General features: G+C 68.1%; 98 protein-coding genes and 2 pseudogenes. 67 read left to right on the top strand and 33 right to left on the bottom strand.

Annotated elements, in window-relative coordinates; genetic code table 11:
* Positions 1–311 precede the first annotated feature (311 nt).
* On the top strand, positions 312–2,699 hold the full coding sequence (locus QQK43_RS09465) for a penicillin acylase family protein (RefSeq protein ID WP_284307563.1): 2,388 nt from the start codon (positions 312–314) through the stop codon (positions 2,697–2,699).
* Positions 2,700–2,806: 107 nt separating this feature from the next.
* Positions 2,807–3,112: a hypothetical protein gene (locus tag QQK43_RS09460; RefSeq protein ID WP_284307561.1), complete on the top strand. Its 306-nt coding sequence runs from the start codon at positions 2,807–2,809 to the stop codon at positions 3,110–3,112.
* Positions 3,113–3,217: 105 nt separating this feature from the next.
* Here the strand turns inward: QQK43_RS09460 and QQK43_RS09455 are convergent, their stop codons facing one another.
* Both QQK43_RS09455 and QQK43_RS09450 read right to left on the bottom strand, forming a co-directional pair.
* Positions 3,218–3,859 carry a response regulator transcription factor gene (locus QQK43_RS09455; protein WP_284307560.1) on the bottom strand — a complete coding sequence of 214 codons (642 nt, stop codon included), beginning with the start codon at positions 3,857–3,859 and terminating at the stop codon, positions 3,218–3,220.
* Positions 3,856–5,535 (bottom strand): PAS domain-containing sensor histidine kinase, encoded by a 1,680-nt coding sequence (locus QQK43_RS09450; RefSeq protein WP_284307559.1) that lies wholly within the window; start codon positions 5,533–5,535, stop codon positions 3,856–3,858. Before QQK43_RS09450 ends, QQK43_RS09455 begins: the two co-directional genes overlap by 4 nt.
* 200 nt (positions 5,536–5,735) lie before the next feature.
* Here QQK43_RS09450 and QQK43_RS09445 point away from each other — a divergent pair, with 200 nt between their 5' ends.
* From QQK43_RS09445 to QQK43_RS09410, 8 genes are all read left to right on the top strand, one after another.
* A complete protein-coding gene (locus tag QQK43_RS09445) occupies positions 5,736–7,709 on the top strand; it encodes a hydantoinase/oxoprolinase family protein (RefSeq protein ID WP_284307558.1) in 1,974 nt (657 codons plus the stop codon).
* 41 nt (positions 7,710–7,750) lie between these two features.
* Positions 7,751–8,137 (top strand): acetophenone carboxylase subunit beta, encoded by a 387-nt coding sequence (gene apcB, locus QQK43_RS09440; RefSeq protein ID WP_284307557.1) that lies wholly within the window; start codon positions 7,751–7,753, stop codon positions 8,135–8,137.
* On the top strand, positions 8,134–10,326 hold the full coding sequence (locus QQK43_RS09435; RefSeq protein WP_284307556.1) for a hydantoinase/oxoprolinase family protein: 2,193 nt from the start codon (positions 8,134–8,136) through the stop codon (positions 10,324–10,326). Before apcB ends, QQK43_RS09435 begins: the two co-directional genes overlap by 4 nt.
* 24 nt (positions 10,327–10,350) lie before the next feature.
* Positions 10,351–12,405, top strand: a complete 2,055-nt coding sequence (locus QQK43_RS09430) for a hydantoinase B/oxoprolinase family protein (RefSeq protein ID WP_284307555.1) — start codon at positions 10,351–10,353, stop codon at positions 12,403–12,405.
* A 72-nt stretch (positions 12,406–12,477) separates the two neighbouring features.
* Positions 12,478–13,257, top strand: a complete 780-nt coding sequence (locus tag QQK43_RS09425) for a hypothetical protein (protein ID WP_284307554.1) — start codon at positions 12,478–12,480, stop codon at positions 13,255–13,257.
* Between the two features lies 1 nt (position 13,258).
* Positions 13,259–14,626, top strand: coding sequence for a phenylacetate--CoA ligase family protein (locus tag QQK43_RS09420; protein ID WP_284307553.1), 1,368 nt, complete (start codon positions 13,259–13,261; stop codon positions 14,624–14,626).
* 20 nt (positions 14,627–14,646) lie between these two features.
* The gene (locus QQK43_RS09415) at positions 14,647–15,867 is read left to right on the top strand and encodes a thiolase family protein (RefSeq protein WP_284307552.1); all 1,221 of its coding nucleotides are present in this window, start codon (positions 14,647–14,649) and stop codon (positions 15,865–15,867) included.
* The gene (locus tag QQK43_RS09410; RefSeq protein ID WP_284307551.1) at positions 15,852–16,925 is read left to right on the top strand and encodes a CobW family GTP-binding protein; all 1,074 of its coding nucleotides are present in this window, start codon (positions 15,852–15,854) and stop codon (positions 16,923–16,925) included. The genes QQK43_RS09415 and QQK43_RS09410 overlap by 16 nt, the downstream gene beginning before the upstream one ends.
* Positions 16,926–17,140: 215 nt before the next feature.
* Here the strand turns inward: QQK43_RS09410 and QQK43_RS09405 are convergent, their stop codons facing one another.
* The 6 genes from QQK43_RS09405 to QQK43_RS09380 all read right to left on the bottom strand — a co-directional run bounded on the left by QQK43_RS09405 (position 17,141) and on the right by QQK43_RS09380 (position 24,102).
* Positions 17,141–18,304, bottom strand: a complete 1,164-nt coding sequence (locus QQK43_RS09405; RefSeq protein WP_284307550.1) for an ABC transporter substrate-binding protein — start codon at positions 18,302–18,304, stop codon at positions 17,141–17,143.
* A 53-nt stretch (positions 18,305–18,357) separates the two neighbouring features.
* Positions 18,358–20,214, bottom strand: coding sequence for an AMP-dependent synthetase/ligase (locus QQK43_RS09400; protein WP_284307549.1), 1,857 nt, complete (start codon positions 20,212–20,214; stop codon positions 18,358–18,360).
* Between the two features lie 7 nt (positions 20,215–20,221).
* The gene (locus tag QQK43_RS09395; protein WP_234263985.1) at positions 20,222–21,010 is read right to left on the bottom strand and encodes an ABC transporter ATP-binding protein; all 789 of its coding nucleotides are present in this window, start codon (positions 21,008–21,010) and stop codon (positions 20,222–20,224) included.
* Positions 21,007–21,867 (bottom strand): ABC transporter ATP-binding protein, encoded by an 861-nt coding sequence (locus QQK43_RS09390; RefSeq protein WP_284307548.1) that lies wholly within the window; start codon positions 21,865–21,867, stop codon positions 21,007–21,009. Before QQK43_RS09390 ends, QQK43_RS09395 begins: the two co-directional genes overlap by 4 nt.
* 271 nt (positions 21,868–22,138) lie before the next feature.
* Positions 22,139–23,215, bottom strand: coding sequence for a branched-chain amino acid ABC transporter permease (locus tag QQK43_RS09385; protein WP_234263987.1), 1,077 nt, complete (start codon positions 23,213–23,215; stop codon positions 22,139–22,141).
* A gap of 11 nt (positions 23,216–23,226) precedes the next feature.
* On the bottom strand, positions 23,227–24,102 hold the full coding sequence (locus QQK43_RS09380) for a branched-chain amino acid ABC transporter permease (RefSeq protein WP_234263988.1): 876 nt from the start codon (positions 24,100–24,102) through the stop codon (positions 23,227–23,229).
* 151 nt (positions 24,103–24,253) lie between these two features.
* Here QQK43_RS09380 and QQK43_RS09375 point away from each other — a divergent pair, with 151 nt between their 5' ends.
* Positions 24,254–25,045 carry a crotonase/enoyl-CoA hydratase family protein gene (locus QQK43_RS09375; protein ID WP_284307547.1) on the top strand — a complete coding sequence of 264 codons (792 nt, stop codon included), beginning with the start codon at positions 24,254–24,256 and terminating at the stop codon, positions 25,043–25,045.
* A 307-nt stretch (positions 25,046–25,352) separates the two neighbouring features.
* A complete protein-coding gene (locus QQK43_RS09370) occupies positions 25,353–26,138 on the top strand; it encodes a type 1 glutamine amidotransferase (RefSeq protein WP_284307546.1) in 786 nt (261 codons plus the stop codon).
* Positions 26,139–26,229: 91 nt separating this feature from the next.
* Here the strand turns inward: QQK43_RS09370 and QQK43_RS09365 are convergent, their stop codons facing one another.
* Positions 26,230–26,517 (bottom strand): hypothetical protein, encoded by a 288-nt coding sequence (locus QQK43_RS09365; RefSeq protein ID WP_234263991.1) that lies wholly within the window; start codon positions 26,515–26,517, stop codon positions 26,230–26,232.
* 103 nt (positions 26,518–26,620) lie between these two features.
* The gene (locus QQK43_RS09360) at positions 26,621–27,055 is read right to left on the bottom strand and encodes an acyl-CoA thioesterase (RefSeq protein ID WP_284307545.1); all 435 of its coding nucleotides are present in this window, start codon (positions 27,053–27,055) and stop codon (positions 26,621–26,623) included.
* A 129-nt stretch (positions 27,056–27,184) separates the two neighbouring features.
* Between QQK43_RS09360 and QQK43_RS09355 the strand changes: the two genes are divergently transcribed.
* Positions 27,185–28,474 carry an MgtC/SapB family protein gene (locus QQK43_RS09355; protein ID WP_284307544.1) on the top strand — a complete coding sequence of 430 codons (1,290 nt, stop codon included), beginning with the start codon at positions 27,185–27,187 and terminating at the stop codon, positions 28,472–28,474.
* Between the two features lie 4 nt (positions 28,475–28,478).
* On the opposite strand, the gene QQK43_RS09350 is transcribed toward QQK43_RS09355, so the two are convergent.
* The 3 genes from QQK43_RS09350 to QQK43_RS09340 all read right to left on the bottom strand — a co-directional run bounded on the left by QQK43_RS09350 (position 28,479) and on the right by QQK43_RS09340 (position 31,563).
* On the bottom strand, positions 28,479–29,951 hold the full coding sequence (locus tag QQK43_RS09350; RefSeq protein WP_284307543.1) for an FAD-dependent oxidoreductase: 1,473 nt from the start codon (positions 29,949–29,951) through the stop codon (positions 28,479–28,481).
* A gap of 79 nt (positions 29,952–30,030) precedes the next feature.
* On the bottom strand, positions 30,031–30,570 hold the full coding sequence (locus QQK43_RS09345) for a hemerythrin domain-containing protein (RefSeq protein WP_234263995.1): 540 nt from the start codon (positions 30,568–30,570) through the stop codon (positions 30,031–30,033).
* A 141-nt stretch (positions 30,571–30,711) separates the two neighbouring features.
* On the bottom strand, positions 30,712–31,563 hold the full coding sequence (locus QQK43_RS09340) for a 3-hydroxybutyryl-CoA dehydrogenase (protein WP_284307542.1): 852 nt from the start codon (positions 31,561–31,563) through the stop codon (positions 30,712–30,714).
* Between the two features lie 190 nt (positions 31,564–31,753).
* Between QQK43_RS09340 and QQK43_RS09335 the strand changes: the two genes are divergently transcribed.
* Together QQK43_RS09335 and QQK43_RS09330 are read left to right on the top strand one after the other, a co-directional pair.
* Positions 31,754–33,391 carry a GMC family oxidoreductase gene (locus tag QQK43_RS09335; protein WP_284307540.1) on the top strand — a complete coding sequence of 546 codons (1,638 nt, stop codon included), beginning with the start codon at positions 31,754–31,756 and terminating at the stop codon, positions 33,389–33,391.
* An 80-nt stretch (positions 33,392–33,471) separates the two neighbouring features.
* A complete protein-coding gene (locus tag QQK43_RS09330; RefSeq protein WP_234263998.1) occupies positions 33,472–33,771 on the top strand; it encodes an antibiotic biosynthesis monooxygenase family protein in 300 nt (99 codons plus the stop codon).
* Between the two features lie 21 nt (positions 33,772–33,792).
* Here QQK43_RS09330 and rocF read toward each other — a convergent pair whose 3' ends face one another.
* The 3 genes from rocF to icmF all read right to left on the bottom strand — a co-directional run bounded on the left by rocF (position 33,793) and on the right by icmF (position 41,552).
* Positions 33,793–34,713, bottom strand: a complete 921-nt coding sequence (rocF, locus tag QQK43_RS09325; protein ID WP_234263999.1) for an arginase — start codon at positions 34,711–34,713, stop codon at positions 33,793–33,795.
* 81 nt (positions 34,714–34,794) lie between these two features.
* Complete coding sequence (locus tag QQK43_RS09320) at positions 34,795–38,052, bottom strand: PAS domain-containing protein (protein WP_284307536.1); 3,258 nt, start codon at positions 38,050–38,052, stop codon at positions 34,795–34,797.
* 206 nt (positions 38,053–38,258) lie between these two features.
* On the bottom strand, positions 38,259–41,552 hold the full coding sequence (icmF, locus tag QQK43_RS09315) for a fused isobutyryl-CoA mutase/GTPase IcmF (RefSeq protein WP_284307534.1): 3,294 nt from the start codon (positions 41,550–41,552) through the stop codon (positions 38,259–38,261).
* A gap of 256 nt (positions 41,553–41,808) precedes the next feature.
* On the opposite strand from icmF, the gene QQK43_RS09310 reads away from it, so the two are divergent.
* From QQK43_RS09310 to cqsA, 4 genes and pseudogenes are all read left to right on the top strand, one after another.
* Entirely contained in the window at positions 41,809–42,054 is a 246-nt protein-coding gene (locus QQK43_RS09310) for a metal-sensing transcriptional repressor (RefSeq protein WP_234264002.1), read from the top strand.
* Positions 41,988–42,581, top strand: a pseudogene (locus tag QQK43_RS09305) (MBL fold metallo-hydrolase); the annotation flags it as partial. The gene QQK43_RS09310 and the pseudogene QQK43_RS09305, both read left to right, overlap by 67 nt.
* A gap of 174 nt (positions 42,582–42,755) precedes the next feature.
* Positions 42,756–43,193 carry a rhodanese-like domain-containing protein gene (locus QQK43_RS09300; protein WP_370465248.1) on the top strand — a complete coding sequence of 146 codons (438 nt, stop codon included), beginning with the start codon at positions 42,756–42,758 and terminating at the stop codon, positions 43,191–43,193.
* 153 nt (positions 43,194–43,346) lie between these two features.
* On the top strand, positions 43,347–44,582 hold the full coding sequence (gene cqsA, locus QQK43_RS09295) for an alpha-hydroxyketone-type quorum-sensing autoinducer synthase (protein ID WP_284307533.1): 1,236 nt from the start codon (positions 43,347–43,349) through the stop codon (positions 44,580–44,582).
* A gap of 6 nt (positions 44,583–44,588) precedes the next feature.
* On the opposite strand, the gene QQK43_RS09290 is transcribed toward cqsA, so the two are convergent.
* The gene (locus QQK43_RS09290; protein WP_234264004.1) at positions 44,589–45,575 is read right to left on the bottom strand and encodes a response regulator; all 987 of its coding nucleotides are present in this window, start codon (positions 45,573–45,575) and stop codon (positions 44,589–44,591) included.
* Between the two features lie 26 nt (positions 45,576–45,601).
* Complete coding sequence (locus QQK43_RS09285; protein ID WP_284307532.1) at positions 45,602–46,669, bottom strand: sensor histidine kinase; 1,068 nt, start codon at positions 46,667–46,669, stop codon at positions 45,602–45,604.
* 323 nt (positions 46,670–46,992) lie between these two features.
* On the opposite strand from QQK43_RS09285, the gene QQK43_RS09280 reads away from it, so the two are divergent.
* From QQK43_RS09280 to QQK43_RS09270, 3 genes are all read left to right on the top strand, one after another.
* Positions 46,993–47,664 carry a helix-turn-helix transcriptional regulator gene (locus tag QQK43_RS09280; RefSeq protein ID WP_234264006.1) on the top strand — a complete coding sequence of 224 codons (672 nt, stop codon included), beginning with the start codon at positions 46,993–46,995 and terminating at the stop codon, positions 47,662–47,664.
* A gap of 72 nt (positions 47,665–47,736) precedes the next feature.
* Entirely contained in the window at positions 47,737–48,519 is a 783-nt protein-coding gene (locus QQK43_RS09275; protein ID WP_234264007.1) for a type III pantothenate kinase, read from the top strand.
* 92 nt (positions 48,520–48,611) lie between these two features.
* A complete protein-coding gene (locus QQK43_RS09270; RefSeq protein ID WP_234264008.1) occupies positions 48,612–48,866 on the top strand; it encodes an acyl-CoA-binding protein in 255 nt (84 codons plus the stop codon).
* Here the strand turns inward: QQK43_RS09270 and QQK43_RS09265 are convergent, their stop codons facing one another.
* Entirely contained in the window at positions 48,867–50,000 is a 1,134-nt protein-coding gene (locus QQK43_RS09265; protein ID WP_370465246.1) for an aminopeptidase, read from the bottom strand.
* Positions 49,997–52,054, bottom strand: a complete 2,058-nt coding sequence (locus QQK43_RS09260; protein WP_284307531.1) for a molybdopterin-containing oxidoreductase family protein — start codon at positions 52,052–52,054, stop codon at positions 49,997–49,999. The genes QQK43_RS09265 and QQK43_RS09260 overlap by 4 nt, the downstream gene beginning before the upstream one ends.
* 144 nt (positions 52,055–52,198) lie before the next feature.
* Here QQK43_RS09260 and QQK43_RS09255 point away from each other — a divergent pair, with 144 nt between their 5' ends.
* From QQK43_RS09255 to QQK43_RS09235, 5 genes are all read left to right on the top strand, one after another.
* Positions 52,199–53,425: a M20 aminoacylase family protein gene (locus QQK43_RS09255; RefSeq protein ID WP_284307530.1), complete on the top strand. Its 1,227-nt coding sequence runs from the start codon at positions 52,199–52,201 to the stop codon at positions 53,423–53,425.
* Positions 53,422–54,111, top strand: coding sequence for a DUF2817 domain-containing protein (locus QQK43_RS23415; protein ID WP_348533528.1), 690 nt, complete (start codon positions 53,422–53,424; stop codon positions 54,109–54,111). The genes QQK43_RS09255 and QQK43_RS23415 overlap by 4 nt, the downstream gene beginning before the upstream one ends.
* 78 nt (positions 54,112–54,189) lie before the next feature.
* A complete protein-coding gene (locus QQK43_RS09245; protein WP_284307529.1) occupies positions 54,190–54,699 on the top strand; it encodes a phasin family protein in 510 nt (169 codons plus the stop codon).
* Positions 54,700–54,877: 178 nt separating this feature from the next.
* A complete protein-coding gene (locus QQK43_RS09240; protein ID WP_284307528.1) occupies positions 54,878–55,564 on the top strand; it encodes a TetR/AcrR family transcriptional regulator in 687 nt (228 codons plus the stop codon).
* On the top strand, positions 55,564–56,352 hold the full coding sequence (locus tag QQK43_RS09235; RefSeq protein WP_284307527.1) for a hypothetical protein: 789 nt from the start codon (positions 55,564–55,566) through the stop codon (positions 56,350–56,352). The genes QQK43_RS09240 and QQK43_RS09235 overlap by 1 nt, the downstream gene beginning before the upstream one ends.
* On the opposite strand, the gene QQK43_RS09230 is transcribed toward QQK43_RS09235, so the two are convergent.
* Positions 56,331–58,217, bottom strand: coding sequence for an ABCB family ABC transporter ATP-binding protein/permease (locus QQK43_RS09230; protein ID WP_284307526.1), 1,887 nt, complete (start codon positions 58,215–58,217; stop codon positions 56,331–56,333). The two genes, QQK43_RS09235 and QQK43_RS09230, sit on opposite strands and share 22 nt — an antisense overlap.
* A gap of 118 nt (positions 58,218–58,335) precedes the next feature.
* Here QQK43_RS09230 and QQK43_RS09225 point away from each other — a divergent pair, with 118 nt between their 5' ends.
* The 7 genes from QQK43_RS09225 to hprK all read left to right on the top strand — a co-directional run bounded on the left by QQK43_RS09225 (position 58,336) and on the right by hprK (position 65,661).
* Positions 58,336–59,592: an MFS transporter gene (locus tag QQK43_RS09225; RefSeq protein WP_284307525.1), complete on the top strand. Its 1,257-nt coding sequence runs from the start codon at positions 58,336–58,338 to the stop codon at positions 59,590–59,592.
* Positions 59,593–59,596: 4 nt separating this feature from the next.
* Complete coding sequence (locus QQK43_RS09220) at positions 59,597–61,105, top strand: AMP nucleosidase (protein WP_284307524.1); 1,509 nt, start codon at positions 59,597–59,599, stop codon at positions 61,103–61,105.
* Between the two features lie 39 nt (positions 61,106–61,144).
* Positions 61,145–62,248: a mechanosensitive ion channel family protein gene (locus QQK43_RS09215; RefSeq protein WP_284307523.1), complete on the top strand. Its 1,104-nt coding sequence runs from the start codon at positions 61,145–61,147 to the stop codon at positions 62,246–62,248.
* Between the two features lie 45 nt (positions 62,249–62,293).
* Complete coding sequence (locus QQK43_RS09210; RefSeq protein WP_284307522.1) at positions 62,294–63,511, top strand: MFS transporter; 1,218 nt, start codon at positions 62,294–62,296, stop codon at positions 63,509–63,511.
* A gap of 193 nt (positions 63,512–63,704) precedes the next feature.
* Positions 63,705–64,034, top strand: coding sequence for a ribosome hibernation-promoting factor, HPF/YfiA family (hpf, locus tag QQK43_RS09205; RefSeq protein WP_234264019.1), 330 nt, complete (start codon positions 63,705–63,707; stop codon positions 64,032–64,034).
* 144 nt (positions 64,035–64,178) lie between these two features.
* Complete coding sequence (locus tag QQK43_RS09200; RefSeq protein ID WP_234264020.1) at positions 64,179–64,649, top strand: PTS sugar transporter subunit IIA; 471 nt, start codon at positions 64,179–64,181, stop codon at positions 64,647–64,649.
* Positions 64,650–64,710: 61 nt separating this feature from the next.
* Complete coding sequence (hprK, locus tag QQK43_RS09195) at positions 64,711–65,661, top strand: HPr(Ser) kinase/phosphatase (RefSeq protein ID WP_284307521.1); 951 nt, start codon at positions 64,711–64,713, stop codon at positions 65,659–65,661.
* 40 nt (positions 65,662–65,701) lie between these two features.
* On the opposite strand, the gene fur is transcribed toward hprK, so the two are convergent.
* Positions 65,702–66,142 (bottom strand): ferric iron uptake transcriptional regulator, encoded by a 441-nt coding sequence (gene fur, locus QQK43_RS09190; RefSeq protein WP_234264022.1) that lies wholly within the window; start codon positions 66,140–66,142, stop codon positions 65,702–65,704.
* Positions 66,143–66,332: 190 nt separating this feature from the next.
* Between fur and QQK43_RS09185 the strand changes: the two genes are divergently transcribed.
* The 7 genes from QQK43_RS09185 (at position 66,333) to holA (ending at position 73,395) form a co-directional block, all read left to right on the top strand.
* Entirely contained in the window at positions 66,333–66,887 is a 555-nt protein-coding gene (locus QQK43_RS09185) for an outer membrane protein assembly factor BamE (protein ID WP_234264023.1), read from the top strand.
* The gene (gene dapB, locus QQK43_RS09180; RefSeq protein ID WP_284307517.1) at positions 66,884–67,705 is read left to right on the top strand and encodes a 4-hydroxy-tetrahydrodipicolinate reductase; all 822 of its coding nucleotides are present in this window, start codon (positions 66,884–66,886) and stop codon (positions 67,703–67,705) included. Before QQK43_RS09185 ends, dapB begins: the two co-directional genes overlap by 4 nt.
* Before the next feature lie 7 nt (positions 67,706–67,712).
* Complete coding sequence (locus tag QQK43_RS09175) at positions 67,713–68,381, top strand: MotA/TolQ/ExbB proton channel family protein (protein ID WP_234264025.1); 669 nt, start codon at positions 67,713–67,715, stop codon at positions 68,379–68,381.
* A gap of 109 nt (positions 68,382–68,490) precedes the next feature.
* Positions 68,491–68,958 carry an ExbD/TolR family protein gene (locus QQK43_RS09170; protein WP_284307515.1) on the top strand — a complete coding sequence of 156 codons (468 nt, stop codon included), beginning with the start codon at positions 68,491–68,493 and terminating at the stop codon, positions 68,956–68,958.
* A gap of 110 nt (positions 68,959–69,068) precedes the next feature.
* On the top strand, positions 69,069–71,759 hold the full coding sequence (leuS, locus tag QQK43_RS09165; protein ID WP_284307514.1) for a leucine--tRNA ligase: 2,691 nt from the start codon (positions 69,069–69,071) through the stop codon (positions 71,757–71,759).
* 54 nt (positions 71,760–71,813) lie between these two features.
* Positions 71,814–72,338, top strand: a complete 525-nt coding sequence (locus tag QQK43_RS09160) for an LPS-assembly lipoprotein LptE (protein WP_284307513.1) — start codon at positions 71,814–71,816, stop codon at positions 72,336–72,338.
* Between the two features lie 4 nt (positions 72,339–72,342).
* On the top strand, positions 72,343–73,395 hold the full coding sequence (gene holA / locus QQK43_RS09155) for a DNA polymerase III subunit delta (protein ID WP_284307512.1): 1,053 nt from the start codon (positions 72,343–72,345) through the stop codon (positions 73,393–73,395).
* Between the two features lie 18 nt (positions 73,396–73,413).
* Here the strand turns inward: holA and QQK43_RS09150 are convergent, their stop codons facing one another.
* Entirely contained in the window at positions 73,414–74,379 is a 966-nt protein-coding gene (locus tag QQK43_RS09150; protein ID WP_284307511.1) for a helix-turn-helix domain-containing protein, read from the bottom strand.
* Positions 74,380–74,565: 186 nt separating this feature from the next.
* Here QQK43_RS09150 and QQK43_RS09145 point away from each other — a divergent pair, with 186 nt between their 5' ends.
* The 7 genes and pseudogenes from QQK43_RS09145 to QQK43_RS09115 all read left to right on the top strand — a co-directional run bounded on the left by QQK43_RS09145 (position 74,566) and on the right by QQK43_RS09115 (position 83,021).
* Complete coding sequence (locus QQK43_RS09145; RefSeq protein WP_284307510.1) at positions 74,566–75,762, top strand: amino acid ABC transporter substrate-binding protein; 1,197 nt, start codon at positions 74,566–74,568, stop codon at positions 75,760–75,762.
* A 110-nt stretch (positions 75,763–75,872) separates the two neighbouring features.
* Complete coding sequence (locus tag QQK43_RS09140) at positions 75,873–76,775, top strand: branched-chain amino acid ABC transporter permease (protein WP_284307509.1); 903 nt, start codon at positions 75,873–75,875, stop codon at positions 76,773–76,775.
* Positions 76,776–76,780: 5 nt separating this feature from the next.
* The gene (locus QQK43_RS09135) at positions 76,781–77,809 is read left to right on the top strand and encodes a branched-chain amino acid ABC transporter permease (protein WP_284307508.1); all 1,029 of its coding nucleotides are present in this window, start codon (positions 76,781–76,783) and stop codon (positions 77,807–77,809) included.
* A complete protein-coding gene (locus QQK43_RS09130; protein WP_284307507.1) occupies positions 77,799–78,611 on the top strand; it encodes an ABC transporter ATP-binding protein in 813 nt (270 codons plus the stop codon). The genes QQK43_RS09135 and QQK43_RS09130 overlap by 11 nt, the downstream gene beginning before the upstream one ends.
* A gap of 107 nt (positions 78,612–78,718) precedes the next feature.
* Positions 78,719–79,426, top strand: a pseudogene (locus tag QQK43_RS09125) (ABC transporter ATP-binding protein); the annotation flags it as partial.
* 39 nt (positions 79,427–79,465) lie between these two features.
* Positions 79,466–80,920 (top strand): aldehyde dehydrogenase, encoded by a 1,455-nt coding sequence (locus QQK43_RS09120; protein ID WP_284307505.1) that lies wholly within the window; start codon positions 79,466–79,468, stop codon positions 80,918–80,920.
* A 418-nt stretch (positions 80,921–81,338) separates the two neighbouring features.
* Positions 81,339–83,021: a hypothetical protein gene (locus QQK43_RS09115; protein ID WP_284307504.1), complete on the top strand. Its 1,683-nt coding sequence runs from the start codon at positions 81,339–81,341 to the stop codon at positions 83,019–83,021.
* A gap of 101 nt (positions 83,022–83,122) precedes the next feature.
* Here the strand turns inward: QQK43_RS09115 and QQK43_RS09110 are convergent, their stop codons facing one another.
* Positions 83,123–83,410, bottom strand: coding sequence for a VF530 family protein (locus tag QQK43_RS09110; RefSeq protein ID WP_284307503.1), 288 nt, complete (start codon positions 83,408–83,410; stop codon positions 83,123–83,125).
* Between the two features lie 113 nt (positions 83,411–83,523).
* Between QQK43_RS09110 and QQK43_RS09105 the strand changes: the two genes are divergently transcribed.
* Positions 83,524–84,000: a CreA family protein gene (locus tag QQK43_RS09105; protein WP_284307502.1), complete on the top strand. Its 477-nt coding sequence runs from the start codon at positions 83,524–83,526 to the stop codon at positions 83,998–84,000.
* A 9-nt stretch (positions 84,001–84,009) separates the two neighbouring features.
* Here QQK43_RS09105 and QQK43_RS09100 read toward each other — a convergent pair whose 3' ends face one another.
* The 3 genes from QQK43_RS09100 to QQK43_RS09090 all read right to left on the bottom strand — a co-directional run bounded on the left by QQK43_RS09100 (position 84,010) and on the right by QQK43_RS09090 (position 87,288).
* Positions 84,010–85,638: a long-chain-fatty-acid--CoA ligase gene (locus QQK43_RS09100; protein WP_284307501.1), complete on the bottom strand. Its 1,629-nt coding sequence runs from the start codon at positions 85,636–85,638 to the stop codon at positions 84,010–84,012.
* Positions 85,639–85,697: 59 nt separating this feature from the next.
* Complete coding sequence (locus QQK43_RS09095; RefSeq protein ID WP_284307500.1) at positions 85,698–86,687, bottom strand: tripartite tricarboxylate transporter substrate-binding protein; 990 nt, start codon at positions 86,685–86,687, stop codon at positions 85,698–85,700.
* A 124-nt stretch (positions 86,688–86,811) separates the two neighbouring features.
* Positions 86,812–87,288: a MarR family winged helix-turn-helix transcriptional regulator gene (locus QQK43_RS09090; RefSeq protein WP_284307499.1), complete on the bottom strand. Its 477-nt coding sequence runs from the start codon at positions 87,286–87,288 to the stop codon at positions 86,812–86,814.
* A gap of 127 nt (positions 87,289–87,415) precedes the next feature.
* Here QQK43_RS09090 and QQK43_RS09085 point away from each other — a divergent pair, with 127 nt between their 5' ends.
* The 10 genes from QQK43_RS09085 (at position 87,416) to QQK43_RS09040 (ending at position 98,512) form a co-directional block, all read left to right on the top strand.
* A complete protein-coding gene (locus QQK43_RS09085; RefSeq protein ID WP_284307498.1) occupies positions 87,416–88,576 on the top strand; it encodes an acyl-CoA dehydrogenase family protein in 1,161 nt (386 codons plus the stop codon).
* Entirely contained in the window at positions 88,573–89,028 is a 456-nt protein-coding gene (locus tag QQK43_RS09080; RefSeq protein WP_284307497.1) for a PaaI family thioesterase, read from the top strand. Before QQK43_RS09085 ends, QQK43_RS09080 begins: the two co-directional genes overlap by 4 nt.
* A 50-nt stretch (positions 89,029–89,078) precedes the next feature.
* Positions 89,079–90,368 (top strand): glutamate-5-semialdehyde dehydrogenase, encoded by a 1,290-nt coding sequence (locus QQK43_RS09075; RefSeq protein WP_502260852.1) that lies wholly within the window; start codon positions 89,079–89,081, stop codon positions 90,366–90,368.
* Between the two features lie 103 nt (positions 90,369–90,471).
* Positions 90,472–91,764, top strand: a complete 1,293-nt coding sequence (gshA, locus tag QQK43_RS09070; RefSeq protein WP_234264051.1) for a glutamate--cysteine ligase — start codon at positions 90,472–90,474, stop codon at positions 91,762–91,764.
* A 175-nt stretch (positions 91,765–91,939) separates the two neighbouring features.
* Positions 91,940–93,808: a potassium transporter Kup gene (locus tag QQK43_RS09065; RefSeq protein WP_284307495.1), complete on the top strand. Its 1,869-nt coding sequence runs from the start codon at positions 91,940–91,942 to the stop codon at positions 93,806–93,808.
* 19 nt (positions 93,809–93,827) lie between these two features.
* Positions 93,828–94,736, top strand: coding sequence for a LysR family transcriptional regulator (locus QQK43_RS09060; RefSeq protein WP_284307494.1), 909 nt, complete (start codon positions 93,828–93,830; stop codon positions 94,734–94,736).
* 89 nt (positions 94,737–94,825) lie between these two features.
* Positions 94,826–95,590 (top strand): sulfite exporter TauE/SafE family protein, encoded by a 765-nt coding sequence (locus tag QQK43_RS09055; protein ID WP_284307493.1) that lies wholly within the window; start codon positions 94,826–94,828, stop codon positions 95,588–95,590.
* A gap of 58 nt (positions 95,591–95,648) precedes the next feature.
* Entirely contained in the window at positions 95,649–96,821 is a 1,173-nt protein-coding gene (locus QQK43_RS09050) for a benzoate/H(+) symporter BenE family transporter (protein ID WP_284307492.1), read from the top strand.
* A gap of 34 nt (positions 96,822–96,855) precedes the next feature.
* Positions 96,856–97,803: a glutathione synthase gene (gene gshB, locus QQK43_RS09045; RefSeq protein ID WP_284307491.1), complete on the top strand. Its 948-nt coding sequence runs from the start codon at positions 96,856–96,858 to the stop codon at positions 97,801–97,803.
* A 148-nt stretch (positions 97,804–97,951) separates the two neighbouring features.
* A complete protein-coding gene (locus tag QQK43_RS09040; protein WP_284307490.1) occupies positions 97,952–98,512 on the top strand; it encodes a hypothetical protein in 561 nt (186 codons plus the stop codon).
* A gap of 48 nt (positions 98,513–98,560) precedes the next feature.
* Here the strand turns inward: QQK43_RS09040 and QQK43_RS09035 are convergent, their stop codons facing one another.
* From QQK43_RS09035 to QQK43_RS09010, 6 genes are all read right to left on the bottom strand, one after another.
* Positions 98,561–98,893: an SMR family transporter gene (locus QQK43_RS09035; protein ID WP_284307489.1), complete on the bottom strand. Its 333-nt coding sequence runs from the start codon at positions 98,891–98,893 to the stop codon at positions 98,561–98,563.
* 160 nt (positions 98,894–99,053) lie between these two features.
* Positions 99,054–99,881, bottom strand: a complete 828-nt coding sequence (locus tag QQK43_RS09030; protein ID WP_234264059.1) for an ABC transporter permease — start codon at positions 99,879–99,881, stop codon at positions 99,054–99,056.
* Positions 99,882–99,903: 22 nt separating this feature from the next.
* The gene (locus QQK43_RS09025; protein ID WP_284307488.1) at positions 99,904–100,791 is read right to left on the bottom strand and encodes an ABC transporter ATP-binding protein; all 888 of its coding nucleotides are present in this window, start codon (positions 100,789–100,791) and stop codon (positions 99,904–99,906) included.
* 142 nt (positions 100,792–100,933) lie between these two features.
* Complete coding sequence (locus QQK43_RS09020) at positions 100,934–101,953, bottom strand: ABC transporter substrate-binding protein (RefSeq protein ID WP_284307486.1); 1,020 nt, start codon at positions 101,951–101,953, stop codon at positions 100,934–100,936.
* A gap of 113 nt (positions 101,954–102,066) precedes the next feature.
* Positions 102,067–102,831 carry a class II glutamine amidotransferase gene (locus QQK43_RS09015; protein WP_284307484.1) on the bottom strand — a complete coding sequence of 255 codons (765 nt, stop codon included), beginning with the start codon at positions 102,829–102,831 and terminating at the stop codon, positions 102,067–102,069.
* A 47-nt stretch (positions 102,832–102,878) separates the two neighbouring features.
* A complete protein-coding gene (locus QQK43_RS09010) occupies positions 102,879–104,339 on the bottom strand; it encodes an MFS transporter (protein ID WP_284307483.1) in 1,461 nt (486 codons plus the stop codon).
* 81 nt (positions 104,340–104,420) lie between these two features.
* Here QQK43_RS09010 and QQK43_RS09005 point away from each other — a divergent pair, with 81 nt between their 5' ends.
* The 8 genes from QQK43_RS09005 to QQK43_RS08970 form a co-directional block, all read left to right on the top strand.
* Complete coding sequence (locus QQK43_RS09005; protein ID WP_234264064.1) at positions 104,421–105,080, top strand: response regulator; 660 nt, start codon at positions 104,421–104,423, stop codon at positions 105,078–105,080.
* A 34-nt stretch (positions 105,081–105,114) separates the two neighbouring features.
* Entirely contained in the window at positions 105,115–106,461 is a 1,347-nt protein-coding gene (locus QQK43_RS09000; RefSeq protein ID WP_284307482.1) for an ATP-binding protein, read from the top strand.
* 267 nt (positions 106,462–106,728) lie between these two features.
* On the top strand, positions 106,729–109,794 hold the full coding sequence (gene fdnG, locus QQK43_RS08995; RefSeq protein WP_284307481.1) for a formate dehydrogenase-N subunit alpha: 3,066 nt from the start codon (positions 106,729–106,731) through the stop codon (positions 109,792–109,794).
* A 10-nt stretch (positions 109,795–109,804) separates the two neighbouring features.
* The gene (gene fdxH, locus QQK43_RS08990; protein ID WP_234264067.1) at positions 109,805–110,734 is read left to right on the top strand and encodes a formate dehydrogenase subunit beta; all 930 of its coding nucleotides are present in this window, start codon (positions 109,805–109,807) and stop codon (positions 110,732–110,734) included.
* Positions 110,731–111,354, top strand: a complete 624-nt coding sequence (locus QQK43_RS08985; RefSeq protein ID WP_234264068.1) for a formate dehydrogenase subunit gamma — start codon at positions 110,731–110,733, stop codon at positions 111,352–111,354. The genes fdxH and QQK43_RS08985 overlap by 4 nt, the downstream gene beginning before the upstream one ends.
* Positions 111,355–111,541: 187 nt before the next feature.
* The gene (fdhE, locus tag QQK43_RS08980) at positions 111,542–112,486 is read left to right on the top strand and encodes a formate dehydrogenase accessory protein FdhE (protein ID WP_284307480.1); all 945 of its coding nucleotides are present in this window, start codon (positions 111,542–111,544) and stop codon (positions 112,484–112,486) included.
* Complete coding sequence (gene selA, locus QQK43_RS08975; protein ID WP_284307479.1) at positions 112,483–113,910, top strand: L-seryl-tRNA(Sec) selenium transferase; 1,428 nt, start codon at positions 112,483–112,485, stop codon at positions 113,908–113,910. Before fdhE ends, selA begins: the two co-directional genes overlap by 4 nt.
* Positions 113,911–113,926: 16 nt before the next feature.
* The coding region (locus QQK43_RS08970; protein ID WP_284307478.1) for a GTP-binding protein at positions 113,927–114,437 on the top strand (511 nt) is incomplete at its 3' end.

The following is a 114,437-nucleotide window of genomic DNA, read 5'->3' as shown; positions in this document are numbered from 1 at the left end:
ACGGGCGGCGGCGCGTCGCGCGCCGTGGCCAGCATCGACACGGCGCGCAGCACGTCGACCACGGCCCAGACGTTGGCGGCCAGGCTGTGCGCGCCCCAGAGAATGCCCACCCGCACCGGCAGCGAAGCGGCGGAGCGAGTCAGAGGCGGAGGGCGTGGGTGCGATGACGTCATGGTGAAGATGGCGATATTGCCACCACTGACGGCCAGATTGCCATCACCAGGACCCCGCACACGCCGGTAGCATGAAAAAGCACGCGCGTGCTGCCCAGCGGACGGAGCGCGCCGGCCCATTTCACCGAGGAGACAACCATGACCGCTACCCCGTCCCGATCTTCCCCCGGGGCCATTCCCCTGCCCGCCAGCGCCGCCGCGCTGGCCCTCGCCGCCCTGCTGGCCGGCTGCGCCAGCGGCCCCGGCATGCCCGGCGAGCGCAGCGTGACCGTGACCCGCACCACCTACGGCATTCCGCACGTCACCGCGCGCGACCCCGAGTCGCTCGCTTACGGTGTGGCCTATGCCTACGCGCAGGACAACGTCTGCATGACGGCCGACAGCCTGGTCACCGCGCGCGGTGAGCGCAGCGCCACCTTCGGCCCCAAGACCACCGGTCTGTTGGGCCGTCGCTACCTCCCCAACCAGCAGATCGACCTGTTCGTCGCCGCACACATGGACGACGCCGCGCTGGAAGGCGCCTGGGCGCAGACCAGCGCCGAAACACAGGCCCTGGCGCGCGGCTACGTGGCCGGCTACAACCGCTTCCTGGCCGACAACGCCGCCACCCTGCCCGAAGCCTGCCGCGGCAAGCCGTGGGTCCAGCCCATGACGCTGCCGCAGTACCGGCGCCTGGCCGAAGTGGTGGCGGTGCAGGCCGGCATTGCCGCGCTGGCCGACGGCATGCTGGGCGCGCAGCCGCCCCGGCCCGCCCCCAAGACCGCACAGGCACCGGCTGCCGCCGCGCCGGTGGACCTGGCCGACGCCGCCCAGGCCCTGCGCGACGTGGGCCTGCTGGATTCGCCGCTGGGCTCCAACGCCTGGGCCTTCGGCAAGGACGTCACCGCCAACGGCAGCGGCATGCTGCTGGGCAACCCGCACTTCCCCTGGAGCGGCCCCAACCGCTTCTACGAAATGCACCTGACCATTCCTGGCCAGATGGACGTGATGGGCGTGGGCATCGGCACCTACCCCATGGTGTCCATCGGCTTCAACAAAGACGTCGCCTGGTCGCACACCGTGTCGACCGGCAAGCGCTTCACGCTGTACGAGCTGACCCTGGTCGACGGCGACCCCACCAGCTACCTGGTGGACGGCCAGCCCGAAAAGATGAGCGCGCGCCAGGTCAGCCTGACGCTGCCCGGCGCCGACGGCAAGCCGCAGACCGTGCAGCACACCGTGTGGTCCAGCCGCTGGGGGCCGCTGGTCATCATCCCGCGCGCCGGCCTGACCTGGAACGCCAAGGCCGCCTACGCCCTGCGCGACGCCAACACCGGCAACACCCGCATGATGGACACCGCCCTGGCCTTCGCGCGCGCTCGCAGCGTGCAGGACCTGCACCGCGCGCAAAAGAACCTGGGCATGCCCTGGGTCAACACCCTGGCCGCCGACCGCCAGGGCACCGCGATGTACGCCGATGTGAGCGTGGTGCCCGACGTGGACGCCGCACAGCTGACCCGCTGCACGCCCAGCCAGGCTGCTGCCGCCCTGCGCGCAGCGGCCGGCCTGGTCGTGCTCAACGGCGCACGCGCCGACTGCGCCTGGCAGCAGGACCCGCGCTCGCCCGTGCCGGGGCTGATCCCCATCGAGCGCATGCCCGTGGCCTTCCGCAGCGACTGGGTGCACAACAGCAACGACAGCTTCTACTACACCCACCCGGGGCAGACCTTCGACGGCATCTCGCCCATGGTGGGTGATGCCAGCCTGAGCCGCCCGCGCACCCGCGCCGGTCTGACCGAGATCCCCGAGATGCTCGCCCGCGGCAAGGTAACGCCAACCGCCATCCAGAGCCAGCTGTTCCAGAACCGCAACTTCATGGCCTCGGTCATCGTGCCCGACCTGCTGCGCGCCTGCACCCAGGCGCCGACGCCCGAGTCGCGCGACGGCTGCGCCGCCCTCAAAGGCTGGGACCGCCACAACCACATCGAATCGCGCGGTGCCCACGTGTTCCGCGAGTTCTGGCGCACGGCGCGCAACATCCCCGGCGTCTACCGCGTGCCCTTTGACCCGCAACAACCCGTGGCCACCCCGGCCGGCCTGAACATGGCCGACGCGGCCACCGCCGCCAAGGTGTGGGCCGCGCTGGACGGCGCCGTCAAGGCCATCCGCGGCAGCGGCTTTGCGCTCGACGCCACCCTGGGCAGCGTGCAGAGCCCCGACATCACCGAAGAAGCCATCGCCCTGCACGGCGGCGAAGAGTTTGAAGGCGTGCTCAACAACCTGGGCCGCCAGGAACCGGCGCCCATCACGGCGCGTGGCCTGCGCATCGACTACGGCACCAGCTATGTGCAGACCGTGACCTTCGACAGCAACGGCCCGGTGGCCCAGGCCATCCTGACCTACGGCCAGTCGACCAACCCAGCTTCGCCACACGCCAACGACCAGTTGCGCGAATTCTCGGCCCGACGCTGGCACAGCCTACCCTTCCACCCGGCCGACATCGCCCGCCAGCGCGTGGGTGACACCCTGACCCTGGTGCGGCCATAACCCCGCGCCGACGCCGTCGCACCGCCGCTGCCACCCTGCAGCGCTGGGCGCGGCGCGCCTGGGCCGCGCCCAACACGCTCATCGGCCTGGCGTTCGGGCTGCTGCTCATGCCCGCAGGCGCGCGCCTGCGGCGCGTGGGCGGCGTGCTCGAAATCACTGCCCTGCGCCACCCGCCGCGGCACCGCTGGCCCTTCGCGGCCATCACCTTCGGCCACGTCGTCATCGCCACCCACGACCACGCCATGCGGCAACTGCGCGCCCACGAACGCGTGCACGTGCGCCAGTGCGAACGCTGGGGCCCGCTGTTCCTGCCCGCCTACCTGCTGGCCGGCGCCTGGCAATGGCTGCGCGGCCGCGAGGCCTACCGCGACAACCCGTTCGAGGTGGAAGCCCGGCGCCTGGGCGGGGGGTGAACACGGGCCCTGCGGGCGGGCCCAGCGCTCAATGCACGCGCCACGTGCTCACCACTCATGGCAGGGTCAACACGCTGACCACCACCCCGCCAGGCACCCAACGCCTCAGCGCCGGCTCTCGGCGATCACATCCCGCTGCCGGCCCAGCAACTGCATCAGCTCGGCGCTGCGCTCGGTGCCCATCTTGCGGATGACGTTGGCGCGGTGCACATCCACCGTCTTGGGGCTGATGTTCAGGCGGCGCGCGATTTCCTTGCTGGTCAGTCCGTCGACGAGCCCTTGCAGCACGTCGCGCTCGCGGGCGGACAGGTGCTCCAGGCGCTGGCGCACGTCTTTGTGCATGTCCTGGTCTTCGCGGCGTTCGCGGGCCAGTCGGATGGCTTTGCGCACGCTCGCGAGGAACGCGTCCGGGTTGAAGGGCTTCTGCACAAAATCGACCGCGCCGGCCTGGATGGCGTTGACCGCCGCGGGCACGTCGCCATGGGCGGTCAGGAACACCAGCGGGCACTCGATGCCGTCGGCAATCAGTTGCTGTTGAAGCTCCAGGCCGCTCATCTCGGGCATGCGCAGGTCCACCACGGCGCACGCGGTGCCGCTGAAGTCGTGCACGGCCTGCAGGAAGCCCGTGGCGGACGAGAACGCTCGCGACGGGATCTTCACCGACTCCAGCAGCCAGGTGAGCCCCGCGGTCACGCTGGCCTCGTCGTCAACTAGAAAAACCGTCACGGCATCAGAACCCGTGTTCACTGGTGGGACCTCCATTCGGGCAGCGTAAAACGAAAGACGGCGCCCGGGCTGCGCGAGCGCACCAGCTTGATCGAGCCCCCGTGTGCCTCCAAGATGGTGCGGCTGATCATCAGGCCCATGCCCAGGCCGCTGGGTTTGGAGGTGACGTACGGCTCGAAGATCTGCGCGGCCATGTCGCTGGCGACACCTGGCCCCTGATCGGACACGTCGACACACAGCATGCTACGGGCGCCCGGGTGCAGACGCAAGCCGATCACCCGCTGCGCGCGGGGGATCGCTTCCATCGCGTCCATGGCGTTCATGAGCAGGTTCACCAGCACCTGCTGGATCTCCACCGGATTGCACCGCGCCACCACCGCGCGGCCCGGCTCGAACCCCTCGACCACCACGTCGATGCGGGTGCCGCTGCTGCGCACCGGCAGCTCGAGCAGCGCGCGGGTCTGCTCGATCAGGCCGACCAGGTCGACGGGGTCGAACCCCACGGGCTGCCGGGTCACGAAGCCGCGCACGTTGCGGATGATCTGGCCGGCCTGCTCCAGGTGGTCCATGGCTTTGTGCAACGCGGCTTCGGCCTCCGGCCGCCGTGCCAGCTCGGGCGCCATGCGGTGCCGCAGGCCGCTCAGGTAGCTCTGGCAGGCGTTCAGGGGCTGGCCGAGTTCGTGGGCCAGTGCCGACGCCATCTGGCCCATCAGCGACAGCCGGGCGGCGTGGGCCAGCGCTTGCTGCTGCTCGTGTTCGCGCTCGCGCCGCCGCGCCTGCTCGGTGACGTCCGCGAAGGTGAACACCGTGCCCTGCCCGGCGCTGGTCAGCGGCGCCCCGATGACCGAGATCTCCCGCCGCTTGCCCGAGGGCGCGGCCCACGCGAACTCGAAGCGCTCGACATGCGGCGCCCGGATCGAGCGGTGCTGGGCCAGCAGGGCGAAGAGCGACAAGGTCTGGCCGTCGGGCTGCACCACGCGCGTGGGGTCGTGAAAGAGCTCGGCCACGCGGGCTTTGTTGGCGGCCCCCAGGTAGCTTTGCAGCGTGCGGTTGAACTCCGAGATGGCGCCTTCGGCATCGATCACCAACACCCCCAGCGGCATGTGGCGAAACAGCGTGCGGTACTTCTCGCGGCTGGCCACCGCGGTTTCCTGCAACTGCCGGCCGCGCTCGATCTCCGCCTTCAGCGCCTCGTTGGTGCGGCGCAGGTTGGTGGTGCGCCGCTCGACCGTCAGCTCCAGCCGCTGGTTCATGCGGCGCAATGCGTTTTCGGCTTCTTTCTTGTCGCTCAGGTCCTGCACCACCCAGACCGAGGGCGAGGCCGGCTCGCCCGGGTGGATGAAGCGGCCCGAGATCCGGCACCAGATCAACGAGCCGTCCTTGCAGGCCATGGCGCGCTCGTGGGTGACGAAGGCATCGGGCTGCGCGCGGGCCATCAGTTGCCCCACGTCTTCATAGTCTTCCACGGACGCGTAAAGGTGGCGCACCGCCATGCCCGCCATCTCCCCGGGCAGGTAGCCGAAGATTTCGGCCATGCGGGCATTGGCCCACATGAACTTGCGGTCCTGCATGTAGCCCACGCCCACGATGGTGTTCTCCAGCACCAGTTGCCAGGGGAACTCCAGCCCGGGCCGCCCGACCTCGTCAAGCGCCTCGCGGGCCATGTGGGGGGGAAGGGTCGGTGTCACAGGCGTCATGCACGGGCGATTACAGCGTTGTCCAGCGCGGTTTTCGCCGGGGATTCGACGGGGTTTTCCCTATGCTGCGCCGCACTACGGGTTCGCTTTAGGGGCTAGGTAATCCTTCCCGATGCCGCTTCGCGCGCAGCGCCCGAACATGCCAAGGCAGGCTCCACGACCGGTGGGCCGCATCGAAGAACCTCAAACAGGAGACAAGCATGTTCACTGTGGACATCGATACCGGCGGCACGATGACCGATGCCCTGGTGTCAGACGGAGCAACGCGCCACGCGTTCAAGGTCGACACCACGCCCCACGACTACACCCTGTCGTTCCTGGCGTGCCTGCAGGAAGCCGCCAAGGCCATGGACTACCCCAGCGTGGAGGCTTTCTTGCGCCAGGTGGATCTGATCCGCTGGTCGTCCACCATCACCACCAACGTGCTCGGCGAGCGCCGCGGCTCGAAGGTGGGGGTGATGGTGGCCCAGGGTCAGGAAGCCGCGCTCTACGGCAAGGGCCGCTCGACCATCGTGGGCGAGCTGGTGTCCGATGGCGCTGTGATCGGCCTGCCCGCCAACCCGAGCGCGGCCGACATCCTGGGCGGCGTCAAGCAACTGCTCGAAGCGGGTGTGCGCCGCATCTGCGTGTGCATGGAAAACGCGTTCCCGGACGACAGCGCCGAGCGCGCCATCAAGGCGGTGATCGAGGACCAGTACCCCGACCACATCATCGGCTCGGTGCCGGTGCTGCTGGGCAGCGAGATGGCGCCCTTGCGCCACGACCAGACCCGCGTGCATTACTCCGTGATGAACGCCTACACGCACGCCCAACTGGCCACCTCGCTGTTCAAGGCCGAGGACCTGCTGCGCGACGAACACGGCTGGCACGGTGCCCTGCTGATCGGGAACACCAATGGCGGCGTGGCCCGCATCGGCAAGACCAAGGCGGTGGACACGATCGAATCGGGGCCGGTGTTCGGCACCTTCGGCGGCGCCTACATGGCGGGGCTTTACGGCGTGAGCAACGCGGTGTGCTTCGACGTGGGCGGCACCACCACGAAGGCCTCGATCGTGCGCGACGGCGCGCCGGTGTACCAGCGCGGTGGCGAGCTGATGGAGATCCCCGTGCAGACGTCGTTCGCGATGCTGCGCTCCGCCGTGGTGGGCGGTGGCTCGATCGCCCGCGTCCAGCAAGGCACCGTGACGCTCGGCCCTGAAAGCATGGGCGCGGCCCCCGGCCCGGCCTGCTACGGCCTCGGCGGCGAACAGGCCACGCTGACCGATGCCCTGCTGGTGCTGGGCTACCTGGACCCCAGCAACTTCCTGGGCGGGCGCCGCACCCTGAAGCTGGAGCTGGCCAAGGCCGCCATTGAGCGCCACATCGCCCAGCCGCTCGGGGTCACGGTGGACGTGGCCGCGCTGTCGATCCGCGACGAGGCCGTGGCCATGATGGCGGAGCTGGTGTCGAACACGCTCAAGGAAGGCGGGATGCAAGCCCAGGGCTGCGCGCTGTTCTCGTTCGGTGGCAACGGCCCGATGTTCGCCGCGTTCGTGGCGGAGAAGCTGGGCATGGCCCCGGCCTATGCCTTCAACCTGGGCCCGGTGTTCAGCGCCTTCGGCTCGGCCATCTCCGACGTGGTGCACAGCTACGAGCGCGGGATCGACCAGCCCTGGGACAGCGCCAGCGCCCAGGCGCTGCTGCCCCTGGTCAGCACCCTGAACACCCAGGCCGACCGCGACCTGCGCGGCGAGGGCTTCGACCCGACCCAAGCCCGGTTCACCTGGGAGATCGACTTTGGCTCGACCGAAGCCGACGTGTCGACGGTGCGCGCCGAGACCGGTGCCGTCAGCGACACCGAGGCCATGGCCGCGCTGCAGGCCGCGGTGGCACAAGCCGCGCAGGCCGGCAACGGCATGCTGGCGCTGCGCCTGTCGACGCGGTTTGTGGTCGGCGCACACGGCATGAGCAAACGCACCGAGCAGGTGCCCGCGCAGCCGGTCGAGCAGCGCGACGCCCGGTTCTCGGCCGCTGCACGCCAGCCGGTGCCGGTGCACCGCTGGGAGGGCCTGAACGTCGGCGATGCGATCGACGGCCCGGCCCTCGTCAACGGCGCGACGCTGACCTGCCCGGTGCCCGCCGGCTGGCGTCTGGTGGTGGACGACTACGGCAACGCGCGCCTGCAACCCCACTGAGCCTGGACCTTCCCCCCGAAACGAACACAGGAGACAACGTCATGCACGAACGAATCCGTTTCACCGAGTACCTGGATCTCGACATGAACGACGAGCAGTGGCACTGCCACGACTGCGGCACCGCGCTCATCGGCGCGCGGGAGAACTACAAGCGCGGCTGCCTCGTGGCCGAGCGCATGCCCGAAGAAATTCACAACCCGGTGATCGAAGGCGAATACACCTTCGCGCCCGACAAGGACTGGGTGCGCATCCTCGAGTTCTACTGCCCCGAATGCGCCCGGCAGATCGAGACGGAATACCTGCCGCCCGGACACCCGATCACGCACGACATCGAGCTCGACGTCGACAGCCTCAAGGCCCGTCTGGCCAAGGGTGAGCTGGTGATTCGGGATGGCAAGCTGATCAAGGCCGTGGAGGTGACCCAATGAGCACGCAGACCGACAAGGACTTCATCAACTCCGTCGACATCGATGTGGGCGGCACCTTCACCGATCTGGTGCTCACGCTGGACGGCGAGCGCCACATCGCCAAGTGCCCCACCACGCCGCACGACCTGTCCATCGGCTTCCTCAACGCCATCGAAGCCGGTGGCGACAAGGTCGGGCTGACCGTGGAGGAGCTGCTGCCCAAGATCGACATCATCCGCTACAGCACCACGGTGGCCCTGAACCGCCTGCTGCAGCGCCAGGGGCCGCGCATCGGCCTGCTGACCACCGAAGGCCACGAGGACGCGATCCTGATCGGCCGCGGCGCGCAGTGGACCGACGGGCAGCGCGTGGCCGAGCGCCGCAACATCGCGGTGCAGAACAAACCCCACCCGCTGATCGACCGCTCGCTCATCCTGGGCGTGCGGGAGCGGGTGGACTCCGCCGGCCAGGTGGTGCGCCCGCTGGACGAAGAGGACGTGCGCCGCAAGCTGCGCAGCCTCATGGACCGGGGCGCCCGGGCCATCGTGGTCTCCCTGCTCTGGAGCTTCATGAACCCCGTGCACGAGCGGCGGGTGCGCGAGATCATCCGCGAGGAGTACAAGGAATACCACATCGGCTTCGTGCCGGTGGTGCTGTCCTCGAGCGTGGTCAGCAAGATCGGCGAGTACGAGCGCACCATGACGGCCGTGCTCGACGCCTACCTGCAGCGCTCGATGCAAAACGACATCGGCGCGACCTGGGACAAGCTGCGCGACAAGGGCTACCGCGGCGCGTTCCTGATGATCCACAACTCCGGCGGATCGGCCGACATCTTCAAGACGCCGGCCAGCCGCACCTTCAACGGCGGCCCGGTGGCCGGCCTGATGGGGTCGGCCTACTTTGCCAACAAGCTCGGCTTCAAGAACGTGATCGCCGGCGACGTGGGCGGCACCAGTTTTGACGTCGCGCTGGTGGTCGAGAGCAGCGTGCGCAACTACACCTTCCGCCCGGTCATCGACAAATGGATGGTCAACGTCACCATGATGCAGACCATCTCGGTGGGCGCCGGCGGGGGCTCCATCGCCAGCGTGGAGGGCGGGCGCCTGAGCGTGGGCCCACGCAGCGCGGGCTCGATGCCCGGGCCGGTCTGCTACGACCTCGGCGGCACCGAGCCGACCGTGACGGACGCGGACGTGGTGCTCGGCTACATCAACCCCGACTCCTACTACGGCGGCCGCATGCCGCTGAGCAAGAGCAAGGCCGAGAAGGCCATCCGCGAGAAGGTGGCCCAGCCCCTGGGCATCGAGACCATCGAAGCGGCGGCCCTGATCCGCCGGGTGGTGGACGAGAACATGGCCGGCGCCATCAAGCGCGAGGTGCACATGCGCGGCTACCACCCCGAGGACTTCGTGCTGTTCGCCTTCGGCGGCGCCGGCCCCACCCACATGAGCGGTCTGCGCGGCGACGTGCCCAAGGCCGTGATGTTCCCGGCCGCCCCCGTGTTCTGCGCCATGGGCAGCTCCATCATGGACATCGTCCACATGTACGAGCAAAGCCGCCGCATGGTCTTCATGGAGCCGCTGAGCGAACGCCTGGTGGTCGATCCGCAAGCGTTCAACAGCACGGTCGAAGCGCTGATCGAAAAGGCCCAGGCCGACCTCGTGGCCGAAGGGTTGGACGTCGCCGACGCCCAGTACACGCTGGAGCTGGACATGCTCTACGGCGGGCAGGTCAACCTCAAGCGCGCGTCCTCGCCCCGGTTGCGCATCGACGGCCCAGAGGATGCCCAGGCGATCTACGATGCCTTCGAGCGCGAATTCAGCGAGTCGTTCTCGCCCCTGGTGGTGAACAAGCCGGGCGGCGTGTTCCTGGACAACTTCGTGCTGCGCGTGACGGTGCCCACCTGGAAGCCCGAAGTGCCCGAGTTCCCGCTGCAGGGTGCCGACCCGGCCGCGGCCCAGATCGGCGAGCGCCGCGCCTACTGGCCCGAAACCAGCGCCTGGGCCGACACGCCGGTCTACCAGTTCGAGCAACTGCAGCCCGGCAACCGCGTGGTCGGTCCGGCCGTGATCGAAGCCGAGCTGACCACCATCGTGGTGCCGCCCGGACAACGTTTCGACATCGACAAACACGGGTTGGGCATCCTCGAAGCGATCAACCCGCCGCCTCCGCGCAAGCGCGTGACCTCCCAAGTCGCCGTCGCGGCCTGAGCCCCCCAACAAGGAGACATGACCATGGCCATCCCTACCCTTGAGCAAAAGCTCGAATGGCTCAAGCCCTCGCCCCCTTCGCAGCGCGAGCTCGACCTGGCTGCGCAGATCGACCCCGCCACCTTTGAGATCGGCTTCCAACGCACCAACGACATCCTCGACGAAGGCATGGACGTGTTCGTGCGCTCGTGCCGCTGCGCCATGGGCGTGGCCGGTGACTCGCTGATCGGCATCATGACGGCCGAAGGCGACCTGGTGAACGGCAGCTGCGGCACCTATCTGCACGCGGTGATCCCGCCGCTGATCATCAAGTACATCCTCGCCACCTACGGCAACGAGCTCAAGGACGGCGACCTCTGGTTCGCCAACGACGCCGTGTACGGCGGGGTGCACAACCCCGACCAGATGGTGTGCATGCCGGTGTTCTACGAAGGCAAGCTCGTGGCCTGGACCGCCGCGCTGGTGCACACCACCGAGACCGGCGCCATCGAGCCCGGGGGCATGCCCGTGTCCGCGACCTCCCGCTTCGAAGAGGGCATGAACATTCCGCCGATGCGCATCGGCCGGAACTTCCAGCTCGACGAGGACGTGGTGTCCATGTTCGTGGCCTTCGGCATCCGGGCGCCCTCGATGATCGCGGTCGACCTCAAGGCGCGCTGCACCACGGCCGACCGCGTGCGCACCCGCCTGATCGAGCTGTGCGACCGCGAAGGCCCCGACTACCTCACCGGCCTGTTCCGCAAGATGCTGCAAGAGGCCGAGGCGGGCGCGCGCGACCTGATCGACCAGTGGCCCGACGGCAAATACCGTTGCGTCACCTTCAGCGATGCCGTGGGCCTCAAGCAAGGTCTGGTCAAGAGCTGCTCCATGACCATCGAGAAAAAGGGCGACCGCATGCTGGTCGACCTCTCGGCCACGGGCCCCGAGACGCCGTCGCCGTACAACGCGCACCCGCAGGCGGCCATCGCGCACTTCTCGAACTACATCTACGAGTACCTGTTCCACGCGCTGCCCATCAGCAACGGCACCTTCGCCCCCATCGACTTCAAGTTCGGCACGCGCACCTGCCTCTCGCCCGACCCGCTGGCGGCCACCTCGTGCTCGGTGATGATCTCCTCCGGAGTGATGAGCGCGGTGCACAACAGCTGCGCCAAAGCCATGTTCTCCACCGGCCTGTGGAAACAAAGCGGCGCCTCCATGGGCAACGGCGGCAACGCGCTGGTGCTCGCGGGTCTGAACCAGTGGGGCGCACCCTTTGCCGACATGCTGGCCTACAGCATCAACACCGAGGGCCAGGGCGCCCGCCCCACCGAGGACGGCATGGACGCCTTCGGCTTCCCCTGGTGCGTGTTCGGCCGCGCGCCCAACACCGAGCAGGTGGAAAACGAATTCCCGCTGCTGGTGCCCCTGTCCAACCACTGGAAGGACAGCTGCGGCCACGGCAAGTACCGCGGGGGCGTGGGCACGGTGCAGATGTGGGTGGCCCACCACGTGCCCGCCGTCTACATGATGGCCATTGCCGACAACACCAAGCTGCAAACGCCCCAGCCGCTGTTCGGCGGCTACGCGCCCTGCACGGTGCCGGGCATCGGCATCCGCAACGCCAACGTCAAGACCCTCATGACCAAAGGCAGCGAGGCGCTCAACCTGGACGTGCAGGACCTGCTCACCGAGCGGCCCATCGCCGGCGACTACGAAATCGAGTTCCAGGGCCGCTCGGTGCGCCCCTACAACAACGGTGACGTGGCCACCTTCGCCTTCAGCTGCGGCGGCACGGGCTACGGCGACCCGCTGGACCGCGACCCCTCTGCGGTGGAGCAGGACATCATCAAAGGCGTGATCTCGCCCAAGGCCGCCGAGTTCGTCTACCAGGTGGCCTGGAACGAAGCGCAGCGCCGGGTGGACACCGAGCGCACCGCGGCCCTGCGTCAGCAGGCGCTGGCCGCGCGCAAGGCCCGGGGCCGCCGCTACGACGAGTTCGAGGCCGAGTGGCTCCAGCAAAAGCCGCGCGACGAGATCCTCACCTACTACGGCAGCTGGCCCGACGCCCGCGAGATCACGCCGCTGCTGCGTGCCTGAGCCCGGGAGACCAACATGTGGCGGCAACGCATGCAGGATCTCTCACGGGGTGTGGGTCGGCCCCACCCCCCCTTGCTCGCGCCCCTGCTGTTTGGCGTGGCCGCGCAGATCGAGGCCATCGACCCGGAGCTGATGGCGCGCGACGGCACCCGGCTGCGCAAAAACGTGGCCGAGCTGCGGCGCATGCTGGGCACGGACGCCGTGTTCTGCAGCGCGCCGCACGGCTCGCTGGCCACCGCGCTGGGGGCGCCCGACAGCGGCGACTGCGCGGACCGGCTGGCCGCCGATGCGCGCGTCCAGGCCTCCCTGGAGGCGGTGCGCCAATGGCAGGCCGACGCCAGCGAACCGGTGGTCATCGCGGCCTTCCAGGGCCCGTCCACCCTGGCCGCCGCGCTGCGCCAGGCGCAGCCCGGGCTGGACGCCGAAGCGCTGTACGAGCACCTGGGCCGCGGCCTGGCCGTGCTGGTGCGCCTGTTTGCCGAAACCGGGGTGCACGGCGTGCAGTTCCACGAGGCGGCCGCGCCGCCCCCGGGCGAGGTCGACTGCTGGAAAGACGCGCTGGGCACGGCCGGCAACGTGGCGCGCTTTCACCGGGTGGCGCCGGTGCTGGTGGTGCAGGACCCCGGCTTCAAAAGCTGGCCGGCCCAGATGGTGGCCTGCCCCGGCGCCACGCAGCGCAGCGCCGCGCTGATGCGGCCGCACGGGCAGGCCCTCAGCGGCGACCCGCAGCACTGGCCCGAGGCCCTGGCCACCGGCCCGCTTGAAAAGCTGGTGACCACCACCGAAGAAGTGCCCCCGGCGCACGAGCTGCCCGGGTTGGTGCAACGCCTGGCTCGACTGAAAGGCGCCTGACATGGTGCGGGACACGCCCTCTTACTGGAACGCCGAGCTCGAGACCCTGGCCTGGGCCGAGGTCGAGCGCTGGCAGGCGCAGCAGATCGCCCGGGCCCTGCCCGCGATCCGCGCGCGCTCCGGCCTGTACCGCGAGCTGCTCGGGGCGGCCCCGGCCGACCCCGCTCTGAGCGACCTCAGCGGCCTGCAGGCCCTGCCCTTCACCCTCAAAGAGCACGTGCGCGCAGCGCAGGACCGCGCCAGCGACGAGCAACCCCTGGGCGACAACCAAGCCGTGCCGCTGGTGGACATCGTGCAGACCCTGAGCTCCAGCGGGACCACCGGCAAGCCGCTGTACTACGGTCTCACGCGCCACGACAGTGACATGTTCGCCGACGCGATCGCCAACACCTGGTACACGGCCGGTCTGCGCCCGCACGACGTGGTGGCCCACCTGGTGGCACTGCCGATGGTGGCCGGCGGCCTGCCCTACGCCGACGGCTTCCGGCGCATCGGTGCCACGCTCGCCTGGCTGGGCGGCTTCCCCACCGACCGGATTCTGCGAGAGATGCGGCGCCTGCGCTGCACCGCGCTGCTGGCGACCACCTCGTTCGGGCTCTACCTGGCCGAGCAATGGGCATCGGTGGGGCAGGAAACCGGGGTGCCGTCGCGCCTGGCCAAGGTGCTGTGCGGCGGCGAGCCCGGGCTCAACCAGCCCACCATCCGCGAGCGCATCACCCAGGGCCTGGGCATCGGCCACCTGCGCGAAGTCATGGGGCTGGGCGACGTGATTCCGGCCATGTGGGGCGAGTGCGAAGCGCACGAGGGCATGCACTTCAACGCGCAAAAGCACGTGGCCATCGAGTTGATCGACCCCGCCACCGGCGACGTGCTGCCGTGGGCGGCGGGCGCGACCGGCGAAATCGTCTACACGGCGTTCAACCGCGAGGCCACGCCCATGGTCCGCTACCGCTCGCGCGACCATGCGCTGGTGGTCGGCGTGGACTGCGCTTGCGGCCGCACCTCGCCGCGCATCCGCTGCATCGGCCGCACCGACGACATGCTCATCTACAAAGGCATGAACGTGTTTCCCACCGCCATCCGCGATCTGGTGACGGCGCGTTTTGCCGCCGACGTGGAGCCCATGCTGCGCATCTGGAAAGAAAGCGCCGACCAGGTCCGCTTCGACGACCCCATCGCCATCGACGTCGAGGCCTCGCCCAGCGTGGCCGCGGCGCAGTACGCGGGCCTGGGGCAGGCCATCGAGTCGGAAATCCGCAACCAGATGCAGGTGCGCGTGCGGGTCACCGTGACGCCCCCGGGCTCGCTGCCCAAGAGCGCCTACAAAAACTCGCTGCTGGCGGTGCGCAGCGCGCCGCCCGCCCGCTGAACCGGTCACAGGAGCGCGCCATGCTGTTCAGAAACGCGGCCATCCCCGTGCGGCACTGCTGGTCCTCGCCCTTCGTGCGCTGGCAAGGCGCGTTGGCGGACGTGTCCAGCCTGGACCTGGCGGCGGGCGTCACCGCGGCCGCCCTCGCCCAGCGCGAGGTCGCGGCCGAGGCCATCGACGGCCTGGTGCTGGGCCTGACGATTCCCCAGCCGCAAAGCTTCTACGGCCCGCCCTGGCTGGCCGCGCGCCTGGGCCTCGGGCATCTGGGTGGCACGCAGATCGCGCAGGCCTGCGCCACCTCCGTGGCCTGCCTGGCGGTGGCGGCCCAGCAGGTGGAGCTGGGCGGGGGCGGCACCCAACTGGTGGTCGCCACCGACCGCACCAGCAACGCCCCGCTGCTGGTCTACCCGCGCAGCCAGTCCATGGGCGGCAGCCCGGCGCTCGAACACTGGGTGCTCGACAACTTCGCCGCCGATCCGAACACCGGGCAGTCCATGCTCATCACCGCCGAGAACGTGGCCGCCGACGGCGGCATGAGCCGGGCGGAGCTGGACGACCTCACCCTGCTGCGCTGGTCGCAATACCAGGCGGCACTGGCCAACGACCGCGCCATCCAGCGGCGCTACCTGCAACCGGTGCGCCTGCCGCAGCGCCAAGGCCGCACGCTGGCGATCGACGCCGACGAAGGCGTGCACCCCTACACCCACGAGGGGCTGGCGGGGCTGCACCCGGTGCAGGCGCGCGGCGTGGTCACGCCCGGCACCCAGACCCATCCGGCCGATGGCTGCGCTGGCGCCCTGGTCACCACGGTGGAGCACGCGCTCGCCCTGACCGGGCAGGGCGGCGCGGTGGCGCGCCTGCTGTCGGTGGCGCACACCCGGACCGAGCGCGCCCGCATGCCCAAGGCCGCCACCACCGCGGCCCAGCAGGCACTGGCCGAAGCCGGGATCGCGCTGAGCGAGGTCAAATACGTGGTCACGCACAACCCCTTTGCGGTCAACGATACCTGGTTTGCGCGCCAGACCGGTTTCCCCCTGGAGCGCATGAACCCTTACGGGTGCAGCCTGATCTACGGCCACCCGCAAGGCCCCACGGGGCTGCGCGGGGTCACCGAACTCATTCACGCGCTGCACGACGCCGGCGGCGGCATCGGGATGTTCACCGGCTGCGCCGCCGGCGACACCGGTGCCGCCCTGGTCATCCAAGTAGACGAAGGACTTCCCGCATGGCTGTACGACTGACCACCCCCGTCACCATCGTCACAGGCTCGCTGGGCAGCGGCAAAACGACCCTGGTCAACCGCTTCCTGCGCGAACCCCACGGCGCCCGCATCGCGGTGATCGAAAACGAACTGGGCGCGGTGGGCGTGGATGCCGAGTTTCTCAGCCAGACCGGCGAAGAGACCATCATCCAGCTCGAAAACGGCTGCCTGTGCTGCAACGTCCGGGGCGACCTGGCCAACGCGCTGCAGGAGCTGGTGCAGCGGGCCCAGGCGCGCGGGCTGAACTTCGACCGGGTGCTGATCGAAACCACCGGCCTGGCCGACCCCGGGCCCGTGATCCAGACCTTCCTGGCCGAAACCGCCATCGAGGCCTGGTACCACCTCGACGGGGTGGTCACCGTGGTCGATGCGGCGCACGCCACCCAGCAGACCGAGCGCACCGAGTTCCAGCACCAACTCGGTTATGCCGACCGCATCGTGGTCAGCAAAACCGATCTGCTGGCGCCCGACGCGCTGGCCGAGGTGCGGGCGCTGCTGGCGGGCATCAACCCGCGCGCGCCCGTGCTCGAGGCGGATCTGAACACCGTGCCGGTGCGCCAGTTGGTGGACCACGTGTTCGACACCCGGGGCTTTGCCAACGACTACGTGCCGGCGGAGGAACTGCGGCAGGCGCTCACGCACCTGCGCCCCTTGACGGAGGGCGACGGCAAGTGGCGCCCCGTGGGCGCCGGCCGGCACACGGCGGACGTGCGCGCCTGCGTCTACGTGAGCGACGCGCCGCTCGAGCTTGACCTGCTCAACGCCGCCATCGATGCGCTGGTGGGGCACTACGGCCCGCGCCTGTGGCGCTGCAAAGGCATCGTGCACGCGCTGAACCACCGCAGCCGCCTGGTCGTTCAGGGGGTGCAGGGGCTGGTGCAGATCAACGGCGGCATGATGTGGCGCCCATTCGAGGCGCGCCGCACCGTGCTGGTGTTCATTGGGCAAGGGCTGGAGACGGTGCACATTCAGCGCACCCTGGGCCTGTGCGAAGTGCCCGGCGAGCGCGCCGGCAGCGCCCAGAAGGCCGTGGCCTAACGCCCCCCACACCGCGCCCGCCCCACAGCGCCGGCGCCCCCGCTCCCGGCGGCCCCACCGCCCGGCCTCGCGGCGGTCGTGCCGCACACCGCAGACGCCATGGATGGGCGGCCGCGCAGAAAAAGGCCGCTCGCGCAAAGCGCGGCGGCCGAAGCGCCGGGCCAGACTGGACAGTCCCGGCGATGCTGTGTCAGCGCAGCGGCAACGCCGGCCGCTCAGTTCTTCACGTAGTCGGACACCACTTTCCAGCGGCCGTCCTGGATCTGCGACAGGCGCGAGGCGTTGCTGCCCAGGCGCTTGGTGGCCGAGAAGGTCTGCTCGGCGCCGCCGAAGATGTCGGGCGGCACGGTCATGCTGTCCATCGCCTTGATGAAGCTGTCGGTGCTGAGGTTGGCTCCTGCCTTGCTGGCGGCCTTGATGAAGATGTCCACCGCGTTGTAGCCGTAGACCGAGAAGACGGTCGGGTCTTCGTTGAACTTGGTCTTGTACTTGTTGGCCCAGAAGCGGATGGGTTGCGAGGCCTCGTCCAGGTACGGGTGTTGCACCGTCATGGTGGCGTACAGGCCGTTCATGGGCGCACCGCCGAGTTTGTGGATGAGGTCGGTGTAGGCCGCGCTGGAGCCGATGAAGGTAGGGTTGAAGCCCAGGCGGCGGGCGGTGGCGATGGCGCCGATGGTCTCGCGGATGATGGTGCCGAGCACGACGAAGTCGCACTGTGCCGAAGCCAGCTTCTGCACCTGCGAGGCGAAGTCGGTGGCGCCGCGCTTGTAGGTGGTGACTTCGCCCATCTGCATGCCGGCGGCCTTCAGGCCGTCTTCGGCGCCGCGGAAGACTTCCAGGCCGAATTCGTCGTCCTGGTACAGCGCGCACACCTTCTTGGCGCCTTTTTCCTTGGCCAGCTTGGGCACGGCGCCTTTCATCTGGTCGTAGTAGGTGGCGGCGAAGGAGTACTTGAGCTTGTGCAGCGGCTCGTACATTTCGCGTGCGGCGGTCACCGGGAAGAAGTTGATGACGTTCTTCTGGAACTGCACGGGCATGGCGGCCATGTTCTGGGCGGTGCCGATGTGGCCGACCATGGCGAAGATCTTGTCCTGGTTGACGAGTTTCTGCGCCGCCAGCACGGCCTTGCGCGGGTCGTAGCCCGAGTCTTCCACCTGCAGCTTGAGCTTGCGGCCGTTGACGCCGCCCTGCTCGTTGGCTTCATCCACGCGCAGCATCATGCCCAGGCGCACCTGCTTGCCGAAGCCGGCCAGCGGGCCCGAAAGGTCCTGGATCGAACCGATGGTGATCTCGGTCTTGCTCACGCCCTGGGACTGCGCCATCGCCGCTCCGGCGGACAGCGCCAGCGCGGCGGCGGTCAGGGTAAGTCGGGCTTTCATCATGATGATGTGTCTCCTTGGAGGGATCGGGAAGGGAACCGGGCCGCCGCGCCTCAGCCGTACATGGCCTCGATCTGCGGCGCGTATTTCTGCTGCACGAGCTTGCGCTTGAGCTTCATGGTCGGGGTGAGCTCTTCGTCCTCGGCGGTGAGCTGGGTGTCGAGCAGCCAGAAGGTCTTGATCTGTTCGACGCGGGCGAACTTCTTGTTGGTGGCGTCGATCACGCCCTGGATGAGCTGCTGCACTTCCGGCGCGCGCGTGAGGCTGGCGTAGTTGGAGAAGGGCACGTCGTTGTCCTGCGCGTATTTCTCCACGTTCTCCTGGTCGATCATGATGATCACGGTGAGGTAGGGGCGCTTGTCGCCGATGACCACGGCGTCGGTGATGTAGGGCGAGAACTTGAGTTCGTTCTCGATCTCGCTGGGCGTGATGTTCTTGCCGCCCGCCGTGATGATGATGTCTTTCATCCGGTCGGTGATGCGGAAAAACCCTTCGTCGTCGACCACGCCCACGTCGCCGGTATGCACCCAGCCGTCGGCGTCGATGGTTTCGGCGGTCTTTTCGGGCAGGTTGAGGTAGCCCATGAAGATGTTGGGGCCACGCACCAGGATCTCGCTGGTCTGCGGGTCCAGCCGCACTTCGTTGTACTGCGCGGCCGGGCCGATGCTGCCGGGCTTGATGCGCTGCACCGGCACGCCGGTGGACGCACCGCAGGTCTCGGTCATGCCCCAGACCTCCAGCATGGGCACGCCCAGCGCCAGGTACCAGCGCACGAGTTCGGGCGAAATGGGTGCGGCGCCGGTCACGAGGAAGCGGCTGCGGTGGATGCCGATGAGCTTGCGCACGTTGTCGAGCACCAGCAGGCGCGCGGCGCGGAACTGGAGCCTGAGGCCCGCCGGCACCGCCTCGCCCTTGAGCACGTGGTCGGCCACGCGCTGGCCCACACCGATGGCCCAGGCGTAGGCGGCCTGCTGCACGGCGCCAGCTTCCTTGAGCGCGATCATCACGCCGGAATAGAACTTCTCCCACACGCGCGGCACCGCGGTGAACACCGTGGGCGCAATCTCGCGCACGTTTTCCGGCACGGTCTCGGGGTTTTCGACGAAGTTGAGCTTGGCGCCGGTGTAGAGCGAAAAGTACTCGCCGCCCATGCGTTCGGCGATGTGGCACAGCGGCAAAAAGCACATGCATTCGTCGCTGTCGAAGCGCGGCAGGATGGCGTTGTAGCCGCGTGCCGTGTAGACCAGCCCGCGGTGGCTGTGCATGGCACCCTTGGGCTTGCCGGTGGTGCCCGAGGTGTAGACGAGGATGGCCAGGTCGTCGGGCTGCACCGCCGCCACGCGCTCGCTCAGCGCCTGCGGGTGCGCCCGGTGGTGCTCGCGGCCACGGGCGCGCAGCGCATCGAGGCTGATGACCATGGGGTCGTCGAAGTCGCGCAGGCCTTCCATGTCGAAGACGATGATGTGGCGCAGCAGCGGCAGTTGATCGCGCACGGCCAGCGCCTTGTCGAGCTGTTCGTCGTCTTCCACGAACAGCACCGTGGTGCGCGAGTCCTGGCAGAGGTAGTGCACCTGCTCGGCGGCGTCGGTGGGGTAGATGCCGTTGGAGACGCCGTGGGCGCTGAGCACGGCCAGGTCGCTCAGCACCCATTCGATGTTGGTGTTCGACAGGATGGAGGCGGTCTCGCGGCTGCCGAAGCCCAGGGCCAGCAGGCCGTGGCCGATCTCGCGCACCGCGTCACCCACCTGCGTCCAGCGCCAACTGCGCCAGATGCCGTAGTTCTTCTGGCGCAGCCACACGTCGGGGCCGCGCCGTTCGACCGCGTTCCAGAACATCGCGGCCAGGTTGTCGCCGTCGAGCACGCTCTCGGTCTGCGGCTGGATGTGGGCCAGGTCCCAGAGGTAGCTCATAACAGGGTCATCTCCAGGTTTTCTTTTTCTTCCAGCGCCGGTCGGCGCGCACGCCGGCTTCCTTCATGCCCAGGTAGAACTCCTTGATGTCCTCCTTCTCGCGCAGGCGGGCACAGGTGTCTTCCATCACGATGCGGCCGTTTTCGAGCACGTAGCCGTAGTCGGCGGCGTTGAGCGCCATGCTCGCGTTCTGCTCGACCAGCAGCAGCGTGGTGCCGCGTTCGCGGTTGATGCGCACCACGATCTCGAAGATTTCCTTGGTCAGCTTGGGCGACAGGCCGAGGCTGGGTTCGTCGAGCAGGATCAGGTCGGGGTTGGCCATGAGCGCGCGGCTGATGGCCAGCATCTGCTGCTGCCCGCCCGAGAGCAGGCCGGCGTCCTGCGCGGCGCGTTCCTTGAGGATGGGGAAGTAGCTGAACACCAGTTCCATGTCGCGCGCCACGCCGTCGCGGTCGCTGCGCGTGTAGGCGCCCATGAGCAGGTTGTCGCGCACGCTCAGCAGCGGGAACACCTCGCGCCCTTCGGGCACGTGCATCAGGCCCTGCTGCACGATGAAGGCCGGGTCCTGCGCGGTGATGTTCTCGCCCTTGAACTCCACCGAGCCCTTGCGCGGGTCGATGATGCCGCTGATGGTCTTGAGGATGGTGGTCTTGCCGGCGCCGTTGCTGCCGAGCACGGTGGCGATCTCGCCGCGCCGCACCTGCAGGCTGACGCCGCGGATCGCCTTGATCGGGCCGTAGGCGCTCTCGACGTTGAGCAGACTGAGCACGGCGTGGTCGGTCACGGGCGCCGTCATGTCCGCACCCCTTCGCGCACCGCGCCACCGGCCTCGCGGCGCAGGCTGGACACGTCGTCCACCGTGCCGAGGTAGGCCTCGACCACGCCCGGATGGCGCTGCACTTCGGCCGGCGTGCCGGTGGCCAGCTCGGCGCCCATGCTCATGGCCAGCACGCGGTCGGACACTTTGGACACCAGCCCCATGTCGTGCTCCACCATCAGCACCGTGATGCCCAGCTCGTTCTTGATGTCGCTGATCCAGAAGGCCATGTCGTCGGTCTCTTCCACGTTCAGGCCCGACGAGGGTTCGTCCAGCAGCAGCAGGCGCGGTTCGGTGCACAGCGCGCGCGCCAGTTCCACCACCTTGCGCACACCGTAGGGCAGGCCCGCCACCAGCGATTCGCGGTGGTGCTGCAGGTCGAGGAAGTCGATCACCTGCTCGACCTTTTCGCGCGCGGCGATCTCGGCGCGGCGCGTGCGGCCGGTGAACAGCATCTCGCTCCACAGGCCGCTGCGGCGGTGCGTGTGCCGGCCGATCAGCAGGTTCTGCAGCACGGTGGCGTGCTCGAACAGCTCGATGTTCTGGAAGGTGCGCGCGATGCCCAGCCCCGCGATGCGGTGGGGCGGCTGCTCGGTCAGGCGCAGCGAGCCGTGCGGGCCCAGGTACTGAATCTCGCCACTGGTGGGCGTGTAGATGCGGCTGATCAGGTTGAACACCGTCGTCTTGCCGGCACCGTTGGGGCCGATGAGCGTGAACACCTCGCCGCGCTTCACGTCGAAGCTCACGTCGTTGACCGCCAGCACGCCGCCGAAGCGCACGCTCAGGTGCTTGGCCGACAGCAGCACTTCGGTCGATTGGGGTTGTGCGTGGGTCATGTCAAGGCTCCCGGGGCCGTGGCAGGGCGGGTGCCGGCGCGTGAGCGCCCCCGGTGGCCGCTGCCCCGGGAGCTCCCACCAGCGCGGACATTCAGCGCAGCTTGGGCGCGGTGCACCGTCCCGGGCCCGCGATGTAGCACCCCAATCCCGTCATGCCCGCGCAGGCGGGCATCCAGGCACGATCCCGCCAGAAGGGCGTGCATCCCGCCATGCACTACCCGCCTGCGCGGGAACGACGCGGCAGGCGTGGGCCGAGACAACAGGAAGTGCTTCATTTCAGGCGGTCCGATTTCTGGAACGACTTCTGCCGCTTGAACATGCCCTTGCGGTAGAACGGGAACAACTGGAACCAGGTGCGCACCTTGAGCCAACGGCCGTACAGCCCCATGGGCTCGAACAGCACGAAGGCGATCAGCACCAGGCCGTACACCGTGCCCTGCAACCCGGTGGACTGGCCGATGGCTTCGGGCAGGTAGTCCTTGCCGAGCGCGATGAGCTGCGGCATCACGATCAGGAAGATCGCGCCCAGGAAGGCACCGTGCACCGAACCGAGCCCACCGATCACCACCATCAGCAGCAGGTCGATCGACTGGATGATGGAAAACTGCTCGGGCGAAAGAAACTGGATCTTGTGCGCATACAGCGCCCCGCCGATGCCCGCCAGCGCCGCCGACAGCGCAAAGCTCAGCGTCTTGTAGCGCGCCAGATGGATGCCCATGCTCTGCGCCGAAATCTCCGAATCGCGGATCGCCACGAAGGCCCGCCCGGTGGGGGCGCGCAGCAGGTTGACGATGGCCAGCGTGGCCCCCACGGCGAGCACCAGGCACAGGAAGTAGAACGACTCGGTGGTGTCCAGCGTCCAGCCCCCCAGCGACGGCGGGTTGACCAGCAGGCCGGAATTGCCACCGGTCACCGACTCCCAGCGCGCCATGCCCTCTTCCACAATGAAACCAAAGGCCAGCGTGGCCATGCCCAGGTAGATGCCTTTGACACGCAGGGCCGGCAGCCCGACCACCATGCCCACGGCGGCCGAGAGCAGGCCGGCGCAGGCGATGGACACCGGGAACGGCCAGCCCGCGTTGCTGAGCACCGCCTCGGTGTAGGCGCCCACGCCCAGGAAAGCCGCGTGCCCGAGCGAAAACAGCCCGGTGAAGCCGGCCAGCAGCATCAGGCCCAGGCCGACGATGGCGTAGATCAGCACGAAGGTCAGTTGCGCGAGCCAGTACTCGGGCAGGGCCCAGGGCGCGGCCACCAGGCCCAGCCCCAGCAGGCCATACCAGAAGCGGTGGCCACCGTGTTTGGCGAGCCGGATGTCCTGGTCGTAATCGGTCTTGAAGATAAAGCGCATGCGGGCTCCGGTCAGACTTTCTTGCGCAGCTTTTCACCGAACAGACCGTTGGGCTTGAGCACCAGCATCAGCAGCACCACGATGTAGGGTGCGATGTCCTTGACGCCTTCGGGCAGGTAAAACCCCGACAACGCTTCGACGATGCCGATCACCAGCCCGCCGACGATCGCGCCCGGCAGGCTGCCGAAGCCGCCGACCACCGCGGCCGGAAAGGCCTTCAGCCCGATGAAGCCCATGTTGGCGTGCACGAAGGTGATGGGCGCCAGCAGCAGCCCGGCGATGGCCGCCACCCCGGCCGCCAGCCCCCACACCAGCCCGTTGAGCCGCTTGACCGGAATGCCCATGTAATAGGCTGCCAGCTGGTTCTGCGACGAGGCCTGCATGGCAATGCCCAGCTTGCTGTAGCGGAACAGCGCGAACAGCGCCACGCACAGCGCGGCCGTCACGCCGATCACCATGAGCTGCTCCACCGCGAGCACCAAGTCGCCCAGGCGCAGCACCTCGCCCGCATAAGGCACGGCCAGGGTGTGCGTGTCGGTGCCGATGTTGGGGATCATGGTGATCACCCCACGCAGCACGTAGCCCACGCCGATGGTCAGCATCACGATGGAAAAAGCCGGCTGGCCGAGGATGGGCCGGATCACCAGGCGCTCCAGCCCGATGCCGAACAGTCCCATGCCGATCACGGCCGCGGGCACCGCGAGCCAGAACGGAAAGCCCAGCAACGTCATCGTCAGCAGCCCGCCGAAGGCGCCGACCATCATGAGGTCGCCCTGGGCGAAGCTGACCGTTTCGGTCGCCTTGTAGATCAGCACGAACCCGAGGGCAATCAATCCGTAGATACAGCCCTGGGCCACACCGCTGATCAGCAGTTGCAGCAGTTGCACGCCGTGGTCTCCTGTGGGTGCGGGGAAGGTCATTGCCACCCGCGCAATGGCGCGGCCCCGGCCTCTGAGCGGGTTATAGCTGTCGACCCGGAGACTCGCGCTAGGGGTTGTCCCCGAGCCGCAGTCGCGAAGGTGCCAGCACCATGCCGGCATGCCCGTGCACACCGAACAGATCGACGACATCACCGTCGTCACCCTCGACCGCCCCGCCGTGCGCAACGCGGTGGACGGCGACACCGCCCGCGCCCTGCATGCGGCGTTTCTGGCTTTTGACGCCGATCCCCACGCCAGGGTCGCGGTGTTTCACGGCGCACATGGCCACTTCTGCGCCGGCTGGGACCTGCAGCACGGCGCCCGCCTGGCCGCCCGCGGCGAAGCCGGACCGCTGGCCGATCTGGACTTCGACAGCGCCGACCCGCAGGCCCTGGGGCCCATGGGGCCGTCGCGCCTGCGCCTGGGCAAGCCCGTGATCGCGGCCGTCAGCGGTGCGGCGGTCGCCGGCGGCATGGAACTGGCGCTGTGGTGCGATCTGCGCGTGATGGAAACCGACGCCTACTTCGGCGTCTACTGCCGCCGCTTCGGCGTGCCGCTGATCGATGGCGGCACGGTGCGGCTGCCGCGCCTGATCGGCATGGGCCACGCGATGGACCTGATCCTCACCGGCCGCCAGGTCGGCGCCGACGAGGCGCTGCGCATCGGCCTGGCCAACCGCGTGGTCCCCACCGGGCAGGCGCGCGATGCCGCCATCGCGCTGGCCCGGCAACTGGCCGCCTTCCCGCAGGCCACGATGCGGGCCGACCGCGAGAGCGCCTACGCGCAGTGGGATCTGCCGCTGGGCGACGCCCTGCAGCAGGAATGGCAACGCGGCAAGGCCCGCATCCCCGACGCGCTGGACGGCGCCACCCGCTTCGCCCAGGGCCAGGGCCGCCACGGCCGCTTCTGAGCCGGCTGGGCGCCCCTTCCCCGCCCTGCATGCGGAATCCCCCAGACAACCCAGACGCCCCAAGCCCCCCAACCCACCGCCACCCCGTCATGCCCGCGCAGGCGGGCATCCAGGTGTGGGTAGCGCAGCCGATCCGCATTGCGTGCCGTCATGCCCGCGCAGGCAGGCATCCAGGCCGGGCGACGCCGAGGCCGAAACCCCGGGTTCCTGCCGGCGCAGGAACGGCCGATGGTCCGCCCCCGTGTGCCGGTCTGTCCAGCCACCTTTGGCCCCATGCGGAGCGACGAAACTTCCTATCATGGGGCGGATGACCGCCGCCGACCTGCCTTTCCCCGATGACGCCCCAGCCGCCGAAGTGCTGGTGCTGCAGCACACCCGCGAAGACACCCCCGCCTACCTGGGCGAGTGGCTGGACCGGCAAGGGGTGCGCTGGGACCTGCGCTGCGCCGAGGCGGGCGAGCCCTATCCGGCCTCGGTCGCGCGCTACCGGGCGTTGGCCGTGCTGGGCGGCGAGTGGAGCGCCAACGACGAGCGCCCATCGCTGCGGCAGGCCGAAGCCCTGATCCGCGAGGCCGACGCTCTGGGCATCCCGGTGATCGGGCATTGCCTGGGCGGGCAGCTCATGGCACGCGCACTGGGCGGGCGGGTCCAGACGCTGCCGCAACCGGAAATCGGCTGGCTGCCCGTGCAGGTGGGCCGCAGCGAGGCCGCCCGGCGCTGGCTGGGCGACGGGCCGACCGCCACGGTCTACCAGTGGCACTCCGACAGCTTCGTGCAGCTGCCGCCACAGGCGGAGCTGATCGCCGCGTCACCGGCCTGCCCGCACCAGGCGTTCGCCATCGGGCCGCACCTGGCGATGCAGTTCCACATCGAGATCACCCCCGCCAAGATCGACGCCTGGCTGGGCCATCCCGGCACGGTCTACCCCCAGGCCATGGCCCGGCACCCCGACAGCGTGCAGGACCCGGACACCATGCGCGCCGCCACCCGGCAGCACCAGACCGGCAGCGAAGCCCTGGCCGACCACATCTACAGCGCCTGGCGCGCGCGCTGGCCAGGCCATCGGGCGCCCAGCCAGGGGCTGCCCCCCTGAAAGAATGCCCAGCGAATGCCCGCCCGCGCGGAAATGACGGGGTTTGCGCATCGGCGACCCGCGCAGCGATGGCGCGTGGCGGCCCTGCCCCTTAATCCACCCAGCACACCACCGGCCCCAGGCGGCGTTCGGCCAGAAACACCGCTTCGCGCAGCGACAGCGCCACGCCCCCGTTGAACCAGGGCGGCACCGGCTCTGGCGTGTGGTAGCGCACGTAGTAACACTCCACCTGCCGGTCCAACGCGAGTTCGGGCGGGTCGTCGCTGTCGTCGGAGCCGAGCAGCGTGTGGTGGCACACGATCTCCACCGCGCACGGCGAGACGCCGGCGTGGTGCCAGAAACCCCGTTTCACCGGGGGCAGGTCGTCGATGACACGCATGGCCGCACACCTCCCGGGCCAGCCTGGGCCCGTGGACACCATGATAGGAAATCGCCCCGTTTGCGCCAAGCGGGCCAGCCCGGGGTGGGCAGGCACCCGGGTGTCAGTCCGGCAGGACCATGCCTTCGCCCCGGGGAATCGGCCGGGGCCGGCCACTGTCGTCGATGGCCACGTAGGTCAGGCTGGCTTCGGTCACCTTGACGTACTGGCCCTGGGCCCGGAAGCGCTCGGCAAAGACCTCGACCTGCACCGTGATGGAGGTGTTGCCCAGGCGGGTGATGTGCGCGTAGAAGCTCAGGATGTCGCCCACCCGCACGGGCTGCTTGAAGATGAACTGGTTGACAGCCACCGTGGCCATGCGGCCATTGACGTACCGCGCGGGCAGCACGGAGCCCGCCAGGTCCACCTGCGCCATGACCCAGCCACCGAAGATGTCGCCGTTGGCGTTGCAATCGGCAGGCATGGGTATGACTTTGAGCACCAGTTCGCGCCCTTCGGGCAGGCTGGTGTGCGGGCGGGAGGGCGTTTCGGCGGACATGGGTGGGGCAACAGGCGCCGCGCGCGAGGGCCGGCGACGCATCGGTGGACAGACAGGCGGCTATTGTGCGACGACTTGCGCCCCGCTGCGGGCGCTGGCGCTAAAGTCCCGCGCAGGAGATCCACGCCCATGCCCGCATTCGACACCACCGCCACCGCCAGCACCGCCACCGCCCTGGCCGTGGCGCTCGGCGCCGGCCTGCTGGTGGGCGTGGAGCGCGAGCGGCGCAAGGGCAGCGGGCCGGACCGGGCGTTTGCCGGCATGCGCACCTTCGCGCTCGCGGGGCTGATGGGCGCCGCGGCAGCGCTCACCCGGCAGCCGGGCATCATGGCCGTGGGAGCCGCCTTCGTGGCTGGCCTCGGGCTGCTGGCCTACCAGCGCGACCGCTCCGGCGACCCGGGCGTGACCACCGAAATCGCGCTGCTGCTGACCTACCTGACGGGCATGCTCGCCACCTGGAGCGCGCCGCTGGCCGCCGCCCTGGCGGTGACCATGACCGGCCTGCTCGCGGCGCGGGCGCGCCTGCACCACTGGGCCGTGCAGTGGCTGCGGCCGGGTGAACTGCGCGACGGCATCCTGCTTGCCGCCCTGGTGCTGATGGCCCTGCCGCTGGTGCCGGACCACGCCCTCTGGGGCGGCAGCTTCAACCCCCGCGTGGTGATGCAGCTGCTGGTGCTGCTGCTGGCGGTGCAATCGGTGGCGCACATCGCCAACCGGCTGCTCGGCGCCCGCCAGGCGGTGGGACTCTCGGCGCTGGCCTCGGGGTTTGTGTCCAGCACCGCCACCATCGCCACGCTGGGCCTGACCGCACGCAACGACCCCGGGCAGGCCCGCCTCATGGCCGGCGGCGGGCTGCTGTCCTGTGTGTCGACGCAATTGCAGATGCTGCTGGTGGCCTCGGCGGTGCAGCCCGCCTGGCTGTCAGTGACTTGGCTGCCGGCACTGGCCGGGGCGCTGCTGGCGGCCGCCTGGGGCACCCTGCTGCTGCGCGGCGGCGCCCCTCACCATGTGGAAGAAGCTCCGATCGCCTCGCCCCATGTCGAGGGCCTGGCCGCGGCCCAGGGCGACCACCTGTTCAGCCTGGCGGGCGCAGCGGCCGTGGCCGCCCTGCTCGCCGGTGTGCAGGTGCTGGTGCACCTGCTGCGCCAGTGGCTGGGCGATGCAGGTCTGTTCACGGGCGTGCTGGTGGCGGCGCTGGCCGACCTGCATTCGGCCCTGGCGGCCGCCTTCGCAGCGGCCACGCCGGACAGCGGGCAGGCCGTGGTCTGGGCCGTCATGGCGGCGCTGCTGGTGCACGCGGCCAGCAAGAGCCTGACCGCGGGGCTGGTGGGTGGCTGGCGCTACCTGGCCTGGCTCGCGCCCGGCCTGTGGCTGCACACGCTGCTGGTGGTGGCCGGCCTGGGCTGGCTGGCCGGCTGAGGCTTCAGCGCCGCACCAGTTCGCGCATCGTCACGAACTCTTCGGCGGCGGTGGGGTGGATGCCGATGGTGGCGTCGAACACCGCCTTGGTCGCCCCCGCCTTGAGCGCCACGGCAAACCCTTGCACGATCTCGCCCGCCTCGGCCCCCACCATGTGCAAGCCGACCACGCGGTCGCTGGCGGTGTCGACGATGAGCTTCATCAGCGTGCGCTCGCTGCTGCCCGACAGCGTGTGCCGCAAGGCCTTGAATTCGCTGCGGAACACCGTGATGTCGCCATGCCGCTCGCGCGCCTGCGCCTCGGTCAGGCCCACGGTGCCGATGTTCGGGTGCGTGAAAACGGCCGTAGGGATGAAGTCGTAGCCCATGCTGCGCTGCACCTTGCCGGCGGCGGGGCCGAACAAGGCGTCCACCACGACCATGGCCTCGCCCAGTGCCACCGGGGTGAGCTGCACCCGTCCCGTGACGTCGCCCACCGCGTAGATGGAAGGCACGTTGGTGCGGTAGTGCTCGTCCACCCGCACCTCGCCCTTGGCCCCCAGGGCCACGCCCACGGTGTCCAGGCCCAGGCCCTGCACATTGGGCACCCGGCCCGTGGCGTACAGCACCGCATCGGCCAGCACCTGGCTGCCGCCTTCGAGATCGACCCGCAGGCCTTCGTCGGTCTGGTGCACGCACACCACGTCGGCGTTCAGGCGCAGGTCGATGCCCGACTTGACCATCTCGGCCGCCGCGAAGTGGCGGATTTCGTCGTCGAAGCCGCGCAGCACCTGCTCGCCGCGGTAGAGCTGCGTCACCGCCGCCCCCAGGCCGTTGAAGATGGAGGCGAACTCGCAGGCGATGTAGCCACCGCCGACGATCAGCAGCCGGCGGGGAAAGGGCTCCAGATCGAACACCGCGTCCGAGGTGATGACGAACTCGCGCCCGGTGAAATGCGGCACGTGCGGTGTGCCGCCCGTGGCGATGAGCAGATGCGCCGCCGTGAAGGTCTGGTGCCCGGGCGAGCCGTCGGCGTTCAGCGTGGCCAGGCCCACGGTGTTCGGCCCTTCGATGCGGGCAAAACCGTTGAGCACCGTCACGCCGGAACCCCGCAACAGGTTGTCGTACACGCCGTTCAGGCGCGCGATCTCGTGGGCGCGGTTGGCCTTGAGGCGGGCCCAGTCGAGCACCGGTTTGACGCGCTGATCCGCCGGGCCACCGGCAACAGCGCCGGGCAGCACACCCTGCGCAGCGGGAAACGGGGCTGGGAACTCCCAGCCGTAGCCGTGCGATTCCTCGAACGCGGCGGCGTAGTGCGCGGCATAGCTGTAGAGCTTCTTGGGAATGCAGCCCACGTTGACACAGGTGCCACCCAGGCCGTCGGGGCCCAACATTTCGGCCAGCGCCACACGGGCACCGCGCTGGGCGGCCATGCGGGCGGCGCGCACGCCACCGCTGCCACCACCGATCACAAAAAGGTCGAAGTCGAATGCGCTCATGACATACCCCGGGGGACTCCCCCGCATGCAGGAATCTGCATCTTACGGGTGTGGGCGCGCCAGTGCCCGCGCAGGGGCATCAGGCGGCGCGGCGCACCTCGTCCTGCTGAAGGGTGCGGCGGCGCGCCATCTCGCGCCCCATGCCGGCGGTGTCCAGCGCGGCCAGGCGTTTGCGCGCCTCGGGGTAGGCCAGAGACTCTTCCAGCAGGATGTGGTCCAGATAGAGCGCCTCGAACACGTCGAGCGCGTGGCGCAGCTCGGCCGGGTCGAACCAGAGGTTGCCGTTCATGGCGGCCTCAATCGAAGGCGCGATCTGCAGCCAGTTTTCTTCCAGCCAGCCGTGGTCCTGGATCAGGTGTTCGGTGGCCTGCACCACGTCCGCGTCCTGGCTGCCGAGCAGCGGGGGAAAGATGTGCTTTTCTTCGTCCAGGTGGTGCTGGCGCGCCTCGCCATTGAAATAGTCGAGCACAACCCGCGCGGTGCGGCGGTTGGCCTGGTTCAGGCCCTCGGTCTCGATGGCATCCACCAGCCCGGCGAGCACGCGGATCTGGGCCTGGATTTCCCGGTGGGTGTCGTCAAGAAACTCAAAAACGGCGATCGATACGGGGACGGCACTCATGATGGGCTCCTGCTCGGTGACAAATGAGCCCATTGTGGAAAAGCGCCGCCAGGGCCCCTTGATCTGTCGCAAGAAAAAGGCCCGCCGAAAGGGCGGGCCGATGAACGACGGCCGGGCAGCGCCCGGGCGGCGGCGGCAGGCTCAGTAGGTGTAGACCCCGCGACCGGTCTTGCGGCCCAGCCAGCCGGCGGCCACCATTTCCTTGAGCAGCGGGGCCGGGCGGTACTTGCTGTCGTTGAACTCGGCCATGTAGACGTTCATCACGGCCAGGCACACGTCCAGCCCGATCATGTCGGCCAGCGCCAGCGGACCGATCGGCTGGTTGGTGCCGAGCTTCATGCCGGCGTCGATGTCTTCCGGCGTGGCGATGCCTTCGGCCAGCACGAAGAAGGCTTCGTTGATCATGGGCACCAGGATGCGGTTGACGACGAAGCCGGGCGCGTTCTTCACCGTGATCGGCGTCTTGCCCAGGACTTCGGCCAGGGCCTTGACGGCGTCGTGCGTGGCGTCGCTGGTCTGCAGGCCACGGATGATCTCCACCAGCGCCATCATGGGCACCGGGTTGAAGAAGTGCATGCCAATGAACTTGTCGGCGCGCTTCGTGGCCGCCGCGAGCTTGGTGATGCTGATCGAGCTGGTGTTGGTGGCGACGATCACCTCGGGCGCCAGGATGCCGTCGAGCTGTTGCAGGATCTTGACCTTCAGGCCTTCGTTCTCGGTCGCGGCCTCGATGACGAGCTGTGCCCCCTTGAGGTCGTCGTAGCTGGTCGAACCTTTGATGAGCGCCAGCGCGGCGGCCTTGCCCTCGGCGGTCAGTTTCTCTTTCTTGATCAGGCGGTCCAGGCTGCCGGCCACCGTGGCCAGGCCCTTGTCGACCGCCGTCTGCGCCACGTCGACCATGACGACGCGGATGCCACTGACCGCGCAGGCCTGCGCAATGCCGTTGCCCATGGTGCCGGCGCCGATGATGCCGACGGTCTGGATGCTGCTCATGAAGGGTTCTCCGGAAAATAGGTGCACTGAAAACGGGTCGGTCCCGGTCGCACAGGGGCGGCACACGCAAGCCCGGTGGCGGGAATCGCGGCCCTGTGCTACCGTCACCGCGCATTGTCGCGCAGCCAGGCCCGGGCAGGCCGCCAGGCTGTCGCCTCGGCGGAGCCGGCCTCCAAAATCTTCCCTTTCCATGTACGACCACATCATCATCGGCGGTGGATCGGCCGGCTGCGTGCTGGCGGGCCGGCTCAGTGAAGACCCGGCCGTGCGTGTGGCCCTGGTCGAGGCCGGTCCTGCCGACCGCAGTGTGCTCATCCACTGCCCTGCGGGCCTGGCCGCCATGGCGCACCAGCAGCAGCTCAACTGGCGCTACGCCACCACGCCGCAGCCGGGTCTGGGCGGTCGCCGTGGCTACCAGCCCCGGGGCAAGGTGCTCGGCGGCTCCAGTTCGGTCAACGCCATGATCTACACGCGGGGCCATCCGACCGACTACGACCGCTGGGCCGCCGCCGGCAACCCGGGCTGGTCGTGGGCCGAGGTGCTGCCCTATTTCCGGCGTGCCGAACACAACGAGCGCGGCGCCGACGCCTGGCACGGCCAGGGCGGCCCGCTCAACGTGGCCGACCTGCAAAGCCCCAACCCGTTCGCCCGCGCTTTCGTCCAGGCGGGCGTGCAGGCCGGCCACCCCGCCAATGCCGACTTCAACGGCGCCGAGCAAGAGGGGGTGGGCCTCTACCAGGTGACGCACAAGAACGGTGAACGCTTCAGCGCCGCCAAGGCCTATCTCACGCCGCACCGTGACCGCCCCAACCTCCAGGTGTTCACCGAAGCCCTGGTCACCCGCATCGTGTTCGACCCGGCAGCGGGGCGCCCGCGCGCGACCGGCGTGGCCTGGCGGCCGCAGGGTGGGCGCGGGGCCGAACAGGTGCTGGCCCTGAAGCCCGGCGGCGAGGTGCTGCTCAGCGCCGGCGCCTTCGGCTCGCCGCAGGTGCTGATGCTGTCGGGCATCGGGCCTGGCGAGCACCTGCAGGCCCTGGGCATTCCGGTGCTGCACGACCTGCCCGGCGTGGGCGCCCACCTGCACGACCACCCCGACGTGGTGCTGGTGGCCGATGCCCCCGGCGCCACCGACCTCTTCGGCCTCAGCCTCCGGGGTGTCGGCCGCATGCTGCAGGGCGCGTGGGAATGGCGGCGCCAGCGAACGGGCCTGCTCACCACCAACTTCGCCGAGGCCGGCGCCTTCCTGCGCAGCCAGTCCGACGAGGCCGTGCCCGACCTGCAACTGCACTTCGTGGTCGGCAAGCTGGTAGACCACGGCCGCCAGACCGCCTTCGGCCACGGCTATTCCTGCCATGTGTGCCTGCTGCGGCCGCGCAGCCGGGGCACGCTGCGGCTGGCCCACACCGATCCGCAGGCCGCGCCCCTGATCGATCCGGCCTTCCTGCAGGACCCGGACGATCTGGCCCGGCTGGTGCGCGGCTTCAAACTGATGCGCCACCTGCTGTCGCAACCCGCGCTGGCCAGCCGGGGCTGCCGCGAATCGGCCGTCTCGCGCGATGCCCAGAGCGACGCCCAGATCGAACAGTTCATCCGCCGCCACGCCGACACCATCTACCACCCGGTCGGCACCTGCCGCATGGGGCCCGACCCGGCGTCGGGCGCGGTCACCGATGCCCGCCTGCGCGTGCATGGCGTCGACGGCCTGCGCGTGATCGATGCCTCGGCCATACCGACCATCGTCGGTGGCAACACCAATGCCCCTGTGATCATGATGGCCGAAAAGGCCGTGGATATGATCCGGGAATCGTCCTCCCCGCGCCACGCCTGACGGCGCATCCACCCCAGTCGGCCACCGCAGCGGCCCGGTCACGCCGGTTCTGCGGGGCCCCTCGACCCACCAGCCCACCCATGATTCTTGAACACGCCGACATCCGCATCGACCCGGCCCGCGCCACCGAATTCGAAGCCGCCATCGTGCGCGGCGCCAGCACCGTGATCGCCCAGGCCCGGGGGTTCCAGGGCTATCAGGTCCGCCGCAGCATCGAAAGCCCCGGCCGCTACCTGCTGACCATCCGCTGGGCCACGCTGGAAGACCACACCGTGGGCTTCCGCCAGTCCGAAGCCTTCACCCAGTGGCGGGCCATCGTCGGCCCGTTTTTTGCCCAACCCCCGGTGGTGGAACACCTGGAGCTCGTCGGCGAAGGCTGAGCCTGCTCGCCAGCGCGAGCCTCACTTCTTGCGCATCAGCGTCGATTTGCCGAACAGACTTTCGATGAGATCGACCGCCAGCATCGCGGTGCGGTTGCGCACGTCAAGCGCCGGGTTGAGCTCCATCACATCGAGCGACGCCAGGCGCCCGGTGTCGGCGATCATTTCCATGCACAGCTGCGCTTCGCGGTAGGTCGGGCCACCCGGTACGGTCGTGCCCACGCCCGGCGCGATCTCGGGGTCGAGGAAATCGACGTCAAAGCTCACGTGCAGGTGGGTGTGATCGTCCACCCCCTTGAGCGCCTGCTCCAGGGTGTGGCGCATGCCCATCTCGTCGATGTAACGCATGTCGAACACCTCCAGGCCGGCTTCGTGCACCAGGCGTTTTTCCCCCGGGTCCACGCTGCGGATACCGATCTGCCGCACGGCATCGGGTGTGATGGCGGGGGTGTGCCCGCCCAGCCCCGTCAGCGTCGGCGGGCCGTAGCCACACAGGCAGGCCACGGGCATGCCGTGGATGTTGCCGCTGGGGGTGAGTTCGGCGGTGTTGAAGTCGGCATGCGCATCGAGCCAGAGCACGCGCAGCGTGCGCCCGGTTTCGCGGCAATGGCGCGCCACGGCGCTGATCGACCCCAGTCCCAGGCAGTGGTCGCCCCCCAGCACGATGGGCAGGCGCTCGCGCCGCAGTTCGGCCAGCACCGCGTCGTGCAGCGCGGTGTTCCAGGCCAACACCTCGGGCAGGTGCCGGTAGCCCGCCACAGGTGGCTGCCAGGGGTTGCCCGGCCCCTGCAGGTTGCCCCGGTCCTCGACGGCCAGACCATGGCTCTCCAGCACCGCCTGCAGGCCCGCCACCCGCAACGCTTCGGGCCCCATGGAGGCACCACGTGCACCAGCGCCGATGTCGGTGGGCACGCCCAGCAGGCTGATGGCGGTGGTGGTCATGGCAAAACCTCCGGGGAACGGTTGAAACGGCGCGCCACCGATGGTAGCGACGAACCATACCGCCTGCCGCTTGCGCGGCGCTCAGGCCGCCGGCAGATCGATCTCGAACCGCGCGCCCTGCCCGGGCGCGCTCTCGGCGCGGATCTGGCCTTCCATGCGCTCCACCGCCTTGTGCACCAGCGCCAGGCCGATGCCGGTGCCGGGGATCTGGTCCTGGCGGTGCAGGCGCTGGAACATGCCGAAGATACGGTCGTGGTACTTCATGTCGAAGCCCACGCCCTGGTCGGCCACCGTCAGCAACGCCCTCGCTCCCTCGAAGCGGGCCGCGATGCGGATGCGAGGCGCCTCGTCGGCCGGTGTGAACTTCAGGGCGTTGTCGATCAGGTTGCGCAGGACAATGGCGAGCCCCTGCGGATCGGCCCGCACGGCCAGGTCCTCGGGAACGTCCACGGTGACCTGGCCCTCGCGCGCCGCGATTTCGTCCTGGAAGGGCTGCAGCACCGCCTGCACGCTCGCCGCCACGCCAATCGGGCCGACATGTTCGGTCATCTGCTGCAGGCGCGAGTACGCCAGCAGGTCGCTGACCAGTTGGGACATGTGCAGCGTGGCCCGCTGGATGCGGCGCAGGTATTCGCGGCCCTGTTCGTCGAGCTGCGCGGCATGCTCTTCCAGCAGCAGCGAGCTGAACCCCTCGATGCCACGCAACGGGGTGCGCAGATCGTGCGAGGCGGAATAGTTGAAGGACTCCAGCTCGCGATTGACGGCCTGCAGGCGCCGCACGCTGTCGTTGAGCTGCCGCGTCCGCTCCTCGACTTTCTGTTCGAGCTGGTCGGTCATCAGGCGCATCTGCTCGGCCGCCCGCACCCGCAGCTGCATGTTCACGATCATCTGGGCAAACAGCTCCAGCAAGGTGATCTCCTCGCTGCCGTGGTCATGCACCTCGTCCAGCGACTCCAGCCCCACGAAGCCCAGGCACAGCTCGCCCTGCATGAGCGGCAAGGTCACGAGGCTGCGCACCCCCTGCCCGGCCAGCATGTCGCGCAGAGGCCCCGGGGACAGGGCCTGCACATCGGGCACCCGCAGCTTTTCACCATGGCAATGGCCGCAGTATTCCGCGGGAAACTGCTGGATCGGCAGGTGCTGCTGGCGCGCCTTCCGGGACTCGACACCCGGTGCGCACCACTCGTGGGTGTTCGTCACGGTTTCGGTCTGTGCATCAAAAGCGAACAGGTAGGCACGGTCGGCCCGCACGAAGCTCCCCATGTCACCCAGGGCCGCATCGATGGCCTCGTCCATCTGGGACAGCGGCAGGTTGATGAAGCGGCTGGACAGCCGGAACAGCAGGAACACGAAGTCGTTGAGGCGCTCCTTGGCCTGGTGACTGGCCTGCTGCTCGGTGATGTCCCGCACCAGGAACAGGCACTGGCGCGCCCCGGGCAACCAGGCCAGCCGGGCACTGAAGTGCCGCGAACCGCCTGGCACATCGAGGCGGTACTGCACCTCCTGGGTACCGTGCTGGCGCGCGCGCTGCATGGCCGTGCGCATCATCTGGACCAGATCGGCCGGCATGACATCGGCCATGGTGCGGCCCAGAAAGGCCTCGGGTTGCCGGTGCAGCAGGTGGGTGGCTCCGCCCTGGAAGAAGACAAAGGTCTCCGACTCGTCTACAAGAAAAAGCAGGTCCTGCAACACGCCGAACACCCGTTCCAGAATGTCGCCACGCTCGCGCGCCGTGTCTTCAGCCTGGCGAAGTTCGGTCACGTCGAGGCACGAGCCCACGTACCCGATGAAGCGGTTGTCGGCGTCGCTGCGCGGCTGCCCCTGCTCCAGCACCCAGCGGTACTGGCCATCGTGGCGCAGCAGGCGGTATTCCATGCTGTAGGGCTCACGGGCCGCAAAAGCGGTGTCGAAAATGACGGAACAACGTTCTCGGTCGAGTGGATGCAGGTCATCCAGCCAGGGCGTGTGGCACTCCACCTCCAACTCGCGCCCGGTGAACGCCAGCCAGGCCCGGTTGACCCACTCGGGCTGCGCGTGCGCATCGGTGGTCCAGAACAGGGCGGAAGCCGCGTTCGCCACCGTGTCCAGGTGCTTGAGCGTCTGGCGCTGGGCCTCTTCGAGTTCCTTGCGGTCGGTGACCTCAAAGATGGTGCCCGCCATGTAATGGACCCGGCCATCCGCACCGGTCTGCCCGCTGCCCTGGATGTCGAACCAGCGGTAACGGCCCTGCGCGTCCCGGGCCCGGAATTCGGCACGGTAGTGCCGCTCACCGTTGAAAAACCGCAACAGCACCTCCCGCAGGCGCGGACCATCCTCCGGGTGCAGCAGACCCATGAAGGTCTGTGCCATCTGGCTGGCTGGCGGCGCGGGGTACCCCAGGTACTGAAAAAACTCGTGACTGGGCTGGATGTTGCCTTCGCCAAAATCCCATTCCCAGACTTGGCCCTGCGACGCCGCCAACCGAAAGCGCAGTTCGCTGCGACGCAGCGCCTGCAGCGACCGGTCCAGACGCCAGGCGCCATAAGCCACAGCCGCCGCCACCAGCAGCGTCAGCGCGACGGCCAACGGCAGCACACTGTTCCACGGTGCCAGCACCCCCTGTGTGGGCAGGGCGTACACCACCACCAGCCGCCGGGCACCGCCGTTCAGGCGCTGGTAGCCGACGATGCGGCGCACGCCGTCGATCTGCGCCTGGGCGTCGAACACGCCGGAGTCCTGCTGCCGGACCGCATCGGCCACATGCCCCATCAACCGGCGTCCCTGCTCTGCCGCCACCAGCGGGTGGCGGACCAGTACCGTGGTGGCCCCGTCGTCCTCCAGCCGGAACAGGCTCATGCTGCCCCCGGCAGGCAACCCTTCCGAGGCAAAACGCGCCAGCAACGCTTCGCGCGACAAGGCGACCTCGTACACCGCCGTGCCGTCCTGCTGCGCCGATGCGTCGCGCCAGCGCAGGGGCAGCACCCAATGCCCGGCCTCTTCCCGGGCCAGCCCGGGCTGCCACACGCCTGCGGGCCAACCGGCCTCCAGCCCATCGCCCTCTGGCAAACGGCGCCAGGTAAAGGGCAGGCTGAGCGAATCCACCAGGGGACGGTGCAGGCGCTGCAAGGCCTCCGCATCCGGCCCCACCTCGCGGCCGGATGCGGCAATGCTGGCCTGCGCCAGCCTCAACGACTGCTCCAGTTCGGCCGCCAGCCGCAGCACCTCGCGATGGGCCTGGGCACGGGCACGGTCCAGCGCTGCTCCGCGCTGCACCCACAGCAGGCCCGCCGAGAGCGCCACCAGAAGGCCCATGGCGCAGCCCGCCAGGGTGAGCAGCCAGCGCCGTCCAAGCGGAGACACCGCATCCCCGCCGGCCGCCGGAAACGCCGATACAGGCGCCCGCCCGCTTTCTTCGCGGTGTTCTGGTTTCGAGGGCATCAAGGCTGGGGCGGATGGACCGACGGCTCGCGGAATGGCGTGGCACCAGTCTAGCAGCGGCGAGCCGCCTCGGTGCTCCCCTGAGTACCTCCGCGCCGCACTATCCGGCCCCGGCGGGGCCCTCTGCCTTACATGCTGCGCCGGTACTGGCCGCCCACCTCGAACAAGGCCCCGGTGATCTGCCCCAGGCTGCAGCAGCGCACCGCATCCATCAGCACCTCGAACACGTTGCGGTTCTCGATCACCGCCTGCTTCAAGCGGGCAAGCTGAACCGGCGCCGCCGCCGCGTGGCGGGCATGGAAGTCGGCCAGCCGCGCCAGCTGCGACTGCTTCTCGTCTTCGGTCGAACGCGCCAGCTCGATGGACTCGGGCACCGGGTCGCCCTTGGGGTTGCGGAAGGTGTTGACGCCGATGATCGGGTACTCGCCGGTGTGCTTGAGCATCTCGTAGTGCATGCTCTCTTCCTGGATCTTGCTGCGCTGGTAGCCCGTCTCCATGGCACCCAGCACGCCGCCGCGCTCGGCGATCTTCTCGAACTCGGCCAGCACCGCCTCTTCCACCAGCTCGGTCAGCTCGTCGATGATGAAGGCGCCCTGGCTGGGATTCTCGTTCTTGGCCAGGCCCCACTCGCGGTTGATGATCAGCTGGATGGCCATGGCGCGGCGCACGCTGTCCTCGGTCGGGGTGGTGATGGCCTCGTCGAAGGCGTTGGTGTGCAGCGAGTTGCAGTTGTCGTAGATGGCGATCAGGGCCTGCAGCGTGGTGCGGATGTCGTTGAACTGGATTTCCTGCGCGTGCAGGCTGCGGCCGCTGGTCTGGATGTGGTACTTGAGCTTCTGGCTGCGCTCGTTGGCGCCGTACTTCTCCTTCATCGCCACCGCCCAGATGCGGCGCGCCACGCGGCCGAGCACCGTGTATTCCGGGTCCATGCCGTTGCTGAAGAAGAAGCTCAGATTGGGCGCGAAATCATCGATGTGCATGCCGCGCGCCAGATACGCCTCCACGAACGTGAAGCCGTTGGACAGCGTGAAGGCGAGCTGGCTGATCGGGTTGGCGCCGGCTTCGGCGATGTGGTAACCCGAGATCGAGACCGAGTAGAAGTTGCGCACGTCGTGGTGCACGAAGTACTCGGCGATGTCGCCCATCACCTTGAGTGAGAACTCGGTGCTGAAGATGCAGGTGTTCTGGCCCTGGTCTTCTTTCAGGATGTCGGCCTGCACCGTGCCGCGCACATTGGCCAACACCCATTCCTTGATCTTGGCGGCCTCGGTGTCGGTCGGTTCGCGGCCGTTCTCGGTCTTGAACTTCTCCAGGTTCTGGTCGATGGCGGTGTTCATGAACATCGCCAGGATGGACGGCGCCGGGCCGTTGATGGTCATGGACACCGAGGTGGTCGGGTTGCACAGGTCGAAGCCGCTGTACAGCACCTTCATGTCGTCCAGCGTCGCCACGTTCACACCGCTGTTGCCGATCTTTCCGTAGATGTCCGGACGCAGGTCGGGGTCGTTGCCGTAGAGCGTGACCGAGTCGAAGGCGGTGGACAGGCGCTTGGCCGGCATGCCTTCGCTCACCAGCTTGAAGCGGCGGTTGGTGCGGAACGGGTCGCCTTCGCCGGCGAACATGCGGGTCGGGTCCTCGCCCTCGCGTTTGAAGGCGAAGGTGCCCGAGGTGTAGGGGAAGCTGCCCGGCACGTTGTCCAGCATCAGCCATTTCAGGATTTCGCCGTGGTCCTCGTAGGGCGGCAGCGCGACCTTGCGGATGGTGGTGCCGGACAGGCTCTTGGTGGTCAGCGCAGTGCGGATTTCCTTGTCGCGGATTTTCACCACGTACTCGTCGCCCGCGTAGGCCTTCTGCATGTCGGGCCACTGGGCCAGCAGCTTGCGCGCCGCAGGGTCCTGCCGCGCTTCGCGCTCGCTGGCCAGTCCGAGCACGGCGTTGCGCGCGTTCTGCTTGTCGGGGTTGGCCTCGTGCAGCATGCGGGCGCTAGCCTGCAATTGCTGCACTTCGCGTGCCAGGCGGGCCTGCCCCAGCGCCTTCTGCTTGTAGCCGCGCACGGTGTCCGAAATCTCGGCCAGGTAGCGGGTGCGGGCGGGCGGCACGATGGGCGTCTGGTTGGTGCTGTGGCGCACGCTCACCAGCGGCAGGCGGCCCTCGGCGAGCTTCAGGCCTTTGTCGCTCAGCCGCGCCTTGAGTGCCTGGTAGAGCGCGGTCACGCCGTCGTCGTTGAAGCGCGCCGCCATGGTGCCAAAGACCGGCATCTGGTCGGGCATGACCGTGAAGGCCTCGCGGTTGCGCTGCACCTGCTTGGCCACGTCGCGCAGCGCGTCGGCCGCGCCCTTGCGGTCGAACTTGTTGATGGCGACGAACTCGGCAAAGTCCAGCATGTCGATCTTTTCGAGCTGGCTGGCGGCGCCGAATTCGGGTGTCATCACGTACATCGGGATGTCCACGTGCGGCACGATGGCCGCATCGCCCTGGCCGATGCCCGAGGTCTCGACGATGATCAGGTCGAAGCCCGCCACCTTGCAGGCCGCCACCACGTCGGGCAGGGCGGCGCTGATCTCGCTGCTGGTGTCGCGCGTGGCCAGGCTGCGCATGTAGACGCGCTGCCCCTGCTGCCACGGTCCGATCGCGTTCATGCGGATGCGGTCACCCAGCAGGGCGCCACCGCTCTTGCGCCGCGAAGGGTCGATGCTGATGACCGCCACGCGCAAGGCATCGTCCTGGTCAAGCCGCAGTCGGCGCACCAGTTCGTCGGTCAGGCTGGACTTGCCCGCGCCGCCGGTGCCGGTGATACCCAGCACCGGCGTCGACGTGCCTGCGGCGGCCGCGCGTATGGCCTCGACCAGTGCCCGGTCGGCCTGACCGTTCTCCAGTGCCGTGATCAGTTGCGCCAGTGCGCGCCACTGCATTTCGCCGTGGCCCTGGATGGCGCCCAGCGCTTTCGGCGCGAAGGCGCTGATGTCGCGGTCGCAGCGCATCACCATTTCGCCGATCATCCCCTGCAGGCCCATCTTCTGGCCGTCTTCGGGGCTGTAGATGCGGCCCACGCCGTAGGCGTGCAGTTCGCGGATTTCGGCCGGCACGATCACGCCGCCGCCGCCGCCGAAGACCTGGATGTGTTCACCGCCGCGCTGGCGCAGCAGGTCCACCATGTACTTGAAGTACTCGACGTGGCCGCCCTGGTAGGAGCTGATGGCGATGCCCTGCACGTCTTCCTGCAGCGCGGCCGTCACCACGTCGTCCACCGAGCGGTTGTGGCCCAGGTGGATCACCTCGGCGCCCATGCCCTGCAGGATGCGTCGCATGATGTTGATGGCGGCGTCGTGGCCGTCGAACAGGCTGGCGGCGGTGACGAATCGCACCTTGTTCGTGGGACGGTAGTTGGCCAGGGCCTTGAAGTCGGCGGACAGGTCGGTCATGGTGTCTCTCTCGGGTGGATCGTCGACGTCATTCAACGCGATAGGGCTGACGCCTGATTGACGTTTACGTAAACGTCAATTTGAAATATTACCCCATGCCGCCCCGCAGCGCCATGGAGCACAACCCGGTATCCTCCCTGTCACTGCGGCCTTGCCCGGCCCCCTAGAATTTGGCGACACAGGCGCCTACCCGGCGCCGACTCCCTGCTGGCCCCGGCGCATCCACGCCACCCTGCCACCTCTGGCACCCCATCCCATGACCACTGTTCACGACCCCGACCGCAAGAAAGCCCTCATTCTTCGCCTCAAGCGTGTGGAGGGTCAGTTGCGCGGCATCCAGAAGCTGATCGAAACCGAAGCCGAGTGCGAAAAGGTGGCCCAGCAGCTCGCAGCGGCCCGCAAGGCCCTGGACAAGACGTTCTTCAGCATGGTCGGATGCGTCATCGCCCAGGGCGACCTGCCGGCCGACGATGTGGCCGAAATGCTCTCGCGCTTCTCCTGATCCGCCTGGCGAAACGCACCATGGCCCATCTGCCCATCCAGCTGTTCGACCCCGCCTCCAGCACCTACACCTATGTGCTGTTCGACCGGGCTTCGCGAGACGCGGTCATCATCGACCCGGTGGACGAGCAGATCGAACGCGATCTGGCCACCTTGCGCGAATACGGCCTCAAGCTGCGGTGGACGCTGGAAACCCACGCCCACGCCGACCACATCACCAGCGCCGGCAAACTGGCCGAACTGGCCGGAGCGCGCACCGCAGCACCGGTCGGCTGCGGCATCGGCACCGCCGCCGTGCAACTGCAGGATGGCGACACCCTGCAGTTCGGTGGCGAAACCCTGGTCGCCCTGCACACCCCCGGCCACACCGCCGGCAGCATGAGCTACCGGTGGCGCGACCACGTGTTCACCGGCGACACGCTGCTGATCAACGGTTGCGGCCGCACCGACTTCCAGTCGGGCAACGCCAGCGACCTGTACCGCAGCCTGACCCAGGTGCTGTTTGCCTTGCCCGACGAGACCACGGTGTGGCCCGGCCACGATTACCAGGGACGCACGCACTCGTCGATCGGCCAGGAAAAGACCACCAACGCCCGCATCGCCGGCAAAAGCGAAGCCGAATTCGTGGCACTCATGGAGGCGCTGAACCTGCCCAAACCCCGCCGCATCGACGAAGCGGTGCCTGCCAACCTCACATCTGGCCTGCGGCACGACGCGGACGGGGCGCTGCTGCTGCAACCCCGCCCCGGGCTGGGTGGGTATGCGGGGGATGTGTCACCCCAGCTTGCCTGGCAATGGGTGCAGGCCGGCGATGCCGTCATGGTCGATGTGCGCACCGATGCCGAGCGCGAATGGGTGGGCTTTGTGCCCGGCGCGCTCCCCGTGGCCTGGAAACAATGGCCCGGCATGGCCCCCAACCCGGATTTCGACCAGGCCGTGCGCGCCGCCGCCAGCGACCGCAAGCTGGTGCTGCTGTGCCGCAGCGGCGTGCGCTCGGTCGCTGCGGCCAAGCGCGCCACCGAACTGGGCCTGGAGGCCTACAACATCCTGGAAGGCTTCGAGGGCGATCCCGACGCCGATGCCCATCGCGGACGCCGGGGAGGCTGGCGGTTTCACGGCCTGCCCTGGCGACAGAACTGACCCGCCCGCCCCGATCAGCGCTCCGCTTATCGGAAAGCCAACAGCAAACTTGAGTAAAAAGCGTGAGCACCCCTGTCAGATCTGACAGGGTGTGTGTGATTTTTCACGCATTTCTTTTTTCAATGGGGTTTTCTTTCCCTTCAGGAGAACCCCATGGAAATGCTCGAGGTCACGCGCGTCAACACCCCTGCCAATCCCGCGCTCAGCGCCCACCTTTGCAACCGCATCGAACGTGACTTCATCCAGCGCTGGAACGGCACCTGGGGCGGGCGTTCCCTCGTGCACGGCCGCGACCCCGGCCCCGATGCCGTTCGGCTGAACGGCAACGACTACCTGGCGATCACCGGCGATCCCCGCATCATCGAGGCCCAGACCGCAGCCATCCGGCAAGACGCCGAATTCGTCATCCAGTCGGGCTCCTTCCTGCTCGAAACGCACCCGGTACGCGCACTCGAAAAGCGCCTCGCCCAGTGGATCGGCAAGGACGACGGCATCCTTTGCCAGTCCGGCTACGCCGCCAACGTGGGGCTGCTGCAATGCATCACCGACGCCCAGACGCCGGTCTACATCGACATGCTGGCCCACATGTCACTCTGGGAGGGTGCCCGACAGGCCGGGGCGCCGATCCACCCGTTCCGGCACAATGACGCGGACAGCCTGCGCAAGACCATGGAACGCCACGGCCCGGGCCTGGTGGTCGTCGACTCCGTCTACAGCACCACGGGCGCGGTGGCACCGCTGTTGGAAATGGTCGACATCGCCGAAGCCGCGGGCAGCATGATCCTGGTCGACGAATCCCATTCCCTGGGCACCCACGGCCCGCAAGGCGCCGGACTGTGCCAGCAGTTGGGCATCAGCCACCGGGTGCACTTCATCACCGCCAGCCTGGCCAAGGCCTTCGCCGGCCGCGCAGGCTTCTTCAACATGCCCAGCAAGCTGCGCAACTACGTGCTCAGCACCAGCAACAACAACATTTTCAGCTCCTGCCTGCTGCCCCACGAAGTGGCAGCCCTCAACGCCACGCTCGATGTCATCCGCGACGCCGACGAGGCCCGGGCACGCCTGGCCGAGCTGACCCGTCGAGTGCGCACCGAACTGACCGACATGGGTTACCCGATCCAGCAAGGCACCGAGCAGATCATTGCGCTGGAAGCCGGCTCGGAGCCCGACACCATGGTGCTGCGCGACCACCTGGAGTCGCGGGCAGTCTTCGGTGCGGTCTTCTGCGCGCCGGCAACGGCCAAGAACCGCACCATGGTGCGCCTGACGCTGCACGCCGCGCTGACCGAGGCCGAACTGGAGCACTTCTTCGCGGTGGCGCGCGAGATCGCCCACATCGTCAAACCCTGGGAGTGGCCCATCGCGCGCCGCCTGCGCACCCGCGCCTGAGCGGGTTCAGACGTCCAGAATCTGGCGGTCGCTCTGCGCCTCCAGCACCTGGCGGTAAGCGGGAATGGGCTGGGGCATGTCGGCCGGCGACAGGGGAAAAACCGCCGCGAGCAGCAGACCGTCGTCCCCGACGGCAATCGCCTCGGCCGTGCGGATGGCGCCGCCCAGCTGCAACTGCTGCTGCATCTCCACGGCGGCCAGCAGGCGCGCGTTGCGAATCGCGCGGACCACGTCCAGCCCGGCGCCGGCCGAGCTGGCCAGCTCGGCCAGATCGCCCAGTTGCGAGGCGAGTTCGAGCTGCAGCCATTCGCAGCGCCCCTCGGCATCCACGCCCAACACGCCGAAGGGCTGGCCCAGCACCACGTATTCCACCCAGCGTTTGCGCGCGTGGTCCTGCAACTGGCGGGCCACCGAAGGGATCTGCAACAGCGAATGCTGGAGCGGCTGCAACACGCCCCGCCACAGCGTGTTGAGCCGGGGATGGGGCGCATGGGCCAGTTTTTCGAGCGTCTCCAGCAGACGGCGGGTGATGTCGTCGGACTGCTTGGGGATGAAGCGGTCGATCAGCCCGCTGTTGAAGGCCTGGATCGCCACCTGCTCATCGGCCTGCCCGGTCAGCAGAACCCGGGCGCCCGGCCAGTCCAGCAGGGTGTTGAGCACCGCCAGCCCATTGGTGCCGGGCATGGCGTAGTCCACCACGCAGACCTGGGCCAACTGGTAGCGCCCCGGATTGAGCGCCCAGTAATCCAGCATCTGCGGCAGCAGGGGTCGCCCTTGCCGCCAGCGTTCGATGATCTGGGTCTGCCGGGCAGCGTCCGCCTCCCAGAGCGAGGGCTCGTCGCGCATGCGTTCGCAGAACGCCGTGGGACGTGCGTACAGGCCGATCTGCCACTGGGGAGGCATGACCATGCCCAGCATGTCAAGGTAATCGGGATCATCGTCCAGGAACAGGATGCTGCCCGGTCGCTGGATCAGGGGTATCGTGAGGGCCATGGCTGATAAGGGCTTGCGGTACCCGGTCAACGGCTGTCGAGAGGCACGTCGATCATGAACACAGCGCCGAAGCCAGGCTCCGAATGCACGCTGAGTTTGCCGCCCGCCGCCTCCACGACGTTTTTGCAGAAAGTCAGTCCCAGACCACTGCCGACGCCGGACTGGGTGGAGTAAAAGGGTTCGAAGATGCGCTGCTGCTTTTCGTGCGGAATGCCCACCCCTTCGTCGGAGACGGCGATGCGCCCCATGCCTCGGTGAATCCCCACGTCCAGACGCAGATCGCCCGGTTGCGGCGCGCGCCCCGAAGAAGCGAGCGAATGCAGGGCGTTTTTGACGAGATTGCTCAGCACCTGGGACAGCAACGCACGGGACCCCTCGAAAACGAAGTCATTTTGCACCTGCACCTGCACACAGTCGCGTTCCTTGGTTGTGCGGTAGGGATATTGCTGGATCACGTCGTGCACCAGATCGCCCGCGCCGATGGCGGCCTTTTCGCCAGGCAGGCGCTGCAATTGCGCATTGGCGATCTGGGTATCGATCTGCCGGTTCATGCTGCGCACGAGGTTGTGCAGCCGCATGCTGAGTTCTTCCAGCTTCTTGCGTTTTCCCTCCGGCACGTCGTGCTGGGCAAGATTGCGCAACACGTCGCCCATCAGGTGCACCGTGGCCAGCGGTGTGCGCAGCTCGTGCGCCATCACACCCATGGTGCTGAGGGTGTTCAACAGCCGCGTGCGCCGCAGATTGGCGCTGGACAGCCCCAACAAAAGCGCCGTCCCGAGCGAAAAACCGATGACCCAGACACTCTCGGGCGGGATGCGGGCAAATGTGGTCTCCACCGGGGCCACCAGCCAGGCCAGCCAGGCGCTGACAGCCAGGGCCACCACGATGCCCAGAGAGGCCAGGCGCCAGTCGGTGAGGTGGTAATAGATCAGCACCATCGCGCTCACACTGGCCAGCCAGACCCCGTTGCCCCCGTTCATCCAGTACATCCAGAAGAACATCGCCGGCAGGGTGATCCAGCACACCAGCGAGAACACCCAGGCGCTGGTGCGCGAGCCAATGTCCTTGTAGAGGCCCGGCCAGAAGAACAGCACGCCAAGGCTCGCCCCAACCATCCGCAGCGGCACACTTTCGTAGGGTTGTGGGAAATAAACCGTCCAGACATGGTGAAAAAGCAGATGTCCGAGCAAAATGGAGAGACCCGCCCAGCGCAAACGCGCCGGAGACGGGTGCAAAATCGGCTCCAGCGGTGCGTGGATGACTTCATCCATCAGCCACTGACGAATCCGCGCTTTGGCGCTTTTCAGCCTAAGACGGTCCAACGACACATGTTCTCCTGCGATCACCTACCTCCTGGCGCCGGCGTGGTTCGGGGTAGTCTGTCGCCCATTGTCCCCGGATTGCGAAGGACACACCCATGACACTCCCTGTCAACTTTGACAGTGTGGGGGTGGATGCCATCCTCGCCGACTGGGTGTGCGCTCTGCACGAACAGGGCGTGGAAGCGCTGGTCGTGCTCGGGCCCAACCCCTTTGGCGGCCAGGACGAGCGCGAGGTGCTCGCGGTGCACCCGCCCCGCATGCATGCACCCGCCAACGACCTGGCCGAAAGCCGCGACTTCGGGGCCAGTTGGCGTGAAAGCGATGCCCCGCTGGTGGTCTGGCAGGAGATATCCAAGGCCGCAGCCTCCGAGCACGGTGGGCGCTGGCGGCGCATGTGGCTCGCCCACGGCTACCAGACCCTGGTACGGGTGGCGTTCTGCCTACCGGCCGGCCGTGCCTTCGAGTGCTTCATGTTCAGTTCGCGGCTGTTCGGCTCGCGCAACGATGCCGCCGCATTGGCCTGGTCGGCCTACAACATCTGGCCACTGCTCAAGCGCGCCATCGCCGAGCAGCGACTGAGCCTGAGTCCCCGGGAGCGGGAAAGCCTGTTCCTGGCCTTCGAGGGCCTGACGGCGCGGGAGACCGCTGCCCGCATGGACTGCTCGGAACGCACGGTCAACTACCACCTGGCCAACGCCATGACCAAGCTGCGCACCGACAGCAAGCTCGCCGCCATCCAGCGTGCCTGCTGGCTCGGCCTGATCTGAACCCTGAACCACGATCCGGATTCATGCTGCATCGCAACACAGCACAGGATTCCGCGTCGTCATAATGCCCGCATGACTTTTCTGGCCCTGGATGTCGGCAACACGCGCCTGAAATGGGCGCTCTACGAAGCCCCCCGACCCGGCGCGCGCCTGCTGGCCCACGGCGCGCAGTTCCTGGAGAACATCGACAAGCTCGCCGAGGGTGACTGGAGCACCCTGTCGCCGCCCGACCATGTGATCGGCTGCGTCGTGGCGGGCGACGCCGTCCGGCAGCGGGTGCAGGAGCAGCTCGAGATCTGGGACGTCACGCCCCAATGGGTGGTGTCCAGCAACGAAGAGGCCGGCCTCGTCAACGGCTACGACCATCCCGCCCGGCTGGGCTCGGACCGCTGGGTCGCCATGATCGGCGCCCGCCACCGCCTGCTGGGCCAGGGCCCTGCCCGGCCCTGCGTGGTGGTGATGGTGGGCACGGCGGTCACGGTGGAAGCCATCGACGCTGATGGCCGCTTCCTGGGCGGCATCATCCTGCCGGGCCACGGCATCATGCTGCGCGCGCTCGAATCCGGCACGGCCGGCCTGCACGTCCCCACCGGGGAGGTGTGCGACTTTCCCACCAACACCAGCGACGCCCTGACCAGCGGCGGCACGTTTGCCATCGCGGGGGCGGTGCAGCGCATGGTGGACAACCTGCGTCAGCACAGCCACGAAGAACCCAAGGTCTACATGACCGGCGGCGCGGGCTGGAAAATGGCCCCCAGCATGTCCATTCCTTGCGAACTGGTCGAAAGCCTGATCTTCGACGGCCTGCTGGAGATTGCCCAGCAACGCCTGCCGGTGCTGAAAATGGCGGTGTGAGCACAGGCTGCTCCCCCCAGTCCCGCCCAACATTCCCTTTGCCGTGTGGCCGCCCATCCTGGGCTGCCGATCTTTTTCTTCGAGAACCGTTTATGTCCGACCTCACCGCCCGCTTCGAAGCCGCCGTCGCCAACTCCTCGAAATTGTCCGAACGCCCGGACAACGCCACGCTGCTGAAGATCTATGGCCTCTACAAGCAGGCCACACAAGGTGACGTCACCGAAAAGAAGCCCGGTTTCGGTGACATGGTCGGCCGCGCCAAGTGGGACGCCTGGAACAGCGTCAAGGGCACGTCGGCCGACGACGCCATGCAGCGCTACATCGACCTGATCGAATCGCTGAGCTGATCAGCGCGGCGCCGCGCCGTCGCGATCCGGCTGCTCCGCTGACAGCGCTGGCATGAGCGCCTGCAAAGCCGCCTGCCGCTGGGCGGCGGGTTCGGCCGCCAGCGCCTTGGCCGCGGCATAGAAGCGCGCAAAGTCGCTGCCCTCGCGCGCAAACAGCGCCTCGAACGCCGGCACCCATTGGTCGTAGGCGGCCTGGGCGCCGAACAGGGCATTGTTGGCCTGTGCCACCCAGGCGTCGTAGCCAGCGTACCCGCCCCAGGCGGCCTTGAGCGCGCCGTAACGGCGGCGGAATTCGGCCATCACGTCGGCCTTGCGCGCACGCTGGCCGGACTCGGACAGGGCGCTGTGGGCGTACACCGCCGCCAGTTGCTCGAGCGTGTGCAGCGTGAGCGCACGGAACGCCTGGCGGCGGCGGTCGAACTGCTCGTAGGCCGCGCGGGTGGCCGGGCTGGCCTCCCGGGACAGCCAGCGCTCACCCCCCAGGCGCTCGACCGCCGTGGCAAACGACTCGTTGAACGCCATGTCGCCCGCCACGTACACCACCTGATGCGCCAGTTCGTGAAACACCAGCCGGGCCAGTTCGCCGTCGGGGTAGCCGATGAAGGTGTTGAGCAGCGGGTCGCCACCGAACCAGTCGAGCCAGCCCAGGGTGGAGTAGGCCTGCACCGGGTACACGGCCACATCCATGTCCGCCGGCAGCGAAGCCGCAAACGCCTGCGCAGCAGCCTCGTCGTAGTAGCCGCGGTAACCCACACAACCCGCCACCGGAAAACACCATTGCCAGAGCTGGAGCGACAGCGCCGGGGCGGCGACCACGTTGAACACCGCGGCACGGCGGCCCAGGTCGGCATAGCGGGTGTAGCTGCGGTTGTCGGGCAGGGCCAGCTGGGTCACCGCAAAGCGGCGGATGTCGCGCGCCGTGGCGAGCTTTTGCCGCAAGGCCGGCGGCGTGTGCTCATCGGCCAGCCAGTCGGCCACCGGGCGGGCCGAGCGCATCAGTTGCCAATGGCCGGTGACCGATTGCCAGTAATACCCCAGCCCGGCGTCGGTCGAGGCACACCCGGCGAGCAGGACTGCCGCCACCCCCAGGGCCAGCCGGCGCCGCCCCACCCCGACACGGTGCCACAGGCTCACGCCCGCTCCACCTCGACGAGGCAGTCGTAGAACACCGGTGCCCGGCCCAGATCGGTCAGGCGCTGGCTCGTGAGCTGATTGACGTTGGTGCCGTCGGGCCCGAGCTTGCGCCACCAGATGCCCAGACCGTTGACGACCCCGGGCCGGGCCCGCGTCGACACGTCGGCCTTGCAGCGGTATTCGCCCCGGGCGTTGAACACGCGCACCATCTGCCCGCTGTCGATGCCGCGCGGGGCCGCGTCGTCGGGATGCAGCTCCAGCAAGGGTTCGCCCTCCACGCTGCGCAGGCTCTGCACGTTCACGAAAGTCGAGTTGAGGAAATGCCGTGCGGGCGGTGAGATCATCGCCAGCGGATGGCGCGGGTCGCTGCCCGCGACCTCGTGGTTGGGCAGGTGGTCGGGCAGGCCGTCGAGCCCCTGGGCCACAAGGCGTGCGCTGAAGAACTCGCAACGGCCGGAGGGTGTGGGAAAGCCGCCGTCGGCGAAGGGCGCATCCGGCACGGGCAGCGTGGCAAACCCCTGCGACAGCAAGGTGTCGAAGTTCACCGCGTCGCCAAAGGCCTGCCGGCACATGGCCTCGTCGCTGTCGGCGAAACAGGGTTCGTCGAAACCCAGCCGCTCGGCCAGGGCGCGAAACACCGCGCTGTTGGCCTTCGCCTGGCCCACGGGGGCAATCGCCGGGCGGTTGAGCAGCACATCGGTGTGGCCGTAGCTGGCGTGGATGTCCCAGTGCTCCAGCTGGGTGGTGGCGGGCAGCAGGTAATCCGCGTAATCGGCGGTATCGGTTTGGAAATGCTCCAGCACCACCGTGAACAGGTCCTCGCGCGCAAAGCCCTGCACCACTTTCGCCGATTCGGGTGCCACCGCCACCGGATTGCTGTTGTAGACCACCAGCGCCTCGATCTTCGGGCCGAAGCCGGTCGAAGCCTCGCTCAGCAGGGCGTCTCCGATGGTGCTCATGTTGATGGTGCGCGGCGTGCGCCCCGCCAGCAAGTCGGGCCGCTGCAGCGCGGCCCGCTGCGCTGGGAAATACCCCGAGGCCGACAGCAGCAGTCCGCCGGCACGGTGGCGCCAGGCGCCCACCAGGGCGGGCAGGCAGGCAATGGCGCGCACCGCGTTGCCGCCGCCGCGCACCCGCTGCATGCCGTAGTTCAGCCGGATCGCGGCCGGCTTCGTGGTGCCGTAGTCGTGCGCCAGCTGCCGGATCTGCGCCACCGGCACGCCACAGATTTCGGCGGTGCGCTCGGGCGGCCATTGCAGGGCACGCTCGCGCAGCGCGTCCCAACCCAGGGTGTGGCGTTCTAGGTAATCGTGATCGAGCCAGTCGTGGGTGATGAGCTCGTGCATCAGCGCCAGCGCCAGCGCGGCGTCGGTGCCTGGCCGCAGGGCGATGTGCTCGTGGCACTTGTCGGCGGTTTCGGTGCGGCGCGGGTCGATACAGACCAACCGGGCGCCGTCGCGCTTGGCCTTCTGGGCCAGCCGCCAGAAATGCAGGTTGGAGCCGATGGAATTGCTGCCCCAGACCAGAATCAGCTTCGATTCGGCGAAATGCTCCACCTTCATGCCCACCTTGCCGCCCAGGGTCTGCACCAGGGCTTCACCTCCCGCCGACGCGCAGATGGTGCGGTCCAGCAGCGACGCCCCCAGGCGGTGGAAGAAGCGGGCCGCCATGCCATCGCCCTGCACCAGCCCCATGGTGCCGGCATAGCTGTAGGGCAGGATGGCCTGGGGGTCGCGGGCGGCAATGGCGCGCAAGCGGGCAGCGATGTCGTCCAGCGCCTCGTCCCAGCTCACGGGCTCGAACTGGCCGCTGCCCTTGGGGCCGCTGCGGCGCAGCGGTGTGAGCAGGCGCTCGGGGTGGTACGTGCGCTCGGGGTAGCGCGACACCTTGGTGCACAGGGCGCCGTCGGTGTGCCGGTGGGCCGGATTGCCCTGCACACGCCGGGCCACGCCCCCTTCGACCGTGGTCAGCAGGGCGCAGGTATCTGGACAGTCGTGCGGGCAGGCGCCCAGCACCTGGACGGCATCGGAGGGCGGGTTGGCGGATGGGGTCATGGGGCACCGGGAAAACAGGTCCGTGGCAGGATAGCAGCCCCGCCTGCGGGGCGAAAAGGTGCGCCTGAGCGCCATCTTCGCTACCATGGCTTTGCGCCAGCCATTGCGGTGCGCCGGGGCGCACCGCCCGAACGCCGAACGACCATGAAGCTCATCGACTCCCTCCTCACCGAAGCGGCCAGCATGACCGCCCTGCGCCGCGATCTGCACGCCCATCCCGAACTCTGTTTCAAGGAAGTGCGCACCGCCGATCTGGTGGCCGCCAAGCTCACCGAATGGGGCATCTCGGTGCACCGGGGCCTGGGCACCACCGGCGTGGTCGGCACCGTGCATGGCCGCGATGGCGGCGCCAGTGGCCGGGCCATCGGCCTGCGGGCCGACATGGACGCGCTGCCCATGACCGAGCTCAACACCTTCGCCCACGCCAGCACCGAGCCCGGCAAGATGCACGCCTGCGGCCACGACGGACACACCGCCATGCTGCTGGCCGCGGCCCAGCACCTGGCCAGAACCCGGCACTTCGACGGCACGGTCTACCTGATCTTCCAGCCGGCCGAAGAAGGCGGTGGCGGCGCCCGCGAAATGATCCAGGACGGCCTGTTCGAGCAGTTCCCGGTCGAGGCCGTGTTCGGCATGCACAACTGGCCGGGCATGCCGGTCGGCAGCTTCGCCGCCAGCCCGGGGCCGGTCATGGCGTCGAGCAACGAATTCCGCATCACCATCCGGGGCAAGGGCTCGCACGCGGCACTGCCGCACAACGGGATCGACCCGGTGCCGGTGGCCTGCCAGATGGTGCAGGCCTTCCAGACCATCATCACGCGCAACAAGAAACCGGTGGACGCCGGCGTGATCAGCGTGACCATGATCCACGCTGGCGAGGCCACCAACGTGGTACCCGACAGCTGCGAGATCCAGGGCACGGTGCGCACCTTCACCTTCGAGGTGCTCGACCTCATCGAGCGGCGCATGCGCGAAATTGCCGAACACACCGCCGCCGCATTCGGCGCCCGCGCCGAGTTCCACTTCCGCCGCAACTACCCGCCCACTGTCAACCACCCGGCCGAGACGGCGTTCGCGCGCCGCGTGCTGGCCGACATCGTGGGCGATGACCAGGTGCTGGTGCAGGAGCCGACCATGGGCGCCGAGGATTTCGCCTTCATGCTGCAGGAGCGGCCGGGCTGCTACCTGTTCATCGCCAACGGCGACGGCGCGCACCGCGCCGCCTACGAGGGCGGTGGCCACGACGTCGGCCCCTGCATGCTGCACAACCCGCACTACGACTTCAACGACGACCTGATCCCGCTCGGCGCCACCTACTGGGTGCGGCTGGCCGAAACCTGGCTGGGGCAGCCACGCCCCCCGTCCGCATGATCGGACCGGCGGCCGCTTTTGCCCCCGCCTACGCGCGGGCCCGTGTGCAGTTTCTCGAAGCGGCCGCCACCGCCGGCACAGCCCTGGGCAGCCATCCGCTGCCCGGGATGGGCGCCGATGGCGAGACCCTGGCCATCGACACGGCGCGGGACGGCGCATCCGACGCGGGCGCGCTGCTGATCCTCAGCAGTGGCCGTCACGGCCCCGATGGGCGGGTCGGATCGGGCGTCCAGGTGTTTGCCCTGCACGACGCCGCCTGGCGCGAACAGACCCACACGGCGGGCGTCGCGGTGCTGTACGTGCACGCGCTCGACCCCGAGGCCTGCTCGTTCCAGCGCCCGCCCCGGCCGGCACCGGCCGAAACCGCTGCCAGCGGATCGCTCACCGGGCTCTGGCTTCATATCCTGCAGGCGCATGGCCGGCATGCCCGGCGCGTGCTCTGGCTCGATCTCTGTACCAGCGCCCCCCCTGATCCCGGCATCAACGTGCTGCAGGCCTTGCTGGAACAGGCCTGCCCGCAGGCCAGCGTTCGCTGCCGTGCCCTGCCTTGCGGGCCGGTGCCAGCCCACAGCATCTGGACCAACGCCGACTGTGCCCCTCTCATCGTGCACGCGCGGCAGGCCCTTTTCGCGGGCGTGGCCGAACTGGCGGCCCCCTCGGACAACGCTCTCGCAGCGGACGTTTAGACCCCGGCCCCTACCGCGAGCGTGCCGCGCGGCCTACAGTTTCCGGGCCGTTCTCCTCCTCACTCAAGGAACCCGATCATGGTCACGCGCAAAACCCCGCCCCCTGACGCCGCAGACACCGCCCACCACATCCGCGATTCGGCCCAGCAGATCTGGCTGGCGGGCCTGGGCGCCTTCGCCAAGGCCCAGGCCGAAGGCAGCAAGGCCTTCGAAAGCCTGGTCAACGAAGGGTTGAGCATGCAGCGCAAAACCCATGCCCTGGCCGAAGAGCGCATGGCCGAAGCCACCCAGCGCGCCAACGCCCTGGCCGGTGAATTCAGCCACCGCGCTGCCGGGCAATGGGACAAGCTGGAAAACCTGTTCGAGGACCGCGTGGCCAAGGCGCTGCGCAAGCTCGGGGTGCCGGCGGCCCGGGACATCGATGCCCTGGCCGAACGCATCGAAGCGCTGAGCCAGCAGGTCGAGCGCCTCGCCCAGGCACAGCCCTCCACGCCGGGCACCCCCCGGTCGCCGGCTCCGGCCCGCAAACGCCCGGCCGCCCGCAAAGCCGCAGGCCCCAAAACCGGTGTGGATCCCGACGCCAACTGACCCGGCCAGCGTCGTTCGCCAGGGCGCTGGCATGCTGCATCGCAGCATGCCAGCGCGTCCCAGTGGTCTACACTGATCCGCAAGAGGTGCCCACGATGGCGCACCCCAACCCATTGGTCAGCGCCCGGCGTGCCAGCACGTCGCCGACCGGCCACCATGGAGACTGCGGAGACAAGCCATGCCCAGAAAAGCCCCTCGCCGAACAGCCGAGCGCATTCTGGAAACCACGCTGGTCCTGTTCAACCGCTTCGGCGAGCCCAATGTTTCCACCACGCTGATCGCCAACGAACTGGGCATCAGCCCCGGCAACCTGTATTACCACTACCCGGCCAAGGACGAACTGGTCAACGCCCTGTTCGAGCGGTATGAGCGTGCGCTGACGCCGGTGCTCGACGCAGCGGGCGGCGTGCGCGACGTGGAAGACGCCTGGTTCTTCCTGCACACGCTGTTCGAGACCCTCTGGGAGCATCGCTTCCTGTACCGCGACCTCAACGACCTGCTGTCGCGCAACCGACTGCTGGAAACCCGTCTGCAGGGCGTCATTGCCCACAAAACCCGTGCCCTGCGCGGCATGCTCACACACATGGGCCTGCACGGTGCGGTCGACATGGACAGCCGCGAGGTGGCCCCGACCGCCGACAGCATGGTGGTGCTGCTCACCTACTGGCTGAGCTTTGAATTCGTGCGCGCTCCCCGACAAGCACTGGAGCCCGAACACGCCGGGCAGGCCCTGTGGCGCGGGGCCTGGCACGTGCTGCACCAGCTCACCCCCTACCTCGAACCCGCGCAGCGCCAACACCTGCGCCAACTGGCCGACGCCTACCGCCCTGCAACCGCGTCGACCGAACGGGAGGAAACCGCCTGATGGAAGCCACCGTCTCCGAATCCTGGCCAGCCTGCCCTGCCCCAGCGCGCACCGCGCTCGAAGCCGACGACGTGGTGCGGCTGTGGCCGCGCCTGCACGGCGGCGACGCCGAACCCCTGCCCGATGACCCCGCCCTGCTGCAAGCCTGGGTGCTCTACCACCAGGGCCGTTTCGAGGCCGCCGCACGCGCCGGTCTGGCGCTGGGGACGCCCGGCCTGTCGCTGTCGCACAAGGCCACCTGCATGCAGGCCATCTATGTCGAGCCCAGCGAGCCCCGCCGGCTGGTCATGCTGCTCGACGTTGCCGAGCGTGCCCGCCGCCAGCAGGAGTTGGCGCCGCAGCAGCCGGCCGGCTGGTACTGGCAGGGCCATGCCCTGGGGCGCTACAGCCAGGGCGTGAGCGTGGCCAAAGCGCTGGCCCGGGGCCTGGGCGGTCGCGTGCGCAGCAGCCTGGAGCGCACGGTCGCGCTGGCGCCCGCCCATGCCGACGCCCACCTGGCGCTGGCGAACTTTCACGCCGAAGTGATTGACAAGGTCGGCGAGCTGATCGGCGGCATGACGCACGGCGCGCGCAAATCGCTGGGCCGTCTGCACTACAGCCAGGCTCTGGCCCTGCAACCCGAATCCCCCGTCACGCTGCACGAATGCGCACAGGGCCTGGTCATGCTCGACGGCGCCGCCGCCGAAGCGGAAGCCCGCCGCCTGCGCGAGCGGGCGGCGACACTGCCACCCGTCGACGCGATGGAGCGGCTGTACCTGGAAGCCGTTCAGGCCGGGCTCGACGGCTGAGCCGCCGCGGGCACGGGCTCCGGGGCGGCGGCGGTTGCCGCATCGCGACCGCTCTGCTGCAGTGCCCACATGCCCGCATACACGCCACCCAGCGCCAGCAGTTGCGGGTGCGTGCCACGTTCCACGATGTGGCCATGCTCCAGCACCAGGATCTGGTGCGCGTCCACCACCGTGGACAGCCGGTGCGCGATCACCAGCGCCGTCTTGCCCTGCGCCACGCGCTGCAACTCCGCCTGGATGGCCCGCTCGTTGGCCGAGTCCAGCGCCGAGGTGGCCTCGTCAAAAATCAGCACCGGCGGGTTCTTGAGCAGGGTGCGGGCAATGGCCACGCGCTGCTTCTCCCCGCCCGACAGCTTGAGTCCCCGCTCGCCGACCATGCTGCCATACCCCTGCGGCAGCCTGTCGATGAAGGTGTGGATGTGGGCGGCCTTCGCCGCCGCCACCGCCGCGTCGTGCCCGGCATCCGGGCGACCGTAGAGGATGTTGTATTCGATCGTGTCGTTGAACAGCACCGTGTCCTGCGGCACGATGCCGATGGCCTGACGCAGACTGGCCTGCGTCACCTGCCGGATGTCCTGCCCGGCCAGGGTGATGGTGCCGGCGTCGATGTCATAGAAACGGTACAGCAGCCGCGCCAGCGTCGACTTGCCCGACCCCGAGGGGCCGACCACCGCCACCGTCTCGCCGGCCGGGATTTCGAAGCTGATGCCGTGCAGGATCTCGCGCCCGGCTTCGTAGCCGAAGCGCACCTGCTCGAAACGCACCGCCGGCGGCCCGTCGAGGCGCAACGGCCGCGCGTCCGGCGCGTCGGCAATCTCGCGCTCCTTTTCCAGCAGCGTGAACATCTTGTCCAGATCGGTCAGGCTCTGCTTGATTTCCCGGTACAGCACACCCAGGAAATTCAGCGGGATGTACAGCTGGATCATGAACGCATTGATCATGACCAGGTCCCCCAGCGTCATGTGGCCGGCGGCCACCCCCTGTGTGGCGCGCCAGAGCATGGCCACCAGCGCCACGGCGATCATCATCTGCTGCCCGGCATTGAGCATCGACAGCGTGGTCTGGCTTTTCAGGCGGGCCTTGCGCAGGCGTTCCAGCGCCTCGTCGTAGCGGTGGGCCTCGAAGGCCTCGTTGTTGAAGTACTTGACGGTCTCGTAGTTCAGCAGCGAGTCGATGGCCCGGGTCTGGCTGCGCGACTCCAGCTCGTTCATTTCACGGCGGAAACGGGTGCGCCACTCCGTCACCGACACCGTGAAACCCACGTACACCACCAAGGCCGCCAGCGTGATCCACACGTAGCCCATGTCGAACTTCGTGCCCAGCAGCGTGAGCACCAGCACCACCTCGATCAGGGTGGGAAAGATGCTGTAGAGCGAGTACGAGATGAGCTGCTGCACGCCGCGGGTACCGCGCTCGATGTCGCGCGTCATGCCACCGGTCTGGCGCTCCAGATGGAAGCGCAGCGACAACGCGTGCAGGTGGCCGAACACCTGCAGGGCGATGCTGCGCGTGGCCCCCTCGGTCGCCTTGGCAAACACCAGTTCGCGCAGCTCGGTGAACACGCTGGTGGACAGCCTCAGCAGCCCATAGGCCACCAACAACCCCACGGGCACCACCAGCAAAGCCTGGGCGCTGCCGGGCGCGATGCTCATGGCATCGACCAGTTCCTTGAGCAGCAGCGGCACCCCCACGTTGGCCGCCTTGGCCGCGACCATGAACGCCAGGGCGGCCATCACGCGCCACTTGTAGCCCCACAGGTAGGGCAGCAGCCGGGCCAGCGTGGCCCAATCGGAACGGGAGTCGGGCCGGGCATGGGCCGGGCTGTCGGGCAGCACCGCAGTGCTGGCGGGGGACGATGAGCGCATTTTTTTGTGAGGACCGGCGGGGCAGGAGATGGAGTATCGGCCAAGGCCCGGCAAGACCGCGGGAACACCCGCAAAATCGGGGTTCCCAACAGGGCCGACATGGCCCGGGCCATCCCGCATGAATCTCCCGTCCTCTCCCTCCCGGCTGGTCTGGCCGATGTTGCTGGCCCTGACCAGCGCCTTCACCCTGAGCCAGGCCTTCCGCACGGTCGCGGCCATCATGGGCCCGCCGCTGGCGCAGGAACTGGCGCTGTCCAACCAGCAACTGGGGCTGTGGGCCGCAGCCTTCCACTTCTCCTTCGGCATCATGCAACTGGTGTTCGGGGTGACCATCGACGTCTTCGGCGTGCGCCGCACCATCCTGGCCGCCTTCCCCGTGGCCATCCTGGGTGCCGTGGTGTCTGCCCTGGCTCCCGGCTTTCAGGTCCTGTTGCTGGGCCAGGTGCTCATCGGCACCGGCTGCTCGCCCGCCTTCCTGGTGTGCACGGTGTTCATTGCGCGCCACTTCGGCCCCGAGCGGTTCACGCCCACCTCCGGGCTGATCATGAGCCTGAGCGGCCTCGGGGTGCTGCTGACCGCCACCCCACTGGCCGCCATGATCGAAATCTCGTCCTGGCGCTGGTCGTTCGGGGTGCTGGCGCTGCTGGGCATCGCCGCCTGGCTGGCCATCTTCTGGCGCGTGCGCGAGCGCTCGCTCGGCGCGCACTCCGTGCAGGCGCCGATTGCACGCCCCCAGCTGAAGCAGGCCTTCGGCGGGCTGCTTGACCTGTTCCGGCTGCCGCACACGGCCGGACTGGTGCTTTACGCGGCGGTCGCGTACGCCGGCTTCATCACGCTGCGCGGCCTGTGGCTGGGCCCGGTGCTGATCGAACGACACGGCCTGACGCTGGTGCAGAGCGGCAACGTCGCCCTGCTGGTGACGCTGGGCAGCATGCTCAGCCCGGCCGTGTTCGGCCGCATCGACCCCGGCGGCGAGCGGCGCGTGCACTGGCTCATCGGTTTTTCGCTCGCGGCGGCCACGCTGCTGATGGGCATGGCCCTGACCCACAGCCTCTGGCTGGACGTGGCGCTGCCCATCGTCTATGGCCTGCTGTCCGGTTACGGGCTGCTGCAATACGGCTACGTGCACGGCGCCTACCCTGCTGCGGCGCGCGGACGGGCTCTGTCGCTGTTCACCATGGCGATGTTCCTTGGCATCTCGCTCATGCAGTGGCTCAGCGGCCTGGCCGCCACGCTGGCACCCGCGGCTGGCCTCGATCCGTTGTCCGCCGCCCTGGCCACCATGAGCCTGATGCTGGTGCTCGGTGGCCTGGCTTTCTGGAAACTGCCCCGCGCGCCGGGCGAGCCCGTGCAGACACCACCCACACGACAATAAGCCCATGCACCAGACACCCGAATTCACCGCGCCCCAGTTCTTCGAAGACCCCGCCGCCGCACTGGCCCAGGCGCAGCGGCTGTACGACCAGAGCATCGGCTTCCTGCGCGCGGCGCTGCGGGAGTTCGTCGCCGGCCGGCCCTTCGAGGACCAGCGCGTGCGCGCCTGCTACCCCTTCGTGCGCCTGCACTCGCACAGCGTCTCGCGCCAGGAGGCGGGCCTGCACAACCGCCTGAGCTACGGCTTCGTGGCCGGGCCGGGCCGATACGAAACCACGCTGACCCGCCCCGACCTGTTTGCCGACTATTACCTGGAGCAGTTCCGGCTGCTCATGGCCAACCATGGCGGCCGGCTCGAAGTGGGCATCAGCGCCCAGCCGATCCCCATCCACTTCTCGTTTGCCGAACACGACCACGTCGAAGGCGAGATGGATGCCGCGCGGCGCGCCCTGATGCGCGACGTGTTCGACCTGCCCGACCTGGCGGTGATGGACGATGGCATCGCCAACGGCACGCACGAACCCGCGCCCGGCGAACCCCTGCCACTGGCCCTGTTCACCGGCGCGCGCGTCGACTACTCGCTGCAGCGCCTGCGCCACTACACCGGCACCGCGCCCGAGTGGTTCCAGAACTTCGTGCTGTTCACCAACTACCAGTTCTACATCGACGAATTCATCCGCCTGGGCCACGCCGAGATGGCCGACCCGGCGAGCGACTACATCGCCTTCGTGGAGCCCGGCAACCTGATCACGCGCCGCACCGGCCTGGGCGCCGAGGCCATCGACGCGCTGGGCAAGGCCTTGCCGCGCCTGCCCCAGATGCCGGCCTACCACCTGCTGCGCGCCGACCGCAGCGGCCTCACCATGGTCAACATCGGTGTGGGCCCCGCCAACGCCAAGACCATCACCGACCACATCGCCGTGCTGCGCCCGCACGCCTGGCTCATGCTCGGCCACTGCGCCGGGTTGCGCAATGGCCAGCAACTGGGCGATTACGTGCTGGCACACGCCTACGTGCGCGAGGACCACGTGCTCGACGAAGAACTGCCCCTATGGGTGCCGATCCCGGCGCTGGCCGAGATCCAGGTGGCGCTGGAAACCGCCGTGGCCGACGTGACCGGCATGCCCCCGTCCGAACTCAAGCGCATCATGCGCACCGGCACCGTGGCCAGCACCGACAACCGCAACTGGGAACTGCTGCCCACGCGCAACGTGCCCAGCACGCCGCAACGCCGCTTCAGCCAGAGCCGGGCGGTGGCGCTCGACATGGAGAGCGCCACCATCGCCGCCAACGGCTTCCGCTTCCGCGTGCCCTACGGCACCCTGCTGTGCGTGAGCGACAAGCCGTTGCATGGCGAGATCAAGCTGCCCGGCATGGCCAACCACTTCTACCGCGAGCGCGTGGACCAGCACCTGCGCATCGGCATCCGCGCGATCGAACTTCTGCGCCAGGGCGGGGTCGACCAGTTGCACAGCCGCAAGCTGCGCAGCTTTGCCGAAGTGGCGTTCCAGTAAGCGCCCGCACCGTCACGTTCCCGAGCCTTTCCCGATCGAATGACCCCCATCCAAGAACGCCTCGCCCACCTTCTCAACGTCGATATCTGGCTGGCCATCACCCTGGCCGTGCTCCTGATGGCCCTGGTCGTGAGCCAGGTCACCCGCGTCCTTTTCAACCAGTTGCTCCGTTGGACCCGGCGCTCCGAGACCGTCTGGGACGAAGCCCTGGTCGAATCCGCTCGCCGGCCCGTGCAGTTGCTGATCTGGATCGTGGCCCTGACCTGGGCCGCGACCGCCCTGCAGCGCCACTGGCCCGAGCCCGACTTCAGCCCCACCATCGGGCTGGCCCGCAACATCGGCATCGTGCTCACGGTGGCCTGGTTCTTCTGGCAGTTCATCGGTCGCGCGTCCGAACACACCATCGCACGCGGCCAGGCGCAGGACCCCGCCTTCGACCTGACCACCGCCCTGGCTCTGAGCAAGCTGGCCCGCCTGATCGTCGTCGTCGTGGCCACCATCACGGTGGCCCAGACCCTGGGTTTCCAGATCGGTGGCCTGCTGGCCCTGGGGGGCGTGGGTGGCATCGCGGTCGGCCTGGCCGCACGCGACATCCTGGCCAACTTTTTCGGCGGCCTGACCATCTACCTGGACCGCCCGTTCAGCGTCGGCGACTGGATCCGATCGCCCGACAAGAGCCTGGAAGGCACGGTCGAATACATCAGTTGGCGCCACACCCGCATCCGCGCCTTCAACAAGAACCCGATCTACGTGCCCAACTCGGTCTTCACCAACATCGTGGTGGAGAACCCTTCGCGCATGACCCACCGGCGCTTCACCGAAACCATCGGCGTGCGCTACGACGACCTGGCCCAGGTCGACGCGATCGTCACCGAAATTCGCCGCTACCTGAGCCAGCACCCCGCCATCGACACCCGGGAACTGCTGATCGTCAACTTCAACCGGTTCGGCACCAGTTCGCTGGACATCATGATCTATGCTTTCACGCTGCAGCGTGTCTGGGCCGAGTTCCAGTCTCTGAAGCACGAATGGCTGCTGGCCATTGGCCACATCATCGAGCGCCACGGTGCGCGCGTGGCGCTGCCGACCCAGACGCTGCACGTCGATACCCTGCCCGTTCCCCAGGAGCCCGCACCCACCTGAGCGTGGGTGCTCGGCGCGGGCCGGGCTTTTTTCCTGACCCGCTTCATGACCCCATTTTTCTCCCCCCAGCGGGAACGCTGGCTGTTGCTGACCATCGCCGGCATCCAGTTCACGCACATCCTGGACTTCATGATCATGATGCCGCTCGGGCCGCAGTTCACGCGGCTGTTCGGCATCAGCGATGCACAGTTCGGGTTGCTGGTATCGGCCTACACGCTGTCGGCCGGGGCCTCCGGCCTGGCCGCTGCCACCTATGTCGACCGTTTCGACCGCAAGCACCTGCTGCTGTGGCTGTACGGCCTGTTTGCCATCGCCACCCTGGCCTGCGGACTCGCCACCAGCTACGGTTTTCTGATGATGGCGCGCGTGGCAGCCGGCCTGTTCGGCGGCGTGCTCTCGGCCCTCTCGCAGACCATCGTGGCCGACGTGGTGCCGTTCGAGCGTCGCGGTCGCGCCATGGGCATTGTCATGTCGTCCTTCTCCGTCGCCACCGTGGCAGGTGTTCCCATCGGCCTGTTCATTGCCAGCCTCTGGGGTTGGCAGCTGACTTTCGTCGCCATCGCGCTGTTCAGTGCGGCGCTGGGGGTCGGTGCCTGGCTCACCCTGCCCCGCCTGCGTACCCACCTCGATGCCCCGCGCACGCATTCCGTGTGGCGCGGCATCGGCCGGGTGCTCGTCCACCGCGACCACCTGTTGGCCTTCGCCTTCTCGGCCCTGCTCATGTTCACCGGGTTCACGGTGATCCCCTTCATCACCCTCTACATGCAGGCCAACCTGGGCATGACGGACACCCAGATCCCCTACGTCTACCTCTGTGGGGGCATCGCCACCCTGATCACGGCGCGGTTTTTCGGCCGGCTCACCGACCGGCTCGGCAAGGTCCGCACCTTCACCTTCATGGGCTGTGCGGTCACGCTCCCGCTGATGGCCACCACCCTGATCCCCCCCGCACCGCTGTGGGCAGTCCTGCTGGTGTCCACCGGCTTCTTCGTCTGCATGAACGGCCGCATGATCCCCGGCATGGCCCTCATCACGTCGGCACCCGCGCCGCAGCAGCGCGGCACCTTTCTCGTGCTCAACGCGGCGGTGCAGTCGGCCGCCATGGGCGTGGCCTCGTTCCTGGGCGGCTGGATCATCAGCCGCGACGCCAGCGGCCATCTCGAACACTACGGCTGGGCCGGGCTGGTGGGCGTTGCCGCCAGCCTGGGCTCCATGCTGCTCGCCCGCCGGCTGCGTCTGCACGGCGCCCAGTCCGCCCGCTGATCCGCCACGGCCTTGGCGTACCCGGCCTTGCGCCACGTCAAGGCCGCAGCCGGTGGCTTGCAGCTTGTTGCAATGCAGGGTTGCACGCCCGCGCCTTCTTGGGCATAGTGATCCCAACGGCTACCCGTGACCGTCGGGTTGCCAGAACAGCCCGGCGGTTTGTGTCAACCCGGAGCATAAGGAGGCTCTTCATATGAACCTGACGATCAGCGGTCACCACCTGGAAGTCACGCCGGCCCTGCGCGGCTACGTCACATCCAAGCTCGAACGCATCTCCCGGCACTTCGACCAGGTGGTCGACATCAAGGTGCTGCTGACGGTGGACAACCTCAAGGAGAAAGACCTCCGGCAAAAGGCCGAGTGCAACATCCACGTCAAGGGCAAGGACCTGTTCGCCGAAAGTGCCCATGCCGATCTGTATGCCGCTGTGGACGAGTTGGCCGACAAGCTGGACCGCCAGGTCCTGCGCTACAAGGACAAGGCACAGGACCATCACCACGACACGGCCAAACGCCTGATGTGAAACCCCTGCCCTGGCGGGTGTGCTGAAGCCACCCGCATGTTGCGATGCAACAAGCCGCTTGAAATGTCAAGCGGCTTTTTTGTAGGCGACGTCTAGTCAATCGGACCCAACTGGGCATAATTTGCGGTCCGAAAGGCCTCCCCGATGAACCGACTTTCTGCCATATTGCCCGCCGCGCAGGTGCTGGTCCGTGTAGATGCCACCAGCAAGAAGCGCGCTTTCGAAGAAGCGGGCCTGTTGTTTGAAACCCTGCACGGCCTCAACCGCGCCCTCATTACCGACAGTCTGTTCGCCCGCGAGCGCCTGGGCTCCACCGGGCTGGGCCATGGCGTGGCCATTCCCCATGGCCGCATCAAGGGTTTGAAGCAGCCGCTGGCCGCGGTCTTCCAACTGGCCAACCCCATCGGCTTCGATGCCCCGGACGAACAGCCGGTGCAGCTGATGATTTTCCTGCTCGTGCCCGAAGCCGCCACCCAGAAGCACCTGGAAATCCTCTCTGAAATTGCCGAGCTGCTCAGCGACAGCGGCCTGCGCGACAAGATGAAGAATGCCGACGAAGCCCTGGCCCTGCATGGCCTGATCAACGGCTGGCAATCGGCCCACGCACCGGCGTGATGAAAGCCCGCCTGCGCCTGGGCGCGGCACACCCTCCGGCGACAGCCCACTGCAAAGCCCGATGAAGGCCACGGTCGTCAGCGCCGATGTCCTCTTCGAGGACCACCGCGACACCCTCAAGTGGCAGTGGGTCGCCGGGCTTGGCGCGTCCGAGCGCCAGTTCGACGACGCGGCCATCAGCCAGGCCCGCTCCGGCGCCGATCTGGTGGGCTACCTGAACTACATCCATCCCTACCGCGTGCAGGTGCTCGGCGAACGCGAGGTGGCCTACCTCAGCAGTGCCAGCGAAGACGACAACCGGCGCCGCATCGCCCGCATCGTCACCCTGGAGCCACCGGTGCTGGTGGTGGCCGACAACCAGCCTGTGCCGGAGGGCGTGCGCGCGATGTGCGAGCGCGCCCAGATCCCGATGTTCGCCACGCCCGAACCGGCTGCCTTCGTGATCGATGTCCTGCGGGCTTACCTGTCGCGCCACTTCGCCGACCGCGCCACCATGCACGGCGTGTTCATGGACATCCTCGGCATGGGTGTCATGATCACGGGCGAATCGGGGCTGGGCAAGAGCGAGCTGGGCCTCGAACTGATCTCGCGCGGCCATGGCCTTGTGGCCGACGATGCGGTCGACCTCTACCGCATCAACCAGACCAGCATCGAAGGCCGCTGCCCCGAGCTGCTGCAGAACCTGCTGGAAGTGCGCGGAATCGGCCTGCTCGACATCAAGGCCATCTTTGGCGAGACCGCTGTACGCCGCAAAATGCGCCTGCAGCTGATCGTGCACCTGGTGCGCAAGGAAACCATGGAGCGCGACTACGAGCGCATGCCCCACGAGCCGTTGTACCAGGACGTGCTGGGTGTGCCGGTGCGCAAGGCGGTGATCCAGGTGGTGGCCGGCCGCAACATCGCCGTGCTGGTCGAAGCGGCCGTGCGCAACACCATCCTGCAACTGCGCGGGATCGACACCTACCAGGAATTTGTGGCGCGCCACCGCGCGGCCATGTCGCGCGAAGGCTGAACCTCCAACCGCGCTGCTGCTGCAGCGCAGCGTGTCCGGCTTACCGGTTCACGGGATGGCCACGGTGCGGGCAATCGCCTTTGGTGCAATGCGCATAAAGCGACAGCGCGTGCTCCTGGAGCGCGAAGCCGCGGGCCTTGGCCACCATCTGCTGGCGCTTTTCGATCTCCGGATCAAAAAACTCCTCCACCCGGCCGCAGTCCAGGCACACCAGGTGGTCATGGTGCTGCCCTTCATTGAGTTCGTAGACCGCCTTGCCCGATTCGAAGTTGCTGCGAATCAGCAGCCCGGCTTGCTCGAACTGCATGAGCACCCGGTATACCGTGGCCAGCCCGATGTCCGAGTGGTCCTCCAGCAGGACGCGAAAGACGTCTTCGGCGGTCATGTGGCGCTGCCGGGCCGTCTGGAAGATCTCCAGGATCTTCAGGCGGGGCAAGGTGGCCTTGAGGCCCGTGCTCTTGAGTTCTTCGATGTTCGACATGGATATGGCTCGGCGCGGGGGACGGCTGCAAAACACCGGCGGTAGATGGGAAAACCCATCGGAGCGCCACGGCACCCCCCGGCTACAATGGCCCGATGATATCGCCCTTGCCCGCCCCATGGCAGATACCCTTGGCGCGGCGGGTCAGCGGCAAGTCGACCCCGATGGCCTCGATGGATCTGTCCTGCCCATGCTGCTACGTCTTCTGACACCCCGTTCCCCGCTTCTGCTGGCCGCCGTCGCGGCGGGCCTGCTGAGCGCCTGTTCCAGCACCCCGTCCAGCCTGGGCAGCTCGCTCGCCCCCTACAAGATCGAGATCGTCCAGGGCAACGTGGTCACGCGCGAGCAGTCCCAGATGCTGCGCGCGGGCATGACCCGCACGCAGGTCGCTGAAATCCTCGGCACCCCGCTGCTGGCCAGCGTCTTCCACGGCAACCGCTGGGACTACGTGTTCACACTTCAGCGCCAGGGCCAGAAGGTGCTGCAGCGGCGCTTCACCGTGTTCTTCGACAACGATCTCGTCGCCCGCTTCGAAGGCGACGAACTGCCCAGCGAGATCGAATTCGTGGCCTCGATCGACAACCGCCGCAAGATTGACAAGCCGCCAGCGCTGGAGGCCACGCCCGAACAGCTCAAGTCGTTCCGCGAGCGCAACCCGCAAGCCACCCCGGAAGCCGACACGGCGCCAGCGGGTGCGCCGGCCGGTGCCACCTACCCGCCCCTCGAAGCCGGAGCCACCCGATGAGCGCAGCCGACTTCCAGCCCCTGCGCGTGTGTGTCGCCGGGGCCAGCGGCCGCATGGGCCAGATGCTCGTCGATGCAATACGCGCCAGCGGCGACTGCCAGCTCAGCGGCGCGCTCGACATCCCCGCCAGCCCCGCCATCGGCCAGGACGCAGGCGCCTTCGGCGGCGAGCCCACGGGCGTGGCCATCACCGCCGATCTGGCCGCCGGCCTGGCCGGCAGCCGCTTCCTGATCGATTTCACCCGCCCCGAAGGCACCCTGGCCCACCTGCGCGAATGCGTGAAGCAAGGGGTCAACCTGGTGATCGGCACCACCGGCTTCAGCGACGCCCAGAAAGCCGAGATCGCCGAAGCGTCGAAGTCCATCGCCATCGTCATGGCCCCCAACATGAGCGTCGGCGTGAACGTCACCCTCAAGCTGCTGGACATGGCAGCGCGGGCCATGTCCACCGGGTACGACATCGAGATCATCGAAGCCCACCATCGCCACAAGATCGACGCGCCCAGCGGCACGGCGCTCAAGATGGGAGAGGTCGTCGCCCAGGCCATGGGCCGCGACCTCAAGGATTGCGCCGTCTACGCCCGCGAGGGTGTGACCGGCGAGCGCGACCCGTCCTCCATCGGATTCGCCACCATCCGCGGCGGCGACATCGTGGGCGACCACACCGTCCTGTTCGCGGGCACCGGCGAACGCATCGAAATTTCCCACAAATCGAGCAACCGCGCCGGCTACGCCCAGGGCAGTCTGCGCGCCGTGCGCTTCCTGGCCGACAAGACCAGCGGGCTGTACGACATGTTCGACGTGCTGGGCCTGCGCTGACCCGACCATGGCCACCAACGCCGTCTGGCACACCATCCTCCAGGGCGACTGGGTCAGCCGGCTGGTGGCCGCGCTGTTGCTCGGCATGTCGGTCAGCAGCTGGGTCGTCATTCTCTGGAAGGGCTGGCTGCTGCGCCGTGCCACGCGCGATGTGCGCACCGCCGCGGCCGCCTTCTGGCAGGCCGCCAGCGTCGCCGAAGCGGGACAGCGCATGGCCACTTTCGATCCACACCGCTGGCTGACCCCGTTGGTCGCCGCCGCGCAGGCGCTCGACCAGGCGCCCGCCCAGTCGCTGGCCGCAGCGGGCGACCGGGCCCACCAGTACACCCGCGTGCTGCGCGACGCCCTGCACGGCGTGCTGCGCCGGCTGCAGTTCGGCCAGGTGCTGCTGGCCACCGTGGGCGCCACCGCCCCGTTTGTCGGCCTGCTCGGCACGGTCTGGGGCATCTTCAATGCCCTCACCAGCATCGGCCTGGAAGGCCAGTTCAGCATCGAACAGGTGTCGGGGCCGGTGGGTGAAGCGCTGGTCATGACCGCGGCCGGTCTCGCGGTCGCCATTCCGGCCGTGCTGGCCTACAACGTGTTCGGGCGCCAGATCGGCCACATCGAAGCCGACCTCGAAGGGTTTGCCTTCGACCTGCGCGAACTGCTCACCCACCAAGGTGGTGATCTGTGAACCTGGCCAGACCCCAGGTGCAGGCCATGGATGCTGAGCGGGGTCGCCCCAAGCCGGATCTGCGCTCCCCTGAACAGCCCCTCGCGCAGCGGCGACGCCTGGAAGTCGCATGAGCTTCGGCCGGCTCGAAAAGGCTTCGGGCAACCCGCCCATGAGCGACATCAACGTCACCCCGCTGGTGGACGTGATGCTGGTGCTGCTGGTGATCTTCATCATCACCGCCCCGCTGATGGCCTCACGCCTGAAGCTGGACCTGCCCAAGGCGCCAACCCCTGACGCCAGCGCATCGGCCCCGCAGCCCGACGCCGTGACCCTGGCCATCGACGCCAGCGGGCAGTGGCACTGGCAAGACGAAGCGGTCACCGAAGACGAAGCGCGCCGCCGCCTGCAACAGGCCGCTGCCCGCAACGCCGACACCGAAGTCCAGGTGCGCGCCGACACCACCGTGCCCTATGGCCAGATCGTACGCCTCATCGCCATGGCCCAGCAGGCCGGGCTGGCCCGGGTCGGCTTCGTCACCGACGCGGCCACGGCCCGCGAGCTGCAACTGGAAGGCGCGGCCACCGCCCCCCGCTGAGCGCCTAAAATTCCCCGGTTTGCGTCCACCCGCTGTGCCATCGGCCCGGGTGGGCCCGATGTGCACCCGAGCAACCTTTGGCCCCGTGGGCGGCAGGCGCCCACCTCTCCATGCAAGACAAATACCTCCACCAAGCCGTCGAACAAGCCGCCCATGCCCACTGGAGCGCCACCGACGCCTACCGCGTGACCGAAGATGCGGGCAAGAAGAAGTTCTACGCCTGCTCCATGCTGCCGTATCCCAGCGGCAAGCTGCACATGGGCCATGTGCGCAACTACACCATCAACGACATGCTCACGCGCCAGTTGCGCATGAACGGCTACAACGTGCTCATGCCCATGGGCTGGGACGCCTTCGGCCTGCCGGCCGAAAATGCGGCACTCAAGAACAAGGTGCCGCCAGCGCAGTGGACCTACTCCAACATCGCCTACATGAAGCAGCAGATGCAGGCGATGGGGCTGGCCATCGACTGGTCGCGCGAAGTCGCCACCTGCTCGCCCGAGTACTACCGCTGGAACCAGTGGCTGTTCCTGAAGATGCTGGAAAAGGGCATCGCCTACCGCAAGACCCAGGTCGTCAACTGGGACCCGGTGGACCAGACCGTGCTGGCCAACGAACAGGTGATCGACGGGCGCGGCTGGCGCACCGGTGCGCTGGTGGAAAAGCGCGAGATCCCGGGCTATTACCTGAACATCACGGCCTATGCCAATGAACTGCTCGACCACGTGCAGATGGGCAACCCCAAAGCGACGCTCAACGGCTGGCCCGACAAGGTCCGGCTGATGCAGGAAAACTGGATCGGCAAGAGCGAGGGCGTGCGCTTTGCGTTCACCCATGACATCCAGGGGTCTGACGGCGCGCTGATCGGCGACGGCCGCATGTATGTGTTCACCACACGCGCCGACACCATCATGGGTGTGACCTTCTGCGCTGTGGCGCCGGAGCACCCGCTGGCGCTGCACGCGGCCGCGACCAACGCCACGCTGGCGGCCTTCATCGAAGAGTGCAAGAAGGGCGGCACGACCGAAGCCGAGCTGGCCACGCAGGAAAAGCTGGGCATGCCCACCGGCCTGTTCGTCACGCATCCGCTGACGGGTGCTCAGGTCGAGGTCTGGGTCGGCAACTACGTGCTGATGAGCTATGGCGACGGCGCCGTGATGGGCGTACCCGCGCACGACGAGCGCGACTTCGCGTTCGCACTCAAGTACCAGTTGCCGATCAAGCAGGTCGTGGCGGTCGAAGGCGAGACCTTCTCCACCGACGCCTGGGCTGAGTGGTACGGCGACAAGCAGAAATGCGTGTGCGTGAACTCCGGCGAACTCGACGGCCTGGGCCACAAGGCCGCGGTCAACAAGGTCGCCGAGCTGCTGGCCGCCAAGGGCCTGGGCGAGAAGAAGACCACCTTCCGCCTGCGCGACTGGGGCGTCAGCCGCCAGCGCTACTGGGGCACGCCGATTCCCATCATCCACTGCGAAGCCTGCGGCCCGGTGCCGGTGCCCGAGAAGGACCTGCCGGTGCGCCTGCCCGAAGACCTGGTGCCGGACGGCAGCGGCAACCCGCTGAACAAGTGCGAGGCTTTCCTGAAGGTGGACTGCCCCTGCTGCGGCAAGCCCGCGCGGCGCGAGACCGACACCATGGACACCTTCGTGGACTCGTCCTGGTACTTCATGCGCTATTGCGATCCGAAAAACGGTGAGCAGATGGTCGCCGACGGCGCGGACTACTGGATGCCGATGGACCAGTACATCGGCGGCATCGAGCACGCCATCCTGCACCTGCTGTACGCGCGCTTCTGGACCAAGGTGATGCGCGACCTGGGGCTGGTGAAGGTCGACGAGCCCTTCACCAAACTGCTGACGCAGGGCATGGTGCTCAACCACATCTACTCGCGCCGCACCGAGAAGGGTGGCAAAGAGTATTTCTGGCCGCACGACGTGGAGCATGTGCTCGACGAAGGCGGCAAGATTGTCGGCGCGAAGCTCAAGAACGCGGTGGGCGATCTGCCGGTGGGCACGGCCATCGACTACGAGGGCGTGGGCACCATGTCCAAGTCCAAGAACAACGGTGTCGACCCGCAGGACCTGATCGAAAAGTACGGCGCCGACACCGCGCGCCTGTACACCATGTTCACCGCCCCGCCCGAAGCCACGCTGGAGTGGAACGACGCGGCGGTGGAGGGCAGCTACCGCTTCCTGCGCCGGGTCTGGAACCTGGGCGTGAAGCTGTCCCAGACCGATTGGGCGGGCGCGGTGGCGGCGGCCCACGGGGCTGCGAGCCTGGACGACATCAGCTTCGGCAAGGCCGCCAAGGCCCTGCGCCTGGAAATCCACACCGTGCTCAAGCAGGTGGATTACGACTACCAGCGCATGCAATACAACACCGTGGTGTCGGGCACCATGAAAATGCTCAACGCGCTGGAGGACTTCAAGCAGTTCGACGACGCGGGCGCCCAGGTGGCGGTGATCGAAGGCTTCGGCATCCTGCTGCGCGCGCTCTACCCGGCCACGCCGCACATCACCCACACGCTCTGGAGCGAGCTGGGCTACGCCGGCGCCCTGGGCGGCCTGCTCGACGCACCCTGGCCGCAGGTGGACCCGGCGGCCCTGACGCAGGACGAGATCGAGCTCGTGCTCCAGGTCAACGGCAAGCTGCGAGGCAGCGTGACCGTGCCCGCCAGTGCCGACAAGGCCGCCATCGAAGCGGCGGCCCTGGCCAGCGAAGCGTTCGCCAAAGCCGCCAACGGCGCCCCGCCCAAGAAGGTGGTGGTGGTCCCGGGGCGTCTGGTCAACGTCGTGGTGTAAGGTTCAGCTTTCGAGGTCCCGATGAAACATCCGCAGCACGCCATCCCGCCGACCATGACCCATTCCCCCCTGCCCTCTTCCGACCGCCGACGCTGGCTGGGCGGATCGGCCGCCCTGCTGGCGGCTGGCGTGCTGTCCGGCTGCGGCTTTGCGCTGCGGCAGGCGCCGAAGTTCTCCTTCAGCGCCATCAACATCATGGGCCTGACCAACACCAACATCTCGCGCGCCATCCAGCGCAACCTGAATGCGGCGGGTGTGCAGGTGCAGCGCGGCGGCGGCCCCTTGCCGGTGCAGGCCGTGATGACCATCGAAGCCGACTACCGCGAACGGGTGGTCACCGGGCAAAGCAGCGGGGGTCTGGTCACCGAACTGCAGTTGCGCACCCGCTTCCGCTACAACATCACCGCCCCGAACGGCCGCATCCTGCAGGAAAGCAGCGAGCTGCTGATCGAGCGGGACATCACCTTCAGCGAAACCGCAGCCATCGCCAAGGCCGCTGAAGAGCAGATGCTGTTCCAGGACATGGAGTCCGACATCACGCAGCAGGTGCTGCGCCGCCTGGCCGCCGTTCACATCTGACCGCATGCAGTTGGCCGCCGCCCAGTTGCAGGCCCACCTGGAACAGGGGCTGCGCAACCTCTACACACTGCACGGCGACGAAGCGCTGCTGGTCCAGGAGGCGGGCGACGCGATCCGCCAGGTGGCTCGCGCCCAGGGCCACACCGAACGCACGGTGCACACCGTGGCGGGCGCGCATTTCGACTGGAGCGCGGTACTGGCCAGCGGAGGGTCGCTCAGCCTGTTTGCCGACAAGCAGATCGTCGAAGTGCGCATCCCCTCCGGCAAGCCGGGCAAGGACGGTTCGGCCGCGCTGCAGCAGATCGCCGAAAGCGCACCCGGCAACGACAGCACGCTCACCCTGGTGATCCTGCCCCGGCTCGACGGCATGGCCCAGAAAAGCGCCTGGTTCGGCGCCCTGGACGGCCACGGCGTCACGCTGCGCCTGGACCCGGTGGAACGCCAGGGCCTGCCCGCCTGGATCGCCCAGCGCCTGCAACGCCAAGGCCAGCGCGTGCAGGCCGGCGAGGCGGGCCAGCGCACGCTGCAATTTTTTGCCGACCGGGTGGAGGGCAACCTGCTGGCCGCGCACCAGGAGATCCAGAAACTGGGCCTGCTCTACCCGGCAGGCGAACTGGGCTTCGAACAGGTGGAGGCCGCCGTGCTGAACGTGGCGCGCTACACCCCCTTCAAGCTGGCCGAAGCCGTGCTCGGTGGGCAACTGGCGCGCACGCAGCGCATGCTCGACGGGCTGCAGGCGGAGGGCGAAGCGCCCGTGCTGGTGCACTTTGCACTGGCCGAAGACATCCGCACCCTGCACCGCCTGCGCACGGCTGTGGACGCCGGGCGCCCCCTGCCCATGGCGCTGCGTGAAAGCCGCGTCTGGGGCGTGCGCGAAAAGCTCATGGAGCGCGTGCTGCCGCTGCTGGGCGCCCACACGCTGGGCAAGTGGCTCGACGACGCCCACACCGTGGACGGTATCGTCAAGGGCCTCAAGGCCGACGGCTGGCCGATAGACCCCTGGCAGGCCCTGCAGCAGATGGCCATGCGCGTGGCGCGGGCCTGCGCGCCACGCTGATCCACCGCTGCAGAGCCCTCACACGCCCGACTGACGCCACGCGGCTTGCCGGAACTCGCTGGGCGCCATGCCGGTGTGCTCGCGGAACGCGCGGCTGAAATGCGCGCCGTTGTTGAAGCCCCAGGAAAAGGCGATGTCGGTGATGGTGCGCCCGGCCATCGCCGGGTTCTTGAGGTCGCGCATGCAGGCCTGCAGACGCCGGCGCAGGATGTGGTTGGCCAGGGTGTCGTCTTCTTCGCTGAAGGCCTTGTGCAGGTGGCGTTTGCTGCAGTTGAGCGCCAGGGCCATGCCCTCGATGGACAGGCCCGGGTCGCGCAGGTGCTGACCGATGTGGTCGCGAATGCGGTCGCGCAGCGCCTCCATCTGTGTGGCGCTGCTGGCCTTGCCCGCCAGCTCCTGCAGCGACAGCCGCACCAGCTCCATGACCATCTCGCCCGCCCCGCAGGCCGAGGCCTCGCTCATGCTGGGCAGTTCCTGCCAGGTGCTGCGCATGGCTTCCAGCGCCACGCGGGAGATGCCGCTGGCGCCCCCCACGTGCCGCGCCATCAGCGGCTCCAGCCGCAGGCCGCGCTCGGTCAATTGCTCCCGGGGCAGCATCACGATGAGGTGCTCCACCCGCTCGGGGTTGCCGATCTCGTAGCTGCCGGTGGTGTCGTAGATGGCCCAGCCACCGGGCCGCACAAAGGCCTGGCGGCCGTGCTGCTCCACCGCCGCGCTGCCCTGCCAGGGCGCCACGATCTTGAGGTAGCTGGTGTCGCTGGAGCGCGCCAGCCGCTGGCTGCGCAGCACGCGGTGGCGGTTGGCTTCGAGTTTGGTGAACACCACCTGGCCGGCGTGCGAAGCCGCTATGTGACCGTCGAACAGGGTGTCGCCGTACAGGTCGGACTCCAGCCCACCAAAATGGCTCCAGACCCAGTCGCGCCAGACCGCCGCACGTTCGGCCGGCGCGGCGACATCGGTGGACATGAGGTGGGTGGCGGTCATGGCGCGAACCATTATGCGGCCCGACCTGCCGACCCTGAACCCCTTAAGGTCGAGGGAAAACCCGCATCGGCGTGCACGCTGGGGCAAGCACAAAGTGCACGCTGGGCAAAGCGGCAACCCCGGGGTCTGCCTAGGATTTGACACCCGTCCCAGAGGCGGTTTCCAACGCGAATCCAGGAGACAAGCATGGTTCACCCGACGAGACGACAGATCATCCGGGGCGCCGCCGCGACGGTGGGCGCCCTGTCCGTGGCGCCGCAGTTGCTGGCACAGTCCGCGCCCGTGCGCATCGGCTACACCATGGCGCGCACCGGCCCCTGGACCGGTGGCGCCCAGACCAGCCAGGAGCCCAACTACCTGCTGTGGGCCGAGCAGCAGAACGCCGCCGGCGGCCTGGACGTGAAGGGCCAGCGCCGCAAGATCGAGCTGATCAGCAGCGACGACCGCAGCGACGTGGAGACCGTGGTCCGCACCTATGAAAAGCTCATGGGCAGCGACAAGGTGGACCTGGTGCTGCCGCCCTGGGGCTCCAACGCCAACTTCGCCGTGGCCCCGCTGGCCAACCGCTTCCAGTACCCCTTCCTCGCGCCCACCGCGCTGTCGCGCAAGCTGGCCGAGATGAAGCTGCCCTACTTCTTCCTGCTGCTGCAGCAGCCCAAGCCCATGTGCGAGGCGCTGGTCGACATGTTCAAGGCCGCCGGTGTGAAGACCGTGGCCGTGATCTACGTGGACGACCTGTTCGGCCTGGAAAACTACGCCGCCCTCAAGGTGGCGCTGCAGGGCAGCGGCATCCAGATGGTGGAGGACAAGAGCTACCCGGGCGGGGTGAAAGACCTCTCGCCCGTGCTGCGTTCCATGAAGGACAAGAACCCCGACGCCTTCGTGGGCTTCACCTACCCGCCCGACACCATCCTGGCCAGCCGCCAGGCCAAGGAAGTGGGTTTCAACCCCAAGTTCTTCTATGCCTCGGTGGGCACCGCCTTCCCGCTCTACAAGAACGTGCTCACCCCCGCCGGCGCCGAAGGCGTGCTGGGCATGGGTTCGTGGAACAGCAAGACCAGCCCGGGCGCCAAGGCCTACTTCGACGCCCACGTGGCCAGCCAGAAGAAGGAACCGGACCGCTGGGCCAGCGGCGCCACCTGGGCCGGCCTGGAAATCCTCACCAACGCCGTCAAGTCCGTCGGCCTGGACCGCAAGGCCATCCGCGACTACGTGGCCAACGGCACCCACAAGACCATCATCGGCGACATCAAGTTTGCCGGCAGCGAGAACGTGGGCACGCCGGGCACCGTGGGCCAGTGGCAAAACGGCGAGTTCGAGGTGGTGTGGCCGAAGGCGCGTGCCACGGCCGCTCTCAACCCCAACAAACCCGCCTGGAAGTAGACCTACCCCCGAAGCGGCCACCGGGCCGCTCCCCCCTCAAGGGGGCGGCACGAGCGGCCCGGCAAAGCCGGTTCCGCCGCGCCCTGGACAACTCCCCCTTCGTTTGCTGCATGTCCTTTTCCGCCTGGCTTGAACTCATCGCCTCGGGTCTCATCACCGGGGGCATTTACGCGTTGGTCGCGCTGGGGCTCAACCTCCAGTACGGCCTGATGCGCATCCTCAACATCGCGCACGGCGAATTCCTCATGGTGGGGGCCTTCCTCACCTGGATGGTGCAGACCTCGTTCGGCCTCTCGCCGCTGTGGATGATCCCGGTCTCCTTCGCGCTGCTGATGGGCCTGGGCATCGCCATCCACTGGCTGTGTTTCCGCCGCCTCACCGCCACCTCGCCCAACCTCGACGTGTTCGAGGCCCGCGGCCTCATGGTGGCCTTCGGCCTCATGTTCCTGGTGCAGAACGTCATCTCCTACGTGTGGGGTGGCGACCTGCGCGGCTACGACTTCCTCACCCAGCCGGTGCAGATTCCGCTGCCGGGCGGCGAGGCGCAGTTTGCCGCCAACAAGCTGCTGGTATTCGCCCTGGCCCTGGTGTTTGCCGGTGCGCTCATCGTGCTGCTGCGCCAGACGCTGCTGGGCAAGGGCGTGCGCGCGCTCATGCAGTCGCCCATTGGCGCGCAGCTCGTGGGCATCGACACCAAACGCCTGCACCCGCTCATGTTCGGCATCGGCCTGGGCCTGTCGGGCGTGGCCGGCTGCCTGCTGTCCATGGCCTACACCATCAGCCCGTCCATGGGCGAGCCCTACACCGTCACCGCGCTCATCGTCATCACCCTGGGCGGCTTCGGCAGCATGGGCGGCGCGCTGGCGGGCGGCCTGCTGCTGGGCGTCATCGAAGCCGTGGGCATGCACTTCACCAACCCCTCGCTCAAGGCCTTGCTGAGCTACGTCGTCTTCATCAGCGTGCTGCTGCTGCGTCCCGAAGGCTTGTTCACCCGCAAGTCGCGCAAGGCCTGATTCCCATGACTTCCCGACAATTCCTCATCCGCGACCTGCTGGTCCTGTTCGGCCTCACCGGCTGGGCCGTGGCTCTGCCCGGCTTCGCCAGCGAGTTCGCCGTTTCCATGGCGCTCACCTGCCTGATGTACATCGCCCTGTCTTCGAGCTGGGCCATGTTCTGCGGCACCACGCGCTACCTGTCGCTGGCAACCTCGGCCTTCTTCGGCATCGGCGCCTACACCAGTGCCATCGGGCTCGAATCCCTGCCGTGGGAGCAGGTCATCGTGCTCGGCGCACTGGTGGCCGCCGCCGTGGCCGTGGTCATGGGCGCAGCGGTGCTGCACCTGCGCGGCACCTACTTTGCGGTGCTCACTTTCGGCATGACGGAGCTGATCCGCCACGCCATCAGCTACTTCGAGAAATCGGTCACCGGCACCGTGGGCCGCGTGCTCATGGTGGTGCCCGAGCGCGAAACCATCTACCTCACCGTGCTGCTGCTGGCCGTCATCGCCGTGGCGCTGTCCATCGTGATCCGACGCACCCGCTTCGGTCTGGCGCTGCAGGGCATCGGCGCGGACGAGCAACGCGCACAGACCCTGGGCGTGAACACCCGCATCGTCAAGACTGCCGGCTTCGCGCTCACGGCCGCCATTGCCGGCGCGGTGGGCGCGGCCATGAGTGTGCGCTGGACCTACATCGACCCGCACACCGTGTTCAACCCCTTCATCGGCTTCCAGACCGTGCTGATCGCGCTGATTGGCGGGGCCATGACGCTGTGGGGTCCGCTGATCGCCGCCATCGTCTTCAGCGTGCTGGCCGAGACCTTGCGCCTGCAGGTGCCGCAGCTCTACATGATGTCGCTGGGCCTGCTGCTCATCCTCTCGGTGCTGTACCTGCCGGGTGGCCTGGCCTCGCTGCGCACCGACACCTTCAAGGGCTGGAAAAACGACATCCAGGCCTGGTGGACCGACATCAAGGACGACCTGAGCGGCGAGACGAAACGCCGCAAGGAACGCGAGAAAAAACGCCGGGAGCAGCGCCATGTCTACTGACGCGAAACAGCCCCTGCTGGATGCCCAGGAAGTCACCGTCCGCTTCGGCGGCCTGGTGGCGGTGGACGCGGTCAGCGCCACCTTCATGCCCGGCGAGCTGGTGGGCATCATCGGCCCCAACGGCGCCGGCAAGACGACCTTCTTCAACGCCATTTCGGGCGTGACCAAACCCACCAGCGGCCGCCTGACCGTGCGCGGCCAGCAGCTGGCCGGCAAGGGGCCGCACCGCTTCGCACGCAACGGCCTGGCCCGCACCTTCCAGACGCCGCGCACCTTTGGCGACATGACCGTGCGCGACAACATCGCCTTCGGCCTCAAGTTCGCCGGCCGGCGCCGCCGCAAGTACATCCTGTGGGGTGAAGAAAGCGGCGTGCCCTGGGTGCTGCGCACGGCCGACAGCATCCTCGGCCTCATTGGCCTCAGCGCCCAGGCCGATTTGCCCGCCGCCGCCATCACGCCGTCGCAGCAGCGCCTGCTGGAGATCGGCATGGCGCTGGCCACCCGCCCGCGCATGCTGCTGCTGGACGAAGTGGCCGCCGGCCTGACCGAAAACGAGGTGGAAGAAATGGCCCGCCTCATCCGCCGCCTGCGCGACGAGCTGGACCTGACCGTGGTGTGGATCGAGCACGCCGTGACCACGCTGCTGCGCCACGTGGAGCGCGTGATCGTGCTGCACCAGGGCAAGAAGATTGCCGACGGCCCGCCGCGCGAGGTGGTGCGCAACCCCGAGGTGATCGAGGCCTACCTCGGTGACGAGATGAACGACGAGAACGACGAATCCCGCGCGGAGGTGACCGCATGATGTGGCACCGCCCCCACCCCTTCACCCTAGGCGGCAGCACCAGCGCGCACCTGAAGGTGGAGAACCTCAGTGCCGGCTACGGCGCCTTCCTGGTGCTGCGAGACCTCACGCTCGACATCCGCCCCGGTCTCACCGTGGTGCTGGGGCCCAACGGCGCCGGCAAAACCACGCTGCTCAAAGCCCTGAACGGTCTCATTCCGCGTGGCGGCAACGTGCTGCTGAACGGCGAGGAACTGCCCGAGAAGACCCATGAAATCGTCCAGGCCGGCATGGCCCTGGTGCCCGAAGGGCGGCAGCTGTTCCCGCAGCTCACCGTGGCCGAGAACCTGGAGCTGGGCGGCTGGCTGGTGCCCAAAGCCGAGCGCCCGCAGCGCATGGAACAGGCCTTCACCAACTTCCCCAAACTGCGCGAGCGCGCCAGCCAACTGGCCGGCACCATGAGCGGCGGCGAACAGCAGATGGTGGCCGTGGCCCGCGCCATGATGTGCGCGCCGCGCCTGCTCATGCTGGACGAACCTTCGCTGGGCCTGGCACCCAAGATGGTCGACGAACTGCTGGGCATTGCCCGCCGCATTGCCGACGCCGGCACCACCGTGCTGATGGTGGAGCAGAACGTGAAAAAAGCCCTGGCCGTGGCCGACCGCGGCTACGTGCTGGAGCGCGGCAACCTGGTGGCCAGCGGCCCCGCGAAATTGCTGGCGCGCTCCACCGTCATCCGCGAAGCCTACCTGGGCGCCGACAAAGACCCCGCCACCGGCACCACCAACGCTGCCGACGCCGTGGCGCGCCGCAAAAAAACCGCGACCGCGGCCTGACCCCTTTTGCTTTTATTCAGACCCGCCAAGGAGAACCCCATGTCCGACCTGTCCATGCTCATCAACGGCCTCAAGGTCACCGCCGAAAAAGGCGCCACCTTCGAACGCCGCAACCCACTGGATGGCAGCGTGGCCACCCGCGCGCCCGCCGCCAGCCCGGCCGACGCCGTGCTGGCCGTGGAAGCCGCCGCCGAAGCCTTCAAGACCTGGAGCGAAACCGGCCCCGGCGAACGCCGCGCCCTGCTGCTCAAGGCGGCCGATGCGCTCGAAGCCAAGACGCCCCAATTCATCGAGGCCGTGGCCGCCGAAACCGGTGCCACCGGCATGTGGGCCGGCTTCAACGTGCACCTGGCCGCCGGCATGATCCGCGAGGCCGCCGCCCTCACCACCCAGATCAGCGGCGAAGTGATCCCGTCCGACGTGCCCGGCAGCCTGGCCATGGGCGTGCGCCAGCCAGCCGGTGTGGTGCTGGGCATCGCACCGTGGAACGCGCCCGTCATCCTCGGTGTGCGCGCCATCTGCGTGCCCCTGGCCTGCGGCAACACCGTCATCTTCAAGGGCAGCGAAAACTGCCCGCGCACCCACCAGCTCATCGTCGAAGCGTTTGAAGACGCCGGCTTCCCCGCCGGCGTGGTGAACTACATCACCAACGCCCCGGCCGACGCCGGCGCCGTGGTCGAAGCCATCGTGGCCCACCCGGCCGTGCGCCGCATCAACTTCACCGGCAGCACCAAGATCGGCAAGATCATCGCCATGACCTGCGCCAAATACCTCAAGCCCGTGGTGCTGGAGCTGGGTGGCAAGGCCCCGCTGGTGGTGCTGGACGACGCCGACCTCGACGACGCCGTCAACGGCGCGGCCTTCGGCGCCTTCGCCAACAGCGGCCAGATCTGCATGAGCACCGAACGCCTCATCGTGGACCAGAAGATCGCCGACGAATTCGTCAAGAAGTTCGCCGACAAGGCCAAAAACCTGCCCCTGGGCGACCCGCGCAAGCCCGAGCCCGTGGTGCTCGGCTCCGTCATCGGCCAAGGCACCGTGGACCACTGCAACGCCCTCATCGACGACGCCCTGGCCAAGGGCGCCAAGCTGGTGGCCGGCGGCAAGGCCGACAGCACGCTGATGCCCGCCACCCTGCTCGACCACGTGACCCCGCAGATGCGCATCTACCACGAAGAAACCTTCGGCCCCGTGAAGTGCATCGTGCGCGTGAAGAACACCGAAGAAGCCATCGCCTGCGCCAACGACAACGAATACGGCCTCAGCTCCGCCGTGTTCGGCAAAGACATCGCCCGCGCCTTCAACGTGGCCCGCAAGATCGACAGCGGCATCTGCCACGTGAACGGCCCGACGGTGCACGACGAAGCGCAGATGCCGTTTGGCGGCGTCAAAGGCTCAGGCATCGGCCGCTTCGGTGGCAAGGCCGGCATTGCCGAGTTCACCGAACTGCGCTGGATCACGGTGCAGACCACGCCGCGGCACTATCCGTTCTGAGGCCGGCGGCTTTCGGCAGCCTTTGCGAGAGGAGCCCCGGAGGCGTGCGTGTCCGGGGCCATCAGAGGGCCTTCGTCTGCCCAGGCGCTTCCGGTGAACGGAAGTCCTGGACCGACCACTTCAGGCTCACCGCTGCCGGTCAGGTTCCGCAGCCCAATGCCAGCCGCCACCGCGACCCTGCCATGCCATGTCATGTCATGGCATGCGTCATCCTGTGAGGCTGCCGACCGCGGTACCTTCAGCAGTTGCCACGCATCAGCGAAGGGCTGCACGAGGTTCCGAACGGCTCCTACCTGCCCAGGCGACTGGCGCCTTGCGACACGAAGCGGACATTCCTGTCGTAACCCGATCTTCCTATGCTCCTACCCGTTGCTCCTGTTGCCGGGTCCTTGGTCTGCTCGAGGGTAGGATGGGTAGGATGACGACAGACCTCAACCCCTATCGCGGCATCGACCTGCGCCCATTGCGGTCGAGGCTAGCGGGATGGTCCGGCTTTGAATCCACGCTCTTGGATACAGCCAAGCTCGCCAACTTGGCCCGTAAGCTTGGGCTTGGGCACTTCAACACGGCCGACATCCGTGCACTCTGGCGCATCGGGCTCGTTCGTGCGGACATCACCATCGGACAGGCTCCTGCACAGATCCCTGGCTTGGAGCCAGTGCAGAGCGCGTTCGATGTGCGTTTCATCGACGTCCGGCAACCAAAGGCAAGACCAACTGGGTCGCCATCGTTCGTGCCGGAGGGCGAGGCCGCGGAAGATGCGCTTACACCGTATTTCCACCCATACAGAATCTACCTGCTGCACCACGTTGTGCGTACCCTCGGAGTCAGCACGAGCAACATGCAGTATCTGCTGTGGACTCCGGGCGTGCTCAGCGTCGTCGAATGGCATCTACGCAGCCTCAACCACTGGACGGAATCGAAGGCCTTCCTCGACCGTTTTGACCATTGGAACTGGGCCTGCGAGCTCTCGATCGTATGTGAGCCGGCCCGATGGACGCGGCGCGAAACAGACAACGGGGATCCCGAGAAACTGTGGTTGCAGGAATACGGGCTGGAGCTTCAATCACATCTATGTACACTGCCTGAGGACGCAGTCCCACGCACACGGAAAGCGTTCGCGCTGGCGGCGGGGGAATTAGACCCGAACAGCAGGCTGCAAACCTTGCTGCGGCTGATGAGGCGGTTTGAGCGGGACCGGGTCGAAGGCCGGATCGGCGCGGCAATTCGGCTGCTGGATATGGCCGAATCCATCAGGCGCGCCGTTGAGCGCCACTTGAGCATCCAACTCCCTGAGGAAGATGAGATCGGTGCCAGGACGTGGATGGATGGCGCTCGAAAAATCCTGTACGGAACGAACCGAGTGTTCGACGCCGCTCCGTCCATGTTACGAGACTTCCTGGGCTCGTTCGGACTGGACGGCGGAGTGAAGGCGCGTTGCTACGTCGAGGGTCAAACTGAGCTCGGCGCTCTGCGACATGTCCTGGGTTCCACGAGCCAGTGCGTCGTCGTGAACCTGCGCGGGGCGGTCGTCGAAGGGGGCGGAAAAGGGCTCGCCTTCGTTGAATCTCTGGGTTCGGACAAAGCAAATGGAATCTTCAGCTTCGTCATGCTCGACGCCGATCAAGCGGACGTGGTTAGGACATTGTGCAAAGCTGCAACCGAGGAGACGTTCCACGGCGCGTTCCTTCTCTCCAACCCGGACATCGAGATGGCGAACTTCGCGATTTCCGAACTCCTAGACGTCGCGCTTGGAATTGCGGCTCGCAACGAGACCCCAGACAACCCACCGCAGAGCTACTCGCGCGAAGATCTACTTCGTGAACTGGACGGTGCGAGATCAGGCAAAGAATTCTTCATGAGATTGCATCGTGATGGCCGCCTCCGAGAAGTAGACAAGGGGGAAGATTGGGGTGCGGCACTGATGGCCTATGCCATCGAGCACCAGAAGCTCCCTCAAGGTGATCCCCGAGGAGACAAGGAACGGCCGATCATTGGATTTGCGCAGATGCTGATCCGCGCAGAAGAAGCCGGCTTCCTGAATTCACTGAAGTACGAGAGGGTGGATTCGGCTACGGGTCGCCTTACCCGCAGGAGCTAGTTGTAACGCAACCAAGTACAGCGCGCCGGCTACAGGTGCAGTTGAAGACAGTGCTAGCTACCAGACGCTGCCCGGTAGCGGGCCCTGTTCAAGCGAATTAGCTAGGTCGCTGAATCGGACGCACGTTGTGTGCGTCGCGTTTCTCGCAACATAAAAAGGTAGAGGCTCTCGACCTTTTCGCGCGCCCAAGGCGTCTTGCGCAGAAACGTCAGGCTGGACTTGACGCTGGGTTCTTGTGCAAAACAACGGATCGGAATCCGTTGCGCGAGTTCAGCCCATCCGTAATGGGCTTCGAGAGCACGAACGACCGCTTCAAGCGTCACGCCGTGAAGGGGGTTTCTTGGCTGTACTGGGCGAGGAGGATCGGCTTGCATGGGGCGATTCTGCATCCGAGTCCGGCAACGGGTCCACGCACAAGGCGCGCCAAGCACCCGCCATAGCCCCCTCATCCTGCTAAGGTGCGGCCAATCGGATCAGCCACCATATATCCCGAAAGCCCTCCATGCCCCGACTCACCCGCCCCTTCGCCCTGCTGTTCGCCGCCGCGCTGGCCACCGCCGCAGGCGCCGAAGAAATCGGTTCGGTCGACACCGTGTTCAAGTTCATCGGGCCAGACCACAAGATCGTGGTCGAGGCGTATGACGACCCAGGCGTCAACGGGGTGACCTGCTACATCTCGCGTGCCAAGACGGGCGGGATCAAGGGCGCTTTCGGGTTGGCCGAAGACAAGTCGGAGGCGTCGATCGCCTGCCGCCAGGTGGGGCCGATCAGCATTCCGCAACCGATCCGCGAGCAGGAGGAAATCTTCAGCGAGCGCATCAGCCTGGTGTTCAAGCGTCTGCGCATCGTGCGCATGGTCGACCCCAAGCGCCACGCGCTGGTGTACCTGACCTACTCCGACCGGGTGATCGAAGGCTCGCCGCAGAACTCGGTGACGGCGGTCGCGGTCGACCGGGGGGTGCCGATTCCCTTGCGCTGATGCCGCGGATCAGGCGCCCGCGAACACGCCGCCGTACTGCTTGCGCAATTCGTTCTTCTGGACCTTGCCCGTGCCGCCCACGGGCAGCGCGTCGAGAAAAACCACGTCTTCCGGCATCCACCACTTGGCCACGCGCTCGGCGAGGAAGTCCAGGATTTCTTGTTTCTCCAGCGTCTGGCCCGGTTTGCGCACCACGAACAGCAGGGGGCGTTCGTCCCACTTGGGGTGCTTGATGCCGATGACCGCGGCCTGCGCCACGGCGGTATGCCCGATGACGGCGTTTTCAAGGTCGATCGAGCTGATCCACTCGCCCCCGCTCTTGATGACGTCTTTGGTGCGGTCGCGAATCGTCATGATGCCGTTGGCGTCGATGGTGGCGATGTCGCCGGTGGGGAACCAGCCATCCACCAGGGCGCTGCGCTCGGCCTTGTAGTAGCGCTCCAGAATCCACTGCCCGCGCACCATCAGCTCGCCTTGCGAGACGCCGTCGCGGGGCAGGGTATGGCCGAGTTCGTCGACCACCTTGATCTCGATGCCGGAAACCGCCTTGCCCTGACGCGCGACGATGGCGTGGCGCTCTTCGGCGGGCAGGGCCCAGTCCAGCGCGCTCAGGTTGGTCAGCGTGGCCACGGCGGTGGTCTCGGTCATGCCCCAGCCATGGCGCACTTCCACGCCGTACACGTCGCTGAATCGGGTGATCAGCGCCTTCGGCATGGCCGAGCCGCCCACGCAGGTGCGCCGCATGGTGGAAAAGCGCAGTTGGCCTTGTTCCACGTGCTGCAGCAGGCCCATCCAGATGGTGGGCACGCCGGCGCTGAGGGTGACCTTTTCGGTTTCCATCAGTTCGTACAGGCTGGCCCCGTCCAGGCGCGGGCCGGGCAGCACCAGGCGCGTGCCCGAGAGCATGGCGGCATAGGGGATGCACCAGGCGTTGATGTGGAACATCGGCACCACGGGCAGAACGGTTTCGCGCGTGGACAGGCTGAGCACGTCGGGCAGGCAGGCCGCGGTCGCGTTCAGCACGATGGCCCGGTGCGAATACAGCACGCCCTTGGGATTGCCGGTGGTGCCCGAGGTGTAGCACAGCACCGCACCGGTTTTTTCATCGAACTCGGGCCACTCGAAGGTGTCCGGATGCGGGGCGATCAGTTCTTCGTAGCAGTGCACCCCTTGCACACCGTCCAGCGCAGGCAGGTGCTGCCGGTCGCTGAGGCAGATCCAGGCGCGGACCTGCGGGCACTGCGGCGCCACCGCCTGAATGAGCGGTGCGAAGGTGCTGTCGAACAGCACCACTTTGTCTTCGGCGTGCTGGAGGATGTAGACCAGTTGCTGCACGTGCAGGCGCGGGTTGCAGGTGTGCATCACCATACCGCTGCCGGAGACGGCGTAGTAGGCCTCCAGGTGGCGGTGGTTGTTCCATGCGATCGACGCCACGGCGTCGCCCGGCTGCAGGTTCAGCGCGCGCAGCGCGTTCGCCAGCCGGCGCGCGCGTTGCGCGATCTGGGTGTACGTGAAGCGCACGGTCGGGCCGTGCGTTTCGCGCGACACCACTTCCTGCGTGCCATGCTGGCCGGCGCCGTGTTCGAGAATGCCCGAGATCAGCAGCGGGCGGTCCATCATCAGACCGGGTTGAAGCATGAGGTTGGGTCTCCGTAAATGGCCACCGGGCACGGTGCGCCCGGGGTGGTAAGCGCTCGTCAACTGTCAGCGGTAAAGCCGATCGACTTGACGATCGGCCCCCAGGTTTTCATGTCGCGCTGCAGCGCCGCGGTCAGGTCTGCCGGCGTGCCGGGGGCCGATTCCATGCCCGCGCTGTGCAGGGTCTCGACCACCTCGGGCGCCTTCAGCGCCTGGTGCAGCGCGGCATTGACGCGGCGCACCATCTCGTCGGGCGTTCGTGCGGGCGCGTAGAAGCCATACCACTCGTTGAACGCCAGGTTCTTGAAGCCCTGTTCGACCAGCGTGGGCAGTTGCGGCGTGAACCGGCTGCGCTGCGCGCCGGAAGAGGCGAGCACCCGCAGCTTGCTGCCCGGCACCATGTAGCTCAGGAAGCTGCCCAGCGGCGAGACCAGCGCCGGCAGGCTGCCGCCGATGAGGTCCTGGATGGCGGGAGGCGATCCGCGGTAGCCCACATGGGTCAGTTCCACCCCGGCCGCCTTGCCCAGCGTGACGCCGGTGAAATGCAGGGTGGAACCGGTTGCCGGCGAGCCGATGTTGGCCTTGTCGGGATTGGCCTTGTACCAGGCCATGAGGCCTGGAATGTCTTTCACGCTCTCGGGCACGGCCGTGCCGACGGCGATGCCGTAGTCGAAGCTCGCGCCCATGGTGACCGGGCTGACGTCGGCCACCGGGTCGTAAGGCAGCTTCTTGTAGGTGAACGGGTAGACGCCGAGCATGGACATGGGCGTGAGCAGCAGTTGGGTGCCGTCGGTGGCCGCGCCCTTGAGGGCCACCACGCCCAATTGGCCGCCGGCACCGGTGCGGTTTTCCACCACCACCGCACGGACCAGCCCCAGTTGCACCAGCTTGTCGCCGACCTTGCGCGCCAGGGTGTCGGGGGTGGTGCCCGCCGGAAACCCCACGAAGATGCGGAGGGTGTCGGCCGCCTGGGCACTGGCCGCGGAATGGGCGCCCCACAGCAGGCCGGCGCCAGTGGCGCCGATGAAATCGCGTCGGTTCAGGGTCATGGCGGTGTGTCTCCAGGTGGTCTTGTTGAATGCATATGGTCAACAAAGGTTGACCAATAGATTCTCGAACCCGGGCTGAACAGGCGTCAACCCACCGCATGCACCTTTGAGCTAGGACTTTCCCCTAGTCAACAGATGTTGACGGTTCCAGGCCGGCCATGTCCACATCCGGCCATGGCAGCGCCAGGATGCGCCGCAGCGCTTCCACGTTGTCTTCGCCGATGTGGCGCGCCAGTTCCTGCTCGACCGCCATGAAGGACGCAGCGGCCTGCTCGGACATCCGCCACCCCCTCTGCGAGAAGCGCACCAGCTTGACGCGCCCGTCCTCCTCGCTGGGCACGAACTCCACCAAGCCCAGGCGCTCGGCCTCCAGCGCCAGCTTGTGCACCGCCTGCCGCGAGACCGAGAGGCGCCGCGCCAGTTCCGACAGGCCCAGTGGCCGCCCGCCCAGTTGGGCGAACAGGCGGTTCATGGCAGGGGTGACGTTGGGGTAACCCGCCAATTGGGCCCCGTGCATCACGCGCGCCTCCATCCAGTCCGAGCGGGCCATGAGCAGGTGACGCAGCAGGTGCTTGTGGGCAGGTGGGATGTCGGTCTTCACGGTCGGTGCAGCGGTTCGTTGCAAAGTGGGCAGATGGTGTGGGAATATGGCGCCAAATTGTCAACCATGGATGACAATATGCATCATTGCCCCAAAAATCCACTTCCTCTGTAGACGGAGATTGTCCATGCAGCGTGCACGCCGCCCCCTCTTTTCCCCCGAACACGAAGCCTTTCGCGACCAGGTGCGACGTTGGTGCGAACGCGAGATCGCGCCGGCCCATGCCCAATGGGCCGACAGCCACCGCGTGCCGCGCGAGGTGTGGCGCCAGGCGGGCGAGACCGGCCTGTTGTGCTGCTGGCTGCCGGAGGCCGATGGCGGCGCGGGGGGCGATCTGCTGTTCGACTTCATCGTCTGCGAGGAACTCGGCCGGGTGGGCGCCACCGGGCCTGGCTTTCCGCTGCACTCGGTCATCGTCACGCCCTACATCGCCCACCATGGCACGCCCAGCCTCAAGCAGCGGGTGCTGCCCGGCATGGCCAGCGGCGAACGTGTCGGCGCCATCGCCATGACCGAACCCGGCACCGGCAGCGATCTCGCCGGCATCCGCACCCGCGCCGAGCGCGATGGCGACCACTGGGTGATCCACGGGCAGAAGACCTTCATCACCAACGGCCAGAACGCCGACGTGATCGTGGTGGCCTGCAAGACCGATCCGGAACGCGGTGCCAAGGGCGTGTCGCTGTTCGTGGTGACAGCCGACATGCCTGGCTTCTCCCGCGGGCGCAACCTGCACAAGATCGGCCAGCACGCGCAGGACACGGCCGAGCTGTTCTTCGACGGCGTGCGCGTGCCGCACGACCACCTGCTGGGCGAGCTGAACATGGGGTTTCGCTACCTGATGCAGGAGCTGGCGCAAGAGCGCCTGCTGGTGTCGGTGCAGTGCCAGGCACGCGCCGAGGCGGCGTTCGAATGGACCCAGCGTTATGTCCACGAGCGCAAGGCGTTCGGCCAGCGCGTGGCCGATTTCCAGAACACGCGCTTCCAACTGGCTGGCCTGTGGGCCGAGTTGCAGGCCGGCCGCGCGTACTGCGACCAGTTGATCGGCCAGCACCTGGCGGGCGAGCTTGACGCGGTGGGCGCTTCGGCGGGAAAACTCTGGCATTCGGAGCTGCTGGGCCGGCTGACCGATCAGTGCCTGCAGTTGCACGGCGGCTATGGCTACATGGCCGAATACCCCATCGCCCAGGCCTATGTGGATGCCCGCATCGAACGCATCTACGCGGGCACCTCGGAAATCATGAAAGAAATCATCGCGCGCGCCGTGTGCGACGGCCCCCTGCCATGACCGAGGCCTTCCACAACCCCGACCGCGCGCTGATCCAGCGCTTCCTCGACCAGGGCGGCCAGGCCATCGCCATCGACTCCAACCCGATGGCGCGCGCACTGGGCGCCACGCTGCTGCGTGTCGATGCCGACAAGGGCCAGGTGGCGCTGGCCTTCGAGCCCGAAGGCCTGTTCATCCAGGGCACGGGGGTCTTGCAAGGCGGCGCCGTGAGCGCCATGCTCGACTTCGCCATGGCGTTCGCTACCCTGGCGCGGCAGCCGGTCCAGGGCTCCTGCGCCACGGCGCAGATGAGCACGGCCTTCTTGCGGCCGGCGCCGCAAGGGCGCTACATCGCCGAAGGCACGGTGGACCGCTGCGGCCGCACCCTGGCGTTCACGCAGGCCCGGCTGCTGCACGAACCCAGCGGGCACTTGGTGGCCACGGCCAGTTCCTCGCTGGTGGTGCTGGGCTGACACGGCCCCGCCATGGTCGGTGGCTGCACGGAAACGCCGACGATGCGAAAATCCCGGTCATGAACGCGACTTCCACCTCCGAATTGATGAACACCCTGGGCAGCCAGGCCAAGGCGGCATCGGCACTGATGGCCAAGGCCGGCGCGGCCACCAAGGTGAAGGCCCTGCGCGAGCTGGCGCGCCTGCTGCGGGCCAGCGTGGAGCCATTGCAGGTGGAAAACGCGAAAGACTTGGAACGCGCCCGCGCCGCCGGCTTGGCCGAACCCATGGTCGACCGGCTCAAGCTCACGCCCAAGGTGCTCGAAACCTGCGCCCAAGGCTGCGAGCAACTGGCGGCCATGGCCGACATCATTGGCGAGATCTCGGGCATGAAGCAGATGCCCAGCGGCATCCGCGTGGGCCAGATGCGCGTGCCCATCGGCGTGTTCGGCATGATTTACGAGAGCCGCCCGAACGTGACCATCGAGGCCGCGAGCCTCTCGATCAAGAGCGGCAATGCGTGCATCCTGCGCGGCGGCTCGGAAGCCATCGACTCCAACCGCGCGCTCGCCGCGCTGGTGCAGCAGGCCCTGGTGGCCGCCGGCTTGCCGGCCGACGCGGTGCAACTGGTGCCGACCACCGACCGCGCTGCCGTGGGCCAGCTCATCACCATGCCGCAGTACGTGGACGTGATCATCCCGCGTGGTGGCAAGGGCCTGATCGAGCGCATCAGCGCCGAGGCCAAGGTGCCGGTCATCAAGCACCTGGACGGCAACTGCCACACCTATGTGGACGATCCCTGCGACATCGCCATGGCGGTGAAGGTGGCCGACAACGCCAAGACACAGAAATACAGCCCCTGCAACGCCACCGAAAGCCTGCTGGTGGCGCGCGGCGTGGCGGCAGAGTTCCTGCCGAAGATCGGCGCCGTCTATGCCGCCAAGGGGGTGGAAATGCGCGGCTGCCCCGAGGCACTGGCGATCCTGGCCGGCGTACCGGGTGCGCGCACCCAGCCCGCCACCGAGCAGGACTGGTGCGCCGAATATCTGGCGCCCATCGTCAGCGTGAAGCTGGTGGATGGCGTGGACGAAGCCATTGCCCACATCAACCGCTATTCCAGCCACCACACCGACGCCATCCTCACCACCGACCACATGCACGCCCAGCGCTTTTTGCGCGAGGTCGATTCGGCCAGCGTGATGGTGAATGCGAGTACCCGCTTCGCTGATGGCTTCGAATACGGGCTGGGTGCCGAGATCGGCATCAGCACCGACAAATTCCACGCCCGCGGCCCGGTGGGCGTCGAGGGCCTGACCTCGCTGAAGTACGTGGTGCTGGGCGAAGGCGAAGTGCGCGGCTGAGGCCCTTGCAACCCGGGGCTCCGGCCCCATCTCCAGCCTTTGACACGCCGGACGGTCCCTACAATGGACCGTCCGATCTCTTCCAAGCGCAAAGGTTGTTTCCATGGTTCCGCACCTCGTCACCGCCCTGACCGGGCCGATCAACGAACTGGAGCAGCGGATCCTCGAATCCACCCCGGTGATCGAGCGCTGGTTCCGGCTGGAGTGGATGGAACACACGCCCCCGTTCTACAGCTCGGTGGACGTGCGCAACGCCGGCTTCAAGCTGGCCCCGGTGGACACCAATCTGTTTCCCGGTGGCTGGAACCACCTGACGCCGGAAATGCTGCCGCTGGCGGTGCAGGCCGCGATGGCCGCGATCGAAAAGATCTGCCCCGAGGCCAAAAACCTGCTCCTGGTGCCCGAAAACAGCACCGACACCTTCTACCTGAGCAACCTGGCGCAGTTGCAGCGCATCTTCTATCAGGCGGGCCTGAATGTGCGGCTGGGTTCGCTGTCGAACGACATCAAGGCCCCGACCACGATCGACCTGCCCGGTGGCGATTCGGTCACGCTCGAACCCCTGCTGCGCAGCAAGCGCCGCCTGGGCCTCAAGCACTTCGACCCCTGCACCATCCTGCTCAACAACGACCTGAGCGCGGGCGCCCCCGGCATCCTGGAAGACCTGCACGAGCAGTACCTGCTGCCGCCCCTGCACGCGGGCTGGAGCGTGCGGCGCAAGAGCCAGCACTTCAAGGCCTACGAGGAAGTGGCCAAGCGCTTCGGCAAGCTGCTGGGCATGGACCCGTGGCTGATCACGCCCATGTTCAACCAGTGCGGCCAGGTCGATTTCGCCGAGCCCCACGGGCTGGAATGCCTGCGCGCCAACACCGACGCGCTGCTCGCCAAGATCCGCCGCAAATACAAGGAATACGGCATCAACGAAAAGCCGTTCGTGCTGCTCAAGGCCGACAACGGCTCGGGCGGCCGGGGCATCCTGACGGTGCGCGACGCCAAGGACATCGACCAGCTCAGCCCCAAGGCACGCACCTGCATGGCCACCACACAGGCCGGCCAGCCGGTCAGCGAGGTGATCATCCAGGAAGGCGTGCTGACCAACGAACGCATCAACGCGGCCGTGGCCGAACCCGTGGTCTACATGATGGACCGCTACGTGGTGGGCGGCTTCTACCGCGTGCACGCCGACCGCGGGGTGGACGAAAACCTCAACGCGCCCGGCGCCAGCTTCGTGCCACTGGCTTTCGAGCACAGTGCCCAGTTGCCGCAGCCGGGCGCCAAACCCGGCGCCAGCGTGCCCAACCGCTTCTACATGTACGGCGTGATCGGCCGGCTGGCCATGCTGGCCGCCAGCTACGAGCTGGAAGCCACCGACCCGGACGCCGAGGTCTACGAGTGAGCCCGCAGCACTGAACCATCGCCAGAGTGCCGTCAAGATCAAGTTGTTGCGGCGCAACATGAGCGCCGGGCAACCCGTCTAGAGGAATCGCCCTACTGGCAAGCGCTGGCCGGCGGGCGCAGAATCGCGCACTTCCCGACAACGGTCCTGGCACACCGACGGTCCAGGCTTATTCGTGTCCAGCAAGCAATCGTCGCTCGCGGCGCTCACCCTGGGTGCCATCGGCGTGGTCTATGGCGACATCGGCACCAGCGTGCTGTATGCCGTCAAGGAAATCTTCGGCTCCGGTCATGTGCCGTTCACGCACGCCAACGTGTATGGCGTGCTGTCGATCGTGTTCTGGACGCTCACGATCATCGTCTCGCTGAAGTACGTGACCCTGGTGCTGCGCGCCGACAACGGCGGCGAAGGCGGGCTCATCGCCATGCTGGCGCTGGCGTCGCAGGCCGTGAAAGACCGCCCCCGGCTGCGCCGCGCCTTGCTGGCCATCGGCATCTTCGGCACCTCCCTGTTCTATGGCGATGGGGTCATCACCCCGGCCATTTCGGTGCTGTCGGCGGTCGAAGGCCTGGAAGTGGTCTCACCCCACTTCAAGAAATACGTGGTGCCGCTGACGCTGGTAGTGCTGTTCGCGCTGTTCTTCGTGCAAAAGCGCGGCACTGGCGGCATCGGCAGGTTTTTCGGCCCGATCACCCTGGTGTGGTTTGCCACCATCGCGGCCCTGGCCGTGCCGCACATCGTCGGCCACCCGGAAATTCTGGGCGCACTCAGCCCACACCACGCACTGCGGTTCGCCTGGGAACAGCCGGGCACCACCTTCATCATCCTGGGTGCGGTGGTCCTGTGCGTCACGGGCGGTGAGGCGCTGTACGCCGACATGGGCCATTTCGGCAAAAAGCCGATCCGCCTGGCGTGGTTCTCCATCGTCATGCCCTGCCTGACCATCAACTACTTCGGCCAGGGCGCGCTGCTGCTGGCCGACCCGGACGCGGTGAAGAACCCCTTCTTCAACATGGCCCCGGCCTGGGCGCTGCTGCCGCTGGTGGTGCTGGCGACCATGGCCACGGTGATCGCCTCGCAGGCGCTGATCTCGGGCGCCTTCAGCGTCACCAAACAGGCCATCCAGCTCGGTTACCTGCCGCGCCTGAACATTCGCCACACCAGCGTGCACGACAAGGGGCAGATCTACATCCCGTTCGTGAACTGGGCCCTGTTCACCGCCATCGTGCTCGCCGTGGGCATGTTCCGCTCGTCGTCCAACCTGGCTGCGGCCTACGGCATCGCCGTGACGCTGGACATGCTGATCACCACGGTGCTGACGTTCTTCGTGATCCGCTACGGCTGGCGCTACCCGCTGGCGCTGTGCCTGATGGCCACGGGCTGGTTCTTCCTGATCGACCTGGCGTTCTTCAGCTCCAACCTGCTCAAGCTGTTTGCCGGCGGCTGGTTCCCGCTGCTGATCGGTGGCGTGGTCTTCATGCTGATGATGACCTGGAAGCGCGGCCGCGAACTCATGAGCCAGGCCCAGCATGCCGAAGCGATCGAGCTGGGCAGCTTCCTCGAAGCGGTGTTCATGGACCCGCCGGTGCGTGTTCCCGGCACCGCGGTGTTCCTCACGGCCGAAACCGGCACCACCCCGAATGCGCTGCTGCACAACCTCAAACACAACAAGGTGCTGCACGAGCAGAACCTGTTCGTCACGGTGAACAACCACGAGGTGCCCTGGATCGGACTGACCGACCGGCTGGAAATCGAACCCCTCGGCCACGACTGCTGGCAGGTGGTGATCCACTACGGCTTCAAGAACGACCCCGACCTGCCCAAGGCGCTGGAGGGCCTGCGCGGCCGCGGCTGCGACCTGGAGCCCATGACCACCAGCTACTTCCTCTCGCGCGATCTGGTGGTGCCCTCGATGGGCGGCGGCATGGCCCTGTGGCGCGAAAAGCTGTTCGCACAGATGCACCACAACGCCGGCGCGGCCGCCGAATTCCTGCACCTGCCGAACAACTCGGTGATCGAGCTGGGCTCGAAAGTGCAGATCTGACCCCGGCGAGAATCGCCCGATGCTCACGCACCGGCAACTGCGCTATTTCGTGGAAATCGTCGACGCCGGCGGCTTCAGCCAGGCCGCCGAGCGGCTGTTCATTGCCCAGTCCGCGCTCAGCCGCCAGGTGCGCGACATGGAACAGACCCTGCAGGTCACGCTGCTGGAGCGCGAAGCCCGCCCGCTGGCGATGACGGCGGCCGGCCGCTCGCTGTACGCGGATGCGCGCCGCATCCTGGCCGCGCTGGAGTCGGCCGCGGCCAACGCGGTCCATGCCCAGCGCGGCACCGAAGGCACCTTGCGGCTGCTGCACTCGAGTTCGGTGCCCCTGGGGACGCCCATCCTGACCGCGCTGCGCGCCCACACCGGACAACACCCGGGTGTGGGTATCGAAGTGTCCCAGGCGGCGTCGGAGCAGCAGGCCGAGGATGTGCGCGAGGGCCGTGCCGATGTGGGCCTGGCCCGCGCCCCCGTGCTGCGGCGCCACGACGGCGTGCATTACCAGCCCCTGTACGAAGAGCCGCTGATGCTGGCATTGCCCGTCGGGCACGCCCTGACCGGCCATACCCGCATCGGCGTCGCCGCCCTGCGAGCGGAACGCTTCGTCGCCACGCCCCACCTTGAGCGCGGAGGCCTGAGCCACCGGGTGGCCGAGCTGTGCCGCGCCCAGGGCTTCCAGCCCCAGCCCGCCGCCGTGCGCTCGCGCAAGTGGTCGCAACTGGCGCTGGTGGCGGGGGGTTTTGGCATCGCCATCGTGCCGCGGTCGATGGCCGAACAGGCCCCCGCAGGCGTGCATTGCCTGCCGCTGGACGACCCGCTCGCCGTCAGCGGGGTGCTGGCGATGTGGCGGCACGACGCCCCCGAACTGGTGCAGCGCTTCACGCGGCGGCTGGTGAAATTGTTTCCGGGGGCCACGGCACCGATCTGATTTCGAGATCGGCGCACAGCGCATTCGGTATTGGCCCTCGCGGCAGCGAATCCCTAGAGTCGGCGGGACCGATCCCCGTTCACGCTGCCATGGAATTCCTGCTCGCCTTCCTGCCCCTCCCGCCGGCCGATCTGGCCATCGCCCTGCTGGCCGTCGGCGCGGCCTATGTGATCTTCGGCCTGGCCGGCTTCGGCACCGCACTGGTGGCGGCACCGGTCCTGGCGCACCTGGTGCCGGTGGCCGTGATCGTGCCCTTGCTCGCGCTGCTGGACGGCGCCGCGGCTGCAACCAGCGTCGCCCGCGACGGCGCTGCCGCCGACCGGGCCGAACTGCGGCGCATCGTGCCGGCCATGGCGCTGGGCAGCCTGGTGGGCGCGGCCCTGCTGCTGCTCGGCAGGCCCGATGCCTTGCTGCTGGCCCTGGGCCTGTTCGCCATGGGCTACGGTCTGTACGCGCTCAGCGGGCGCCGGCCCGCCGCGCGCTGGCCGGCGTCGGCCGCCTGGCCGTTCGGCGCGGTCGGCGGCGTGTTTTCGGCGCTGTTCGGCAGCGGGGGCTTTCTCTATGCGATCTACCTCGCCGGACGCCTCGACACGCCCGCGCGCATCCGCGTCACCCAGTCCACCCTGATCGGGCTGGCCACGCTCACCCGGGTGGTGATCTTCCTGCTGGCCGGCGTCTACGCCCAGGGCCCCGTTCTGGCACTGGCGGTGCTGCTGGCGCCCGCCATGCTGGTCGGCAACGCGCTCGGCCGCCGCCTCGCCCTGGGCCTGCCACGCGAGCGCTTCCTGCGCATCATGGGTGCGGTCGTGCTGTGCGCGGGCTGCGCGCTGGTCTGGCGCTACGTCCGGCTGTAGCCCCGGGGACTCTGCGCGTGAACAACGCCCGGCCAGCCGGTCGCGGCACAATCGCGCGATGTCTTTTTTCCGTGACCTGAACCTCTCGGCCGCCACGGCCGGTTTCGTGGCGGTGCTGGTGGGGTTCACCAGCTCGGTGGCCATCGTCTTCCAGGCCGCGCAGGCCTTCGGCGCCACGCCGGAACTGATCACCTCGTGGATGTGGGCGCTCGGTCTCGGCATGGGCCTGTGTTCGGCCATTCCTTCGTTGATCCTGAAGAAACCGGTGATGGTGGCCTGGAGCACGCCAGGTGCCGCGGTACTGGCCACGGCCGGGCTGGCCGGGGGCTTTTCCATGCCCCAGGCGGTGGGGGCCTTCATGGCCTGCGCGCTGCTGATCATCCTGTCGGGCGCGACCGGCTGGTTCGAGCGGGTCATGAACCGCATCCCCATGGCCATCGCCTCGGCGCTGCTGGCGGGCGTGCTGGCGCGCTTCGGCCTGCAGGCATTTGCAGCGGCGCAGACCGCACTGCCGCTGGTGGTGCTGATGCTGCTGGCCTATCTGCTCGGCCGCCGCCTGCTGCCGCGCTACGCGGTGCCGCTGACGCTGCTGGTCGCGGTCGCCTGGGTGGTGGCCAGGGGCCAGTTCAATGCCGGGGCGCTGGTGCTGCAGTGGGCGGTGCCGGTGTTCACCCGGCCCGAGTTCACGTTCAGCGCCTTCGTCAGCCTGGCCCTGCCGCTGTTCATCGTCACCATGGCCTCGCAGAACCTGCCGGGCGTGGCCGCCATCCGCGCAGCAGGCTACGAGATGCCGATCTCGAAGATCATCACCATGACCGGCGTCGCCACCCTGGTGCTCGCACCTTTTGGCGGCTTTGCGCTCAATCTCAGCGCCATCACCGCCGCCATCTGCATGGGCGAAGAAGCGCACGCCGACAAGGCCAAGCGCTACACCGCGGCCGTGGCCTGCGGCCTGATCTACATCGCCATCGGCCTGGTGGGCGCTGCCGTCACCGGCCTGCTGCTGGCCTTCCCCAAGGAACTGGTGCTCGCCATCGCCGGGCTGGCGCTGCTGGGCAGCATCGGCGGCGGTCTGCACGCCGCGCTGAAGGACGATACGCACCGCGAAGCCGCGCTCATCACTTTTCTGGTCACGCTCAGCGGGGTGGTGATAGCCGGCATCGGCTCGGCCTTTTGGGGCGTGGTCGCCGGCGCGCTGGCGCTGTTTGTGCAACAGTACGGGAAGCGGTGAACCCCCAGCGCCCTTCGCGTCGAACCCGATACCCATGAACATTCTTTTTGTCGCCGACCCCATCGAGTCCTTCAAGATCTACAAGGACACCACCTTCTCCATGATGCGCGAGCTGCAGAAGCGCGGCCACCGCGTGGCCAGCACCGAGCCGCGCCTGATGCGCTGGCGCAGCGGGCAGCCGGTGATCGCGCAGGTGCGCCATCTGCAGCTCACCGGCCATGCCGACGACTGGTACACCGTGACCAGCGAGGCACTGGAACCCGTGCATGGATTCGATGCCGTGATCATGCGCAAGGACCCGCCCTTCGACAGCGAGTTCTTCTACGCCACGCACCTGCTGGAACAGGCCGAGCGCGAAGGCGCGCGCGTATTCAACAGCCCGCGCGCGCTGCGCGATCACCCCGAAAAACTGGCGCTGATGGAGTTCGCGCAGTTCGCGCCGGCTACCCTGGTCACGCGCAGCGCGGCCGACCTGCGCGCTTTCCATGCCGAGCACCGCGACATCATCCTCAAGCCGCTGGACGGCATGGGTGGCATGGGCATCTTCCGCGTCGGCCCGGACGGCATGAACCTCGGCTCCATCATCGAGACCCTGAACCAGGGTGGCGCCACCAGCGTGATGGCGCAGGCCTACCTGCCCGAGATCGTCGAGGGTGACAAGCGCCTGCTGCTGATCGGTGGCCAGGTGGCCCCGTATGTGCTGGCGCGCATTCCGCAGGGCAACGAGGTGCGCGGCAACCTGGCCGCCGGTGGCAAGGGCGTGGCCCAACCACTGCGCGCGGAAGACCGTGCCGTGGCCGAAGCCATCGCCCCCACGCTGGCAGCCCGGGGCCTGCTGCTGGTGGGGCTGGACATGATCGGCAACAAGGTGACCGAGATCAACGTCACCAGCCCGACCTGCTTCCAGGAAATCAGCGACCAGACCGGCTTCGACGTGCCGGCCATGTTCGTCGACGCGCTGGAGGCCGCGCTGGCCGGCTGAAAGGCGGTGGCGGGCGATGAGCGGTCGCGCCCTCTAGAAAACCCGAATGGTCTTGGCGGGTGACATTTCGCACACTACGCGCTGTCACCCATCGAGCGGCAGGCAGGCGCTCGGCCGTGTGGCGTTGACCGATTAGGGACAGACGACCATGAGCGAAACGATCGACCTCATCTCCGCCGCCTTTGCCAAGACGGCAACCGGCCAGCAGGAAATCCAGCAGCGTTCGCTGGGTCTGTCGCCCATGGTGCGGCGCATTCTGGTGCTGGTGGACGGGCAACGCTGCGGCCGGGATCTGGCCACCTTTGCAGCGGGCAGCGACATCGCCGCCATCCTCGGTGAACTGGTCGACAAGGGCTGCATCCAGGCCCGGCAGCGTGAGATGCCCGAGAAGTCCGATCGCCGGGTGGTTGGGGCGCTGGCCGAAACGCCCTCCACGGCCCGAGAGGCCGACACCTTCCTGACCCGCTTGCCGCCGGCGGCCGAACGGACCGCGGCCCAGAACGAGATGGCCCGCAACTTCATGATCAACACGGTCAACACGATCTTCGGTCAGCACACCCGCCTGTCGCTGATCGAAAGCATTGCCCATGCCTCGGGCACCGACGGGCTGCGGCAGGCCTTTCTGGGCTGGAAAGAGGCCATGACCGAAAACCGGGCCGGCAGCAAGCGGCTGCCGGAATTCATGGGCAAGCTTGTCGCGGTGCTCTGAACCGCACGCACCCGGTGCCATGCCGCATGGCGCGCCTGCGGTGCTGCCTCAGTGGGGCGTGGCGCGTGAAAACAGGTTGAGCACCAGCACGCCAGCCACGATCAGCCCCATGCCGATCAGGCCGGCCAGATCGATCTTCTGCCCATAAAGCACAAACGCCACCACGGTGATGAGCACGATGCCCAGGCCCGACCAGATGGCATAGGCCACGCCCACCGGAATCGTGCGCAGCACCAGCGACAGGCAGTAGAACGCCACCGCGTAGCCGGCCACCACCAGCACCGAGGGCCACAGCCGCGTGAACCCTTCGCTGGCCTTGAGGGCGCTGGTGCCCACGACCTCGGCCACGATGGAAATCCCCAATGCGAGCCAGCCGTTCACCGCCGTTCACCTCTTCCGCGCTCAGCACGGCCAACGAAGCAACACCGGCCCGAGCGCACCGCGGAACCGGCTCCGCCGGGCTGCAGACGCAATTCCCCCGACCCGCGACGCTGGCGCGCCAGAGCGGGGAAAAGCCGCCTCGGGTGGCGCAGGAGGGTGCTCACAGTTTTTCCGTTTCGCCCGCCTTGGGCTGCCAGGTCATCAGGCGCTTTTCGATCTTGCCGACCAGGCCGTCGAGCACCAGCGCGAAGGTGGTCAGCACCAGAATGCCCGCCATCACCGTGTTGATGTCGAAACTGCCTTCAGCCTGCAGGATCAGGTAGCCCACGCCCTGGCTGGACCCCAGGTACTCGCCCACGACCGCACCGACGAAGGCCAACCCCACCGAGGTGTGCAGCGAGCTGAACACCCAGCTCGTGGCGCTGGGCAGGTAGACATGGCGCAGCAACTGCTTCTGGCTGGCACCCAGCATGCGCGCGTTGGCCAGCACCACCGGGCTCACCTCCTTGACACCCTGGTAGACGTTGAAGAACACGATGAAGAACACCAGCGTCACCCCCAGCGCAACCTTGGAGCCCATGCCCAGGCCGAACCACACCGCGAAGATCGGCGCCAGGATGATGCGGGGCATCGCGTTCATGGCCTTGATGTAGGGCTCCAGGATGGCCGAGGCCATGGGCGAAAGCGCCAGCCAGAGGCCGCCGGCCAGGCCGCCCACCGCGCCGATGGCGAAAGCCATCACGGTTTCGGCCAGCGTGACCCCCAGGTGCTGGTAGATGTCGGCGTCGGTGACGAACCAGGCCCAGATGCGCTCGAAGATGCGCAGCGGCTCACCGAAGAAGAACGCCGCCTGGCGGTCGTTCTCGAACATGAACGGCGGGATCAGCCCTGGCTTGGTCATCGCATGCCAGAACAGAAAGATCAGGGCCAGCAGGCCCAGTTGCCACAGGCGCAGCGTGGCCGGTCTCGGTTTGATCAGGTTCCACATAAGCGGGTGGGAGGCGGCCGCGTCAGGCGGCCTTTTGCAGTTGTTGCTGGTAGCCCTTGAGCACCTCTTCGCGCAGCACGCCCCAGATGGCGGCGTGCAGTTCGAGGAAGCGGGGCGTGGTCTTGACCTCGGCCACGTCGCGCGGGCGCGGAATGTCGATGGCGAACTCGCCAATCGGGTGGCTGGCCGGGCCGGCGCTGAGGATGACCACGCGGTCGCTCATGGCGATGGCTTCGTCGAGGTCGTGCGTGATGAACAGCACCGCCTTCCGGCCCGCGCCCCCTTGCGCTGCGCGCTGTCCCCCCGAGGGGGAGCTCGGCGAGCTGGGGGCGGCCCGGCGCTCGCCGCCCTGCCAGAGATCCAGCACCTCGTTTTCCATCAGCTGGCGGGTCTGGATGTCCAGCGCGGAAAAGGGCTCGTCCATCAGGATGATGTCCGGGTCCATCACCAGGGTCTGCGCCAGGCTGGCGCGCTTGCGCATGCCGCCGCTCATCTGGTGCGGGTAGCGGTCACCGAAGCCGCCCAGGCCGACGCGGCGCAGCCATTCTTCGGCCTGCGCCCTGGCATCGCGATCCGCCAGACCGCGGAACTGCAGGCCGGCCATGACGTTCTGCAACGCCGTGCGCCAGGGCATCAGGCTTTCGGCCTGGAACATGTAGCCGGCCCGGGCATTGATGCCCGACAGGGCCTCGCCGAAGATGCGCACGCTGCCGGTGCTGGGCGTCAGCAGGCCGGCGGCCACATTGAGCAGCGTGCTCTTGCCGCAGCCAGTGGGGCCGACCACGCTCACGAACTCGCCCGCCCCCACGGTGAGGTCGACGTTCTGCACCGCGGTGTAGCGCTGGCCGGGGTTGTCTTTGCTGACGAAGGTGCAGGCCACGCCCTGCAATTCAATGGCGGGATGACTCATAGAAAAAGCTCTGTCTACCAAATACCCAAGCGGGGAACGCCGCGGAACCGGCTTCGCCGGCCCGCTGGCGTTGTCCCCCTCGCGGCACCGACGGCGCACCACGGAGGGGAAAAGCGGCGTCAGCCGCGCAGGAGGGTGTCACTCACCGGTACTTCGCGTTCGCCTTCTTGACGAAGTCGTTGGTGTAGACCGCGTTGAGGTCGATCTTGGCCGCCGCGAGCTTGTCGTCCACGCTGGCCAGGGCCTTGAGCGCGGTCTCGGCGCCCTTGGCCGGGAAGCTGCCATCGGGCGACATCGCCTGCTTGGACGCCAGAAAACCGTCGATGTAGACCGCGCGGTCACCCAGCAGATAGCTTTCGGGCACCACCTTGATGACGTCGCTGCCACCGGCCTGCTGGATCCACTTGTTGGCCCGCACCATGGCGTTGGTCAGCGCCTGCGCGGTCTGCGGGTTCTTCTCGACGAACGACTGCGGCGCGTACAGGCAACCGGCCGGCATCGGCCCCCCGAACACCTGTTCGGCCTCGGCAAGCTTGCGCGTGTCGGTCACGATCTTCAGGTCGCCCGAGCGGGCGAGCAGCGTGATGACGGGATCGAGGTTGGCCATGGCATCGATCTGGCCCGAGCGCATGGCGGCCACCGCGCCGTTGCCGGCACCCACGCCCACGATGCTCACGTCGCTGGGCTTGAGCCCCGCCTTCGCCAGCACGAAATTGACCATCACGTTGGTCGAACTGCCTGGTGCGGTGACGCCCACCTTCTTGCCCTTGAGGTCGGCCACACCCTTGAAGTTGGGCATGGTCTTGGGGTTGACGCCCAGCACGATCTGCGGTGCAGCGCCTTGCAGCACGAAGGCCCGCATGGGCTGGCCCTTGAATTGCATGTTGATGGTGTGCTCGAAGGCGCCCGAGACCACATCGGCGCTGCCGCCCACCACGGCCTGCAGCGCACGCGAGCCGCCGGCGAAGTCGACGATGTTGACGTCCAGCCCCTCGGCCTTGAAGTAGCCCAGTTGCTCGGCGATGGTCAGCGGCAGGTAATAGAACAGGTTCTTGCCGCCCACGGCGATGGTGAGCTTGGGCTTTTCGATGCCTTGCGCCCAGGTGAAACCAGGCAGGGTGGCGGCCGCCAGGCCCCCGGCGATGAGGTGTCGTCTTTGCATGGATTTGTCTCCGGTTGTGAACCCCGTCTCACGGCATGGCCATGGGCTGCATGCCCGGGTCCGGACGATGATACCCCCAGCCTCTGCAGCCCTTGGCTGCGGCCAACCCGTACTCAGCCCACGGGCTGGCCGTCGACAAACACCTTGAGTTCACCGGGCGCAAAGGCCGCCCACTGCTCGTTGCGGGTCAGCGGTGTGGTCACGATCACCGCCACCCGGTCACCGGCCTGGTTGATGTCGGCGAAATCGACGGTCCAGTCTTCGTCCATCAGTGTCGCGGCCTGGAACGGGTGCTGGCGGATCAGCCAGTGCAGCTTGGTGCTGCAGTGCGCCCACAGCGCATCCCCATTGGACAGCAGGAAGTTGAAGGTGCCGAGGCGGCTGATTTGCGGCACCAGCTCGCGCAGCGTGAGCGTGAGCTCGGCCACCGAGGGCACGCTGGCGTGTGACTTGGCCAGTTCCTGCATCAGCCAGCAGAACGCGCGCTCGCTGTCGGTGCTGCCGACCGGCAGGAAATGGCTGTGCAGCTTGGGGTGGTAGTCCTTGAGGTCGCCGTTGTGGGCGAACACCCAGTGGCGGCCCCAGAGTTCGCGGGTGAACGGGTGCGCGTTCTCCAGGCAGACCTCGCCGACCGTGGCCTTGCGCACGTGGGCAATGATGTTCCGGCTCTTGAGCGGGTAGCCACGCAGGAACGCCGCGACAGGCGAGGCGGCCGCACTCTCGTGGTCGATGAACAGGCGCAGGCCCTTGCCCTCGAAGAAGGCGATGCCCCAGCCGTCCGCGTGGTGATCGGTCGCCCCGCCACGCTGGCAGAAGCCGGTAAAGCTGAAGGTGGCGTCGGTGGGGGTGGCGCAATTCAGGCCGAGCAGTTGGCACATGGAAGCTATTGTGCCCCGGGGCACCGTCCGCCGCGAAGACAGCCACCCTAGCCTTTGCGGTGCGGCTCCGGACGCAGCCGCCAGGCGGCCAGCAGGGCCAGGGCGCACACCGCCCCCAGCATCACGAAAGTCTCGTGGAAGGCGGGCATGCGCTCACCGCCATGGGCCGCCAGACGCCATTCGAGCACGATGCCGCACAGGCTCACCCCGGCGGCGCCACCCAGCATGCGCAGGAAGTTGATGACGCTGGCCCCCTGGGGAATGTCGACATGGTGCAGTCCGCGCATGGCCCCCACATTGAGCGAGGGCAGGATGAAGCCCAGCCCGATGCGCCCCACGATGGCCCAGAGCACCAGCCAGGTGACCGTCATCCCCGGGCTGCCGCTGCCCACGGTCACCATGAGCACGAACGAGGCCGCCAGCAATGCCAGGCCCAGGCTGACCAGCCGGTGCGTGGGGTGGCGGTCGGCCAGGCGGCCCACCAGCGAAATCGTCACCGCCAGCACCAGGCCCGCCGGCAGCAGGATGGTGCCGACGAACGCTGCCGACATGCCCAGGCCCATCTGCATGAACACGGGCAGCAGGTAGGTGGAGCCGAACAGGGCCGTGCCGTAGATGAACGCCACCACGCTGCCCATGGCGAAGCGCCGGTCGCGGAACAGCGTCAGGTTCATCAGCGGCGCCGAAGCCCCGGGCGCCCGGCTGCGCAGCATGTGCCGCTGCAGCGCAACAAAAGCCAGCAGGGCAATCACCGCCCCACCCAGCAGCGACCAGGCCGTGACGGCCGTGCCCCCTTTGAGCTCGACCAGGCCGTTGAGCAGACACAGCGTGCCTGCCGAGGCCAGCAGCAGGCCACGCCAGTCCAGACCAGCCCCCTGCCCCGCCACCGCCCCGCCCGGCGCATTGACCGGCACGAATCGGCGCGCCAGCCACAGCGAGGCTAGGCAGAACGGCACCACCATGAAGAAGATGGAGCGCCAGCCGAAGGCGTCGACCAACAGGCCGCCGATGCTGGGGCCGATGGCGGGCGCCAGCACCACGCCGGTGCCGAAGATGCCGCTGGCACGCCCCTGCTCACCCGGCTCGAAGGCGCGCAGGATGATGATGGCTGGGATCGGCTGAACCACGCCGGCCGCCAGCCCTTCGGCCACCCGCGCCGCCAGCACCAGCGGGTAGTGCTGAGCAAAGCCGCCCGCCAGGCCGCCGGCCAGCAGCAGCCACATGCAGCCCGCGTAGGTGCGCCGGTAGCCGTAGCGCGAAAGCAGCCAGGGTGTGGTGAGCATCGACACGGTCATGGCCGCCATGAAGCCCGAGGTGACCCACTGCGCCCGCTCCTGACCCAGGCTGAAGTGCTGGCTCATGTCGGGAATGGCCACGTTGACGATGGTCGACGACATGACCGAGGCCATGGTGCCGATCATCACCGACAGCAGCAACAGCCAGCGGTAGCGGGCACCATGGCGCGCCCGCAGGGCAGCGATCGAATCGTCGGAAGGATGGGGCGTCATAGGGGCAGGCAACGGCGGCGTAGCTTATCGCCGTTTGCGCCCGGCCACCGCATAATTCCGCTAACCCTTGGGAAAACCACCATGCGCCTGCTTCTGGTCGAAGACGACACGATGATCGGAGAAACCGTGCTCGACCTGCTGCGGGCCGAGCACTACGCCGTGGACTGGGTGCGTGACGGCGATGCCGCCGACACCGCGCTGCGCACCCAGAGCTACGACCTGGTGCTGCTGGACCTGGGCCTGCCCCGGCGCGACGGCCTGACCGTGCTGCGCGACCTGCGCGCCCGCCGCGAGCGCGTGCCGGTGCTGATCGCCACCGCCCGCGACGCCCTGAGCCAACGCGTCGAAGGCCTTGACGCCGGCGCTGACGACTACGTGCTCAAGCCCTACGAGCTGGACGAACTGCTGGCGCGCATCCGCGCCCTGCTGCGCCGCTCGGCCGGCCGGGCCGAGCCAGTCTACGACCACCAGGGTGTGAGCATCAACCCGGCCACGCGCGAAGCCAGCGTGCATGGCGAACCGGTGGTGCTCTCGGCGCGCGAATGGGCCGTGCTGGAGCCCCTGCTGGCCCGCCCGGGCCTGGTGCTCTCGCGCGCGCAACTGGAAGAGAAGCTCTACGACTGGAAAAACGAAATCAGCAGCAACGCGGTGGAGGTCTACATCCACGGCCTGCGCAAGAAGCTGGGGGCCGATCTGATCCGCAATGTCCGCGGGGTGGGCTACATGGTGCCCAAGCAGTGACGCGCCCGCCGCCCTGCCCATCCGCCACACCCGCATGCTGCGACCGCTGACCTCCCTGCGCGCCCGGCTGCTGTGGTTCGTGCTGCTGGCCATCCTGGCCACGGCGCTGCTGCAGGCTGCCCTGGCCCTGCGCGCCGCCCGCGCCGAGGCCGACACCATCTTCGACTACCACATGCAGCAGGTGGCCCAGTCGCTGCGCGCCGGCCTGCCCCAGGGTCTGGCGACGGGCGTGCTGCCCCTGCCCCCGGAGGAGCAGGACTTCGATTTCGTGGTCCAGATCTGGACGCTGGACGGCACCCTGATCTTCCAGTCGGCCTCGCGTGCCGAACTGCCGCCCCGCGCCGTGCTGGGTTTTGCCGAGGTGGACGCCCACGGCACCCAGTACCGGGTGTATTCGGTGCTCACCCGCGGCCTGGTGATTCAGGTCGCTCAGGACATGGCGGTGCGCGAGCGCATGGCCAGCGAACTCGCGCTGCACACCGCGGTACCCATCCTGCTGCTGGCGCCCATGCTGATGCTGCTGGTGGGCTGGCTGGTGGGCGCTTCGCTGGCGCCCGTGAACCGCGTGCGCCAGCAGTTGGCGGCCCGCACCGCCGACGACCTCACCGCCGTGGCCGAAACCGCGCTGCCCGACGAACTGCAGCCCCTGGTGCACGAATTCAACGGCCTGCTGCAGCGCCTGTCGCTGGCGTTCGAGACCCAGCAGCGCTTCGTGGCTGATGCGGCGCACGAACTGCGCTCGCCCCTGGCGGCCCTGAAGCTGCAGGTCCAGGGCCTGCGCCGGGCTGGCGACGAGGCCACCCGTGAGCGGGCTCTGCAACGGCTGGACGCCGGCATCGACCGGGCCACCCGCCTGATCGAGCAGTTGCTGGTGCTGGCCCGCCAGCAGGCCCGCCAAGCCGAAGGTGCCCCCGCCCAGCCGCTGGCGCTGGACGAGCTGGCGCGGCAGGTGGTGGCGGAAGCGGTGGCGGCGAGCGGGGCCGACGTGGGCGTCGACGCACCCGCCGACGGCCGGCCGGCCAGGGTCATGGGCCACCCGGAAGCGCTGCGCATCCTGCTGCGCAATCTGCTGGAAAACGCCCTCAAATACGCCCCGCCCGGGGGCCGCGTCGACGTGCGCGTGCAGCCTGCCGGGCCCGCAGACAGCCCGGCGGCCGTCTGGCTCAGCGTGGAGGACAGCGGCCCCGGCATCCCGGAAGGCGAGCGCGAGCGGGCGCTGGACCGTTTCTACCGGCTGCCCGGCACCCCGTCGACCGGCAGTGGTCTCGGCCTGGCCATTGCCCAGGCGGTGGCGGCGCTGCACGGCACCCATCTGCAACTGGACACCTCGCCGGCGCTGGGTGGGCTGCGCGTGCGGGTCTGCCTGCCGGCCGCGGCCTGACTGCCGGGCTGGCCGCGCACGGTTTTCCACATTGACGAAACGCGTGCTCGGTATAACATCGACAGCGCAATCCGCTCCCGTGCCAGACCACTGCCCGCGCCGCCGCCCGGCGTCCCGCAGGAGCCCTTTCTGGACCCGCCCGGTTGCTTCGAAAGAAACACGCGCGCTGCGGTCCGCCAGCCCCTGGCCCGACCAGCCTGCCTGCCCCATTTCACCAGAGCCCACGATGAAGCACCCATCCTCATTCCCACCCCCGGAGGTTCCGTCATGGACATGAACCGCCGGCATTTCTTCCGCGTCAGCGGGGCGGGCCTCGTCGGCTCCAGCCTCGTGGCCATGGGCTTCTCGCCCGCCACCGCGCTGGCCGAAGTCCGCCAGTTCAAGCTGGCCTCCACCACCGTCACCCGCCAGACCTGCACCTACTGCTCGGTCGGCTGCGGCATCCTGATGCATTCGCTGGGCACAGGCGGCAAGAACGCCAAGGCGTCGGTGATCCACGTCGAAGGCGATCCGGACCACCCGGTCAACCGCGGCACGCTGTGCCCCAAGGGCGCCGGTCTGCTGGACTACATCAACAGCCCCAACCGCCTGCTGTACCCCGAGTACCGCGCCGCTGGCTCCAAGGAGTGGCAGCGCATCTCCTGGGACGAGGCGCTGGACCGCGTGGCCAAGTTGCTCAAGGCCGACCGCGACGCGAACTTCCAGGCCACCACGGCCGACGGCCTGACCGTCAACCGCTGGCTCTCCACCGGCATGCTGGCCGCTTCGGCCTCCAGCAACGAAGCCGGTTACATCACCCACAAAGTGGCCCGTTCCTGGGGCCTGCTCGCATTCGACAACCAAGCCCGTGTCTGACACGGCCCGACGGTGGCAGGTCTTGCCCCGACGTTTGGCCGTGGAGCGATGACGAACCATTGGGTCGACATCAAGAATGCGGATGTAATTTTGATCATGGGCGGCAATGCCGCCGAAGCCCACCCCTGCGGCTTCAAATGGGTCACCGAAGCCAAGGCGCACAACAAGGCGCACTTCATGGTGGTGGACCCGCGCTTCAACCGCTCTGCCTCGGTAGCGGACTTCTACGCGCCCATCCGGTCGGGCTCGGACATCGTTTTCCTCGGCGGGATCATCCATTACCTGCTGAGCAACGACAAGATCCACCACGAGTACGTTCACAACTACACGGACTTCAGCTTCATCGTCCGCGACGACTTCCAGTTCGTGGACGGCATCTTCTCGGGCTACAACGAAGAGAAGCGCAGCTACGACAAGAAGAGCTGGGACTACGAGCTGGGCGAGGACGGTTACGTCAAGACCGATCCGACGCTGCAGCACCCGCGCTGCGTCTACCAGCTGATGAAGCAGCACTACGCGGCGTACACGCCCGAGAAGGTCGAAAGCGTCTGCGGCACACCGAAGGACAAGTTCCTGCACGTGGCCGAGAAGTTCGCCTCCACGGCGGTGGCCGGGCGTGCGGCCACCATCATGTACGCCCTGGGCTGGACCCAGCACTCCATCGGCGCGCAGATCCTGCGCTGCGCGGCCATGGTGCAGCTGCTGTGCGGCAACATCGGTGTGGCCGGCGGCGGCATGAATGCGCTGCGCGGGCACTCCAACATCCAGGGCCTGACGGACCTGGGGCTGTTGTCGGCCAGCCTGCCGGGCTACCTGTCGCTGCCGGGCGAAAAGGAACAGGACTACCAGCAGTACATCACCACCCGCACGCAGAAACCGCTGCGCGCGGGCCAGATGAGCTACTGGCAGAACTACCCCAAGTTCCACGTCAGCCTGATGAAGGCCTGGTTCGGTGCGGCGGCCACGGCCGACAACCAATGGGCCTATGACTACCTGCCCAAGCTGGACAAGCAGTACGACATGCTGCAGATCTTCCAGCTCATGGACGAGGGCAAGGTCAACGGCTACATCGCGCAGGGCTTCAACCCGATCGCGGCGCTGTCCGACAGCAACCGCCTGCGCAGCGGCCTGGCCAAGCTCAAGTTCCTGGTGGTGATGGACCCACTGGCGACCGAAACGTCGGAGTTCTGGCAGAACTTCGGCGAGTTCAACGACATGGACCCGTCGCAGATCCAGACCGAGGTGTTCCGCCTGCCCACGACCTGCTTCGCCGAAGAAGAAGGCGCGGTGGTCAGCTCCTCGCGCGTGCTGCAATGGCACTGGAAGGCGGCCGAACCGCCGGGCGAGGCCAAGACCGACGTGGCCATCATGGCCGGCCTGCACCACCGCCTGAAAGCGCTCTACGCGAAGGAGGGCGGGGCCTTTCCCGACCCGATCCTGAACCTGGACTGGAAGTACGCCGAGCCCGACCACCCGAGTTCCGAGGAAATCGCCAAGGAGTACAACGGCAAGGCTCTGGTCGACCTGACCGATCCGGCCGACCCCAGCAAGGTGCTGCGGCCGGCAGGCCAGCAGGTTTCCGGCTTCGGTGAACTGCGCGACGACGGCTCCACCGCGTCGGGCTGCTGGATCTACGCCGGCGCCTGGACGCAGGCGGGCAACCAGATGGGCCGCCGCGACAACAGCGACCCCACCGGCATCGGCAACACGCTGAACTGGGCCTGGGCCTGGCCGGCGAACCGGCGCATCCTGTACAACCGCGCGTCGGCCGACCTGCAAGGCCAGCCGTTCAACCCGCACCGCAAGCTGGTGGGCTGGAACGGCAAGAGCTGGAGCGGTGCCGACGTGCCCGACTTCGGGGCCACGCTGGCACCGGAGACGGGCGCCGGGCCGTTCATCATGAACCCGGAAGGCGTGGCGCGCTTCTTCTCCCGCAAGGGGCTCAACGAAGGTCCGTTCCCCACGCACTACGAGCCGTTCGACACGCCGCTGGGCTACAACCCGATGCACCCGGACAACGCCAAGGCCACGTCCTCACCGGCCGCGCGCGTGTTTGCCAACGTCTGGGACACCTTCGGCAAGGCGGCGGACTACCCGCACGTGGGCACCACCTACCGGCTGACGGAGCACTTCCACTACTGGACCAAGCACTCGCTGGTCAATGCCATCACGCAGCCCGAGCAGTTCGTCGAGATCGGCGAGGCGCTGGCGGCGGAGCTGGGCATCCGGGCCGGAGACCGGGTCAAGGTCAGCTCCAAGCGCGGTCATATCAAGGCCGTGGCCGTGGTGACCAAGCGGATCAAGGCCATGAAGATCGAGGGCAAGAACATCCACCACGTCGGTATTCCGATTCACTGGGGCTTCAAGGGCGTGACCAAGCCCGGGTTCCTGGCGAACACGCTGACGCCTTTCGTGGGCGACGGCAACACGAATACGCCGGAATTCAAGACCTTCCTCGTGAAGGTCGAGAAAATCTAGGAGACGCAGGATGTCATTGCAATCACTCGATATCAAACGCCTGTCCGCCACCACCACACCGGCTCCGCAGGCGCGCTCCCCGCAGTCGGGCGAGGTGGCCAAGCTCATCGATGTCTCCAAGTGCATCGGGTGCAAGGCCTGCCAGACCGCCTGCATGGAATGGAACGACCTGCGCCAGGAGCCGGGCCACAACGTCGGGGTCTACGACAACCCGGCCGACCTGACCGAAAACGCGTGGACGGTGATGAAGTTCACCGAATACGAGAACGAGGCCAGCGGCAACCTGGAGTGGCTGATCCGCAAGGACGGCTGCATGCACTGCGAAGACCCGGGCTGCCTCAAGGCCTGCCCGTCGCCGGGCGCCATCGTGCAGTACACCAACGGCATCGTAGACTTCCATGAAGAGCACTGCGTGGGCTGTGGCTACTGCGTGACCGGCTGCCCGTTCAACGTGCCGCGCATCAGCAAGAAGGACCACAAGGCCTACAAGTGCACCCTGTGCTCGGACCGCGTGGCCGTGGGCCGCGAGCCGGCCTGCGTCACCACCTGCCCGACCGGCGCCATCATGTTCGGCACCAAGAAGGCGATGAAGGACCAGGCCGATACGCGCATCGCCGACCTCAAGGAACGCGGTTTCGACCAGGCCGGCCTGTACGACCCGGCCGGCGTTGGCGGCACGCACGTCATGTATGTGCTGCACCACGCCGACAAGCCGTCGCTGTACGCCGGCCTGCCCGATGCGCCGAAGATCAGCCCCATGGTCAGTCTCTGGAAGGGCATGGCCAAACCGCTGGCCATGGCCGCCCTGGGCGCCGCCGCGCTGGGCAGCCTGTTCCACTTCATCACCAAGGGACCGAACGAGGTGTCCAAGGAGCTGGAGGACGAAATGGACCGCAAGGACCGTGAGGCCGAGGCCGGCACCCAGGAGGACGCACGATGAGACGCAATCCCCGCGACCTGGTCCGCTACACCGCGGGCGAACGGGCCAACCACTGGGTGGTCGGCATCTGCTTCATCCTGCTGGCGCTCTCGGGCCTGGCCTTCTTCCATCCGGCCTTCTTCCCGCTGACACAGCTGTTCGGGGGCGGGCCGTGGACGCGCATCCTGCACCCCTACATCGGGGTCGTGATGATGCTGTTCTTCGTCATCATGGCGCTGCGCTTCTGGCGTCTGAACGTGATCGAGCCGCGCGACGTCGAATGGCTCAAGAACGTCAACAAGATGGTGGACGGCAACGACCACGACATGCCCGAGCAGGGCAAGTACAACGGCGGTCAGAAGGTCCTGTTCTGGGGCCTGGTGGTCGGCATGGTGCTGCTGCTGGTGTCGGGCGTGCTGATGTGGCGCGCCTGGCTGAATCTGCCGGTGGACGTGGTGCGCATCGCCTCGGTGGTGCACGCCATCGCCGCCGTGTGGATGATCGGTCTGATCATCATGCACGTGTACGCGGCCATCTGGACGCGCGGCACCATCCGCGCCATGATGTACGGCACCGTCACCCGCGCCTGGGCCAAACAGCACCACCGCGGCTGGTACCGCAAAATGACCGGGGATAATTAACACCCCCCTGCGCCGCTGACGCGGCTTCCCCCCTCCGTAGCGCGCCGCTGCGAGGCGCTTCGAGGGGGGACAGCGCCTGTGGCCCGGCAAAGCCGGTTCCACCGCGCCCTCGATTTGGCGCTTCTTTATTCGTTGCGGGTCTTCGATTTGAGGGCGGTGGCTCCGTGTTTTTTGGGATCAACTGAACGTGCAACGCATTCTCCAGCCGGGTGACATCGAAGCCCTGGACCGCACCAGCCTGCTGCGCGTGCGGCTGCCGCAACCGGTCCGCCTGTTCGCCGACCGGGCCGCGCGCCTGGCGCAGAAAGCCGAAGGCCACCCCATTGGCGACTACCTGCGCTTCCTGGCCCACATCGTCAAGGCCCAGCAGGCCGCGGCGTCCCAGGTCCACACCCGCGCGCCAGACGCTGCGCTGATCGCCCAGGCCTGCCAGCACGGCATGCCGCTGATGCCCGCGGCCGGCCACATCGACACGGCCTGGCAGGGCGTGCTGGACCTGCTCATCGGCGCCGCCCGCCAGGCCCCGGCCCTGCCGCCCGCCCTGGCTCCGGTGCTGGACACGCTGCGCGACCTGCCGGCCGACGCGCGCGACGCCCTGGCCCGCCGCGTGCTCGCCGGGCTCTACACCGAAGCCCACGACCTGGCGGCCGCCCCCCTGGTCATGGCCGCGCTGCAGGTGGTGTTTGCCGACCGTGCCAGCCGCCTGAAAGACAGCGACATCCCTTACGCCGACCCGGCCACCATCTGCCCCGTGTGCGCCACGCCGCCGGTGGTCAGCGTGCTGCGCATCGGCGCACGCGAGGCCGGCCTGCGCTACCTGCACTGCGGCACCTGCGGCACCGAATGGCACATGGTGCGCGTCAAGTGCAGCCACTGCGAATCCACCCGGCATGTTCGCTACCAGGGCCTGCAGGACGGCGACGCGCACACCGACGAGGTCGTCACGGCCGAAACCTGCGGCGACTGCCGCACCTACCGCAAGCTGGTCAACCAGGAAAAAGACCCGCTGGCCGAACCGCTGGCCGACGATCTGGCCTCGCTGCTGCTGGACCTGCTGATGGGCGAAACCGAATTCCTGCGCGCCAGCATGAACCCCTTGCTGCCCATGAGCGACGCCGGAGCGTCCGCGTGAGCACCCCGACGCCCACGCTGCGCCTGCCGGCGGTGGACCGCGTGCTGTCGGCGCCGGCGCTGCAGGCACTGACGGCCGAACACGGCGGCCACGCCACCACCGAGGCCGTGCGCGCCACGCTGGAAGCCCTGCGCCCGGCGGCCCTGGCCGGCCAGCTGGCACCGGCACAGATCGAGCCGGCGGCCCTGGCCGATGCCGTGGCCCAACGCCTGGCCGCGCGCTTCGCGCCGCGCCTCAAGGCCGTGTTCAACCTCACGGGCACCGTGCTGCACACCAACCTGGGCCGCGCCCTGCTGCCCGACGCCGCCGTGCAGGCCGTGGTGCAGGCGCTGACCACGCCCGCCAACCTCGAATTCGACCTCGCCACCGGTGGCCGGGGCGACCGCGACGACCTCGTCAACGACCTGCTGCGCGAGCTCACCGGCGCCGAAGCCGCCACCGTGGTGAACAACAACGCCGCGGGCGTGCTGCTGACGCTCAATGCGCTGGCCTCGCGCAAGGAGGTGGTCGTCTCGCGCGGCGAACTGGTCGAGATCGGCGGCGCCTTCCGCATCCCCGACATCATGGCCCGCGCGGGCGCGAAGCTGGTCGAGGTCGGCACCACCAACCGCACCCACGCCAAGGACTACGCCGAGGCCATCACCGACCGCACCGCGCTGCTGATGAAGGTGCATTGCAGCAACTACGCCGTCACCGGTTTCACCAAAAGCGTTCCCGAAGCCGAGGTGGCCGCCATCGCCCACGCGCGCGGCCTGCCGCTGGCGGTGGACCTGGGCTCGGGCACGCTGGTTGACCTGGCGCAGTGGGGCCTACCGCACGAAGCCACCGTGCGCGAGACGATCGAAGCCGGTGCCGATCTCGTCACCTTCAGCGGCGACAAGCTGCTGGGCGGGCCGCAGGCAGGGCTGATCGTCGGCCGCCAGGACCTGATCGCGAAGATCAAGAAGAACCCGCTCAAGCGCGCGCTGCGCGTGGGCAAGCTCACGCTCGCCGCGCTCGAACCCGTGCTGCGCCTGTACCTCGCGCCCGATCTGCTGCCCCAGCGCCTGACCACGCTGCGCCTGTTCACCCGGGCGCCGGCCCAGATGCGCGCCCAGGCCGACGCCCTGCGCCCCCCCCTGCAGGCCGCGCTGGGCAGCGGCTACACCGCGAGCAGCGCACCGATGTTCAGCCAGATCGGCAGCGGCGCGTTGCCGGTCGACAACCTGCCCAGCCACGGCCTGTGCATCGCCCCGGCCAGCCCCCGCCGCGCCGGCCGCGCGCTGGCCCGGCTGGAAGCCGCGCTGCGCAGCCTGCCGCGTCCGGTGATCGGCCGCATCGCCAGCGATGCGCTGTGGCTGGATCTGCGCTGCCTCGAAGCCAGCGACGAAGCCGCCTTCACCGGCCAGTTGCCCCAACTCGCCGAAGCCCTGGCCCAGGCCTGAACGGCCGGCAGCGCCCATGATCATCGGCACCGCCGGCCACATCGACCACGGCAAGACCGCGCTGGTGCGCGCGCTCACCGGCGTGGAAACCGACCGCCTGCCGGAGGAAAAACGCCGCGGCATTTCCATCGAACTGGGTTACGCCTACCTGCACGCCGACGACGGCTGCTCGCTGGGTTTTGTCGACGTGCCGGGCCACGAGCGCCTGCTGCACACCATGCTGGCGGGCGCCACGGGCATCGCCCACGTGCTGCTGGTGGTGGCCGCCGACGACGGCGTGATGCCGCAGACGCGCGAGCACCTGGCCGTGGTGGCCCTGCTGGGTGTGCGCCAGGGCAGCGTCGCCCTCACCAAGATCGACCGGCTCGACCCGGCCGCGCGCGCCGATCGCCTGGCCGCCGTGCAGGCCGAGGTGCAGGCGCTGCTGGCCGCCACGGCCCTGGCCGGCGCGCCCCTGTTTCCGGTCTCGGCCCACACCGGCGAAGGCGTGGCGGCCCTGCGCGAACGCCTGCTGGCCACCGCGCGCC

The organism is Hydrogenophaga electricum, from assembly GCF_030160815.1.
Taxonomy (GTDB): domain Bacteria; phylum Pseudomonadota; class Gammaproteobacteria; order Burkholderiales; family Burkholderiaceae_C; genus Hydrogenophaga; species Hydrogenophaga electricum.
The sequence above is the reverse complement of the archived record's forward strand: the minus strand, read 5'-3'. Positions and strand labels throughout refer to the sequence as shown.

Excerpts from the sequence above, each read along its gene's own strand:
- QQK43_RS09330 (WP_234263998.1), top strand. The coding sequence starts at position 33,472 with ATGATTCTTGAACACGCCGACATCCGCATCGACCCGGCCCGCGCCACC.
- QQK43_RS09260 (WP_284307531.1), bottom strand. The coding sequence starts at position 52,054 with ATGACCCCATCCGCCAACCCGCCCTCCGATGCCGTCCAGGTGCTGGGC.
- QQK43_RS09030 (WP_234264059.1), bottom strand. The coding sequence starts at position 99,881 with ATGTGGAACCTGATCAAACCGAGACCGGCCACGCTGCGCCTGTGGCAA.
- QQK43_RS09350 (WP_284307543.1), bottom strand. The coding sequence starts at position 29,951 with ATGAGCGCATTCGACTTCGACCTTTTTGTGATCGGTGGTGGCAGCGGT.
- QQK43_RS09335 (WP_284307540.1), top strand. The coding sequence starts at position 31,754 with ATGTACGACCACATCATCATCGGCGGTGGATCGGCCGGCTGCGTGCTG.
- QQK43_RS09290 (WP_234264004.1), bottom strand. The coding sequence starts at position 45,575 with ATGGCCCTCACGATACCCCTGATCCAGCGACCGGGCAGCATCCTGTTC.
- leuS (WP_284307514.1), top strand. The coding sequence starts at position 69,069 with ATGCAAGACAAATACCTCCACCAAGCCGTCGAACAAGCCGCCCATGCC.
- QQK43_RS09085 (WP_284307498.1), top strand. The coding sequence starts at position 87,416 with ATGCAGCGTGCACGCCGCCCCCTCTTTTCCCCCGAACACGAAGCCTTT.
- QQK43_RS09365 (WP_234263991.1), bottom strand. The coding sequence starts at position 26,517 with ATGCGTGTCATCGACGACCTGCCCCCGGTGAAACGGGGTTTCTGGCAC.
- QQK43_RS09255 (WP_284307530.1), top strand. The coding sequence starts at position 52,199 with ATGAAGCTCATCGACTCCCTCCTCACCGAAGCGGCCAGCATGACCGCC.
- QQK43_RS09140 (WP_284307509.1), top strand. The coding sequence starts at position 75,873 with ATGTCCTTTTCCGCCTGGCTTGAACTCATCGCCTCGGGTCTCATCACC.
- QQK43_RS09420 (WP_284307553.1), top strand. The coding sequence starts at position 13,259 with ATGGTGCGGGACACGCCCTCTTACTGGAACGCCGAGCTCGAGACCCTG.
- hprK (WP_284307521.1), top strand. The coding sequence starts at position 64,711 with ATGAAGGCCACGGTCGTCAGCGCCGATGTCCTCTTCGAGGACCACCGC.
- QQK43_RS09355 (WP_284307544.1), top strand. The coding sequence starts at position 27,185 with ATGCCCGCATTCGACACCACCGCCACCGCCAGCACCGCCACCGCCCTG.
- QQK43_RS09450 (WP_284307559.1), bottom strand. The coding sequence starts at position 5,535 with ATGACGCCTGTGACACCGACCCTTCCCCCCCACATGGCCCGCGAGGCG.
- QQK43_RS09130 (WP_284307507.1), top strand. The coding sequence starts at position 77,799 with ATGTCTACTGACGCGAAACAGCCCCTGCTGGATGCCCAGGAAGTCACC.
- QQK43_RS09230 (WP_284307526.1), bottom strand. The coding sequence starts at position 58,217 with ATGCGCTCATCGTCCCCCGCCAGCACTGCGGTGCTGCCCGACAGCCCG.
- QQK43_RS09020 (WP_284307486.1), bottom strand. The coding sequence starts at position 101,953 with ATGCAAAGACGACACCTCATCGCCGGGGGCCTGGCGGCCGCCACCCTG.
- QQK43_RS09460 (WP_284307561.1), top strand. The coding sequence starts at position 2,807 with ATGCCCGCAGGCGCGCGCCTGCGGCGCGTGGGCGGCGTGCTCGAAATC.
- gshA (WP_234264051.1), top strand. The coding sequence starts at position 90,472 with ATGGTTCCGCACCTCGTCACCGCCCTGACCGGGCCGATCAACGAACTG.
- QQK43_RS09220 (WP_284307524.1), top strand. The coding sequence starts at position 59,597 with ATGCACCAGACACCCGAATTCACCGCGCCCCAGTTCTTCGAAGACCCC.
- QQK43_RS09095 (WP_284307500.1), bottom strand. The coding sequence starts at position 86,687 with ATGACCCTGAACCGACGCGATTTCATCGGCGCCACTGGCGCCGGCCTG.
- icmF (WP_284307534.1), bottom strand. The coding sequence starts at position 41,552 with ATGACCGACCTGTCCGCCGACTTCAAGGCCCTGGCCAACTACCGTCCC.
- QQK43_RS09005 (WP_234264064.1), top strand. The coding sequence starts at position 104,421 with ATGCGCCTGCTTCTGGTCGAAGACGACACGATGATCGGAGAAACCGTG.
- QQK43_RS09240 (WP_284307528.1), top strand. The coding sequence starts at position 54,878 with ATGCCCAGAAAAGCCCCTCGCCGAACAGCCGAGCGCATTCTGGAAACC.
- QQK43_RS09010 (WP_284307483.1), bottom strand. The coding sequence starts at position 104,339 with ATGACGCCCCATCCTTCCGACGATTCGATCGCTGCCCTGCGGGCGCGC.
- QQK43_RS09235 (WP_284307527.1), top strand. The coding sequence starts at position 55,564 with ATGGAAGCCACCGTCTCCGAATCCTGGCCAGCCTGCCCTGCCCCAGCG.
- QQK43_RS09360 (WP_284307545.1), bottom strand. The coding sequence starts at position 27,055 with ATGTCCGCCGAAACGCCCTCCCGCCCGCACACCAGCCTGCCCGAAGGG.
- cqsA (WP_284307533.1), top strand. The coding sequence starts at position 43,347 with ATGGAAATGCTCGAGGTCACGCGCGTCAACACCCCTGCCAATCCCGCG.
- QQK43_RS09415 (WP_284307552.1), top strand. The coding sequence starts at position 14,647 with ATGCTGTTCAGAAACGCGGCCATCCCCGTGCGGCACTGCTGGTCCTCG.
- QQK43_RS09400 (WP_284307549.1), bottom strand. The coding sequence starts at position 20,214 with ATGAGCTACCTCTGGGACCTGGCCCACATCCAGCCGCAGACCGAGAGC.
- QQK43_RS09015 (WP_284307484.1), bottom strand. The coding sequence starts at position 102,831 with ATGTGCCAACTGCTCGGCCTGAATTGCGCCACCCCCACCGACGCCACC.
- QQK43_RS09390 (WP_284307548.1), bottom strand. The coding sequence starts at position 21,867 with ATGACCCACGCACAACCCCAATCGACCGAAGTGCTGCTGTCGGCCAAG.
- QQK43_RS09115 (WP_284307504.1), top strand. The coding sequence starts at position 81,339 with ATGACGACAGACCTCAACCCCTATCGCGGCATCGACCTGCGCCCATTG.
- fur (WP_234264022.1), bottom strand. The coding sequence starts at position 66,142 with ATGTCGAACATCGAAGAACTCAAGAGCACGGGCCTCAAGGCCACCTTG.
- holA (WP_284307512.1), top strand. The coding sequence starts at position 72,343 with ATGCAGTTGGCCGCCGCCCAGTTGCAGGCCCACCTGGAACAGGGGCTG.
- QQK43_RS09120 (WP_284307505.1), top strand. The coding sequence starts at position 79,466 with ATGTCCGACCTGTCCATGCTCATCAACGGCCTCAAGGTCACCGCCGAA.
- QQK43_RS09370 (WP_284307546.1), top strand. The coding sequence starts at position 25,353 with ATGACCGCCGCCGACCTGCCTTTCCCCGATGACGCCCCAGCCGCCGAA.
- QQK43_RS09405 (WP_284307550.1), bottom strand. The coding sequence starts at position 18,304 with ATGAAAGCCCGACTTACCCTGACCGCCGCCGCGCTGGCGCTGTCCGCC.
- QQK43_RS09145 (WP_284307510.1), top strand. The coding sequence starts at position 74,566 with ATGGTTCACCCGACGAGACGACAGATCATCCGGGGCGCCGCCGCGACG.
- gshB (WP_284307491.1), top strand. The coding sequence starts at position 96,856 with ATGAACATTCTTTTTGTCGCCGACCCCATCGAGTCCTTCAAGATCTAC.
- QQK43_RS09055 (WP_284307493.1), top strand. The coding sequence starts at position 94,826 with ATGGAATTCCTGCTCGCCTTCCTGCCCCTCCCGCCGGCCGATCTGGCC.
- QQK43_RS09410 (WP_284307551.1), top strand. The coding sequence starts at position 15,852 with ATGGCTGTACGACTGACCACCCCCGTCACCATCGTCACAGGCTCGCTG.
- QQK43_RS09105 (WP_284307502.1), top strand. The coding sequence starts at position 83,524 with ATGCCCCGACTCACCCGCCCCTTCGCCCTGCTGTTCGCCGCCGCGCTG.
- QQK43_RS09385 (WP_234263987.1), bottom strand. The coding sequence starts at position 23,215 with ATGCGCTTTATCTTCAAGACCGATTACGACCAGGACATCCGGCTCGCC.
- QQK43_RS09275 (WP_234264007.1), top strand. The coding sequence starts at position 47,737 with ATGACTTTTCTGGCCCTGGATGTCGGCAACACGCGCCTGAAATGGGCG.
- QQK43_RS09040 (WP_284307490.1), top strand. The coding sequence starts at position 97,952 with ATGAGCGAAACGATCGACCTCATCTCCGCCGCCTTTGCCAAGACGGCA.
- apcB (WP_284307557.1), top strand. The coding sequence starts at position 7,751 with ATGCACGAACGAATCCGTTTCACCGAGTACCTGGATCTCGACATGAAC.
- QQK43_RS09200 (WP_234264020.1), top strand. The coding sequence starts at position 64,179 with ATGAACCGACTTTCTGCCATATTGCCCGCCGCGCAGGTGCTGGTCCGT.
- rocF (WP_234263999.1), bottom strand. The coding sequence starts at position 34,713 with ATGACCACCACCGCCATCAGCCTGCTGGGCGTGCCCACCGACATCGGC.
- QQK43_RS09050 (WP_284307492.1), top strand. The coding sequence starts at position 95,649 with ATGTCTTTTTTCCGTGACCTGAACCTCTCGGCCGCCACGGCCGGTTTC.
- QQK43_RS08985 (WP_234264068.1), top strand. The coding sequence starts at position 110,731 with ATGAGACGCAATCCCCGCGACCTGGTCCGCTACACCGCGGGCGAACGG.
- hpf (WP_234264019.1), top strand. The coding sequence starts at position 63,705 with ATGAACCTGACGATCAGCGGTCACCACCTGGAAGTCACGCCGGCCCTG.
- QQK43_RS09340 (WP_284307542.1), bottom strand. The coding sequence starts at position 31,563 with ATGAGCAGCATCCAGACCGTCGGCATCATCGGCGCCGGCACCATGGGC.
- QQK43_RS09000 (WP_284307482.1), top strand. The coding sequence starts at position 105,115 with ATGCTGCGACCGCTGACCTCCCTGCGCGCCCGGCTGCTGTGGTTCGTG.
- QQK43_RS09210 (WP_284307522.1), top strand. The coding sequence starts at position 62,294 with ATGACCCCATTTTTCTCCCCCCAGCGGGAACGCTGGCTGTTGCTGACC.
- fdxH (WP_234264067.1), top strand. The coding sequence starts at position 109,805 with ATGTCATTGCAATCACTCGATATCAAACGCCTGTCCGCCACCACCACA.
- QQK43_RS09150 (WP_284307511.1), bottom strand. The coding sequence starts at position 74,379 with ATGACCGCCACCCACCTCATGTCCACCGATGTCGCCGCGCCGGCCGAA.
- QQK43_RS09465 (WP_284307563.1), top strand. The coding sequence starts at position 312 with ATGACCGCTACCCCGTCCCGATCTTCCCCCGGGGCCATTCCCCTGCCC.
- QQK43_RS09135 (WP_284307508.1), top strand. The coding sequence starts at position 76,781 with ATGACTTCCCGACAATTCCTCATCCGCGACCTGCTGGTCCTGTTCGGC.
- QQK43_RS09080 (WP_284307497.1), top strand. The coding sequence starts at position 88,573 with ATGACCGAGGCCTTCCACAACCCCGACCGCGCGCTGATCCAGCGCTTC.
- QQK43_RS09110 (WP_284307503.1), bottom strand. The coding sequence starts at position 83,410 with ATGCAGAATCGCCCCATGCAAGCCGATCCTCCTCGCCCAGTACAGCCA.
- QQK43_RS09430 (WP_284307555.1), top strand. The coding sequence starts at position 10,351 with ATGGCCATCCCTACCCTTGAGCAAAAGCTCGAATGGCTCAAGCCCTCG.
- QQK43_RS09170 (WP_284307515.1), top strand. The coding sequence starts at position 68,491 with ATGAGCTTCGGCCGGCTCGAAAAGGCTTCGGGCAACCCGCCCATGAGC.
- QQK43_RS09185 (WP_234264023.1), top strand. The coding sequence starts at position 66,333 with ATGCTGCTACGTCTTCTGACACCCCGTTCCCCGCTTCTGCTGGCCGCC.
- QQK43_RS09395 (WP_234263985.1), bottom strand. The coding sequence starts at position 21,010 with ATGACGGCGCCCGTGACCGACCACGCCGTGCTCAGTCTGCTCAACGTC.
- QQK43_RS09435 (WP_284307556.1), top strand. The coding sequence starts at position 8,134 with ATGAGCACGCAGACCGACAAGGACTTCATCAACTCCGTCGACATCGAT.
- QQK43_RS09270 (WP_234264008.1), top strand. The coding sequence starts at position 48,612 with ATGTCCGACCTCACCGCCCGCTTCGAAGCCGCCGTCGCCAACTCCTCG.
- QQK43_RS09215 (WP_284307523.1), top strand. The coding sequence starts at position 61,145 with ATGACCCCCATCCAAGAACGCCTCGCCCACCTTCTCAACGTCGATATC.
- QQK43_RS09345 (WP_234263995.1), bottom strand. The coding sequence starts at position 30,570 with ATGAGTGCCGTCCCCGTATCGATCGCCGTTTTTGAGTTTCTTGACGAC.
- QQK43_RS09160 (WP_284307513.1), top strand. The coding sequence starts at position 71,814 with ATGACCCATTCCCCCCTGCCCTCTTCCGACCGCCGACGCTGGCTGGGC.
- QQK43_RS09375 (WP_284307547.1), top strand. The coding sequence starts at position 24,254 with ATGCCCGTGCACACCGAACAGATCGACGACATCACCGTCGTCACCCTC.
- QQK43_RS09175 (WP_234264025.1), top strand. The coding sequence starts at position 67,713 with ATGGCCACCAACGCCGTCTGGCACACCATCCTCCAGGGCGACTGGGTC.
- QQK43_RS09310 (WP_234264002.1), top strand. The coding sequence starts at position 41,809 with ATGACCACTGTTCACGACCCCGACCGCAAGAAAGCCCTCATTCTTCGC.
- QQK43_RS09100 (WP_284307501.1), bottom strand. The coding sequence starts at position 85,638 with ATGCTTCAACCCGGTCTGATGATGGACCGCCCGCTGCTGATCTCGGGC.
- QQK43_RS09025 (WP_284307488.1), bottom strand. The coding sequence starts at position 100,791 with ATGAGTCATCCCGCCATTGAATTGCAGGGCGTGGCCTGCACCTTCGTC.
- QQK43_RS23415 (WP_348533528.1), top strand. The coding sequence starts at position 53,422 with ATGATCGGACCGGCGGCCGCTTTTGCCCCCGCCTACGCGCGGGCCCGT.
- QQK43_RS09445 (WP_284307558.1), top strand. The coding sequence starts at position 5,736 with ATGTTCACTGTGGACATCGATACCGGCGGCACGATGACCGATGCCCTG.
- dapB (WP_284307517.1), top strand. The coding sequence starts at position 66,884 with ATGAGCGCAGCCGACTTCCAGCCCCTGCGCGTGTGTGTCGCCGGGGCC.
- QQK43_RS09225 (WP_284307525.1), top strand. The coding sequence starts at position 58,336 with ATGAATCTCCCGTCCTCTCCCTCCCGGCTGGTCTGGCCGATGTTGCTG.
- QQK43_RS09280 (WP_234264006.1), top strand. The coding sequence starts at position 46,993 with ATGACACTCCCTGTCAACTTTGACAGTGTGGGGGTGGATGCCATCCTC.
- QQK43_RS09245 (WP_284307529.1), top strand. The coding sequence starts at position 54,190 with ATGGTCACGCGCAAAACCCCGCCCCCTGACGCCGCAGACACCGCCCAC.
- QQK43_RS09060 (WP_284307494.1), top strand. The coding sequence starts at position 93,828 with ATGCTCACGCACCGGCAACTGCGCTATTTCGTGGAAATCGTCGACGCC.